At 67.4% G+C, this 115,343-nt stretch carries 110 protein-coding genes and 2 pseudogenes (1 of these 112 cut by a window edge); 64 read left to right on the top strand and 48 right to left on the bottom strand.

Annotation, left to right across the window (positions count from 1 at the left end):
- The first annotated feature begins 538 nt into the window (after window positions 1–538).
- Window positions 539–799 (top strand): hypothetical protein, encoded by a 261-nt coding sequence (locus OG707_RS41340; protein ID WP_329127314.1) that lies wholly within the window; start codon window positions 539–541, stop codon window positions 797–799.
- Window positions 800–1,279: 480 nt separating this feature from the next.
- Here OG707_RS41340 and OG707_RS41335 read toward each other — a convergent pair whose 3' ends face one another.
- On the bottom strand, window positions 1,280–1,525 hold the full coding sequence (locus OG707_RS41335) for a hypothetical protein (RefSeq protein WP_329127313.1): 246 nt from the start codon (window positions 1,523–1,525) through the stop codon (window positions 1,280–1,282).
- Between the two features lie 97 nt (window positions 1,526–1,622).
- Complete coding sequence (locus tag OG707_RS41330) at window positions 1,623–2,039, bottom strand: hypothetical protein (RefSeq protein ID WP_329127312.1); 417 nt, start codon at window positions 2,037–2,039, stop codon at window positions 1,623–1,625.
- 210 nt (window positions 2,040–2,249) lie between these two features.
- Here OG707_RS41330 and OG707_RS41325 point away from each other — a divergent pair.
- The 3 genes and pseudogenes from OG707_RS41325 to OG707_RS41315 all read left to right on the top strand — a co-directional run.
- Window positions 2,250–3,256 (top strand): annotated as a pseudogene (locus tag OG707_RS41325) (glycosyltransferase); the annotation flags it as partial.
- Window positions 3,257–3,338: 82 nt separating this feature from the next.
- On the top strand, window positions 3,339–4,385 hold the full coding sequence (locus OG707_RS41320) for a serine hydrolase domain-containing protein (protein WP_329127311.1): 1,047 nt from the start codon (window positions 3,339–3,341) through the stop codon (window positions 4,383–4,385).
- A gap of 77 nt (window positions 4,386–4,462) precedes the next feature.
- The gene (locus OG707_RS41315; protein WP_329127309.1) at window positions 4,463–5,134 is read left to right on the top strand and encodes a YdcF family protein; all 672 of its coding nucleotides are present in this window, start codon (window positions 4,463–4,465) and stop codon (window positions 5,132–5,134) included.
- 57 nt (window positions 5,135–5,191) lie between these two features.
- Here the strand turns inward: OG707_RS41315 and OG707_RS41310 are convergent, their stop codons facing one another.
- The 7 genes from OG707_RS41310 to OG707_RS41280 all read right to left on the bottom strand — a co-directional run bounded on the left by OG707_RS41310 (window position 5,192) and on the right by OG707_RS41280 (window position 13,403).
- The gene (locus OG707_RS41310) at window positions 5,192–5,614 is read right to left on the bottom strand and encodes a DUF6093 family protein (protein ID WP_329127308.1); all 423 of its coding nucleotides are present in this window, start codon (window positions 5,612–5,614) and stop codon (window positions 5,192–5,194) included.
- A gap of 95 nt (window positions 5,615–5,709) precedes the next feature.
- Complete coding sequence (fxlM, locus tag OG707_RS41305; RefSeq protein WP_329128233.1) at window positions 5,710–6,927, bottom strand: methyltransferase, FxLD system; 1,218 nt, start codon at window positions 6,925–6,927, stop codon at window positions 5,710–5,712.
- 162 nt (window positions 6,928–7,089) lie between these two features.
- Window positions 7,090–8,301: a methyltransferase, FxLD system gene (gene fxlM, locus OG707_RS41300; RefSeq protein ID WP_329127307.1), complete on the bottom strand. Its 1,212-nt coding sequence runs from the start codon at window positions 8,299–8,301 to the stop codon at window positions 7,090–7,092.
- 41 nt (window positions 8,302–8,342) lie between these two features.
- Complete coding sequence (locus OG707_RS41295) at window positions 8,343–9,530, bottom strand: lanthionine synthetase C family protein (protein ID WP_329127306.1); 1,188 nt, start codon at window positions 9,528–9,530, stop codon at window positions 8,343–8,345.
- Window positions 9,527–12,571 (bottom strand): lantibiotic dehydratase, encoded by a 3,045-nt coding sequence (locus OG707_RS41290; RefSeq protein ID WP_329127305.1) that lies wholly within the window; start codon window positions 12,569–12,571, stop codon window positions 9,527–9,529. The genes OG707_RS41295 and OG707_RS41290 overlap by 4 nt, the downstream gene beginning before the upstream one ends.
- 73 nt (window positions 12,572–12,644) lie before the next feature.
- Window positions 12,645–12,821 (bottom strand): FxLD family lantipeptide, encoded by a 177-nt coding sequence (locus tag OG707_RS41285; RefSeq protein ID WP_329127302.1) that lies wholly within the window; start codon window positions 12,819–12,821, stop codon window positions 12,645–12,647.
- 132 nt (window positions 12,822–12,953) lie between these two features.
- The gene (locus OG707_RS41280; RefSeq protein ID WP_329127300.1) at window positions 12,954–13,403 is read right to left on the bottom strand and encodes an ATP-binding protein; all 450 of its coding nucleotides are present in this window, start codon (window positions 13,401–13,403) and stop codon (window positions 12,954–12,956) included.
- 203 nt (window positions 13,404–13,606) lie between these two features.
- Between OG707_RS41280 and OG707_RS41275 the strand changes: the two genes are divergently transcribed.
- The 5 genes from OG707_RS41275 (at window position 13,607) to OG707_RS41255 (ending at window position 17,841) form a co-directional block, all read left to right on the top strand.
- Window positions 13,607–14,896: a Tat pathway signal protein gene (locus OG707_RS41275; RefSeq protein ID WP_329127298.1), complete on the top strand. Its 1,290-nt coding sequence runs from the start codon at window positions 13,607–13,609 to the stop codon at window positions 14,894–14,896.
- On the top strand, window positions 14,893–15,447 hold the full coding sequence (locus OG707_RS41270) for a GNAT family N-acetyltransferase (protein ID WP_329127296.1): 555 nt from the start codon (window positions 14,893–14,895) through the stop codon (window positions 15,445–15,447). Before OG707_RS41275 ends, OG707_RS41270 begins: the two co-directional genes overlap by 4 nt.
- An 82-nt stretch (window positions 15,448–15,529) precedes the next feature.
- Window positions 15,530–16,093: a GNAT family N-acetyltransferase gene (locus OG707_RS41265; RefSeq protein ID WP_329127295.1), complete on the top strand. Its 564-nt coding sequence runs from the start codon at window positions 15,530–15,532 to the stop codon at window positions 16,091–16,093.
- Between the two features lie 268 nt (window positions 16,094–16,361).
- A complete protein-coding gene (locus tag OG707_RS41260; RefSeq protein WP_329127294.1) occupies window positions 16,362–16,520 on the top strand; it encodes a DUF6233 domain-containing protein in 159 nt (52 codons plus the stop codon).
- Between the two features lie 82 nt (window positions 16,521–16,602).
- On the top strand, window positions 16,603–17,841 hold the full coding sequence (locus OG707_RS41255) for a pentapeptide repeat-containing protein (protein WP_329127292.1): 1,239 nt from the start codon (window positions 16,603–16,605) through the stop codon (window positions 17,839–17,841).
- A gap of 325 nt (window positions 17,842–18,166) precedes the next feature.
- Here OG707_RS41255 and OG707_RS41250 read toward each other — a convergent pair whose 3' ends face one another.
- From OG707_RS41250 to OG707_RS41240, 3 genes are all read right to left on the bottom strand, one after another.
- Window positions 18,167–18,607, bottom strand: coding sequence for a hypothetical protein (locus tag OG707_RS41250; protein WP_329127291.1), 441 nt, complete (start codon window positions 18,605–18,607; stop codon window positions 18,167–18,169).
- A gap of 651 nt (window positions 18,608–19,258) precedes the next feature.
- Window positions 19,259–20,635 (bottom strand): IS1380 family transposase, encoded by a 1,377-nt coding sequence (locus OG707_RS41245; RefSeq protein ID WP_329127290.1) that lies wholly within the window; start codon window positions 20,633–20,635, stop codon window positions 19,259–19,261.
- A 106-nt stretch (window positions 20,636–20,741) separates the two neighbouring features.
- Window positions 20,742–21,092, bottom strand: coding sequence for a hypothetical protein (locus OG707_RS41240; RefSeq protein ID WP_329127288.1), 351 nt, complete (start codon window positions 21,090–21,092; stop codon window positions 20,742–20,744).
- A gap of 334 nt (window positions 21,093–21,426) precedes the next feature.
- Between OG707_RS41240 and OG707_RS41235 the strand changes: the two genes are divergently transcribed.
- The 18 genes from OG707_RS41235 to OG707_RS41150 all read left to right on the top strand — a co-directional run bounded on the left by OG707_RS41235 (window position 21,427) and on the right by OG707_RS41150 (window position 38,293).
- The gene (locus OG707_RS41235) at window positions 21,427–21,894 is read left to right on the top strand and encodes a hypothetical protein (RefSeq protein WP_329127286.1); all 468 of its coding nucleotides are present in this window, start codon (window positions 21,427–21,429) and stop codon (window positions 21,892–21,894) included.
- On the top strand, window positions 21,891–24,194 hold the full coding sequence (locus OG707_RS41230) for an ATP/GTP-binding protein (RefSeq protein ID WP_329127285.1): 2,304 nt from the start codon (window positions 21,891–21,893) through the stop codon (window positions 24,192–24,194). Before OG707_RS41235 ends, OG707_RS41230 begins: the two co-directional genes overlap by 4 nt.
- Window positions 24,086–25,036, top strand: coding sequence for a replication-relaxation family protein (locus OG707_RS41225; protein ID WP_329127283.1), 951 nt, complete (start codon window positions 24,086–24,088; stop codon window positions 25,034–25,036). Before OG707_RS41230 ends, OG707_RS41225 begins: the two co-directional genes overlap by 109 nt.
- 43 nt (window positions 25,037–25,079) lie before the next feature.
- On the top strand, window positions 25,080–25,382 hold the full coding sequence (locus OG707_RS41220) for a hypothetical protein (RefSeq protein WP_329127281.1): 303 nt from the start codon (window positions 25,080–25,082) through the stop codon (window positions 25,380–25,382).
- Window positions 25,383–25,584: 202 nt separating this feature from the next.
- Window positions 25,585–25,779: a hypothetical protein gene (locus OG707_RS41215; RefSeq protein ID WP_329127280.1), complete on the top strand. Its 195-nt coding sequence runs from the start codon at window positions 25,585–25,587 to the stop codon at window positions 25,777–25,779.
- Window positions 25,780–26,424: 645 nt separating this feature from the next.
- Window positions 26,425–26,814, top strand: coding sequence for a secreted protein/lipoprotein (locus OG707_RS41210; protein ID WP_329127278.1), 390 nt, complete (start codon window positions 26,425–26,427; stop codon window positions 26,812–26,814).
- 92 nt (window positions 26,815–26,906) lie between these two features.
- A complete protein-coding gene (locus OG707_RS41205) occupies window positions 26,907–27,659 on the top strand; it encodes an ATP/GTP-binding protein (RefSeq protein ID WP_329127277.1) in 753 nt (250 codons plus the stop codon).
- Window positions 27,660–27,771: 112 nt separating this feature from the next.
- Entirely contained in the window at window positions 27,772–28,422 is a 651-nt protein-coding gene (locus tag OG707_RS41200) for an SAF domain-containing protein (RefSeq protein ID WP_329127275.1), read from the top strand.
- Between the two features lie 40 nt (window positions 28,423–28,462).
- Window positions 28,463–29,287 carry a hypothetical protein gene (locus tag OG707_RS41195; RefSeq protein WP_329127273.1) on the top strand — a complete coding sequence of 275 codons (825 nt, stop codon included), beginning with the start codon at window positions 28,463–28,465 and terminating at the stop codon, window positions 29,285–29,287.
- The gene (locus OG707_RS41190) at window positions 29,280–30,884 is read left to right on the top strand and encodes a CpaF family protein (protein WP_329127272.1); all 1,605 of its coding nucleotides are present in this window, start codon (window positions 29,280–29,282) and stop codon (window positions 30,882–30,884) included. Before OG707_RS41195 ends, OG707_RS41190 begins: the two co-directional genes overlap by 8 nt.
- On the top strand, window positions 30,884–31,810 hold the full coding sequence (locus OG707_RS41185) for a type II secretion system F family protein (protein ID WP_329127270.1): 927 nt from the start codon (window positions 30,884–30,886) through the stop codon (window positions 31,808–31,810). The genes OG707_RS41190 and OG707_RS41185 overlap by 1 nt, the downstream gene beginning before the upstream one ends.
- A complete protein-coding gene (locus OG707_RS41180; protein ID WP_329127269.1) occupies window positions 31,807–32,706 on the top strand; it encodes a type II secretion system F family protein in 900 nt (299 codons plus the stop codon). Before OG707_RS41185 ends, OG707_RS41180 begins: the two co-directional genes overlap by 4 nt.
- Window positions 32,707–32,737: 31 nt before the next feature.
- Window positions 32,738–32,926 carry a hypothetical protein gene (locus OG707_RS41175; RefSeq protein WP_329127268.1) on the top strand — a complete coding sequence of 63 codons (189 nt, stop codon included), beginning with the start codon at window positions 32,738–32,740 and terminating at the stop codon, window positions 32,924–32,926.
- 60 nt (window positions 32,927–32,986) lie between these two features.
- Window positions 32,987–33,412 carry a TadE/TadG family type IV pilus assembly protein gene (locus OG707_RS41170; protein ID WP_329127266.1) on the top strand — a complete coding sequence of 142 codons (426 nt, stop codon included), beginning with the start codon at window positions 32,987–32,989 and terminating at the stop codon, window positions 33,410–33,412.
- Window positions 33,409–33,861: a TadE family protein gene (locus OG707_RS41165; RefSeq protein WP_329127265.1), complete on the top strand. Its 453-nt coding sequence runs from the start codon at window positions 33,409–33,411 to the stop codon at window positions 33,859–33,861. Before OG707_RS41170 ends, OG707_RS41165 begins: the two co-directional genes overlap by 4 nt.
- Before the next feature lie 89 nt (window positions 33,862–33,950).
- Window positions 33,951–34,337, top strand: a complete 387-nt coding sequence (locus tag OG707_RS41160; RefSeq protein ID WP_329127264.1) for a TadE/TadG family type IV pilus assembly protein — start codon at window positions 33,951–33,953, stop codon at window positions 34,335–34,337.
- A 6-nt stretch (window positions 34,338–34,343) separates the two neighbouring features.
- Window positions 34,344–37,898 carry a LysM peptidoglycan-binding domain-containing protein gene (locus tag OG707_RS41155; protein WP_329127263.1) on the top strand — a complete coding sequence of 1,185 codons (3,555 nt, stop codon included), beginning with the start codon at window positions 34,344–34,346 and terminating at the stop codon, window positions 37,896–37,898.
- Between the two features lie 17 nt (window positions 37,899–37,915).
- Window positions 37,916–38,293, top strand: coding sequence for a DUF192 domain-containing protein (locus tag OG707_RS41150; protein ID WP_329127261.1), 378 nt, complete (start codon window positions 37,916–37,918; stop codon window positions 38,291–38,293).
- Window positions 38,294–38,333: 40 nt separating this feature from the next.
- On the opposite strand, the gene OG707_RS41145 is transcribed toward OG707_RS41150, so the two are convergent.
- On the bottom strand, window positions 38,334–39,326 hold the full coding sequence (locus tag OG707_RS41145; protein WP_329127259.1) for a restriction endonuclease: 993 nt from the start codon (window positions 39,324–39,326) through the stop codon (window positions 38,334–38,336).
- Window positions 39,326–40,276, bottom strand: coding sequence for a hypothetical protein (locus tag OG707_RS41140; protein ID WP_329127257.1), 951 nt, complete (start codon window positions 40,274–40,276; stop codon window positions 39,326–39,328). The genes OG707_RS41145 and OG707_RS41140 overlap by 1 nt, the downstream gene beginning before the upstream one ends.
- A gap of 1,529 nt (window positions 40,277–41,805) precedes the next feature.
- On the opposite strand from OG707_RS41140, the gene OG707_RS41135 reads away from it, so the two are divergent.
- From OG707_RS41135 to OG707_RS41100, 9 genes are all read left to right on the top strand, one after another.
- Window positions 41,806–43,758, top strand: a complete 1,953-nt coding sequence (locus OG707_RS41135; RefSeq protein WP_329127255.1) for a pentapeptide repeat-containing protein — start codon at window positions 41,806–41,808, stop codon at window positions 43,756–43,758.
- A gap of 373 nt (window positions 43,759–44,131) precedes the next feature.
- Complete coding sequence (locus tag OG707_RS41130) at window positions 44,132–44,404, top strand: hypothetical protein (RefSeq protein WP_329127254.1); 273 nt, start codon at window positions 44,132–44,134, stop codon at window positions 44,402–44,404.
- 255 nt (window positions 44,405–44,659) lie between these two features.
- On the top strand, window positions 44,660–45,793 hold the full coding sequence (locus OG707_RS41125) for a helix-turn-helix domain-containing protein (RefSeq protein WP_329127253.1): 1,134 nt from the start codon (window positions 44,660–44,662) through the stop codon (window positions 45,791–45,793).
- Complete coding sequence (locus OG707_RS41120) at window positions 45,790–46,776, top strand: diiron oxygenase (protein WP_329127251.1); 987 nt, start codon at window positions 45,790–45,792, stop codon at window positions 46,774–46,776. Before OG707_RS41125 ends, OG707_RS41120 begins: the two co-directional genes overlap by 4 nt.
- Window positions 46,777–46,852: 76 nt before the next feature.
- Window positions 46,853–47,551: a class I SAM-dependent methyltransferase gene (locus OG707_RS41115; RefSeq protein WP_329127249.1), complete on the top strand. Its 699-nt coding sequence runs from the start codon at window positions 46,853–46,855 to the stop codon at window positions 47,549–47,551.
- A 671-nt stretch (window positions 47,552–48,222) separates the two neighbouring features.
- A complete protein-coding gene (locus tag OG707_RS42530) occupies window positions 48,223–48,831 on the top strand; it encodes a transposase family protein (RefSeq protein ID WP_443071459.1) in 609 nt (202 codons plus the stop codon).
- Window positions 48,734–48,952, top strand: coding sequence for a hypothetical protein (locus OG707_RS41110; RefSeq protein ID WP_329127248.1), 219 nt, complete (start codon window positions 48,734–48,736; stop codon window positions 48,950–48,952). The genes OG707_RS42530 and OG707_RS41110 overlap by 98 nt, the downstream gene beginning before the upstream one ends.
- Window positions 48,953–49,997: 1,045 nt before the next feature.
- Window positions 49,998–50,279: a hypothetical protein gene (locus OG707_RS41105; RefSeq protein ID WP_329127246.1), complete on the top strand. Its 282-nt coding sequence runs from the start codon at window positions 49,998–50,000 to the stop codon at window positions 50,277–50,279.
- 8 nt (window positions 50,280–50,287) lie between these two features.
- Complete coding sequence (locus tag OG707_RS41100; RefSeq protein WP_329127244.1) at window positions 50,288–50,461, top strand: hypothetical protein; 174 nt, start codon at window positions 50,288–50,290, stop codon at window positions 50,459–50,461.
- A 160-nt stretch (window positions 50,462–50,621) separates the two neighbouring features.
- Here the strand turns inward: OG707_RS41100 and OG707_RS41095 are convergent, their stop codons facing one another.
- On the bottom strand, window positions 50,622–51,026 hold the full coding sequence (locus OG707_RS41095; protein ID WP_329127242.1) for a hypothetical protein: 405 nt from the start codon (window positions 51,024–51,026) through the stop codon (window positions 50,622–50,624).
- Between the two features lie 711 nt (window positions 51,027–51,737).
- Here OG707_RS41095 and OG707_RS41090 point away from each other — a divergent pair.
- The 3 genes from OG707_RS41090 (at window position 51,738) to OG707_RS41080 (ending at window position 57,452) form a co-directional block, all read left to right on the top strand.
- Window positions 51,738–55,034 (top strand): ATP-binding protein, encoded by a 3,297-nt coding sequence (locus OG707_RS41090; protein WP_329127240.1) that lies wholly within the window; start codon window positions 51,738–51,740, stop codon window positions 55,032–55,034.
- Between the two features lie 72 nt (window positions 55,035–55,106).
- Complete coding sequence (locus tag OG707_RS41085; RefSeq protein ID WP_329127238.1) at window positions 55,107–56,513, top strand: FAD-binding oxidoreductase; 1,407 nt, start codon at window positions 55,107–55,109, stop codon at window positions 56,511–56,513.
- A 90-nt stretch (window positions 56,514–56,603) separates the two neighbouring features.
- The gene (locus OG707_RS41080; protein ID WP_329127237.1) at window positions 56,604–57,452 is read left to right on the top strand and encodes a hypothetical protein; all 849 of its coding nucleotides are present in this window, start codon (window positions 56,604–56,606) and stop codon (window positions 57,450–57,452) included.
- A 313-nt stretch (window positions 57,453–57,765) separates the two neighbouring features.
- Here the strand turns inward: OG707_RS41080 and OG707_RS41075 are convergent, their stop codons facing one another.
- A complete protein-coding gene (locus OG707_RS41075; RefSeq protein ID WP_329127235.1) occupies window positions 57,766–57,951 on the bottom strand; it encodes a hypothetical protein in 186 nt (61 codons plus the stop codon).
- A gap of 139 nt (window positions 57,952–58,090) precedes the next feature.
- Complete coding sequence (locus OG707_RS41070) at window positions 58,091–59,050, bottom strand: ArsR/SmtB family transcription factor (protein ID WP_329127233.1); 960 nt, start codon at window positions 59,048–59,050, stop codon at window positions 58,091–58,093.
- A gap of 95 nt (window positions 59,051–59,145) precedes the next feature.
- On the opposite strand from OG707_RS41070, the gene OG707_RS41065 reads away from it, so the two are divergent.
- Both OG707_RS41065 and OG707_RS41060 read left to right on the top strand, forming a co-directional pair.
- Complete coding sequence (locus tag OG707_RS41065) at window positions 59,146–60,555, top strand: alpha/beta hydrolase family protein (protein WP_329127232.1); 1,410 nt, start codon at window positions 59,146–59,148, stop codon at window positions 60,553–60,555.
- 81 nt (window positions 60,556–60,636) lie between these two features.
- Window positions 60,637–60,888, top strand: a complete 252-nt coding sequence (locus OG707_RS41060; protein ID WP_329127230.1) for a hypothetical protein — start codon at window positions 60,637–60,639, stop codon at window positions 60,886–60,888.
- Window positions 60,889–60,964: 76 nt separating this feature from the next.
- Here OG707_RS41060 and OG707_RS41055 read toward each other — a convergent pair whose 3' ends face one another.
- Complete coding sequence (locus OG707_RS41055; protein WP_329127227.1) at window positions 60,965–61,339, bottom strand: toxin Doc; 375 nt, start codon at window positions 61,337–61,339, stop codon at window positions 60,965–60,967.
- Window positions 61,340–61,342: 3 nt separating this feature from the next.
- A complete protein-coding gene (locus OG707_RS41050; protein ID WP_329127225.1) occupies window positions 61,343–61,594 on the bottom strand; it encodes a hypothetical protein in 252 nt (83 codons plus the stop codon).
- Between the two features lie 166 nt (window positions 61,595–61,760).
- Between OG707_RS41050 and OG707_RS41045 the strand changes: the two genes are divergently transcribed.
- Entirely contained in the window at window positions 61,761–61,979 is a 219-nt protein-coding gene (locus OG707_RS41045; RefSeq protein WP_443071458.1) for a hypothetical protein, read from the top strand.
- A gap of 44 nt (window positions 61,980–62,023) precedes the next feature.
- Here the strand turns inward: OG707_RS41045 and OG707_RS41040 are convergent, their stop codons facing one another.
- Window positions 62,024–62,479: a hypothetical protein gene (locus tag OG707_RS41040; protein ID WP_329127223.1), complete on the bottom strand. Its 456-nt coding sequence runs from the start codon at window positions 62,477–62,479 to the stop codon at window positions 62,024–62,026.
- 7 nt (window positions 62,480–62,486) lie between these two features.
- Window positions 62,487–62,936 (bottom strand): hypothetical protein, encoded by a 450-nt coding sequence (locus tag OG707_RS41035; protein WP_329127222.1) that lies wholly within the window; start codon window positions 62,934–62,936, stop codon window positions 62,487–62,489.
- 259 nt (window positions 62,937–63,195) lie between these two features.
- Here OG707_RS41035 and OG707_RS41030 point away from each other — a divergent pair, with 259 nt between their 5' ends.
- Together OG707_RS41030 and OG707_RS41025 are read left to right on the top strand one after the other, a co-directional pair.
- Window positions 63,196–63,765, top strand: coding sequence for a hypothetical protein (locus tag OG707_RS41030; RefSeq protein WP_329127220.1), 570 nt, complete (start codon window positions 63,196–63,198; stop codon window positions 63,763–63,765).
- A gap of 466 nt (window positions 63,766–64,231) precedes the next feature.
- A complete protein-coding gene (locus tag OG707_RS41025; RefSeq protein ID WP_329127218.1) occupies window positions 64,232–64,765 on the top strand; it encodes a hypothetical protein in 534 nt (177 codons plus the stop codon).
- A 598-nt stretch (window positions 64,766–65,363) separates the two neighbouring features.
- Here OG707_RS41025 and OG707_RS41020 read toward each other — a convergent pair.
- From OG707_RS41020 to OG707_RS41010, 3 genes are all read right to left on the bottom strand, one after another.
- Complete coding sequence (locus tag OG707_RS41020; RefSeq protein WP_329127217.1) at window positions 65,364–66,245, bottom strand: oxidoreductase; 882 nt, start codon at window positions 66,243–66,245, stop codon at window positions 65,364–65,366.
- Window positions 66,246–66,351: 106 nt separating this feature from the next.
- Entirely contained in the window at window positions 66,352–66,981 is a 630-nt protein-coding gene (locus OG707_RS41015) for a TetR/AcrR family transcriptional regulator (protein ID WP_329127215.1), read from the bottom strand.
- Window positions 66,982–67,135: 154 nt separating this feature from the next.
- Window positions 67,136–67,969, bottom strand: a complete 834-nt coding sequence (locus OG707_RS41010; protein ID WP_329127213.1) for an SDR family NAD(P)-dependent oxidoreductase — start codon at window positions 67,967–67,969, stop codon at window positions 67,136–67,138.
- A gap of 245 nt (window positions 67,970–68,214) precedes the next feature.
- On the opposite strand from OG707_RS41010, the gene OG707_RS41005 reads away from it, so the two are divergent.
- Both OG707_RS41005 and OG707_RS41000 read left to right on the top strand, forming a co-directional pair.
- Window positions 68,215–68,478 (top strand): hypothetical protein, encoded by a 264-nt coding sequence (locus OG707_RS41005; RefSeq protein ID WP_329127211.1) that lies wholly within the window; start codon window positions 68,215–68,217, stop codon window positions 68,476–68,478.
- Window positions 68,475–69,075, top strand: a pseudogene (locus OG707_RS41000) (nucleotidyl transferase AbiEii/AbiGii toxin family protein). The gene OG707_RS41005 and the pseudogene OG707_RS41000 overlap by 4 nt, the downstream one beginning before the upstream one ends.
- A gap of 47 nt (window positions 69,076–69,122) precedes the next feature.
- Here the strand turns inward: OG707_RS41000 and OG707_RS40995 are convergent.
- Window positions 69,123–69,419 carry a hypothetical protein gene (locus OG707_RS40995; RefSeq protein ID WP_329127210.1) on the bottom strand — a complete coding sequence of 99 codons (297 nt, stop codon included), beginning with the start codon at window positions 69,417–69,419 and terminating at the stop codon, window positions 69,123–69,125.
- The gene (locus OG707_RS40990) at window positions 69,416–69,610 is read right to left on the bottom strand and encodes a toxin-antitoxin system HicB family antitoxin (protein WP_329127209.1); all 195 of its coding nucleotides are present in this window, start codon (window positions 69,608–69,610) and stop codon (window positions 69,416–69,418) included. The genes OG707_RS40995 and OG707_RS40990 overlap by 4 nt, the downstream gene beginning before the upstream one ends.
- Before the next feature lie 414 nt (window positions 69,611–70,024).
- On the opposite strand from OG707_RS40990, the gene OG707_RS40985 reads away from it, so the two are divergent.
- Together OG707_RS40985 and OG707_RS40980 are read left to right on the top strand one after the other, a co-directional pair.
- Window positions 70,025–70,564 carry a hypothetical protein gene (locus tag OG707_RS40985; protein ID WP_329127208.1) on the top strand — a complete coding sequence of 180 codons (540 nt, stop codon included), beginning with the start codon at window positions 70,025–70,027 and terminating at the stop codon, window positions 70,562–70,564.
- Between the two features lie 164 nt (window positions 70,565–70,728).
- Window positions 70,729–70,968 carry a hypothetical protein gene (locus OG707_RS40980; RefSeq protein WP_329127206.1) on the top strand — a complete coding sequence of 80 codons (240 nt, stop codon included), beginning with the start codon at window positions 70,729–70,731 and terminating at the stop codon, window positions 70,966–70,968.
- A 12-nt stretch (window positions 70,969–70,980) separates the two neighbouring features.
- On the opposite strand, the gene OG707_RS40975 is transcribed toward OG707_RS40980, so the two are convergent.
- Window positions 70,981–71,949 carry a hypothetical protein gene (locus OG707_RS40975; RefSeq protein ID WP_329127204.1) on the bottom strand — a complete coding sequence of 323 codons (969 nt, stop codon included), beginning with the start codon at window positions 71,947–71,949 and terminating at the stop codon, window positions 70,981–70,983.
- A gap of 148 nt (window positions 71,950–72,097) precedes the next feature.
- On the opposite strand from OG707_RS40975, the gene OG707_RS40970 reads away from it, so the two are divergent.
- Window positions 72,098–72,319, top strand: coding sequence for a hypothetical protein (locus OG707_RS40970; protein ID WP_329127203.1), 222 nt, complete (start codon window positions 72,098–72,100; stop codon window positions 72,317–72,319).
- Window positions 72,320–72,540: 221 nt separating this feature from the next.
- Window positions 72,541–73,002 carry a DUF6924 domain-containing protein gene (locus tag OG707_RS40965; RefSeq protein WP_329127202.1) on the top strand — a complete coding sequence of 154 codons (462 nt, stop codon included), beginning with the start codon at window positions 72,541–72,543 and terminating at the stop codon, window positions 73,000–73,002.
- Between the two features lie 125 nt (window positions 73,003–73,127).
- Here OG707_RS40965 and OG707_RS40960 read toward each other — a convergent pair whose 3' ends face one another.
- Entirely contained in the window at window positions 73,128–73,496 is a 369-nt protein-coding gene (locus OG707_RS40960; protein ID WP_329127201.1) for a hypothetical protein, read from the bottom strand.
- A gap of 113 nt (window positions 73,497–73,609) precedes the next feature.
- Here OG707_RS40960 and OG707_RS42525 point away from each other — a divergent pair.
- A protein-coding gene (locus OG707_RS42525) for an IS630 family transposase (RefSeq protein WP_443071354.1) occupies window positions 73,610–74,697 on the top strand; the annotation gives its coding sequence in 2 pieces (ribosomal slippage) (window positions 73,610–74,068 and window positions 74,071–74,697; 1,086 coding nt in all).
- Between the two features lie 433 nt (window positions 74,698–75,130).
- Here OG707_RS42525 and OG707_RS40945 read toward each other — a convergent pair.
- The gene (locus OG707_RS40945) at window positions 75,131–76,873 is read right to left on the bottom strand and encodes a zinc finger domain-containing protein (RefSeq protein ID WP_329127199.1); all 1,743 of its coding nucleotides are present in this window, start codon (window positions 76,871–76,873) and stop codon (window positions 75,131–75,133) included.
- 319 nt (window positions 76,874–77,192) lie between these two features.
- Between OG707_RS40945 and OG707_RS40940 the strand changes: the two genes are divergently transcribed.
- Window positions 77,193–77,828, top strand: a complete 636-nt coding sequence (locus OG707_RS40940) for a hypothetical protein (RefSeq protein ID WP_329127198.1) — start codon at window positions 77,193–77,195, stop codon at window positions 77,826–77,828.
- Here OG707_RS40940 and OG707_RS42520 read toward each other — a convergent pair.
- The 3 genes from OG707_RS42520 to OG707_RS40930 all read right to left on the bottom strand — a co-directional run bounded on the left by OG707_RS42520 (window position 77,825) and on the right by OG707_RS40930 (window position 80,503).
- Complete coding sequence (locus OG707_RS42520) at window positions 77,825–78,037, bottom strand: DUF6919 domain-containing protein (RefSeq protein ID WP_443071518.1); 213 nt, start codon at window positions 78,035–78,037, stop codon at window positions 77,825–77,827. The two genes, OG707_RS40940 and OG707_RS42520, sit on opposite strands and share 4 nt — an antisense overlap.
- Before the next feature lie 97 nt (window positions 78,038–78,134).
- Complete coding sequence (locus tag OG707_RS40935; RefSeq protein WP_329127197.1) at window positions 78,135–79,010, bottom strand: HNH endonuclease; 876 nt, start codon at window positions 79,008–79,010, stop codon at window positions 78,135–78,137.
- A complete protein-coding gene (locus tag OG707_RS40930; protein ID WP_329127196.1) occupies window positions 79,010–80,503 on the bottom strand; it encodes an AAA family ATPase in 1,494 nt (497 codons plus the stop codon). The genes OG707_RS40935 and OG707_RS40930 overlap by 1 nt, the downstream gene beginning before the upstream one ends.
- Before the next feature lie 323 nt (window positions 80,504–80,826).
- On the opposite strand from OG707_RS40930, the gene OG707_RS40925 reads away from it, so the two are divergent.
- Window positions 80,827–81,012 (top strand): hypothetical protein, encoded by a 186-nt coding sequence (locus OG707_RS40925; RefSeq protein ID WP_329127194.1) that lies wholly within the window; start codon window positions 80,827–80,829, stop codon window positions 81,010–81,012.
- Window positions 81,013–81,185: 173 nt separating this feature from the next.
- Here the strand turns inward: OG707_RS40925 and OG707_RS40920 are convergent, their stop codons facing one another.
- The 3 genes from OG707_RS40920 to OG707_RS40910 form a co-directional block, all read right to left on the bottom strand.
- A complete protein-coding gene (locus tag OG707_RS40920; RefSeq protein WP_329127193.1) occupies window positions 81,186–82,835 on the bottom strand; it encodes a S1 family peptidase in 1,650 nt (549 codons plus the stop codon).
- Window positions 82,836–83,032: 197 nt separating this feature from the next.
- Window positions 83,033–83,806, bottom strand: a complete 774-nt coding sequence (locus OG707_RS40915; protein WP_329127191.1) for a DUF4190 domain-containing protein — start codon at window positions 83,804–83,806, stop codon at window positions 83,033–83,035.
- Between the two features lie 233 nt (window positions 83,807–84,039).
- Window positions 84,040–84,570, bottom strand: a complete 531-nt coding sequence (locus OG707_RS40910; RefSeq protein ID WP_329127189.1) for a hypothetical protein — start codon at window positions 84,568–84,570, stop codon at window positions 84,040–84,042.
- Window positions 84,571–85,044: 474 nt separating this feature from the next.
- Between OG707_RS40910 and OG707_RS40905 the strand changes: the two genes are divergently transcribed.
- The 5 genes from OG707_RS40905 (at window position 85,045) to OG707_RS40885 (ending at window position 90,545) form a co-directional block, all read left to right on the top strand.
- A complete protein-coding gene (locus OG707_RS40905) occupies window positions 85,045–88,431 on the top strand; it encodes a ribonuclease domain-containing protein (protein ID WP_329127187.1) in 3,387 nt (1,128 codons plus the stop codon).
- Window positions 88,432–88,436: 5 nt separating this feature from the next.
- Window positions 88,437–88,877, top strand: a complete 441-nt coding sequence (locus OG707_RS40900; RefSeq protein WP_329127186.1) for a barstar family protein — start codon at window positions 88,437–88,439, stop codon at window positions 88,875–88,877.
- Window positions 88,878–89,060: 183 nt separating this feature from the next.
- The gene (locus OG707_RS40895) at window positions 89,061–89,576 is read left to right on the top strand and encodes a hypothetical protein (protein ID WP_329127184.1); all 516 of its coding nucleotides are present in this window, start codon (window positions 89,061–89,063) and stop codon (window positions 89,574–89,576) included.
- Between the two features lie 409 nt (window positions 89,577–89,985).
- Complete coding sequence (locus OG707_RS40890; RefSeq protein WP_329127182.1) at window positions 89,986–90,297, top strand: hypothetical protein; 312 nt, start codon at window positions 89,986–89,988, stop codon at window positions 90,295–90,297.
- Complete coding sequence (locus OG707_RS40885; protein ID WP_329127181.1) at window positions 90,294–90,545, top strand: hypothetical protein; 252 nt, start codon at window positions 90,294–90,296, stop codon at window positions 90,543–90,545. The genes OG707_RS40890 and OG707_RS40885 overlap by 4 nt, the downstream gene beginning before the upstream one ends.
- Window positions 90,546–90,884: 339 nt before the next feature.
- On the opposite strand, the gene OG707_RS40880 is transcribed toward OG707_RS40885, so the two are convergent.
- The 8 genes from OG707_RS40880 to OG707_RS40845 form a co-directional block, all read right to left on the bottom strand.
- Window positions 90,885–91,808, bottom strand: coding sequence for a Dyp-type peroxidase (locus OG707_RS40880; protein ID WP_329127180.1), 924 nt, complete (start codon window positions 91,806–91,808; stop codon window positions 90,885–90,887).
- Window positions 91,809–92,016: 208 nt separating this feature from the next.
- On the bottom strand, window positions 92,017–92,451 hold the full coding sequence (locus tag OG707_RS40875; RefSeq protein ID WP_329127178.1) for a hypothetical protein: 435 nt from the start codon (window positions 92,449–92,451) through the stop codon (window positions 92,017–92,019).
- Between the two features lie 23 nt (window positions 92,452–92,474).
- Complete coding sequence (locus tag OG707_RS40870) at window positions 92,475–100,043, bottom strand: polymorphic toxin-type HINT domain-containing protein (protein ID WP_329127177.1); 7,569 nt, start codon at window positions 100,041–100,043, stop codon at window positions 92,475–92,477.
- A 916-nt stretch (window positions 100,044–100,959) separates the two neighbouring features.
- Window positions 100,960–101,727: a hypothetical protein gene (locus OG707_RS40865; protein ID WP_329127175.1), complete on the bottom strand. Its 768-nt coding sequence runs from the start codon at window positions 101,725–101,727 to the stop codon at window positions 100,960–100,962.
- Complete coding sequence (locus tag OG707_RS40860; RefSeq protein ID WP_329127173.1) at window positions 101,711–102,097, bottom strand: RNA polymerase sigma factor; 387 nt, start codon at window positions 102,095–102,097, stop codon at window positions 101,711–101,713. Before OG707_RS40860 ends, OG707_RS40865 begins: the two co-directional genes overlap by 17 nt.
- A 21-nt stretch (window positions 102,098–102,118) precedes the next feature.
- On the bottom strand, window positions 102,119–102,286 hold the full coding sequence (locus OG707_RS40855; RefSeq protein WP_329127171.1) for a hypothetical protein: 168 nt from the start codon (window positions 102,284–102,286) through the stop codon (window positions 102,119–102,121).
- Window positions 102,283–102,441, bottom strand: a complete 159-nt coding sequence (locus tag OG707_RS40850; protein ID WP_329128247.1) for a hypothetical protein — start codon at window positions 102,439–102,441, stop codon at window positions 102,283–102,285. The genes OG707_RS40855 and OG707_RS40850 overlap by 4 nt, the downstream gene beginning before the upstream one ends.
- 275 nt (window positions 102,442–102,716) lie before the next feature.
- On the bottom strand, window positions 102,717–103,376 hold the full coding sequence (locus tag OG707_RS40845; protein ID WP_329127169.1) for a restriction endonuclease: 660 nt from the start codon (window positions 103,374–103,376) through the stop codon (window positions 102,717–102,719).
- Window positions 103,377–104,066: 690 nt separating this feature from the next.
- Between OG707_RS40845 and OG707_RS40840 the strand changes: the two genes are divergently transcribed.
- The gene (locus OG707_RS40840) at window positions 104,067–104,612 is read left to right on the top strand and encodes a hypothetical protein (RefSeq protein ID WP_329127168.1); all 546 of its coding nucleotides are present in this window, start codon (window positions 104,067–104,069) and stop codon (window positions 104,610–104,612) included.
- Between the two features lie 167 nt (window positions 104,613–104,779).
- Here OG707_RS40840 and OG707_RS40835 read toward each other — a convergent pair whose 3' ends face one another.
- The gene (locus OG707_RS40835; RefSeq protein WP_329127166.1) at window positions 104,780–105,046 is read right to left on the bottom strand and encodes a hypothetical protein; all 267 of its coding nucleotides are present in this window, start codon (window positions 105,044–105,046) and stop codon (window positions 104,780–104,782) included.
- 128 nt (window positions 105,047–105,174) lie between these two features.
- Here OG707_RS40835 and OG707_RS40830 point away from each other — a divergent pair, with 128 nt between their 5' ends.
- The 4 genes from OG707_RS40830 to OG707_RS40815 all read left to right on the top strand — a co-directional run bounded on the left by OG707_RS40830 (window position 105,175) and on the right by OG707_RS40815 (window position 111,443).
- Window positions 105,175–107,988 carry an NACHT domain-containing protein gene (locus OG707_RS40830; RefSeq protein WP_329127165.1) on the top strand — a complete coding sequence of 938 codons (2,814 nt, stop codon included), beginning with the start codon at window positions 105,175–105,177 and terminating at the stop codon, window positions 107,986–107,988.
- 921 nt (window positions 107,989–108,909) lie between these two features.
- On the top strand, window positions 108,910–109,866 hold the full coding sequence (locus tag OG707_RS40825; protein ID WP_329127163.1) for a serine hydrolase domain-containing protein: 957 nt from the start codon (window positions 108,910–108,912) through the stop codon (window positions 109,864–109,866).
- Window positions 109,867–110,339: 473 nt separating this feature from the next.
- The gene (locus OG707_RS40820; RefSeq protein WP_329127162.1) at window positions 110,340–110,486 is read left to right on the top strand and encodes a hypothetical protein; all 147 of its coding nucleotides are present in this window, start codon (window positions 110,340–110,342) and stop codon (window positions 110,484–110,486) included.
- A gap of 99 nt (window positions 110,487–110,585) precedes the next feature.
- Window positions 110,586–111,443 carry a LysM peptidoglycan-binding domain-containing protein gene (locus tag OG707_RS40815; RefSeq protein ID WP_329127160.1) on the top strand — a complete coding sequence of 286 codons (858 nt, stop codon included), beginning with the start codon at window positions 110,586–110,588 and terminating at the stop codon, window positions 111,441–111,443.
- Between the two features lie 160 nt (window positions 111,444–111,603).
- Here OG707_RS40815 and OG707_RS40810 read toward each other — a convergent pair whose 3' ends face one another.
- The 3 genes from OG707_RS40810 to OG707_RS40800 form a co-directional block, all read right to left on the bottom strand.
- Window positions 111,604–111,933 (bottom strand): hypothetical protein, encoded by a 330-nt coding sequence (locus OG707_RS40810; protein WP_329127159.1) that lies wholly within the window; start codon window positions 111,931–111,933, stop codon window positions 111,604–111,606.
- Between the two features lie 393 nt (window positions 111,934–112,326).
- Window positions 112,327–113,229: an alpha/beta hydrolase gene (locus OG707_RS40805; protein WP_329127158.1), complete on the bottom strand. Its 903-nt coding sequence runs from the start codon at window positions 113,227–113,229 to the stop codon at window positions 112,327–112,329.
- Window positions 113,230–113,281: 52 nt separating this feature from the next.
- Window positions 113,282–114,055, bottom strand: a complete 774-nt coding sequence (locus tag OG707_RS40800; protein ID WP_329127157.1) for an SDR family oxidoreductase — start codon at window positions 114,053–114,055, stop codon at window positions 113,282–113,284.
- A gap of 107 nt (window positions 114,056–114,162) precedes the next feature.
- On the opposite strand from OG707_RS40800, the gene OG707_RS40795 reads away from it, so the two are divergent.
- On the top strand, window positions 114,163–115,092 hold the full coding sequence (locus OG707_RS40795; protein ID WP_329127156.1) for a LysR family transcriptional regulator: 930 nt from the start codon (window positions 114,163–114,165) through the stop codon (window positions 115,090–115,092).
- 230 nt (window positions 115,093–115,322) lie between these two features.
- Here the strand turns inward: OG707_RS40795 and OG707_RS40790 are convergent, their stop codons facing one another.
- Window positions 115,323–115,343, bottom strand: partial view of a chitobiase/beta-hexosaminidase C-terminal domain-containing protein gene (locus tag OG707_RS40790; RefSeq protein ID WP_443071457.1) — the 3' portion only. Its footprint extends 2,334 nt past the window's final position; only the last 21 of its 2,355 coding nucleotides appear in the window; the start codon falls outside the window, past its right edge — the gene reads right to left on this strand; its stop codon occupies window positions 115,323–115,325.

Below are 115,343 nucleotides of genomic sequence, written 5' to 3'. Positions count from 1 at the left end.
CCAGAGAGTAGCGTGACCACGTCAATCTGGCAGCGATCGCTCGGTACTGCGCGCGCAGTGGGCGGAAGTGTTCTCAACGAAAGCGCGCGGAGCTGCAGCACCACCCAGATGCACCCGCCGCAGCCCAAGCCGGCCGGGCCTCCGCAGCCTGCCGCCGCGACCCGCTGCTCCGCTCCCTCGCAGCCGCTCGCCTCGCCGGCATCCAGGCCGGAACAGGGGAACGCACCGCCGCCATGCGCAACCTCGACCACGCCATCGACGCCTTCCACCGTGCCGAACAAGCCATCCCCCGCCCTACCTGGGTCGGCTTCTACGACCGCGCCGAACTCGACGGTCTCTCTGCACTGATCATGGCCCGCCTCGGCCAACACGACCAGTCCGAGGCCTACTTGCACCGCACCCTCGCCCGCCTCCGCCCCGAGTACCTCCGCAACCGCACGTACTACGGCGCGCACCTCGCCCTCGCACAACTCCGCCAAGGCGACGTCGAGCTGGCCTGCACCACCGCCACCTCTGTACCCCCCCGGAGTGGGATCTCGTGTCCACCGCAGTGCGCGCGAAGACGACCGGTGCGGTCAACGCGCGAGAGTACGGCGAGTTCTGCGAGGCCTACGGGTACGACGTCACCACATGGGAGGGCTATCCCATCCTCGCGGGGGCCCGCGAGTTGCGGATGACGACGTTCGCGGCCCAGCACGCAGCCAGCAATGAGGAGTGGATCGGCCAAGCGCAGTACCGGATCGACTGTCTTCGCGGTCGATCCGGTCCGCGACCTTGGCCATGGAAGGGAATTCTGTAGCTCCTACTAATCGTGCCGCTGATCCACTCTGTGCACGGGGACCTCATCGAAGCCGTCCTTCTTCCCGGTCTCGGCGGGGCAAACGTAGATGGGTGCGGGTCCTTTGAAGTGATGCTCAGGATTACGCGGTGAGGTTTTCTGTCAGCGGGACGATGCCCGCGGCCAGCGTCCGGGCCCAGGCCCGATAGCCCTGGGGCGAGGGGTGGAGGCGGTCCGGAGCGACCACTCCCCGGCGATGCGAGGGGGCCCGCCGGTGGGCAGGTGGAAGATCGAGGCCTCGCGGTCCGCCACGATCCTCAGCTGCCGGTCGAGGAGCCGGAGATAGCCGGCAAGCAGGAACCTGATCCCGGGTGTCAGGGCCTCGGCCGCGGGGACCCAACTGGTGATGCGGTCGTCAGGATCGTCAGGTCCTCAAACATGGTGCTGGCGTCCTCGATGCTGCGGCCCAGGAACCGATCCCCAAATCCGGGCATGGCCGCGTCACAAGTGCCCACCGGCCACCGTCCGACTCGGCTTCTCCATCATCTCCGAGGCCCGCAAGATCACCTCGGTCTCGGGGCTGACGTCCAAGTCCCGCTTGGTGTACGTCGGCATGACGGTCGCACGGGCGGCTCCTACTCGGGATACAGCACGGTGTTGTGGTCGACGAGCGGGCGTCGCAACGTGGGGCGCCAGCTCGCCGTCCTCGGCGTCGACGACGTGTTCGTCCCCATCGTGCAGGGGCATGCAGGGGGTGCCGAGCTTTCGCAGAGAGGAGATCGGTAAGTGTCCAGCGTCCAGGTGTTCACGGTGCACAGGGCATAAATCGCCTGGTTGGCGTCGCTCACAATGCTTTGCTCTGAGGAGCATGCCGCGCGACGGCGTCCCGCTGGGCGGTCGGCCTAAACGACATGATGCCGTCCAGCAGCGACTTCAACTGATGGATCGACCCGTTCGTGTTGTCATTCACGTCCTGGGTGGCGAGTTCATGGACCAGGCTCAAGACGTACCCGAGATTGGGCTGGTCCTTGTTGTAGAGGAGCACCTTGCAGGTGCCATCCGTGGGGAGCTTGGTCGGGAGGTGACCGATGTTGTTCTCGGCGAGTTGCTGCTCGACGCGCTCGACGATGCGGAGTCCGGCCTTCTGCGATCCAGCGAAGCGGACCAGCCTCTCGACGTCCCACAGGTCGTATCCGCCTGCGAAGTCGATGAGCGCCGGCAGCTCGGCCCACGCCTTTTCGGTGGTCGGTTCGGTCATCATGCTTACCCCGCCCTTGAGTTGCAGTTCTGACATTCCGCCAGGATTACCGAGAACTGTTGGAAGCAAGTTGGCCTTCCTTCAGACCTTCGGCACCCCGCCTGCTACCAGCAGCATGGCCTCAAGTACTGCTCCAGTCAGGGAATCGAGACATCACGCCTGTACGAGGAGATCCCAGGAGGCCGGTCATGAACCAGATGGTGGCCACCGCCCCTCGACCTTCCGTTCCCGAGCCCTGGCGGAAGCTTCGAACTCTTCTTCGACCTCTGCACAGTGACCCAACCGCGCATATCAGCAGGGGCGTTCATGCCCGCGCCGACAGGGCCCCGCCCCTGCACGCCATAAGGGTTGGATCTTCTGAGTGTCTCCGGCTAGTGCCTGACGGGGCTGGGCCTGCACCGGTAGGTCACCGATCTGCGCAACACGTTGACGTCTGCCATCGACCCCACCGAGATCGGCATCATTCACCTGCTTCATCTCTCATTCGGCGCGAAACCCGCGCTCCTCCGGACGCTGCCCGCACCGCCCCGCCTCGCCTTCGTCCACGGCACCGACCTTCTCTACGCCGAGCGGTATCCCGCCCAGCTCGACATCCTCCAGCAGTCGGCCCGTGCCGCCGACAGCATCGTGGTGCCGACCAACGCCATGGCTGACCGCCTGCTGAAACTGAGTCCCAAGACCAGCCGCCGGAAGATCGAGCAGGCCCCCTGGGGCATCCCCGACAACCTCTTCGGCCACCCGCCAACACGAGCGGGACACCGTGCGACGAGCCACCTGCGACTGCTCTACGCCGGCCGCCTCACGGAGGAGAAAGGAATCGAATCCCTGCTGCACGCGATCCCGCTCGCACCAGCCTTTGAACTGAGCATTGCCGCCCCGTCTGCACAGTTCCACGCCTTGACCCCGCTGATCCGAAGGTTGGGCGTGCACGTCCATTACCTCGGCTGACTGCGCCGCTCCCAGTGTCGCCCGCGAAGCCCAAGCCTGATGTCTGCCCGTCCTGTACCAGCCGGTCCCCGGGCTGAACGAAACACTCGCCACCACCGGCCTGGCCACCGACTTCACAAACCCCGACCGCAGTCGCCCGCGACCTGGGCCGCCTCCGCACAATGCCGGTCCTACTGCCCGCCCTCCAGGCAGCAGGCCGAATCAACGCGGCCCGCTACCCCCTGAGCAGCACCGCGACCGCTCTGTCCGGCCTCAGCAAGCAGCTCAGCTGACCCATCCGTGGCGCAGCCGGACCCACCCGGCCCTCTCACTACTCTGGCTGGCGGGGAATCCACGGCACACGATCGGGAGACCATGACGCTCGACACCCACCGCATCGAACAGCTCCTGCACGACGGCGTACAGGCCAAGGTCTACCCCGGCGCCGTCTGGGCAGCAGGCGACGCCACCGAGTCCACCGCGAGCGGAGCCGTCGGCCTCCTGGACCCCAACCAGCCAGACCAGCCGATGCGGCTCAACACCATCTTTGACGTTGCCAGCCTCACCAAAATCCTCGCCGTGTGGTCCACCATCGGCACCCTGATCGAAGATGGAAAGCTCCAACTCGACCAACCGCTGGGCAACTTCTGGCCAGAGGTGGGCGGGCATCCCCTCGGCCAGACCACCGCCCACCACCTGCTGACCCACACCGCCGGCCTCCCCCTGCGGGCCAACCTCAAGAACCTCTACGGCACCGACGCCCAGGACATCCGCGACGGCGTCCTGCACGAGACCCTGCACCGGCCGCCCGGCGAAGCCGTCGAGTACACCGACCGCGCCGCCCTGGTCCTCGGCTACCTCGCCGAATACATCTCAGGCCAGAGGCTCGACCAACTCGCGCACACCCGCATCTGGCAGCCCCTCGGCATGACCGAGACCACCTTCGGCCCCCTCGCCGCGTCAGCAAACGAGCGCTGCGCACCAACCGAACTCGACGAGACCACAGAACTCCACCTCAAAGGCACAGCCCACGACTTCTCCGCCCGCCTCCTGGTCGGCATCTGCGGCATCGCCGGCGTCTTCTCAACCCTCGACAACATCACTACCTTCCTCCGCTACATGCTCGACCCCGCCACCACAGCGGACCGGCCAGGCTTTGGACCTTTCTGGGTGAAGGAATCGCTCCGGCCCCACACGGGCGACCTGACGCCTGTACGCGGACTGTTCTGGCACCCTGCCCCCGGAACGGACCCCGCCGTGGACGACATCTGGGTGCACTACGGATTCACCGGCACCGGCATGTGGATCTCCCCCTCCCAAGGCCGCTGGGCGGCCCTGTTGACCAACAAGCTGTACTACACCCGCGACCGCCAGCCTCTAACCGACGTCCGTAACGCGTTCCGTGCAGCGACATTCTGCTGAGCCAGGGCATCCGCCAGCTATGGGCTGAAACACCAACCGCGCAGCATCAAGTCCGTCCGTAACAGCGAGGAGTCCATGTGACCGACCACCAGGATGACTTGATCAGCGAAGCGGACCAGGCCGACGCCCGCACCATCTGGGCCTTCCACCAGATGGGCCACGAGCTGCAGCCCTGTTCCGCCGCGATCACCCTCGGCAGCCTCGATCTTGGTGTCGCCGCCACCACTGCCGACCTCTACCACGCTGGCATGTTCCCGGTCGTGGTCTTCACCGGCGACACCAGCGACGCCACCAAGGAGCGGTTCCCCCGGGGCGAGGCCGTCCACTACCGTGAGCATGCGATCTCCCTCGGAGTGCCGGATGAGGCGATCCTCCTGGAGCCGAAGGCCACCAACACCGGGCAGAACATCGGCTTCTCCCGCGAGGTCCTGGAGCGCGCCGGCATCGCAGTAAGCACCATGCTCTTGATCTCCATGCCGTACATGCAGCGCCGCGCCTACGCGACCTGTCGCAAGCTGTGGCCCGAGGTGCAACCGGTCTGCGTCTCCCAGCCGTTGTCCTTCGACGAGTACGTCTCGACGCACGACCACGAGAAGCAGCTCATCGACATGCTCATGGGCGACATGGAACGGGTGATGGAGTACCCCAAGCGCGGCTTCGCTATCGAGCAGCACGTCCCGGAAAGGGTCCGCGATACCTTCAACCGTCTTCGTGCCCACGGCTACGACACCTGGCTCCTACCCGCCTGACCGTGTCGACAAGCAGCCCATCCAGTTCGGCCTTCGTCGCGGCGATGTCAAGCATGGTCAACTGCCGTTGTTCAGGGTGGTGTCGTACTTCAGCCAGCTCACCCGGATTACCGGGGTGCTGGTGCGCTCCACGCTGTCCAGGGTCCAGATGCGGCCTGCTGCGTCAGGGTCCTTGGACGCGGTCAGGGTGATGCGGTGCTCGGCGGTGGGGGTCGGCGCACTGATCGGGGTGAGCATCCGGTACCGGCCGCTCGTGCCGACCGATGTGCCCTGCCCGTCAGTGAGCCGTACGGTCACGTCCGCCCCGTGGTCGGGCAAGATCGCGCCGGGGCCCTCCCAGATGATCGTGTCCGGGGTCTGCTCGAACGTGTCTGGGTCAAAGACGCCAGGGATGAAGATCTTCACCGCGTCGGTGAGGACGCGCTGCTCCACCACCCGGCGGGCGCTCTCAAGCGGCAGTCCCCCGACTGGTGTTGTCATGCAATCCAGCGTAGGACGGCACACTGACACGCCCTGAGACGTGAGCGAGGCCCCCAGCACAGGCTGGGGGCCTCGCTCACGCTGGCTCTAACCGGCTACCAGCCGATGGTCAGACGGGTGTCCGGGCGGGCGACGTAGGTACCGGGCTGGAGCTGCCCGACGCGCGTGGTCGAGGGGTACGCCGTGACGACAGGCTGTGCGGGGCGGTCCTGGGCCCAGCGGCGGAGAAGGTCGCCGGCCTGCCCGCTGATCTTGTTGATGTCCGGGCCGTGGGTCACGATGCCCAGCTCGTCGGTGTCGTCGTCGACCCGGCGGACCGTGAGGTACGCGAAGGTTCCGCCGTTGTAGACGGCGGCACCAGACCAGCGCAGCGCGGGATCGGCCAGGCCCAGATCGCGGGCGGAGGCAGCGACGGCAAGCTTGCCGAAGCTCAGGCCGCTCTCGACCGTGGCGAGCCAGAGGTCGAGGTGGGCGGCGGGCTCGTTGTGCCGAACCTCGATGCCGGTCCACTGCCGGTGCGCGGGGTACGCGAGGGCCGGGGAGAGTGCGCCTTCGTCGGGGAGGTCATCGACGTCGACCTTCAGGATGATGTCCTCGGCGAGGCGGACGTGGCGCTCGCCCATCTCGGATGCGCCGCGCATGGGCACGAATCCGCACACGACGGCATTGGTGGAGATCATCAGCCCGTTGTCGGTGTGGTCGAGGGCCAGGGATCGCGTCAGCCCGCTGCCGTGCAGGCGCAGGGGGACGACGATGCGTCCACCGACGGCGAGTTGCTGCCACCAGGCGGCGGAGATGTCCCACGCGCCGGCGGTGACGATGATCCGGTCGAACGTCCCGCCGCTGGGGTCGCCGAGGGCTCCGTCGCCGCAGATCACCTGGACCTGGTTGTATCCAGCGGCGGCCAGGTTGGTGCGGGCGCCGTCTGCGAGGTCCTCGTCAAGTTCGACTGTGACGACCGAGCCGCTCGGCTCCGTCAGCTCCGAGAGGAGAGCGGCGTTGATGCCGGTGGCCGAACCGATCTCCAGGATCCGGTGGCCGGGGCGGACGTCGAGCTGCTCCAGCATCTTGGCGACGATGTTGGGGCTGGATGCGGAGGAGACTGCGGTGCCGTCGGCGGCTCGTTTGGTCACCACCTGCTTGGGCGCGTAGGCGGTCGCCAGGTCCACACCGGGCAGGAAGACCTCTCGGGGCACGACGCGGAAGGCGTCCCGGACGGCTGCGGTACGGAAGGTGCCGAGGCTCTCGATCTTGGCGCTGAGCGCCGCGCGGAGTTGCTGCGGGTCGAGGGCAGGGGCGTCGGTGGAGTGCATGGTCACTGGCCTGACGGTAGTGGGGTAAGCGGGTTCATTTCGGGCGCTTCGTGGGGCGTCCCCGGGTATGGACTCCCGGTGGAAGATCACGCGGCACCACGACGACGCTGGGACGGCCCTCCTCGTGATGAGCCGTCCCAACCTCCGCCTACCGAGCAACGATCACGGATATGCGAGGGCCAACCGTACGGACGGCTTGTCGATGACGAAGCCCTCGGTCAGCTGATCGTCAGAGGTGCCTGCGGGGTACGCGGTAATGGTGGGCCGAGCGGCGCGCTGAAGGCTCCAGGCTGTGATCTGGGCGCACAGTCGGCGGGCGAGGTCTTCCCCTGCCGGGCCGTAGCCGATCGCACCGAGCCGGTGCAGTGGTGCGCCAGGCTGCGTCACCCGGTCCAGGATCAGGTAGGCCATCGAGTCGCCCTCGACGAGGGCGGGTGTGCGGCTGGGGATCGCGGGTCGGCGCAGGCCGGCTTCGACCGCCTCGGGCTTCGTCTCGATACGGCAGGTCGCAGGGTCGGTTGCCGTCAGGCGCAGCCAGATCCCGTCGAAGGACTCCTCCCCGCCGACCGTGGCATCCGTCCAGACCGCTGTGAAGGGGGCGTCGGTCAGGCCGGACAGCGCGGCGGGGTTGATGGGCTGGTCGGCATCCCAGTACAAGGTGATGTGCCCGTCCTTGTCGACGGATCCCTGCTTCTCGCCGTCCTGGCCGATCATGGGGACGAAGCCGCAGAGTTCCACCGAGTCGGAGACCATGCGGTCTCCGTGGCGGGTGAAGGCGACTGATCGGGTCTGTCCTCGCCACCTGAGCGGGAGGACGAGCCGGCCGCCGTCGGTGAGCTGCTCCCACCAGGGGCCGGGGATGTCCCACACGCCGACTGTGGCGGTCATCCGCTGGTACGGGGCGTACTCGGGGGCTCCTTCGGCGCCGTCGCGGGTGACGACGTGGATGCGGTGGTGGCCGGTGGCGTCGAGGGCCGTCCTTGCGTGGGCGGTCACGTCGGCGTCGATGTCGATGGTGGTGACTTCCCCCGTCGGTCCGGTGAGGTGGGCCAGGAGGGCGGCGTTGTAGCCGGTGCCCGCGCCGATCTCCTGGATGTGGTCGCCGGGGTGGATGTCGAGTTGCTCCAGCATCAGGGCGACGACGGATGGCACGGACGCGCAGGACAGGGGCTGTGGGCCGGTGGGGTTGTCTTTGATGGTGATCGCCTCGTTGGCGTAGGCCTTCTTCAGGCGCACCCCGGGCAGGTGGGCTTCCCGCGGGACGGTGCGCATGGCCTCTTCGACGGCGGGCGACATCTTGCGGTAGGTGAGGAGGCTGTCGACGAGCTGGTTGCGCAGTTCGTCGGCGGTAGGGGCGGCGGGCGGGGTGGTCATGAGGGCGGGTCCTTCCGCGAAGGGTTGAAACGGGCGGCCGGTCATCCGGCGAGGAGCAGACAGGCGTCCCAGCGGGTGAGCGGTGCGAAGTTGGTGGTGGTCGTGTGCCGGGCCAGGTGCACACCAGCAGTGCCGTTCAGGAGCCCTGCGTCGGCGGGAAGGCCGTGGAGGGCCTGGTGCTGGTCCATGAGGCTGTGCAGGTAAGGGAGGCGTGTGGCGAGCGGGCTGTCGCGGCCTGCGTCAGCGGCGCACCGCCACACGCTCTGTATGAGTCCGGCCCAGCCGTGGCACAGCGACAGATCGCGGATCTGCGCGAGTTGCCGTTCGTCGGCCAGGCAGCCGGCGAGGGCGGTCTCGGCGAGCTGTTGGCGGCGGCGGTCACCAAGCGCGAGGGCGGCGAGCTGCTGGGCGCGGGCAATGCCCGGGGTGCCGTAGCACCAGGAGGGACGGGATGGACCCGGCTGGTGGAGTGTCCAGTCGGCGGCTTCACGGCGGCTGATCGCGCCAGGCCACCACGCGGCCGCTCCCTGTCCGGTCTGCCACTGGTCGAGCCAGTGACAGATCCTGATCATCGCTTCAGGCAGACCGGGGACAGTAATGCCTCTGCGGTGTGCGGTCGCCAGCAGTGCGAGGGGGCCGGTAATTCCGTGGGAGATTCCTAGGTCGCCGTGACCGCCGTCCCAGGCTTCCGGTGTGCTCGTGTCGGGGGCGTTGCCGCACCACCAACCCGGCAGTGTGCCGGTGGTGGTGGCCAGGGGATGGGTGAGTCGTACGAGATAGGACAGCACGCTGTGCACGATGTCGCTGTCGCCGTGCCTAAGGAGGGCGTACGCGCCGAGCCCGGTGAGTCCGCCGATCAGGTCGTACTCGCGCAGGGCGGGGAGCTGCTGGTCGTCAATGCGCTGGTGGGCGGCGGCCAGGCGTCGGCGGATCAGGGCGGTGATGTGCGGGTCGAGTGCTTCGAGCGCAGGGGTGTAGAGGGGTTGGTCGGCGGCGTTCATGACGAATGCGACGGCGGGGGCACCGCCGTACAGGCTGCAGATGTCCGGGTGTGCGATCACGGGATGGCGGACCATGGCGGCCGCCCACTCGTGCGCGGTCTCCCAGTCACCCGCGCCGGTGCGGACGTTCTCCAGGTGCCACAGCGCGATGCCTGCCGCCCCCACGTCGAGGGACTGCGCCCACTGCGGGGCGAAATCAACCTGGTGTGACGGACGTTGGGTGATCATCTGGTCTCCGTCCGGGCGCGAAGAGCTCGCGCGACCTTGAAGGCCAGGTGACGGCACGATTTCTCTCCGGCTGGGTCGATACCGAGGGCCCGGTTGTGGTGCATGTGCAGCAGAGACTCCAGCACGGCCGGGAGCTGGTCGTCATCGAGATGATGACCGTAGGTGGCAAGGGCGTTGGATCGTTCGTACCAGGCGTCCGTGACGGCGGCGGGCATTCCCGGCGCCTGCCACAGCTCAGTGTGCTCGGCGAGAATCACGGCCAGCGTCGCAGCCCTGCTCTCGGTAGGTGTGCCGGCCGGAACAGGGTGGTTCGCCATCCAGCGGAGTCCGGCGTCCGCGCCCAGCAGTCCCCGGGCGATGTTCACCATGTTGACCGCGGCCAATGCGGCCGGGTTGAAACGGTCGGATGGAAGGTGGTGTAGGGAGGCGGCGACGGTCCGGGAGTCGGCGGCGAACACCGTCTCGGCCGCGCCCAGGGTCTCCCCCGTGCCGTAGCGGCCCGTCTCGGGGCTGTACACGTCGAGGGTGAGGCGGTGCGTCATGCCCTGCGCACGTAGTTTCTCCGCCCAGGCCCCGAGCTGGGCCGCGTACAGGGCGTACTGCTCGGCGGTGTGGGTGCGCAGCCTCAACCGGAGGTGGTCGCTCTCGTGCGGGCTTCGGTAGCGGAGGAACCAGTACTCCGGGTCGACTCCCAGCTCGGCGAGCAGACGCGGCAGGCCCTCGGTGATGATCTCGTCCATGTAGTCGGGGTGCGTGAACACCTTCACGTTGATCCACGGCGTGGACGGGGCTCCGGGCATCCACCCGAGCAAGCAGTTCGCGCTCAATGGCAACCGGCGGCCAGTGAGCGGGGACTGTGCGGGCGGCCCTTTCCTGACCAGGGGCATGGCGACCTCGTGGACGTGCCCGCCGATCCACCCGTAGGCGTCCGCGTCGGCCGCCTCCGTCAGGACCGCGGTCCCCGACCGGGCAAGCTGGGTCCGAAGGATCCGCTGGTGCAGGGGGACATCGAGGTCCAGGCGCAGGCACCGCTCCTCGTCGCGGAGCTCGACATCGCGCGGACAATTCCACTGCTGACGCCACCTGTTGAACACTGCACACCACTGGGCCTCACCCTCTGCGGAGGGAAGCGTGTCTGGTGAGAGCTGCCATCGGGCCGGGCTCAGCACGGTGCGCCCATATCGAACCCTAGGCAGGTAGAGCAGCTTGAACGCGACGGGCCCCCAGTCGAAGCCTGTCCACGCGGGTGAGAACGCCCGGTTCAGGTTGGTGAGGAACCGGGCGAGTGGCGGCGGCTGCTTGTCGAGCGCGAGCGCATGGAACACCTGAGTTTCGATGACCTGCTGGCGCGAGCAGCTCACCAGATACAGCCGGTTATGGGTCGCGGTGATCGCCAGATCGTCCAGGGGAATGACCTCCGGCTCCTCGGTGCCGCCCGCCGGCCGGTGCTCGCCGAGGGAGACAACATGCGGAAGGTAGGCGGGGATGCGCGCGATGTTCTCCGAGTGGGGGAAGACCGGGGGGAACGACATCTGAACTGGCAACGCCCCGTGAACCTCGGTGGGCACCGTCCGGAACACCTCCCGCAGTCCCGAGCCGGCTGCCGTTGTGGTGAAGCGCGAGGTGAGTGTTCCCGCGCTCCTGGCCGGGGCGACGGCAAGGGTGAACTGGCCGCGCGTCAGGGCCTCCACGCTTACGGCGTGCACGCGGGTGGCCATCTCGACATGCGGGGGGATGCGCCGTTCGTCGAGTCGGTCCGCGGCGAGTTCGTCGACCAGCTGATCGGTCAGGATGACCTCGCCGGACCGCTCTACGGTTGCCTGCCAGGCCAGCGCGAGCAGCTGTTCGTCGCGCTCCGAGGTCCTGCTGGCGGGAGACGTCCGGGTGCTTCCGGGGTACTCGGCGGGGAAGCCGAGCCCCGCGGCTGGGTCGATGACCTCATTGACCGGGACCAGGGTTCCTGTCCCATACCGCTCCCAGAACTCCGTGAAGTACTGCGCCCAGACCGCCTGCCCGGTCGGCTGCCGGGTGAGACGCAGCAGAACATGCGCAGCTCGTTCCATCTCCCAGGCGACCTGTCGCGGGATCTCCACCGTGCAGTCCAGCCGGAGATCGACGGCCAGCGGGCTGCGCCCCGCCGAGGAGCCTTCCCGCATACCGGCGGCCAGGCGCCTCCTCAATTCGGCTTGGTTGCTGCTGTGTTCGTTGTGCCGGCGTAACCCAAAGTCCGCTGCTTCGAGAATCCGGAGCGTCGGGCCTGCGGCAGGGATTTCGTCGGCGCCCACCTGGCGCAGCTGTGCGATCACGTAGGCGAGAGGGGCCGTGACGGTGAGCGGGGCGCGATATCGAGTGATGAGGAACCCGCGCTGGACCAGTTCCGTGAGCATCGCGACCACCGTCGCCCGCTCCGCCCCGAAGGCCGCGGCAACCTTGTCCCCCAAGAGCGAGAACCCGACCGGGCCCTGCGCAGCCTCGCGTACGGCACGGACAACGGGCGTGAACCTGATCGAGGTCCTGTCCGTGCCGCTCCGCGGAACCTCAAGGCGCGAACCTCGGGCAGCCGCCAGGTTGTTGAAGACGACCTCCGTGCGCTCCAGCAGCTCCGGCAGCGCCTCGACACGGTCGACCACGGATGCCAGCCACTGCGTGTCCGCGCGCGCAATCGACCGATGCTCCTGCCCCCAGCGCACTTCGGCCCTCTCCCCGACCGTCACGTCAGCGACGCCGGCGAACCCGCCGAAGGGAGTGGGCCGCCCCGTGGCGCGCAGGTGATACCGGGCGACCGACAACACGACACTGTGGACCGCCTTCAGCGGCACGTCCTCGCCGCCCAGGATCGTTTCGACCCGTTCGGCAAGCCAGACGCTGGCATCGCGTACGGATGCCGCGAAGCTGGAGGCGCCCCAGACCTGCGCCAGCCACGTCCGGCAGTCCGCCGGATCAGCCATGTCCGGCCACCGCTGCGGGGTCTCGGTCAGTGGTGTCACAGCTGCCCGGAGCAGTGCCACCCCCGTGTGCCGGTAGTACGTGCCGCCACCCATAGATCCTCCAGCCTCGTGTCCGATGGAAAGGCCCAGGGACCGAGGTGGCCTCGGTCCCTGGGGCGGAGCGGTGTCACACGGCGCTGGTGCAAGACGACGCGCAGCTCGCCGAGCAGCCGTCGTCCGTTCCGCACGACAGGGCTGCGAGTCCACCGCGGTCGTCGGTGATCTCGATAGCCCCCAGGTTGAACAGGGACGACACGTCGGGCGAGGTCTTGGCCGGGGCGTCCAGCAGTGCCTGTTCCAGCATCAGTTCCTCCTGCATCAGAAAGTCAGCGGTGACCGCCGGGAGAGTTCCGCAAGGCGCGGGCCTCCGCGCCCGGCTGCGGGGAACGGGAAAGCCCTCAAGCTCCCCGCAGCCGGGTGCGCAAGCCCCCGCCGATCAGCCCAACGGCCTCATGAGGACCCGCACGGTCTTCCCGCCCGCGCCCTGTCTCAGGAACCACCACAGGTCCGCGCCGACCGCACGAACCAGCCGAAGGCCCCGGCCCTGCTCGTCCTCGTCACCCGGGGTGATCACCCGGTCGAAGTTGGGGAACGCCGTCACGGGGTCGGACACATCGACGAGAAGACTGCCGTCCTCCAAGACAGCCAGGCGCAGGTCGAGGAGCTCGCCGTGCACGCGACCATGGTTGATGGCGTTCGTTACGAGCTCGCTGACCACAAGAACGACGTCTTCGACATCGCCGGACCAGCTCCACATCGTCAGCAGCCGCCGAACCTGTATCCGGCTGAGACCCACCGAGCGGGTGAGCATCGGAAGCGCCATCGCGTGCTCCCGCACCACAGCTGCGGTGACGGTCGGGTGGGGCTCAGTCGTTGCCTCGGCCATTACTCCCCCTCTGTGGCGGGCGGCTCTGCCGCCGCCTGCCGTCGGGTCTCCAAGAGGCGCCCCGTGAATGAGGCACAGCAATAGCGAACCGGTCCCGGTCCGCCACGGACAGGCAATTGAAGGGGGCGTGCAGACTCCAACTACCGGTAATTTTTACCGTCTTTGAAGTCACAAGCCGCGAGACAGGCCGCTACCGTGTGTGCATGACGGGGAATGTGTTACTCGCAGCCCGCATGCATGCCGACGGCCTGAAACAGCACGAGCTTGCCGACGCCCTGAACAAGCGGATCGCCTCCTTCACCGGCAAGCCCGGCACCCTCCAGGACCGGCACGTCCGCAACTGGCTGACCGGTAAAACTCGATGGCCGCAAGGAAGACAACGGCGAGCCCTCGAAGAAGAATTCGGCTGTTCCGCCGTAGAGCTGGGCTTCACCAAACCGGCCCCGCGCCCTTCGGCACCCGCCCCGCCTGCACCAACGGAGGACCCCGTGCGGCGACGCACCTTCGCCAGCACCGCGACCGGCCTGGTCGCCGCAGCTGCCCTGCCACCCGCCCCCACCACGAGCGCCCTTCGCGTCGGCATGTCCGACGCCGACCGCCTCGAAGGCGCCTTCGCGCAACTCGTCTCCTCGGACAACACGCACGGCGGGACCATCAGCCTGGAAACTCGCGCCCTGGCCTTCGCCCACCACGCCAACGAGCTCCAAGCCGTCGGATCAGCCAGCCAACGCGTACGCAGCCGTCTCTACTACCTGGGAGCCGCCTTCACAGGCACAGCCCTGTGGGCAGCCGTCGACGCCCACGAACCAGAACGCGCACAACGCCACCTGGAGCGCGCCATGCGCCTCGCAGGCATGTCCGGGAACTCCGAAATGCAACTCCGCCTCTGGGGACACGCAGCGCTCCTGTCCTACCAGCTGCAGCACCACCCAGACGCACTCGCCGCAGCCCAAGCCGGCCGGGCCTCCGCAGCCTGCCGCCGCGACCCGCTGCTCCGCTCCCTCGCAGCCGCTCGCCTCGCCGGGATCCAGGCCGGAACAGGGGAGCGCACAGCCGCCATGCGCAACCTCGACCACGCCATCGACGCCTTCGACCGCGCCGAACCATCCATCCCCCGCCCCACCTGGGTCGGCTTCTACGACCGCGCCGAACTCGACGGCCTGTCCGCACTGATCATGGCCCGCCTCGGCCAACACGACCAGTCCGAGGCCTATTTGCATCGCACTCTCGCCCGCCTCCGCCCCGAGTACCTCCGCAACCGTACGTACTACGGCGCGCACCTCGCCCTCGCACAACTCCGCCAAGGCGACGTCGAGCTGGCCTGCATGACCGCCACCTCTGTACTCCCTGATGACGCCAGTGATTCACTGACCGGGCGGACCGGGAAGCTACTGCACACGTTCAACCACGAGCTCACCAGAACAGCCCCCGGTGCGCAGGCCGCCAGCCAATGGACAGACGAGTACACCAGCAGAAAGGGGCGCCCCCTGTGACCGTCGAGATTCGTCACTACACCGCCGAGCAGTTGGACGACATCCGGCAGAATCTCCTCGACATCCATGCCGAGGTACGTCACAGGGACTTCAACCTCACCGGCCCGTTCTACGACGTCGAGCGGTTCAACGAGCGCCTTAACAGCTACGCCTCCCGCCCCGGCTGGGCCGCCACGGTTGGGTTCGAGGAGGGTGAGCCGGTGGGCTTCGCGTTCGGTGTGCCGCTCGGCGCCGACACCCGCTGGTGGTCGTCGATGATCACCGAGCTTCCCGACGGCTACACCAGCGAGGACGGCAAGCGCACCGTCGCTCTGAACGAGATCGTCGTCCGTAAGCCCTGGCGCGGCCGCGGTGTCGCCTGGCAGCTCCACGAGGCCTGGCTCTCCCATCGTGCGGAGGAACGCGTCACGCTCCTCGTCAACCCGGCGGCCGGAGATGGTGCCGTGCAAGCCGTGTATGAGGCTTGGGGATACCGGAAGGTCGGCGACCAGCAGCCGTTCCCGGATTCTCCCGTCTTCGCATCGATGACCAGGCCCGTCACACGGGCCTGAGCCAACCGTCTACGGTGCCGCCGTGTCCGGCCGAGGCCCGAGCGCCCTGCGGCACATCTTCTGACGAGTAAGAGAGGGCCCTGTGGAGCAGACCGCGCACCCGACCATCCGCACCATCAGCGACCCGGCCGAAGCCAGCCGGATACTCAACGACCTGGCCCCCGTGTACGAAGAGGTGTACGCGGATCCGCCGTACAACGAAGGCCCTCGCGATGTCGCCGAATGGCTCGACCTCTACGCCAAGCAGATCCACATCGACGGGTTCCGCCTGGCCACCGCGCACATTGCTGATGAGCTGGTCGGCTTCTCGTACGGATTCCCTCTGCCGTCCACGTCTGGCTGGTGGCGGAACTTCCTTCCGCCTGCCCCTGACCTTGGCGAGGAGTTCACTGCGGAGAACGGCCGGCGGACCTTTTCCATACGGGAGTTCGCGGTACTCGTGTCTCACCGGCGCCACGGCATCGCCCGGGGGCTACACGCGGCACTCCTCCACGGCAACCCGGCCGAGCGATTCACGCTAACCGCTCGCCCGGAGGCTCCCGCAGCTCTCGCGCTCTATGAAAGCCTCGGCTACCAGCGGCTCGGCCTTGTGCGCCCCTGGGACACGGCGCCCGTCTACGAGTGCATGGTCCTTCCCTTGCGGTAGGTCCCTGACCGGATTCCGCAGTCTGTGCGTCGTGCTGTGCCGTCACGAACTGGGTGAGGTCCTCGGTCCTCGCGAAGCCGAGGCCCTCAAGGAGCTGCTTGATCCCGGTCCGTTCGCCCTGCTGCTTCTCGCGGGCCAGAAGCCACGACAGGGTGTCCTGGTCCACGGTCGTACCGCCCTGCGGGGACGGGTCGTTGGAGGGGTCGCGCTCATCGGCGCCAAGGATGGGGTGGATGGGCCAGCCGTCCTTGCGGAAGCCGAGTAAGGCGTGAGGGTGGTCCACGGGGCGGAGGACTGCTTCGCCCGCGCCGACAACTTCGGGACCCAGCCGACCACCCCTGAGGCAGCTCGGCGCGCCCTGACGGAGGGCAGCGTCACGGCTTGTGTCGTGTGCCGGCCGGACACCGCGCTCGGCATCGTCGACTGACTGCCCCGTCCGAACCTCAGATTCTGCTCTGAGTTCCACGAACCACGGCCGCCGGGACACCAACGCGAGCATGATGCCCATCATGAAACCGTGGCTGAAGCGGCCCGCCCTCACCACAGCACTCACCCTCACGTCGATCGGGTACGCCCTGTTGCTGTGGCAAGGACCCTGGTGGATCGACGGCGACCACCTCCGCAGCTCAGACCTCCAACCCGCCGACGGCGTGGTGATCACCGGCGTCCGTACGGCTCTTGTCGCGCTCGGGGCCGGTGCTATCGCCGCTCTCGGCCTGTACTACACACACCGCACACTTGAGCACACACGTCATCGCGACGCTGAAACCCTTGAGCAGACACGCAAGCGCGATGCCGAGCAAGAAAAGGCCGCCACCGAAGGGCAAATCAATCAACGCTACGTAGACGCAGTCAAGTTGCTGGCGTCGAATGACAGCCTGACTCAGCGCCTCGGCGGGATCTACGCGCTCGAACGCAACATGCACGAGTCCGAACGGGACCACCCCACCGTCCTTGCGATCCTTTCAGCCTTCGTCCGGGCCTCAGCACCCTCCGCCACCATCAGTACCTCAGGCGGCAGCACGGTGGGCAGACCAGCGCAAGATGTTCAAGCCGCATTGGACGTCATCGGCCGACGACCACCACGCAGCCCTTCGCCGCTCGTGAACCTGAGCGGAACGGACCTCAACGGCGCGGACTTCAGGGGGACAGACCTCAGAGGCGTCAACCTCACCGACACGCACCTCAGGGGGAGCAACCTCCAGGCCGCGGACCTCAGGGGGACGGACCTCAGAGGCGCCAACCTCGCCGGCGCGCACCTCAGGAACGCACGCCTACAGGAAGCGGACCTCAGCGGCGCGGACCTCCGGAGCGCAGACCTCAGGCTCGCAAACCTCAGCAACGCGAACCTCACCGACGCAAACCTGAGGGACGCAGACCTCGAAGCTGCCCAACTAGTAGAAGCGAGCCTCATGAAAGCGGACCTCACCGGCGCACGCTTCAGAGAATCGAACCTCAGTGACGCGTACCTCAGAGGCGCGAACCTCAGCAGCGCACACCTCCCTGGCGCGAGTCTCACAGGCGCCCAACTCGATGGCGCCAACCTCACCAACGCCGACCTCCCGAGTACAGACCTCACCGACGCGCGGTTGGACGGCCCCGCTCAGATTTGCTCCGCTCGTCTCTACGCCACAACCAAACTGCCCGAGTACTTGCACGCATCTCCCCTTGTACAGGAGCGCATTCAAGAGCGCGCGCGTAGGAAGTTCAAACCTGGCGAGACACCTGGTCCGCCAGCTCCTGCCTAGGCACAGGAGTGAGCCGTGCAGGGCCTCGTCACCCAACTCCCGGCGCTCCAGGGCCGACTCATCCCCGGTGGCGGCGACTGCGAGCTGCCCGGCCTGCCCCTGGTCGTACCCGGCGAGGAGCTTGTACGCGGCCAGGCGGCGCAGGTCCTCATCCGGAACCCACGTGGAAGCCAGCTCGGCGAGCGGCCCGCCCGGCCTGCGCGGGTTCGCCATGACCGGCTTGTAGTTGAGCCACGACCAGACGTCGATCACAACATCGCGGATGCGCACCGCGGGCCTCCGAGGACTGCACGCCCCCGCGCCCGCCTCCGACCAGAGTAGAGGCTCAGCCCACCTCGACGATCGTCCCGCCCGCGTCCACCTGCGCCAGCTTCACGTCGTGAGTGCAGCTGTAGACGAAGTCGATGCGGTGCTCGTCACCGAACTCCTCCGCCAGGTCCAGGGAATCCCACTGCTGGTCACAATCCGCCTCCGAAGGCAAGGCCTCCGCCCGGGTGAAGCCTCCACGGCGAAGACGCGCGTTGCGCATCTGCTCCCCCACACTCTGCCCGCGCTCCTGAACGCGGTGTAACTCGTCCATGCGGGTCTGAGCCTCGCCCTTGATCTGCTCGTTCTGCTGCTCGCGCGAGGACACACCGCCGACACCGTCCCCGCCTCCGCTGCTCGCGGCGAACGCGACAACTCCCCCTGCGATGACCAGCATCACCACCGCGATGACGATGGTCCATCCGTGCATCTGTGCGCTCAGTTCAGGATTTGCGGTCATGTCGTTACCCACAAGCAGCCTTCGTTTCCCACGAGTTGGGCGTGTGAGGCGTGCGGCCTCCGTATCGTCTGGAGTGCGTCGATGACGGACCTCCGATTCCCGCCACCCTCGAAGTGCACAGTGCGGCACGGGGTGACGGAGAACAGGAGGCCCGTATGGGACGCCGCGGTAAGAACCGCAAAGGGAAAGGCCCCAGCCGCTGGAAGGTCTGGCTCCCCGTGATCCAACTTGCGATCGCGATCTGGAACCACTTCTAGCAACTGGGACCTGGGAGGGGCGTCGGCCATGGTTTGGGGCCGGCAGTCGGCGCTCCTCTTCACCTTGCACACACCATCAGTGTGTGCACTGCCACTCTCTCGCAGATTCAAGTTTTACGCGCCGGAAAGCAGTACAGCGAGGGAAATCGGAGCGGGTTGGCCCGTTTCCTTCATGGGGCCGTAACGCGCAGTTTAGCGCCGCCCGTCGAGCCGTTTGTCGTTGAGGGCGCTAACCTCGATCTTTCGTGACGGCTCATCAGGTCAACTGGTGGGCCGTTGGGGGTTGTTCGCGTAATGCTGGGCAGGGTCGTGGCCCGGCTGTCGCGTCGGGTGGGCGCCGGGTTCCACGTCTCCGGTCGGGGTGGGGCTGCTCGTCGGGATGGGGCGCTGTTGGTCAGCCTGGGTTCGGGAGGGCTTCGAGCCGTGCCAGGGCATCGGTGATGATGTCGGTCCAGGGCCAGTGGCGGGCGAATCTCAGGTGCCGGCGGCGGGCGGTCGTGACGAGTTGGGCGGCGGCCGAGAAGAGTCGCAGCCGCAGTCGGCGGGGCTCCCACCTGCGGACTTTGCCGGTCAGGGCGAGCATCGGCATCCAGGCCAGCAGGTCGAGTGCGAGCTGGACGATCTCCAGCCAGATCCGGTTCTGTGCGGCGTCGTGCAGGGGGAGGTTGCGCAGGCCGGTGGCGCGGGCATTGCGGATGCGGTCCTCGGCGCGGGCCCGCTGACGATGGCGCAGTTCGAGTTCCGCGATCGGGGCGCTGGTGGTGTTGGTGGCAAACGCGGTGAGCCGCAGCCCGTCGGCATCGGTGAACCGCAACTGGGCGCCGGGGTGCGGACGTTCTTTGCGGACGATCAGCCGCATCCCTTTCGGCCAGCCTCTGAGGACGTCGCCGTCGAGCTCGGCGACCCAGGCGCCGTCGCGGATCTCGTTGCCGGGCTCGACGGCGGCCGTCCAGGCGGAGACGGGAACGTGCAGGACAGCGTGGTGGATGGCGTCGGTGATGGTCATCCCGACCGAGTACGACAGCCACCTGCCGCGCTTCGCGAGCCAGGCGAGGAACGTGTGGGTGCCGCCGCCGGAATCGGTTCGCATCAGCGTCTGGCGCCCGCGGCGGTACTTCTTCGGCAGCTGGGCCAGGGCCAGTTGGGCGGCCTCTATGTGATCGGCAGCGGTGTTGCTGCCCGCGTTGCCGGGCCGCAGCAGAGCGGCGACGGGCTCCCCGCTGCCGCCGCTTCCGTGGTCGACGAAGCCCATCAAAGGATGGTGCCCGAACGTCTTCTTCCAGGTCGCAGCGGCGTCCTGTTTCTCGGAGTGCGCCAGCACCAGCACCCCGTCGATATCCACGATCACCTGCCCGCCCGCGTCCGGAGCCGCCGGACCTGCCACCGTCCAGACCCGTTCGCGGACGTGCGCCCGCGCGGTGCGGATCGCGGTGAGGGCCTTCGGCCCGGCCGAGGCGAGTGTGTCGATGAGGCGGGAGACCGTGGGATCGGAGCCGACCGCACCGAACACAGCCGGCTCGGCCCGCAGCATGCCCACATCGGCCAGGCAGTCGCCGCCGAGTGCGACCGTCAGGGCCATATCGAGCAGGATTTTCCCCGGATCGTGCACCGCCCGCGGCTTTCGCCACGGAGCCAGGGCCGTCGATATCGCCTGATCCAGCCCGGTCTTGCGGACGGTCTCCACCAGTAGCGTCGCCCCCGCCTGCGAGACCACCCCGCGACCGTTGCCCTCAACGCGAACGCGCGGGTACGACCCGCTACTCTTCTTCACCTGGGAAGTGCCTCCGACGGTGGCGGGAACAAGGGCCTCAACAATCCTCATTCTCGCTGGTCAGGGGCACTTTCTGCTTTTCTGACCACCCGTCGGACAGCCCGCTTCATGAAAGCGCGAGGCTAACTCCGGTGTCGAGTTGGTCGGGGTCGGCGGGCTCGGTGAGGGCGTGTACGGCGGCGTCCATGCGGTCGGGTGAGTCCACGACCTCGACCCAGGTGAGCGCCAGATCTCGCACATCGTGCAGGAGTTGCTGGTTCACGGAGCCGACGCGCCAGACGTCGGCCATGATCTCGGTGGCGGCTCGGTCGGCCTGCCCGCGGAGGACCGTGGTGAGGTGGCCCGCGACCCAGGCTTCGGCCTTGGGCGTGCCCACCTTCTGGAAGCAGTGGGGCGCTGCCCAGACGTACTCGGCCACGTGCACGAAGTCGAGCAGGACGTGCACGTGATGTGGCACCGGTGGGCTTGCGTCTGGATCAACTCCAGCTGGCGGCGGGCGGCGTTTCTGTATGGCGAAGGGCCGCACGGTGGCGACCTTTCGCCATGTCCGGCTGCCGCTCCCACGGGTGCGTGCCTGTAGCGGCATCGGAAACGCCAGGGAGATCTCAGGTGAGCAGGTCCTACGCCGTACCACCACCTAAATCACGGTGCGGTCACTGTTGTGGGGTGAGTGTCTGAGCGTCGCGTCGCGCCTGACTTGGGCCGGGTGAAAGGGAAGCAATCCCCGCACTCATGGAGGCCCCGCGCATGAAGCACACCCTCGCCGCCCTTACAGCACACCGGCCTGCGTCGTGATCATCGAAACCCGTACGGGCGGCCTGGTTCTGGAGACCGCACACTGGATCGCCTGGTCCTCCCCGATCCTGGCCGCCCTGGTCCTGCTCGGGGGCATCGTCTGGGTCTGGCGCACCTGGGTTGGGGCGCGGCGAGTACAGGAGTCCCTTGCCGGTCGCGTCTGTGTGGAACTGGTCCCGACCTCGACGTTCGACCCGGGCGAGCGCGAGGTTGCCCGCTGGGCCCGCCATTTGGGGCGGGTGCGGTATGCGGTGGGCAAGACTCCGTCCCGCGGGGCCGGGGTGCGGCTGCGCTACAGCGCTGAGGCGGGGCGGATGCACTGCTACTTGGAGGGGCCAGCCGCGGCTGACGCGGTGTTGGCGATGCCTGGCTTCGCCGAGGTGGAGGTGCGCTCGGCGCGTTCCCGTCGTGACATTAAGCCCGTCACGTTCACGCTCCCTGCTTCGGTTCGGGGGGAGAAGTGACCACGGCGATCGTGGATTTCACGCAACCCGCCGCCGCCCCTGCATCGGCGCCTGCACGTCGCCGGTATGTCGAGCGTGCCGAGCTGGTGCTGGCGCTGCCTGATCAGCGTCCGCTGGCTGCGCTGGGGCTTGACCCCGATCCGTTGCAGCAGTTGGCGACGGCGCTCTGCAGTGTGCGGACCCAGGACGGCGAGCGCGCCGATGTCGTCCTGGACTTGATCCCTATCTCGGAGAGGCCGCTTGCCCGTCGCCGTCGGCGTCTGCTCGCGGCCGCCAAGCGCCGCGGTCCTTCCGCTTACGGCATGAAAATCAGCGGCGGCCTCAGTGGGATTGGTCTGCTGGAGTCGTTCACTTCGGCCTGGTCGGGAGGTAGAGCGAAGACCAGGTCGCGCGAGCGGGTGCCGCGGATGACCGATGTGCGTCAGGGGATGGGGAAGTTCGAGCCGGGTGCGGGTGCGGTGTTCGCCGTGCAGCTGCTGCTGCGTACCGAGGCCGGGCACCCGCAGGCCGCGCTGGAGCGCATGCACCAGCTTCTGGCGGTGTTTGCGGCCACATCAGAGGAGAACTATCTACGCCCTCACAAGCCGCGGACCCGCCGGGCCGTCGCAGGCTTTGAACGGCGCTTTGAGACAGGCGAGTTCGCTCCGCGCCGCCGGCAGTGGATCACCGTGCGCGAGCTGGCTGCCTTCCTGAAGCCGCCCACGGTGCGGTGTGGTGGTGCGGGGGTGGTGCGCTCTGGCGGTCAGGTGCCACCGGCTCCGGCAACCCTGCCCGTGTATACCGGGCAGCCGGGGCTGATTCCGCTTGGTGCGGTCGCCTACCCCGACGGGCGCGAGCGGATTGGCGCCGCCCGGGTGCAGGACTATCTGTTCGGACTGGCCTTGGGGAAGTCCGGTCACGGCAAGACGGAGCAGGCCCTCGTGGCGGCCATCGCTCTCGCGCATAACGGGTTCGGGACCTGGTTTTTGGATCCGCACGGTGAGGCATGGGCGCGAGCCAAGCCGTATCTGGCGCACCCTCATATCCAGTCGCGGGTGTGGGAGATCAATCTGGCCGAGGCTGAGCCGGACCAGCTGGTGGTGTCGTGGAATCCGTTGTCGATGGAGGGCCGCAGGTCCTGTGATGTGCAGAAGATCGTGCTGTCTGTCACGGAGGGCATCGCCGCTGCCCAGAACTGGGGTGACAGCGCGCCCAGGGCCCGCACCATTTTGGCGCGCACCGCGCAGGCGCTTGCCCTGCTCAACGTCAAGGCCGTCGGCGAGGGGCGGCCCGATCTGCAGTGCACGCTCTTTCAGGTGCGGACGTGGCTGACCGATGACGGATGGCGCGAGGTCCTGCTGCCGCACCTGCCCCGAAGGGTGCGGGCGTACTGGGAGCAGACCTTCCCCCGATTGGCCTCCGACGCTGTGCCCACCGTGACCTATGCCATCGACCGCCTCGATACGAGTGCGGCATTACAGGCGTTCTTCGGCAACCCGCGCTCCGGTTACGACGTGCGCACAGCGATGGACACCGGCCGGGTGGTGTTCGTGTGCCCCTCCGGGTCGGAGTCCGACGCCCTGGTCTCGTGCCTGCTCATTCATGACCTGCACCGCGCTGGCCTCTCACGCCAGGACACCCCCCGCGAGCTGCGGCGCACCTTCTTCTCCTGGGGTGATGAACTGACCGCTGTGGACTCCTCCTCCAAAGGGTTCCTCGCCGCGATCGCCGAGCAGCTGCGCAAGTACGAGGTGCGGTTCACTGGCATGACACAGATGGTGCTGCGCCTGTCTCCGATCACGCGTCAGGCGCTGCTGCAGAACCAGTCGATGCTCTCGACCTGCGCCGCGGACTTCGACGAGGCGGCCTTCATCGCTAAACGGTGGAAGGGCCGTGTCACCGCGGAGACGATCACTGAACTCCCCAAGTACCACTACGTCATGTCGGTGACCCTGGACGGCGTTCCGACCACCCCGTTTCGGGTGCGTGGCCTGCCGGTCGAGCGGATCTTCGCGAAGTACAAGAATCCGGCCGGGATTCCCGACCTGGACGCGGCGATCGACAGCAACCTGCGCCGCCGCCCGGTCGGCGAGATCCTCACCGACCTCGAGGAACTGGACGAGCTCATCCTCGCCCACCACACCGGGCGCCCCGCCGCGGGCGACAGCGGCGACCCCACCACGCTCACCGACCCAGCGGAAAGGCCCCTGCCATGCCCTACGCACACCCCGCACCTGCTGGCGTCGGGTCCATCGGCCAGCACGCCATGGACGTCCTCTACCAACACCGCCTGGTCTCCACCCGACAGCTCCACCGCCTGATCACCCCCCACCACAGCCGGGCCGAGTACCTGCGCCGCCAGCTCCACCAGATCCGCACCGCCGGCATGGCCGACTACGCAGCACGGCGGCTCCACGGCCAGAGCGACCTGCTGTGGTGGCTCACCCACAAGGGCGCCACCGCCGTCGAGGCGACCGGGCTACTCACCGCACGCCCCTACCGCATGAGCGCCGAGGCCGCGGCCGGTCCCCTGCAGGAACACACCCTGGCCACCGTGGAGACCGGCCTCGCGTTCACCGAATGGGCCCGCACGCTCGGCCACGAATGCGGACCGCTCGACTGGTCACCGGAAGTCGCCCACCCCTACCGCGACGACACCCGCCCCGGCGAAGACTTCACCCTGATCCCCGACGCCGTCCTGCACTACGTCCACACCACCCCCGCCCAGCGCACCCTGCTCACCCTGTTCATCGAGGTCGACCGCACCCAGATGACCGTCGCCCGCCTCGCCCAAAAACTCCACGCCTACGCCGCCTACCAAGGCCACACTCCCCAGCTCACCGCCAGCCGCGGGGCCCGCACCGTACACCGCACCTCAACCGTCCCAGCCTGGCGCTCCCGCTACCCCACCTTCCCCCGCCTCCTGCTGGTCCTCACCGGCGCCTCCACAGCCCGGCTCGCCCGCCGCATCGCCGACCTGCGCAGCCTCGCCGCCGCCGACCCCGCACTGAGCGCCGGCACGCTCCGCGCCGGAGTCACCACTCTCGAACAGCTCCAAAGCCAGGGCCCGTTCGCCCCGATCTTCACCCCCGTCCTTGGACCAGGCGATCTCACCGACGCACTCCTGCGCCCGCAGTCGTCCACCAGTACCTCCGCCGCCTGACCCGCCGCTGCGGATGCGCCCGACTCTCAAACCAGGAGGATCTATGCCCATAAACACTCTGCGCCCGCTCGAAGCAGCCGACTGCTCGCTCGTACGCCACCTCACCACTCTCGAATCCCCGCTGATCAACGAACTGGTCGCCGTAACGAGCCACCTCGAACGCGCCCAGCACCTCGCCGGAACGCCCGCCGGGCACCGGCTCCCCCACGGCGGCACGGTGCCTACTGACCGGATGAGCCAGTGGGTGATCGGGAACCTCGCCCAGATCCGCCACCTCCTCGCGCAGATCACCGACGCCCACCCCGCACAACAGCCGGCCGAGCTGTCCGCAAGCACACCCACCTGACCCCGGGGGGGGCGGAGACGGAGGTGCCATACGCACCCCGCCAGCGCTCCTTCCTCTCTTTCCAAGAACGCCAACCGATCTCAAGGAGCACCTGATGCGCTTCACCCCACGGAGGCCTTCTACGCCCCGCGCTGTTCAGCCTCCGTCCTGCGTGCCAGCCGCCTGCGCAGATCTGGACGCGATGCCGCGGGTGCTTCCCTCGGTGATCGCAGAATTCATGGCGGTGTTCTGCCACACCCGGATGCTCGCGGGGCTGTCCCAACGCCAGCGCTGCACCGAGGAGTACCGGCTGATGGCACGCTCCGTCATCCATCACGTCCTGGAAGGCTGGAAGCACCAGACGGATGGCACCGGGACGATAGACGACCTGCTCCTGGAGCCCGTACTTCCCCTGTGACGGAAAGTACGGAAACTCGCACCCCGCGAAATCCCACTCCACGGACAGATCACCTTGCTTCTTGAGCACACATCGGGTGCCGCCTGCAGAGTCAGCCCCGATCGTGATCTGAAGGACCGAGCCACCAACGTTATGCGGAATCGCGCCATTCAAATGTGTGCACGGACGATCCATTCCAGCCGCCGGGCTCACTCGCCAGGAGCGGACTGACTAGATGCCGAGAGAGGCATTACCGGTGTGTCCCTTGGTGCGCGATATGTGTCACGGGGTTTCGGCCAACTGTCAGAACCTGGTGCATCGTTGGCCAAACTTTGCGTAGCGTGTGCAGTTGCACGGCACCCAGACTTTTCCGCTACGGACTGATCACGTAGTGCAGTAGAAGCAGGTGACGGGCCCGACAGGGGCAACGTACGGGGAGGCGTAGTGGAACAGTCAACACGACAGAGGCGTGGACAGGTTTGCAACCGGAACCGCACACGCATAATGACATTGCTTTTCGCAGTTGGAACGCTCGCGGCAGTCACGGGGTGCAGCTCTGGAAGTGGAGATTCCGTTGCCAAAGACCCCAGCCCGTCCCCCTCCACAACAGCCTCCGCCACGAAATCCACTGACCCCACCGAGGCAGCCAAGATCACCGCCATCGGTGTGTACAAGCAGTTCTGGCAGGAGATGGAGGTCCTCTACGCCGACAGCACGGGCAAAAAGGCGAACCTCAAGAAGTACGCCGCATCCAACGCCCTGCTTCAGGCCAACGTGGACGCTAAGAGCGCCCACGACCGCCATCTCATCAATGTCGGGCACGTCGTCGTGGACAACCCGACCGCCACTCAAGCGAACCTCAATCGCCAAGTCCCCAACGTGGTCATCTCCAGCTGCCTGGACATCTCCCAGTGGAAGGCGATCAACGCCACCACCAAAAAGCCAGCGTCGCTTCCGTCCACGCGGCTCACGAAGTACGTCATCGTCGCCACGGTCGAGCACTTTCCTGAGGGGTGGAAGGTCACCAGAAACGACCCGAAGGGGCAGGCATGCTGACCTTTCGGCAGGCCCTCGGATTAGGCCTCTTGGCCCCAGCGGTACTCATAGCCGCCGGTCAGGCACACGCCGACGGTAAGCCGGGGACTGGAGTGCACGACTGCCAACGCTTCCTGTGCGTCGAAGCCGAGACGCCCGGAGAAGCTGGTGGCAGCGACTCTGCGCAGCAGACCGGGAGCTCAAAGAACACCAGCAAGTGGGTTTGCACTTACAAGCTCGTCGATCCGCAGCCCGGAGCGGGGAGCCTGGACTGGGAGGGGCACAAGCCGGGCGACGGTGCCGTGTACGAGAAGTCGTGCATCTACGACAACAACAAGCGCATGGTCACCGTCACGAACATCTGGTCCGCCGACCCTCCTGCGGGACAGGTCGACCCGGCGGTCCTGGCGCAGCAGGCGGTGGACAAGATGCTGCTGCGCGGCGCCGAGATCGGGATCACGCCCAAGCCTGGCGGCAAGGGCGTGGTCGGCATGCCGGTCTACCTGTGGACCGCGAAGAACAAGGAAACGTACGGACCCAACGTCGCTTCCGCGACGGCTGGCGCGGTCACCGTGACGGCGATCGCCCAGGTGTCGAAGATCGTGTGGGACATGGGTGACGGTAAGTCCGTCACCTGCACCACCGCTGGCACTCCCTACAAGGCGGCGTACGGCAAGAGCCCCTCCCCCGACTGCGGTCATCACTACACCCAGCCCTCCTCGACCACCCCGTCTGGGAAGTTCCACGTCACTGCGACGTCGACGTGGACGGTCGACTGGACGGGCGGCGGCCAGAACGGGGTACTCACCGAGGTCCGCAACAGCGCCGTGGACATCACGGTCGCCGAGGTGCAGGTCCTCAACTGATGTACCGCCAGAGACAACTGTGCAGAGCAGGCACCCCGAGTTCGAGAGGGCACTGACCGCCATGACTTCCCCCGTTCCCGCCCCCTCGGTGCCACGCCCGCCACAAGGGCCGGTGCGTACGGACGTTCCGATCACGACGACACCGCCGCCCACCGTCAAACGGGAGCGCCGCTGGTCGGTGGTCGCGCTGTGTGTCGTCCTGGCCGTGGTCGCCGCGCTCGGCGCGGTGTATCTGGCCACCTCCTCGAGCAACCGCGTCCCGGTCTTGGCGATCGCCCGCGACGTACCCGCCGAACAGGCCTTGAGCGATGGGGATTTGGTGGTGGCGGAGGTGTCGGCGGACGCGGTCCTGTCCCCGGTGCCGGCCTCCGAGAAGGCGGCGCTGATCGGACGGCGCCCCGCCGTCGACCTTCACCAGGGCGGTCTGCTGCAACTCGCGCAGCTCGCCACCGGATCCGGGCTGGGTGACAAGCAGCAGCAGGTCGGTGTGCAAGTGAAGCGCGGGCAGGCCCCGGCGGGCACGCTGCAGCCCGGTGACAAGGTCCTCGCTGTCACCACTCCGGCCCAGGGCGACACCCCGGACCCGGACAAGGCGGAGGCGCCGCCGACCTCGCTCGAGGCGACGGTGGTGTCGGTGTCGCGCCCGGACGCGTCGGGCACGGTCGTGGTCAACCTCGCGGTCTCCCCCACGGACGGGCCGCTGTTGGCCACCCGCGCCGCGTTGGGCCGCATCGCACTGGTCCGTCAGCCGCGGAGCAGTTGAGATGCCGGTAACCGCTTTGGTCTCAGCGAAGTCGTGCGGCGTGACGGTCTCCGCTCTCGCGCTGGCTCTGGCCTCGAAGAACACCACATTACTCGCGGAGTGCGATCCGGCCGGCGGCACGATCCGCACCGGATATCTGCAGGGCAGTCTCAGCGCCGGCTTCGGTCTGTCCCACCTGGCGGCCGCCGACCGTATCGGCCCGGCCCACCTCGCCAACGCCTTCGCCTCGCATCTGTGGGCGATGGACGAGGCGGGGTACCGGAAGGTTCTGCCCGGGCTGACCGACCCCACGCAGGCCGCGTCCCTGGCCGGGACCTGGGGCAACTTGGCAGAGTTGCTGGACGGGATGACCGAGGAAGGCGGGCACGAGGTGTACGTGGACGCCGGGCGCCTGGTGTTCGACGCCGGGCGCCTGCACCCCACGCTCACGCCGGCCCCGCTGCTGCACCGGGCCGACCTGGTCTTGATGGTCGTCCGCAGTGACGACCGTTCGCTGTCGCTGGCCCACCATCTGATCAAGCCGTTGCGCGCCGAGCTCCAGGAGCACGGCAACGGCTCCGATGCGCTGGGGCTGCTGGTCATCGAGGGCGGCCCCTACCGCACCCACCAGGTCGCCGCCGCCCTGCAGACACCGGTGGTGGCCGGCCTGCCCTGGGATGCGGAGACCGCCGCCTACCTGTCGGGCGGCGGAACGCCGCCGCGCGGCTATGCCCACAGCCCGCTGCTGCGCAGTGCCCGCACCGCAAGCGAGGAGATCTCCGCGGCCGCCTCTACGCGGCACACCCAGCAGAAGTACAGCCCGCAGCCCAACGGTGTCCTGCAACGTCTCACCCACCCCAGCAGAGGAGGGCAGAGCCATGGCTAACGGATACCAGCAGCCCGGCGTGAACGGGCACAGCGCCCCGATGGACCGCAGCGACCTCGCGGCGATGCTCACCCAGCGACTGGACCGGCTGCGCCCGCCCGAGCAGCACGCCGCTCCTCCCCTGCCGCCGACCGCAGGACCGGCAACGCCCGTGCTGCCGGCGGCGGACACGGTGTCGGCGGACCCGGGGGCCGTGCCGCTCCTCGCCGACCTGCCCGGCGATCTTCCGGTGGGCTGGGACATCATCCAGGACCTGCAGAAGAAGGTCTCCACCCAGGTCAGCCAGCGCGACCCCAACAACAAGATGGAGAAGGACGACCGGCGGGCCTACGCCCGCGCGGTGACCACCGAAGTGGTGGCCGCCTGGGCGTCGGAGTACGCGTCGGAGAACGTTCCGCTGGCCCGCGAGGAGGAGACCCGCATCGCGAATGCGGTCTACGACTCCATCTACCGCGGCGGCCGCCTGCAGTCCCTCTTGGACGAGGACGGCGTCGAAGACGTCATGGTCGACGGGCTGCGCGCGATGGTGGAGTACTACGACAAGCCGCGGCGGGTCATCGAGAAGATCGCCAACTCGCATGAGGAGGTGCTCGCCTGGGTGGACCGGATGGCCAGCCTGTCCGGGCACGGCGACCGCAGCCTGGACCTGAGCCGGCCCTCCACCGGATTCCGTCTGCCCGACGGGTCCCGGGTCACCGCCTCCCTGCTGACCTCCCGGCCCTCGGTCGTCATCCGCAAGCACCGCATCCAGAACCAAGGCATCCCCGAGCTGGTGCAGTGGGGCACCCTCAACCCGATGCTGGAGCTGTTCCTGCGGGCCTGTGTGCAGGCAAAGATGAACATCCTCATCGTCGGCGGCATGGGCGCCGGGAAGACCTCGTTGCTGCGTGCGCTCGGCCGGGAAATCCCCGAGGACGAGCGGCTGGTCACGCTGGAATCGGACCGGGAGCTGTACCTGGACGAGCCGGGCCCCATGCCGGGACCGCCCACCTTCGCGTTCGAAGCCCGGCACTCCAACGGCGAGCGGGACACTGCCGGAGAGGTCACCATCTCCGACCTGTTCGAGGTTGCCCTGCGGTACAACGCGACCCGGGTGATCGTCGGTGAGGTCCGCTCGAAGGAGATCAAGCCGATGCTCGACTCGATGTCGGGCAGCGGATCGGGCTCGATGTGCACGGTTCACGTACGGCGCCCGCGCGGCATCATCAACCGCCTGTCCCAGCTGTGCACCGGGGCGGGCATGAGCGACACCGAAGCCCACCATCTGATCGCTGCGGCCGTCGACGTCGTCGTCTATCTCGCCTACGACTGGTCGGACTTGAAGTACGGCGGCCACAAGCACCGCTACGTCAGTCACATCCTGGAGGTCCACGACGAGGTCGGCGAGAGCGGCCGGGCCATCACCACCGAGCTGTTCGCCCCCGCCGGAAAAGAAGTCCGGGCGGTGTATCAGCAGATGCCGACGTTCATCGACGAGCTCGAGGACCACTCGCGGTTCACCGATCAGTACGGGAACACCTTCGGCTTCAACCGCGCATGGCTGCTCGACAACCCGCACGGCGCGTGGCGGGCGCCGTTGCAGAAGGTCGGCCCCTGATGACCACCTCCCAGCTGGCCCTGTACGCCGCACTGTTCGCGGTCCTCGCGGTGGCCGCCGCGGCGCTGGCCGTGCGCGAGATCCGCGGCCGCATTCCCGACCCGGCGAAACCCCCCGCCCGCCTTGCGCTGCGGCTGCACCGGGCGAAGACCGAGCTGCCGGAGAAGTGGCAGCGCCGCTGGCGCCACCTGCTGGGGGCGGCCGGCGTGGTGACGCTGGTGGTGTGGGCGTACACCGGCTGGCCGGTCCAGGGTTTGATCGCGGGCGGGGCGGTGCTCGGCGCCCCGTATGTGTGGCATCCGGGCGGGTCGGCGAAGGTGCGGATCGAGCGCCTGGAGGCCCTCGCGCAGTGGCTGAACCACCTGGCGGGCATCCACACTGCGGGCATCTCCCTGGTGCAGACCGTACGGTCCTCCGCCAAGACCGCCCCGGCCCCGATCGCCCCCCAGGTCTCGGCGCTCGCCGACCGCCTCGGCTCGGGCCGCATGGACGCCCACCAGGCGTTCGCCCTGTTCGCCGACGAACTCTCCGACGGGGTCGTCGACCACGTGGTGCTGCTGCTGCAGTCGCACGCCGTGTACAAGGGCCGCGGTCTGGCCGACGCCCTGGAGGCCCTCGCCGTCACCATCGACCAGCAGGCCGCCGACGCCCGCACCGTGGAGTCCGACCGGGCCAAGGTCCGCAAATCCGCCCGTATGAACTCCGTCGTCATCACCCTGGTCGTGGTCGGCTGCATGCTCAACCAGGCCTGGTCTGCGTGGTACAGCACCCCGTTGGGGCAGATCGTTCTCGCCGTCCTGGGCTGCTGTTACGCCGGAACGCTGGTGTGGATGCGGCGCGTTGCCCGCTCCCAGCCCGACCCTCGCCTCCTGGACCCGCTCGGGTCGGCCGGTGCACTCCTTGTCCCCGCCGGAGGCCTTCGATGATCCCCCTTGATGTGGTGCTGCCCGCCGCTGCGAGCGGCGTCCTGATCGGGCTCGCGGTGGGGGCCGCCTGGCCTGCCCGCCCGGACCTGGCCGCCGCCCTGCACCGCCTGGACGCGGCGAACTTCACCCCCGGCTCCGCCCTGTCCCCCACCGCCGTGCCCGGCACCGGATCCTTGGCCGAGAAGGTCGGCTCCCGGTTGCTGGCCGAGACCGGCACCTCCATCACGCTGCCGTACAAGGACCTAAACCTGCTGCGGATCTCACCGGCCGCGCACCTGGGCAAGCGGGTACTGGCCGCCGTGTTCGGGCTGCTGGCCCCGCAGTTGCTGCAGGGCATGCTGCTCCTGACTGGTAGCCCCTTCCCGCTGTCCATCCCTGTGATCGGCTCTCTCGGGCTGGCGGTCATGTTCTGGCTGGCCCCGGGACGCGACGTGCGCAGGGATGCGGCCACGGCCCGCCTGGTCGTACGCCACTCCGTCGCCTCCTACCTGGAGCGCGTGGCCCTGGCGAGGATCGCCGGATCTGCCGCATCCCAGGCGTTGACCCGTACCGCTGAGGTCGGCGACGGGTGGATTTTCGTGCGGATCCGGCAGGTCTTCGACCAGGCCGAGCTGTCCGGTGTCACCGCATGGGACGCCCTCAAGCAGCTCGGCGAAGAACTCGACATCCCCGAACTCGCCCGCCCCGCCGACACTCTGGCCCTGGCCGGGGACGGCGCCGCCGTCTACACCACCCTCCAGGCCCAGGCCCGCCAGCTGCGCATCGCGCTGCTCACCGACACGAAGGCGGAGGCGAACGCGGCCTCCACCACGATGATCCTGCCCGTCATCGCAGGCGTCGTCCTCATGCTCGTCTTCATCATCGTCCCGATCACCAACAGCATTCTCGACAGCTGAACCACCGCACCCGCAAGGAGAGTTGATCCACATGAGTATTCAGGTCCTCACCCAACTGCTGCGCGCCCGGTGGGAGCAGCTCAAGTCCGCCCGTGATGAGGGGCAGTCGACAACCGAGCTGGCGGTGATCGTGGCCGTGCTGGTCGTCGTGGCCGGTCTCGTGCTGGTCGCCATCAAGACCAAGGTCGGGGAGAAGATCGGCATCATCAACGCCGGCTGACCCCGGGGAGGACGTACAGCGCCACATCGCACCGCATCGACGAGAACGGGGATCTGCTCCATGACACGGACAGCGCACCGTACGCGGTGGGCCTGGCTGCGGGCCCGTTTCGCGGCCCGCGGGGACCGGGGCGCGGGCAGTGTCGAGCTCGCGATCCTCGTCGTGGTGGTCCTCATCCTGGCGGTCGGCACCATCCAGGTCGGCCTCTACCTCCATGCCCGCAAGGTCGCCCAGTCCGCGGCCCGCCAGGGAGTCGACGCCGGGCGACAGTTCGGCGCCACCAACTCCGACGGTGTCGCCCAAGCGAGGCAGTTCCTCGACCGGTTCGGGAATTCGGTGCGCGGCGCCCAGGTCTCCGCGAACGGCAGCACCCCCGTGGAGATCCGCATCACCGTCACCGGGCACGTCGCCACCCTCGTCCCCGGCCTGGAACTGGACGTCACCCAGTACGCGGACGCCCCACTCGAGCGGTGGACGAACCCGTGAGCCGACTCGCGCGCTTCCTCAACCCGCGGAGCGGCCGGGACCTGGGCAGTTTCTCCGTGGAGGTCGCGATCCTGGCACCCTGCCTCATCGCGATCCTCTGCCTGATGATCGCGTTCGGGCGGATCACCGACGCGAAGGGCGCCGTGGACAGCGCCGCCCGCTCCGCCGCACGGGCCGCTTCCCTGGAGCGCGACGCGGGCAGCGCCCAGCAGCAGGCCCAGGCCGCTGCCGCACGCAGCCTGGACGGTGACGGGATCACCTGCCGCACCACCAGCGTCGTCGTCGACACCGCCGGATACGCCCTGGACATCGGCCAGGACGCCACGGTCACCGCGACCATCGCCTGCACCGCGGACCTCTCCGACATCGGCCTGCCCGGCCTGCCCGGATCCAAGACGATCACCGCATCCTGGACCAGCCCCCTGGACACCTATCGGGGGCGACAGTGACCCCTTCGGTTCACACACCCCGACGCTTCCTCAGCTTCCTCAACCGGTACCGCACCGCGGTTTCGAGAGGCGAGCGGGAGCGGGGCTCCATGTCGGTGTTCTTCGCCGTGGTCGCGGTCGCCCTGTTCATGGTGCTGGGGCTGCTCGTCGACGGCGGCGGCGCGTTGAATGCGGGCAACCGGGCAACCTCGCTGGCCCAAGAGGCCGCCCGCACCGCAGGCCAGCAACTCGACCCGGCCCAGGCCATCGAGGGCACCGCGATCACCATCGACCCCCAGGCCGCGCAGGCCGCCGCCCAGGACTACCTGGCGGCCGCGCACGTAGAAGGCGACGTGCAGATCACCGGCGGGGGCACCACCCTCACCGTGACCGTCCACACCACTTACAAGACCCTGTTCGCCCCGCTGGTGGGCAAGCCGACGATCAACGTGACCGGCAGCGCAACCGCCCATCTGCAGACCCACGCTGGAGGCTGAACCCCTGTGGCCCACCACACCCCCGGCCCCCTGCGCACCCTCGGCCTCCTCATCCGCGCGCTGTTCGGCCTCGCCGTGCTGGCCGCCCTGGTTGGCGGTGTGCCGTACGTGCTGCTGGCCATCGGCCACCAGCCGGCCGAACTCATCGGCAGCGGCACCGGGTTAATGTCCCGCGACGACGGCACCCTGCTCCTGGTCGTCGTCACCCTCATCGGCTGGGCCGCCTGGGCGGCCTTCACCCTCTCCGCCCTGGTCGAAGTCGTAGCCGTCGCACGCCGCCGCTCCGCCCCCCGCATCAAGGGCCTGAGCGGCCTGCAGTCCTTCGCCTCGTTCCTGGTCGGCGCGATCGTACTGCTCGCCCCGACCGCCGCCTCCGCGGCCACCTCCACCCCAGCACACGCAGTGACCCAGTCCGCCGGCCACCAGACACCCGGCACCACAACGAGCACCTCGCCGACGGCGTCCTCGGAGGAGAGCACCGCCTGGCCAACGCACACCGTCACTTCCACGACCGAGTCCCCCTGGGGCCTGGCCGTGGACACCCTCGGCAACGGACAACGGTGGAAGGACATCGCCGCCCTCAACCCCGACATCCCCGAACTCCAGGGCGGGGACATCTACCTGCCGCTCGGAACGGTCATCAAGCTGCCCGCCGACGCCCGCCCCCAGATCACCACCTCTCCCCCGGCCCCCCGTACGACAACTGCCGCAGCCGCCACGAGGACGGCCCCGGCCTCTGCCCACCAGTCGGCCACCCCCGTGCAGGACGCGGGCAAGGACCACAAGGAGAAGGAGGAGCTGTCCTCTGTGGAGAGCGGCAACGACTCCGCTCACACCACGGAGGAGACGGTCCGTAGCGGCAACACGCTCTGGGGCCTCGCGGAGGACGCGTACGGCGACGCCAACAAGTGGCCGAAGATCTACAACGCCAACAAGGGTGTGATCGGCGGGAATCCTGATCTGATCTTCCCGGGCCAACATCTCGTCATCCCTCCGCAGGACGGGCACACCACAGCGCCCGCACCACGCACCGGTCACAGCCCAACGCACCCTCCCAAAACCCAGACGCCGGACCAGGACAAGGCCACCCCGACCGCGCCGTCGGCTCCAGATTCGGGCAGCCGCCAGAACACGGCTCCCCCGTCCTCGCCCTCCGCGAGGGCCACTACCACTCCCGGTCCGGCCCCGAGCCGTACGGCCGGGCCGTCGGCAACCTCCCCGGCCCCCGCTCCAGCAGCCTCCTCCACCCCAGATCAAAGCGCGCACCGCACCCCGGTGCCGGTAGCCCGGGCGGCCGAGGAGGACGGCGAGCAGTCCGTGGCCCCGGCCACCCTGTGGCTTGGGGCCGGGGTGCTGGCGGCCGCCCTGGTCGGCACGCTGGCCACCCGGCGCAGGCTGCAGCAGCGCCGCCGCCGGGTCGGCCGGCGCATCCCCATGCCCACCGGGAGCGCGGCCGCCACCGAGCAGTCGCTGCGCGCGGTCCAACAACCCCTCGATCTTCTGGACACCGCGCTGCGTACGCTCGCCCTCAACCTCGCGAGCGTCCGACGTGAACTACCCGTCATCGAAGCGGTCGTTCTCCACGATGCGCGCATCGAGCTCCACCTGGCCGCCGACACGACCCCGTGCAAGCCCTTCACCGCCACCAACGGCCGCCAGGATCTGTGGACCTGCACCGCCACCAGCCCCGACCTCGCAGATGCCGAGGCCCTCACCACCACCGGCGCCCCCTACCCGGCCCTGGTCTCGCTCGGCTGGGACCCCCAGGGACATCTGGTCCTCATCGACCTCGAGCACGTCGGGATCCTCCACCTCGCCGGCGACGTGGACCTGGCCCGGCACGTTCTGCAGGCCATCTCCGTTGAACTCGCCAACACCCCGCTGTCGGACCATCTTGAGCTCACCGCCTTCGGAACCACCGCACCCGGCCTGGAAGCAGCGGCTCCCGAACGCGTCGCCCGCACCCAGGACATGGGCCAGGCCGTCACCGAACTCGCCGCCCATACCGCCGAGCAACGCCACGCCCTGACCACCATCGGCGCCAACTCCCTGCGAGCCGCCCGGTTGCAGGACGACACCGGGGGCGCGTTCACCCCGCACGTCGTCCTCGCCCAGGACCTGGACACCGCTGTCGCCGACCCCACTGCGGTCACCGCACTGTTCGATGCGCTCTCCTCGCTGCCGCGCACCGCCGGCGCGGTGGTGACCGCCGCCCCCACCCAGGACCTGTCCGCGAGCCGCGCCTGGACGCTCGACTGCCAGGGCGCAGATCAGCTGGTCGTGCTTCCCGGATCCGGACTGCCGGTGCATCTGCAAGGGTTGAGCGACAGCCACTTCGCTGACGCGATCGAGCTGCTCACCCTCGCCGCGAGCGACACCGACGTGCCCGCCCCCGCGTGGACCGAGGCCCAGCCCGCGCCCCAGGTCTGGGAGAACCCGTACGCGAACGAGGAGGAGGGCGCCCTGCCCACCGAGTACGCCGAACTCGAGCAGGACCTCCTGGGCACAGACGACCCGGAAGAACCAGAAGACCGGGACGTGGAGGAGGCGGCGGAAGATGCAACGGGCGCGCCGGAGGAGGCGAAGAAGGAGCCCGCGACCGGGCTCTCGCTCGCCGAAGTCCTCAACGACGACCCCGAGGCCTCGGCCGCGGCGGCGCCCGCGGCTCCCGGTGATGTGCTCCCCCTGACCAGTGCGTATGCCGCTCCCCTGCTGCAGGCGGTCAGTGTCACCGCCCCCGCGCCAACCGCGCAGGCCGTGACCGAGGCCTCGGCGGGCGCAGAAAGCCCCGTGTTGGAATCGGTCATGGTGGAGGGGCCGGGGCCGGTCCTGTCGCTGCTCGGACCGCTGCGCATCGACGGGGAACAGGGACGTGTCGACCCCAGCCGTAAACGCATCAACTTGGAGCTGGTCACCTTCCTCGCGCTGCACCCCGGCGCCGACCACCACGAGATCGATGAAGCGCTCTGGCCCGGCCAGGTCGGCGGCAAGCAGCGCCGCGATCCCGTCATCAGCCGCACCCGCTCATGGCTCGGGCGCGCCAACTTCCCCCGGATCCAGGACAACCCCGACCGCCGCTACCGCCTCGGCCCGAATGTCACCAGCGACTGGGAGAAGTTCAAGAACCTTGCTCTCCAAGGGAAAGCGGACCGTGGCGAAGACGGTGATCTCGCGCTGCGCCGTGCGCTCTCCCTCGTACGGGGGCGCCCGCTCTCCGCGACCGACACCACCCGCTACACCTGGGCCACGACCGACATCGAGGAGATGCTCGCCGCGATCGTGGACACCGCCCACCACCTGTCCACCCGACGGCGCGAGGCCGGCGACACCAGCGGCGCCCTGTGGGCGGCCCACCGCGGGCTGCTCGCCGACGACAGCAACGAAATCCTCCACCGGGCGATCTTCCGCGCCCACCACCAGGCCGGGGACATCGCCGCGTTGAGGGATGCCGCCCATCGCCTGCGCACCATCAACGACGGCATCGACGGCGGTGTGACCGTGGAAGACGACACCGCCGAACTCCTGCAGGATCTGCTGCCGCGCACCGCCACCCATCACTGAGAACACGGAGCTGCCCGATGTCGAACCTCCCTGATCCCCTGCAAGACGGGCACGCCCGCCTGGACAGCGCAGGACACGACATCCCCCTGGAGATAGCCGCCTCCCGCCAGGCCCGCACCCGCGGCCTGCTCGGCCGGACCGGATTCGACGGGGCGATCCTCCTCGCCCCCAGCTCCAGCGTTCACTCACTGCGGATGCGTTTCGCCATCGACGTCGCCTACGTCGACAAGACCCTGACGGTCATCGACGTCCGCACGATGAAGCCCAACCGGGTCGGAGTCCCCCGAGTCCGAGCCCGCTACGTCCTGGAAGCCGCAGCTGGCGCCATGGCGAGCTGGGGAATCGGTGCGGGGACTTCCCTGTCGATCGGCGTTGCTCCGGTCCCTGCTCCCTGACGGACACTGCCTGGCAGCTCTCCGTCGGGCATCGCTCGTCTCAACTCGCTGTGATGCTGTGTCGTCTGTCTGCACTGGGCTGCAACAAGGTCAGCAGAGGCTCACCCCAAGTGGCCCACCGCTTCAGTTGTGTCTGGCCCAGCAGGTGGATGTCATGCGTGTACGCGAAGTCGCGCGCGGGTTTGGTGAACGCCCCATTGGTCACGGCGATGACGATGTCAGCGTTGTGCTCCGGGCGGGCGGTGCCGTTGAGGGTCTGGATGTCAGGTGAACCGACCTTGCCGACGCCGGCCTGTCGGTGCTTGCACTGGAACACGATGCGCAGCTGATCGGGGGTTATCGCGATCACATCTGCTCCCAGGTCACGAGCGCCCCCGGATTCTCGAATGATTTGATGGCCATCGCGCCTCGCCAACGCCGCGACAGCCTGCTCGAACTCGTTCGGCGTCATGGCGTGGATGCGTTCCAGGGGCATGCTGTCGTCCGAGGCCAGGAAACGGTCCAGTGCCTCTTCGACCAGGGCGAGATGGTGCATCTCATCCCGGTGTCGCGCGTGAGCTCTCGCCACCCCACGTTCAAGGTGGAGCAGACCTGTTCTCAGCTTGCCGATGCACTCCAGCCCGGAAGGTGATGCCTCTGCCCCGGCTCTGTATCCGCTCGTGAGGTCGTGAACTGTCAGGTCCCGCAGGTGAAGCAGGACGTCCGTCGCTTGCCGACTGGCGCTCGCTACCGCATCCCCAGCCTCTTTGAGCACCCTGCGAAGAATTGCGTGTGCGTAGCGGTAGCCCACAGCGTTGGGCTTCCCTGCGGGCACCACCAGACCCTCCAACTGATCTTGTGCGGCTTGGACCTTCTCTGCGAAGAACTCTGCCTCCACCATGAAGTCCAGGGCTATCTGGCCCGCGGTCCAGTGGAGAAAGGCGGCCAGTAGGTCGTCGTCCGTCGCCTCTGAAACTCGGCGCTGCAAGCTCGTCTGGAGCTGGGACTCGGAGTAGTCAGGCAAGGACAGGGTCGTTGGCCAGTTGATGTGCATCAGGCGTCCGCCACCACATCGCGCAGCGGCATGCCCCAGTCGATCCATCGCTGAAGATCCGGACGCTGCAGCAGCGTCATGGAAAGGTCCGATGCGTCGAAGATCTGGTTGCCGATGCTGGAGATGAACATCAGGTTGGTGACGATCAACACGTGGCCGATGTCTCTGCTCCTCGCCTCCCGTTGCGCGGACAGAATGGCGCGAGCGTCCGTCACCGCATCGTGGCGCGGTCGTTGCACGTTGGCGCAATAGACGAGGCCCCTCGCGCCAGCGCCCACGAAGGTGAGAATGCGCGGTTCAAGGAGGAGCGGCTGAAAGCCGCCTCGTGAGAGGCCCCGGAACACGATCTCATCGAATTCGTGCTGGTCCATGGCGTCAAGTTGCTCGAGTGTCGCCAGAGACTTGGTTGTCCTGTGCCGCTGGCGCAGTTCCAACATCGCGAGTTGATGAAGGGATCCCCGGTTGTCCGCAAGCAGCTCCGCAAGCCGTTGCTTCGCGGGCCCCAGATGGTCACTCAGGACGCCCAGCGCGGCACGCGAGTCCAGGAGCAAGCACCGTTCATCGTCAAGCTCGTGCCGCCCCAGTCGTGCGGTGAACTCACGCACAATCACCTCGCACTGCTGCAGCACCTCCTCGGCAGCCGTTCGCTCACGCCACAGATCGTCAGCCAGCTTCGCGGCGGCTTCCTGGCATCCAGCAGCAACCTGATCACTGCGCTGCCAGTACCTGTCCCGCCGCTGTTCGGCCTCGCTCAGCTCCCGCTTGATGTCCTGGAGAAACTCACGCCAGGCGGAGGCGACGGCGCCCGCCATGCGAACCTCGCTCACCCAAAGGAGCGCCCGAAGCATGGCGTCGCGGTCGGCGCGGCCTATCCGTTTACCAACGGTGCGGCGCAGCCACGGGCTTTCGAAGCGAGTCGGTGTCACGCTCGCGTTCCGGTCAATGATCACCGCGTGAGAGTACACATCGCATCTGACAGTCGATGCAGGTCAGAGCTGTGCCCATGCGCGCCAACACCGCTGGGAAGCCCTACTGCTCGGACTGCAGCCGCCAGTCGTGCCTCTTCCCGCTCCTCCCTTGCAGCCCTCTGTGCTTGGGCTCCGAGGCCTAAATCGCTATCACGAGTGGCGGCCCGCCGACGGCCACTTCGCCAGCGGGCGCCTTGCTGACCAGGGCGGTTCACGGCACACGGCTCTACCGCGGCACCTCAACCACTCAAAGGAGTCGATTTACATGATGATGATGTGCCCTCGCGGAGTCCCTCCGCCTGCCCGCCGCAGAGTTTCGAGCCTGTCCTGCCCCAACCTGTTCAAACTCGGCGACGGAAACCTTGGCTGCGACAGCGCCAACTGGACCCGCGGATACGGACATCGGTGGCTCCGCTGAGTGTTCGAGGCGGGCTGAAGTGGCCCCGCAGTGCGCCTTGACCCGACTGGTCAGGTCGTTGGGCCACTTCAAGTCGTCGTAGTTCAGGGCGCCGCAGTGGGGCCACTTGTGTCCGTATCTGCGGGTCCGATTACGGCCGTCAGGGCCACGGCAACTTCACGCGGAGCAGTGCGAAGGGCGCTATTGCCGCACTCGACAAGGAGCTCCCCCTAGACGTAGCGCGAGACGTCTTCGAGCGCACTGAGATCAACAGGCATTCCCAGCCTGGACACCCCTGCTCAACCCACAACGGAGGAGAACGAGTCCATGCCCCCGCTTGGTCGAAGCACCGCACCTGCAACCTCCAACGCCGGCAGTTCAGCGCTCATCTGGATACGCGCTCTGTCCGTGCTCGGCACGCTCGCTGCCGTCATCGTGCTCGCACTGACCGGCAACGCTGACTATCTCGGCCCGGTCATCGCAATCGGCACTGCTGCAGCCGCGCTCGGTGGATCCGTTCACGTAAGGATCCGAATCCGCCGCTGAGCCAGCCCTGCACCGGCTCGATAGTGCGGAGACCTGCCATCGCCTCCTTCGGGCCGATGGTTGCCTCATCAAGATCCCCCGGAACCTGTACGGCTCCGTTCGCCACCGCTGGCGGCGGGGCCGTCTTGATGGCCAAGCCGCAGTCCGTTGCGGCCAAGGCAGCGACCGCGGGGAAGCCCTGCCGCCCGGACTGCAGCCGCCAGTTGAGGCAAGAAACGAACGTGGCTGTCCTGTGACAGCGAATGTTCAGCATGCGCCATCAAACTTTGAGTGACAGGCGAAGTCGCTCGATCGGTGAGGCGCGAGGCGAGCAACCGGTTCTGGAACCGCGGGCTTCCTACCGTCCGTCTGCTGCAGTACTCCATAGGTGAGAGCGCGTCCTCTGTTCTCCTCTCGACCAGCACCGGAGCCTCAGGCCATGAGTAGCGAACCAGCCTCAGCACCTTCTTGGCAGCACTGTGGACATGGTGCGGACCCCGCCAGCGATCCCGTCGGCTGCCGCGGCATCCACGTCTCTAACCACAGTGCATGCCTGGCCCACCTGCCCGATAGGGACCGCAATGCCCACTTGGCCAACCTGACGCCCGGTACCGCCATCGACTATCGCGGCACCCCTTTCACCGGGTCGCTCCTCGCTTCTCTCCTTCGCGCCCTGCGTGATCCCACTACTCGGCAACCCCGCCTCGGCCGCGCCCGGTTCGGCGAGGCGCAGTTCTCCGGCCCTGCCCAGTTCAATCGGGCGCAGTTCTCCGGCGACGCCCGGTTCGGCGGGGCGCAGTTCTCCGGCCCTGCCCAGTTCAACCGGGCGCAGTTCTCCCGCGATGCTCAGTTCGACGGGGCGCAGTTCTCCGACGCCGGGTTCAGCCGGGCTCAGTTCTCCGGACCTGCCCGGTTCGGCGGAGCTCAGTTCTCCGGACCTGCCCAGTTTGGCGAGGCTCGGTTCTCTCACTACGCCCAGTTCGGCGGGGCGCACTTCACCGACGACGCCGAGTTCAGCCGGGCGCAGTTCTCCGACGACGCCCGGTTCGTCGGGGCGCAGTTCTCGGGCAACGGTTGGTTCGACGATGTGCAGTTCTCGGGTGACGCCCGGTTTGGCGGGGCTCGGTTCTCCCGCTACGCCCAGTTCAGCCGGGCTCAGTTCTCCGGCCCTGCCCAGTTCGACCGGGCGCAGTTCTCCGACGACGCCGGGTTCAGCCAGGCGCAGTTCTCCGACGACGCTTCGTTCGGCGAGGCTCAGTTCTCCGGCCCTGCCCGATTCGGCGAAGCTCAGTTCTCCGGCCCTGCCCGGTTCGACGGGACACGGTTCTCCGGCGACGCCTGGTTCGGCGGGACACAGTTCTCCGGCGACGCCCAGTTCTTCGGGACGCAGTTCGCGGTGATGTCGTGGTTCGGGCCGGTCGTGTGTGGGCAGAGGGTTGATCTGTCTGGCGCGATATTCGAGGTGTCGGTGACGCTGGAAATCGCGGCGCGTGAGGTGCGCTGTGCCCGGACACGCTGGCAGTCGACGGCGATCGTGCGTCTGCGCTACGCCACAGCGGACCTCAGCCACGCGGCGCTGTCCTTCCCCGTAGCAATCACTGCTTACCCCGTGCCCTTCGCGGCCGAGGGCGACGCGCTAGTGAATGAGAGCCTGCTGACAGGCATCGCCGGGGTGCGAGTGGCTTCGTTGCAGGGGGTGGACGCTGCGCACCTGGTACTGACCGATATCGACCTGACCGACTGTCTGTTCTCCGGTGCCTTTCACCTTGACCAGCTCCGTCTGGTAGGCCGATGCTCCTTCGCCACTGCCCCCGTTGGCGTGCACCTCCACGGCATATGGCCGGTGCGGTGGACCCGCCGGCGCATCCTTGCCGAGGAGCACCACTGGCGTGCTCAGAACGCACGCCAGCCTCTCCCAGTACCGGGCCAAGCGCCCGCTTCTCTGTCCCTTGCCTGGCGCCCCGGCCCGCACCACCCCGACCCCGACCTCACCCCGGACCCGGAGGACGTGGCCGTCGTATACAGGCAGCTGCGCAAGGCATTCGAGGACGGCAAGGACGAACCGGGAGCGGCCGACTTCTACTACGGCGAGATGGAGATGCGCCGCCACGACCGCACCGGCACCCCGCCGGGAGAAAGGGGCTTGCTATTCGGCTACTGGCTACTCTCCGGCTATGGCCTGCGCTCCTCCCGTGCCCTGGCATGGCTGCTGGCCGCGATGTCCCTGACCGTACTGCTACTCATGGGCTTCGGCCTGACCTCCTACGAACCCGACCCCGCCACGGCTGGGACTCTCCACGGCAACAAGATCAACCTCACCACCAGTTCCCCCGCCCCTGCCCTCCACGGCGACTGGTCCCAGCGCATGACATGGCCCCGCACAGAGAAGGCCATCCGCGTTGCCATCAACTCCGTGGTCTTTCGCTCATCCGGCCAAAACCTCACGACTGCCGGTACCTACATCGAGATGGCCTCCCGCCTCCTGGAACCCACCCTCCTCGCCCTGGCTGTCCTCGCCGTACGCGGACGCATCAAACGCTGAACACCGCTCCGCGCCCCAGGGCTCTCGCTCAAAGCTCAATGACATTCACTCAAGTTTCGATGGCACGGGACAGAACCCTGTCCTGTGACAGTGATATTGAGTGAGTGCCACCGTCGGGTTCCTGGGTGCTGAGGCGTTCGATGTTGACCGCGATTGCGGTCAACACGTGCCTCCACCTACCGTCCGCGACCAGCAACGGCGTTCCAGCAGTACCTCGAAGCCCGCAGTCTGCCCCGGCCACTCTGGTGGCGCCAGGGCAAATGACCTTCGAGCCTCAAGATCCTCGACAGAGTCGCTCACTGTCAGAGGATCTACGAGGCAGTTGCCCGTAAGCTGACTGTACTCAGTTGCACGGGCGTCCTGGGTAATCTCTTTGCGCGACTACTCCGGCGTCTTCGAGCAGGCGAACCATTCGCTCCCGCTCACTTTGATCGGCCGGATCGTATGGAATGTTATCGATCATGTCAAAAATGATCAGGTCGCCCTCGACCTGCCACAATGCCCACCGACCGTATTTTATGTTCGGTTGTTCATCGGACTGACCGGAATTCCTTGTCATGACACCTTCGCTCGCTTCGTCACCCGCAGCGGGCCTTGCGCACAGGTTTCTTCTGTGCACGGCCAAAATGCGTTCTATCAAGCCTAGGCCATGGACCTTCCGAGGGCCAGGTTCTGTGCGCGCCTCGCACAGCGTATATGAGATCGCAAGTCAGCAACTTGAGACATTGGTGGGGCTCAGATGAGCCTACGAGGTTAGTGCGGCTCGGGCACAGAGGGAGAAGAATCTCCCTCTGTGCCCGAGAGCGGTAGTCCCTTAAGCTCAGGAGTCCTAGCACCGGCCCACAACAACAAGCGAGACGCCATGGCATCCCCACCACCTCTCCCAACACCGAATCAATGGTTGGACCGGAAACTGCGGGAACTTGGCTATTCAAATGCGCAATTCGCCCGCGTGTTGGGACGGAGTCGTACCGAGGTACAGCGATGGATCAACGGGCGCGAGCAGATTCCGAGGCACCATCTGGCGGAGATAGCTGCCTACCTGGGGAGTGCCGACGAGCTCGAGTATGCGATGAAAATCAAAGAATGCGAGGACTTCGGCGACGCGCTTCGCCGGAAATTGCGGGAAGTGGCCCGGATTAGCAATGCTAATCCGGAGACTCTCGTAAAGAGTGTGTTCGGTCTGCTGCACGAAAAAACTGCCGACACAAGCATGCAGAGCGGTGAGATAGGTTACGCGTCTGCGCTGCTCTATAACATCACGCGCGCAAACTTCATCTACCGTATCTGGACTGGCGTGGTGTATTCACGAGACTTTACAGATCTCATCGCTCCGGAACACATCAAACTTCATCTACAATACCCTGCCAACCATTTTCTGGGACTGGCTCTGCAATCGAACGAAAAAGGTAGCGTCGCATCTTCGCACGTACACGACGCGCTTGCTCACCTCCGCCGCTTGGCTTCGGATTCGCCTGCAAGCGAGGTCGGGGGGCTTCCTCGCCACCACGCCATCCACATGCTGGCCCGCGCTGGTACGCAAGCCGATCAGGCCCTAGTGCAAGAACTCGTATGGGACGCGACTAAGTCGCCTGACCCGCTCTCTGTCCGGTTAGGATATGTCGGTCTAATTGTGCGCACAGGGAATGAGGACGTGGCGGAGAAGTACCTGTGGCTGCTGCAGCACAGGCAGGAACTCGCTGTCGCCGACGTAATGTTTGAAGCATTGCACTACGGAGACACAGAATTGACCTCGAACTTTCAGCTCCCGACCTCATCACTAAGTTTCAGGCGATCTCTCGCCAGCATCGCCCGACGATTCCAAAACCCAGGTTCTTCGTCTGCGGTGCTCGAGCTCGAGGCTTTCAGATTACAGGGCATACTGGATCGCCTGGGCATGCACTATTTCGTCGATGACCCACTGTTATTACAAAAACTTTTAGGAGCGCTTCAGGAACCAGGCGATGTGCGCACGGGTCCGCATACCAAAGCGGTTACACAACGACTGCGCCGTATTGCCCCTCCGCTGGCATGAAGGCGTTTGTCGCTAATCTGGAGCACACTATGCAGGTAGGTCAGGGAACAGCACCTAAACGCGACTACAAGTCGGTCATGACCGCTTGGGACACCAGGAGCGCCGTGCGCTGCAAGCCTCGAAGGCTTCTCGCCGAGACGGACGCGGGGCTCGGCATGTTCTCGCCGTCCCTCACACCGATTGTGACCCATCCATTAGTTGTCGCACGCGGTGATGAACACGTGCGAGAGATCTTGACGCACCGTCTCTATGGCTACCTGGACTTCACTGCAGAACTTGAGCAGGGAATCGTGAACCCAGTCGTTCTGCGCCTCTCGAGAGACTCTTTTGGATTTCATCTTCCAACGAGTATGAAACTCGACGCCTATCGCATCTATTGCGACGAGGCGTATCACGCTCTTTTTTCAGCGGACCTGAAAAATCAAGTTGCAGATGTCTCATCCGTCACGCCTCTGCGGAACGGAATGTTTCCGTTTGGTTCCGCCCTGGAACGTGCGAAGAGTTATCACGCTCCCTCTCTCGGCAGCCTGATTGAGCTCTGTTCCGCAGTGGTTTCTGAGACGCTGATATCAGGGACTCTGACGAGTGTTCCCAAGGATCTCTCTGTTGTGTCGGCGGTTCGAGAAAGTCTGGCGGATCATGCCGTGGACGAGCGAACTCATCACGCTTACTTCACGCGAGTACTGGAGACCATATGGCCTCAGCTCCAGCCTGGTATCCGAAATCAGCTTGGCACGCATTTCGCCGATTTCATTTTGGCATTTCTGAGTCCAGATATGTGCGGGCAGCAGATGATGCTCGGGGCAGTAGGATTCACCTCCGTTGAGTCAGAGGAGATCGCCCGTGATTCCAATCCGCACAATCAGATAATTGCTGATGTTCGTCACGCGTCGCGCAGCACCATTGCCCTCTTAGAGCGCGTAGGGGTGCTAGCGGACAAGCGAACAAAGCAATATTTTATAGAGTGTGGCTTGCTATCGTGAGTTGCACGGTGCGTCCCGAGACTTCACGCTTTCTATAAGCGTGTTACTGAATGCACACAAAGAGAGGAAATGTGGCATGAAGAACCCTGTCCTGGCCTGGGATGAAGAGTATTCTCGTCAAGGAATTCCGTCCAGTCATCGAAACTCACCTTCAGGGGTCCTGAATTGGGCTCTAGTGAATCTCCCATATATCTCCGCGCGCAACATTGGATCTGCCGTAGACCTCGGGTGCGGTACAGGCCGCAATGCTATCGCCTTGGCAGACTCAGGAATCGACGAGGTTTGGGCCATGGACTTCTCGGCCGCGGCCCTTGAGGTGGCGGAGAGTAGATCAGGTGCCGATAGGGTTAACTTCACGCTAGGTAGCGTAGTAGACCCTCTCCCCTTCGTGGAAAATTCATTTGACTTGGCCACTGATGTTTTCGTCTATTTTCACCAACTTTCGGATGGTGAACGCAGATTCTATCGGAGTGAGATGCATCGGATCCTGAAACCGGGGGGCGTCCTTCTAGTTTCACTCGCCACGGCTGGCGACAAATACTATGGTCAATGCGGAACTGGCCCGCTCGGGAATGTAGTGGCCTCACCGAGACTCACATGGGACCCGATCGCCGAGGTCGGCAACATCCTGCCTACGTATGAGGAATTTTTGGCTGAATTTAATGATCTTTTTGACTTTCAAATGTCTTGGGTTAAACGAAAACAAGGTGTCATGCATGGCAGCGAGTACATGCGTGAAACGGTAGCAACTCTCTGGCGTGCCAAAAAGATCTGACGAAACTTTCTGTGCATGATTCAAAATACCCCTGTGAACTCCCGCCTGCTTGCCCCTGCCTCTCGGGATGGAGATTATTCCTCCGGGAGATAAATCTCCCGCTTTTGTGAATTCACTCGTCGCCCTAAGATAACGTCAAGGGAATGGGAGTAGAGGAGTGATGGCAGAGTGGATATTCTTTTCGCCGTCTTGGCAAGTGGTATCGCCTTTTCCTTGGGGCGGGCCTGGCAATGGGCGCTCGATGCTCGCACCGTCATGGGAAGCACCCGCAGGTCTTGCGGGTGTGGCCATTGACGCAGATCAAGAAACCTGTCCCCGCTATTCTTCCGCGACGGTGATCAGGATTTGATCAAATGGAGAAAGTGCCTTCCGGGCCGGGATGAGTGAAGCTTGTTTCAGGCGTCATCCATCACGCTGAGAAGGGACTTTTCATGCGCGACTGGCGCTCCTATTGATCCGAAATGCTGGGTCGTTGACCTGGATGTGAGTGATCTGGTGGGGGACGCGCGGCACTTGTCGCCGGCGGCGCAGGTGGTTTGGCGTCCTCGGGCGGTGGCCGCTCTGGCAGGGCTTCGTCACGGTCGCTTGGCGGGGTGTAGATGCAGGTGGGCGGGCATGAACGTCGTTGATCACGTGGGTTGTTGAGGCTCACATGATCGAAGGGGACGTCCATGCCCGCCTGTGTCATATCGTCGCATCCCGCACTTCGGCGACTCAGTCGGGTACGCGAGTCGGGCCGGGGGCAAGGGGTGTTGTGCTGGTTCGCCCGGATCCCGGATCCTCGTCGGCCGCGTGGGGTGCGGCATGCTCTGGTGGTCGTGCTGGTGATCGCGGCATGTGCGGTGCCGGCGGGCTGCCGGTCCCTGGCGGCGATCGGCCAGCGGGCCGCGGATCTGCCCCAGCAAATCCTGCGTGCGTTCGGCGCCCGGCGTGATCCGCGGACCGGCATGTGGGTGGCGCCGAGCGAGCCGACCGTGCGCCGGGCCCTGCAGAGTATCGACGGACAGGCCCTTGACCAGGCCGTATGCGGACGGCTGGCCGAACAGACCGGTCAGGAGCCGGCCCTACTGGAGGGGCTGCGGCCGGCGGTCGCGGTGGATGGCAAAAGTGTGCGCGGCGCCCGCACCAACAACGGCGGCCGGCTGCATCTGATGGCCGCGTGCAATCACGGCAGCGGCCCGGTTGGCCCAGGACCTCGCCGTACTCACGGGCCGGGAGATCACCGAGGTGCACCTGCAGCCGCCCGGCTGGGACACCCAGGTCCATCTCGGGGACCTTGAGCTGACGATCTTTCCCCTCTCTCACCATGACCCATCAGCGGCCCCGGAATGGACCTTCCGCATGCCGTCGGGCCGGCTGCTCGTCGTCGGCCCAGGGCCGCGCTGGGCGATGACCGCATGACGGCCGTCGACCTCACCGAGGCCCATCGACGGATCGGCCCCCTGCTCGGACAGCACGCATGGGACATCCGGCGGGGCATCGGTAGCTTCGTGACGATGGAGTTCGGTCAGCCACTGCCACCCGACCAGTCAGGCCGCGTATACGCATGCCGATCCATGGCAGCGCATTTCCTCTACGCCACCACCACAGTGGGGAGATGAGATGCCCCTCCGTCACCAGACCGGACGAGAACCGGTTTCCATGGTGTGAATCCTGAAGCGCAAGGTGAGGTCGTCCATGGTGCGTTGTCGGGTGGCTACTGGCTGGAAAACATGCGGCACACCCCCCGCGAGGACTGCCCATGCCGGGCAGGTCCCCTGCAGGCGCCACGGCAGAGGTCGACCTGGTGGATCAGAATCGTCATGACCGCACTCGCCGCCGCAACGATCATGACAGCGCTCGCCGCCACCTGGTGACTGCACACCTGGAAGCTCACCGGCGCCTACAGGGTCACCTTCCGCTTCTCCAGCCTGAGCCCTGACCTGTTCAAGTCGGCTCAGAACATGACGTCGAGGAACAGATCGCGTGCGCTCACGCGAATGATCCGGCGTGGATGCGTGCCCCTCCTTGCCGGCGGAGCAGGCCCAGGCCCTTGGTGCGTTGGGGTCCTGCCTGTGTGGCGATTTGGCGACCCGGCACGCTGAATGAACCGTGTTCCCCGGCCGTCGGCGGTCGGGGAACACGTGACCCCGCCTGTTCCAGGGGGCCAAGCCAGCCGCAGGCCCTGCTACTAAGTTGTGGCACCTCACCGCCTCCACCGGCCTCAACCGCACCGAGCTCCGTCACGTGCGAGCTTTTCGCCAACAAGCCGAACTACAGCGGGGGAAAGATCACGGCAACGGGTGGGATCTACTCCTGCACCCCGCACGCGCCGTACTCCTGCAGCTACACGGCAGGCGAAGCCAAGCCCTCCACCGCCCCCGCCGCACCGGCCTCCGCAATCTGCTCGATCTACATCTCCGACATCGAATTACGCGGCGCCGGCGCCAACGCCTGGTTCTCGTGGGTGACCTCACAGGCCTGCAGCGGATCGTTCGGCACCCAGAAACTCAAGACCCAGATGTGGCGCAACTCCTGGAGCGGCCAACGCGGCTACTCCGGCTGGGCCACCACCGGATCGACGGCCAGCAGCTTCATCGACTACCGATGGTCCTCCGACTGCAACGACGGCGGCGGCACCTACACCTACTACCCTGTGGTACAGAGCTACGCCAGCGGCATCGGCTGGGCCCCCACAACCCGCTCCGACAACGAACTTCGCCACGGGTGCGGGACCAGCGAACCGTAGGAGGCCACATGGCCGACGAGCAGCCGGAACGGTACGCGCGCGAAGGAACACCACTCGGGCGCACCGCCGATGACGTGGCCTTCGGCCCCAGCTACTCCACCGAAACCCCCCACCGGCGCCGACTCTGGTGGCGCATCAGGGACCTCCTCCGCTGGCCGATGAAGAACAGCAGCCGGCGCTGAGCAAGCCCGGTTGGTCTCCGTCGGCACCGTACGACGCCGGCGGAGACCAGCACCCCGGCGCGTCGGTATCTACCGACGTCGTTCAGCCGTGTGGACAATCACGTAATTCGGCGCTGTCGACGATCTTGTGAACTCTGCCGATCGAGCATGCTGAGCAGGATCATTGTTGTCCGGTGCTACGCAGTGCCACCCCGATGTGGCTATAGCTGGGTATGGACACTCCGTTGGCCTTCTCGTAACGGACTGCCTGTGCGAGCCCGAGCTTCTCCCCAGTGGACAGGGTCCGGTTGCCTGTCCACAACAGCACCTTCAGTTGCTCGTTCTGGATGGTGAGAAGCGGTTCGACAGGCTCCAACGGCAGGCCGATACGGGCGCACCAATCGGCCACTGCGGTCCAGAAGCCGGCCAGGGTGCCCCAGCAGACGGCGCTTCGGGGACCTAGCAGGGCGTACACCTCGTCGGGCGACCAGAACATGTCGAGACCGTGCGTCACAAGGTTCTGGATGTTCTCCAGCAGCGAGACGACGAACTCGTAGTTCGCCTCGTCCCCGAGCAGTTCCTCCACGATCGCCAGAACCTCAGTGATCGCGCCCGAGTGGCGCTGGGCGACGCGAAAGGCAACCTCTCGACCGACCACCTGGTCGTTGCCGTCATCTGTCGATCCGGGCCCGATCCCTGCAGCGTCAAGCAGTCGCCGAGATCGCGCGGTCGGCCGTCGGCGCCATGGAATTCGCATCGTGTCTTCTCTTCTTCCGCAGACTCTTCCAAATACGGTTCAGCCCTGGCGGCCGATCATCATGGCAGGGCGGTCACCGCAGACCCTATGCCGGGTGGGGAAGTTCGGGCTCTGTTGACGATCTTGAGACATCGGCAAGATCATGGACTGTGAAGTACGCGTCTGCGGAGGAGATCCAGGTTGGCCCGGCCAAATCCCATGCGCTTGAGGAGCTTGACGCGCGTCACGTGACCCTCGACCTGGCCTGAGCTCCAGAAGGTGGAAACGGCCGCGGTGACGGCGTCGATGTCGCGGCGCAGGCGAGACTGTCCGGAAGTTCGTGGGTTGATCTTCAAACGACCCGGGTCACACCAGGTCAGAGGTCACGCACCACCGCTGATCCACGATCTTTCGGACAGTCTTCGTCGGAAACGGACGAAAGGCAGCACGCCAGCAACGGGCCAGCGTGGTAGGCGCCCGGAATAAACCCGCGTGATCAGTTCCCGCCGACGGGAGGATGTGGGGGTGGCCCGTCGCGGGAGTGCTCCGGAGGTGGTGGTCTTGTCCGACAGCGTCCAGGGCTGGCGGATCCAGTTGCTCGGATCGTTCACCGTGACCGTGGACGGGGTCACGGTCGAGGCCGGGACGTGGCGGCTGCGGAAGGCGAAGTCGCTGGTGGCGATGTTGGCGCTGGCACCAGGTCAGCGGTGTCATCGTGAGCACGTCATGGACCGTCTGTGGCCCGATCTGGAACCGGCGGCCGCAGCCCGCAATCTGCACCAGACCCTTTACATAGCCCGGCGCACGGTCACCGGCGGCGGCGGCGCACAACCCGGACGGCTGTCGATCCGCGATGAGCAGGTCGTATTGGACGCCACCGGACCGGTCGAGGTCGACGTACTGCGGTTCGAGTCATCCGCACAGGAGGCCCTGGCCGGGGACGACGAGGCGCAGTTACGCGCCACGGCGGGCCTCTATGCCGGGGATCTGGTACCCGCTATGTCGGACGCCGACTGGATGCCGGACGCCGACTGGCTGACGGCGCGGCGGGAGCGGTTACGGAAAACGGCGCAGGAAATTTCGGTGAAGCTGGCGACCGTGCTGGCGCGGGAGGCACCGGAAGAAGCGCTGCTTCTCCTGACACGGGTCCTCGAAGCCGATCCCGTGCAGGAGGCCGCCGTCCGCGCGGCGATGGTGGTGCTGGCGGGCCTGGGCCGCAGGTCCGAGGCGCTGGCCCGCTACGAGCGCTTGGCCGAAGACCTTCTGGAGGCGTTCGGGACCGACCCGGACGCCCAGACGGCGGCGCTCTTCCGTGACCTGCTGACCGGTGCGTCCGCGGCGCAGCGGCCGCCGGCAACCGGCGTTCCTGCTGCCGCCGTGATCGCCGGCCGGCTGCCCACCTCGCTGACCAGCTTCGTCGGGCGTGAGCGTGAGATCGCCGACGTGGAGCGGTTGACCCGTCAGGCCCGGCTGCTCACCCTCACCGGAGCAGGCGGCAGCGGCAAGACGCGACTGGCCGTGCAGGCCGCGCAGCGCGTGCGCTCGCGGTACCCCGACGGGGCGTGGTTCGTCGACCTGACGGCCGTCGGTGAGCCGGTACTGGTGGCCGACGCGGTGGCCGGCGCGCTCGGGCTGGAGTCGGATGTGGCGGACCGGGAACAAGCACTGGTGGACCAGTTGCGCCACCGGCGGCTGCTGATCGTGCTCGACAACTGCGAGCACCTGCTCGCCGCCTGCGCCGGGCTCGTCGGTGTGCTGCTCGCGGGTTGTCAGGGCGTCGACGTGCTGGCAACCAGCCGTGAGCCGCTCCATGCCCACGGCGAGTACACGCTGCGGGTGCCCTCGTTGCCCCTGCCGTCCGCCGACTGGGACCGCACGGCCGACCTGGACCGGCTCGCGTGCCTCCCCAGTGTCTTGCTCTTCGTCGATCGCGCGGCACAGGTGCGGCCCGGGTTCACGCTCGACGCGGACAACGCGCCCGGGGTGGCCGAGCTGTGCCGGCGGCTCGACGGGATGCCACTGGCCCTGGAACTAGCGGCGGCCAAAGCCGCCGCTCTAGAGCCGGCGGAGATCGTCCACCGGCTGAGTGACGCGCTGTCACTGCTCGGCGGAGGAGCCGAACCCATCACCCGGCACCAGACGCTGCGCGGCACTCTGGAATGGAGCCACAACCTGCTCGCCGGCCCCGAGCAGGTACTGCTGCGCCGGCTCTCGGTGTTCTCGGGCAGCTTCACCCTCGACGCGGCAGAAGCGGCCTGCGGTGATCCGCCGCTGGAGCGAGGGGGGGTGCTCGGGCTGCTGGTCAGGTTGGTGGACCAGTCACTGGTGGCACCGACTAGAACAACCGCCACGACCCGCTACCGGTTACTCGAGACGGTCCGCCAGTTCGCCCGCGAGAAACTCGAACTCGCCCGTGAGGCGGAGCGGCTGGCGGCCGCCCACGCTGCGTACTTCCTCGCCTTCGCCGTCGCGCACAACCCCGAACGGGCCACCGGCGTCGTGATCGAGGAACCAAAGTCGCTAGACGGCGAACTTGACAATCTGCGTGCGGCGCTGGGCTGGGCCTGCAAGCACGACCCCCGGACGGCCTTGCGCCTGGGCGCCAACTTGTGGCGGTTCTGGTTCCTGCGCGGCCATGCCGTCGAGGGCGCGTCATGGCTTGAGCGGGCGCTGGCCCTGGCACCGGAGGCGACGCGGCCGCGCGCGGCCGCCCTCATCGGCCTGACCGGCCTGGACAGCCGTCAGGGGCGCGCCGACCGTCACCGGGCGCTGGGCGCGGAAGCGACGGCGATCGTCCGGCGAATCGGCGGCCCCGACGAGGTGGTGACGGCCCAGATCGCGGAGGCCATGCTGGTGTGGAGCACCTTCGGTCTGGACGAGGCCGAACAGATGGCCGCCGCGGTGCGGTCCGAGGGCATCGCGCGAGGCCGGCCGGAACACTCCGCCGCCGGCAGCTGGCTGCTCGGCCACTGCTCGCTGTTCCGTGAGGACGGCCCCGCCGCCGTCCGGCACCTGGACTCCTGCCTCATCGAGCTGGCCCGCTCCGACGCCAGCACGCCCCCCTTCCTGCCTGTGATCACGCCTTGCATACAGCTCGTCCCGATCGCCGGGCACCTGGTTCCCTCCATGGAGGAGACCATGCTGCTGGGCCGGCGGGTCGGTGTCGTGCAGGCAACCGGGTACGTGCTGTCCGCTCTGGGCTACGCATACCGGCTGACCGGGAACCGGCGATCGGCGCTTTCTTCCGTCGCTGAGGCCGCCGACCAGTTCGCCGACCTGGGGGACGGCCTGGCCAGGGCGCAGGTGCTGCACCACATCGGCTGCATCCACCGCGACCTGGGTGAATACCGCGAAGCCGGGCTGGCGCTGTCGCTGGCGCGGGAGATCCGCAGCACCCTCGGCGATCGCCGGGGGGAACTGCTGAGCGAGATCAACCTGGGCCTGTCGCACGCCATGGCGGGCGACCTCGAGGACGGTCTGGGCAGCGTCCGGCGCTCACTGTCCGGATTCGAAGCGGCCGGTGACGTGGTGGGGATCGGCGCGACACTGACCGCCCTCGGGGCCATCGAGCTGCTGTCCGGCGAGAGGCGGGCGGCGCGGGAGATGTACCGGCGGGCCGCGGAGAGGTTCGTTCCGTGGCCGCGGTTCGCCGGATGGCTGAGGCTGGTGATGGCCGAGTTGTCCACCGAGCTGGACGACCCTCGGCGGGCCGCCCGTGAGACGGCCGCCGCGGCAGCCGTTTTCGACCCCCTGCGGTGCGTCATCGCCGGCCGCCGGCTCGCCGTGCTGCGTGACGGTCAAGCGGGAGGTCAAGCGGGCGGTGATGCGGGTGGCGAGGGGTGGGCCGCGGCGCGTTGAGATCACGTTGAGTTTCCGTTGGGGCGGGTTCCTTAGCGTCAGTGCTCCACGTGACGGCCCATCGGAGGAACCATGACCACGACCCAGTCGGCGGCGAGCCCCCTCGGGGACGCCACTCTTGCCGAGTTCACCGAGGGTCTGCGGGGTACCGCGATCGTGCCCGGCGACGCGGAGTACGACCAGGCCCGCAGCATCTGGAACGGGGCGCACGACCGGCATCCCGCGGTCATCGCCCGGTGCGCCGGGGTGGCCGATGTGATCCGCACCGTCGACTTCGCGCGCAGTGAGGGGCAGCCGCTCGCGGTACGCGGCGGGGGTCATTCCATCCCCGGGTTCTCCACCCTCGACGGTGGCATCCTGCTGGACCTCTCCCCGATGACGGGGATCCAGGTGCGTCCCGACCGCCGGACCGTGACCGCGCAGGCCGGATGCACGTGGAAGGACCTGGACGCGGAGACCCAGCAGTTCGGGCTCGCGGTGACCGGCGGTCTGGTGTCGTCGACGGGTATCGCCGGTTTCACCACCGGCGGCGGCATCGGCTGGCTCATGCGCAAGCACGGACTTGCCTGCGACAACCTCGTCGGAGCCGATGTCGTCACCGCCGACGGCCAGTTCGTGCACGCGAGCGCGCAGGAGAACGCGGAACTGTTCTGGGGGCTGCGCGGCGGCGGCGGCAACTTCGGAGTGGTGACGTCCTTCGAGTACCAGCTACATGAGACCGGCCCCACGGTCCTGTCCGGCCTGGTCTTCTACCCGGCCGAAGAGGCCCAGCGGGTGCTGGCCGGATACCGGGCGGCGTGCGCGGCGGCCCCTGACGAACTGACCACCCTGGTCAATCTGACGACCGCCCCGGCGGCGCCCTTCCTGCCCGCAGCGGTGCACGGCGCGCCCATCATCGGTGTCGGCGGCTGCTGGTCCGGCGATCCCGATGCCGGCGAAGCGGCCACCGCGCCCTTCCGTTCGCTGGGCACCGTCATCGCCGACGTGTTCGCGCCCCATCCGTACGCGGCATGGCAGCAGGCCCTGGACGCGCTCTACCCGCGGGGGATCCACAACTACTTCCGCTCGGCGTTCCTGCGCACCCTCGACGACGATGCCCTGCGCGTCCTGCGGGACTTCTCCGCCGCGCTACCCAACGCGCTGACCGAGATCCACCTGCAGCATCTCGGCGGCGCCGTGGGCAGGGTTCCCGCGTCGCAGACGGCGTACGCGTTCCGCGACCAGGAGTTCATCGTCAACGTCATCGCCCGGACCATGGACGCCGACGGTTTCGGCAAGGTCGTCGACTGGGCACGGCAGTTGACGGCCGCGCTCGGGCCGGACGTGAGCGCCTACGTGAACTTCACCGGCGACTCGGACCCGTCCCTGGTCCGGGCCTCCTACCCAGCCGACACCTACCAGCGGCTGGTCGGGCTGAAGAACCGCTACGACCCGGCCAACCTGTTCCGGCTGAACCAGAACATCGTCCCCTCGGAATGATTGGGGGCCGGCCCGCCGCTGCCGGAGAGGCGCGGACACTCGCGCGGATCACAGCGCGGAAAACACACCATCCACGATGAGAGGATCCCTGTGAAAATCTTACGTTTCGCCTCCGCGGCAGCCGCCTTGGCGACCGCGATCGTCGGCACCGGGCTGACCTACTGCGCCACGCCCGCGGCGGCCGATGTGCCCGCCTCCCAGCCCATCACTTACGTGACCCAGTCCTTCTGGAGCGCTTCGAGCAGCGTCCCCGTGTTCGGCTCCGCGCAGTGCCCCAGTGGCAGCCGAGTGGTGTCCTCCGGGGCGTCCGCCCCCGGGGGGCAGCTCGTCGGACTCGCCCCGGACATCAACTTCTTCGACCGGGCCACGGCCTCGGCCAGAGTCCACGGATACCTGAACGTCACCGTCGGCTGTGAACCGTTCGCCGCCATCTCCGAGGTCACCACCCGGGTGGTCGGATTTCCGCAGGGGACCGGATTCCGACGGGGCGTGGCGTACTGCCCGGCCGGCATGCGCGCCTTCGGCGGGGGCGGTTACATGAGGAAGTACAACGGCGGCCTCTCGACGGACACCTACAGGATGGTGTCCAACGCGGTCTCCGCCGACGGCACCGGCTGGACCTTCGCGGCCACGACGACCGCCGCCAAGGAATCACTCGTCATCACCACCCAGTGCGCGCCGTTGCGGAGTTCCTACGTGTCCCAGAACAGCACCCCGGCCCCGCCCAACATGAGGGTGAACGTCTACGGGCCGTGCAATCCGGGATACATCGCGCTGTCCGGCGGCGTGTACCTCTCCAAGCAGGACGGCAACGAGGGAAACGGTTCCATCGACTACTCCGTCCCCGCGAGCGGCAACCACTGGTACACCGACGGCGTCTCCACCGACAGCGCCGGCAGTGGTGACAAACTGGTCTCCCCCGTGCAGTGCATCCTGTAGCGAAAACGGCCCACGGACCCGCGAAGCCAGAACCATGGGGCCAGCGGTGCGCCTTGCGATCGTTCCTTCGGCCCGCCGGCCCGCCCGGCGGACCGAAGTGCGGTCTCCCGCGGTGAGGGCACAGACGGCGGCGACGAACCGGTGCGGCAGCCGGCGGGAGCGGCGCAGCGCCTGTGTCACGTCGGCAGCTATGCCTGCGTAGTTCCAGCCGGAGTCGTCCGCGACGGCCTCGACCTTGACGGTCCTGCTGGTGCTCCACTCCTGTCACCCCCTGAATCCCGCACGAGGAAGAACTTCACCTTGCTCGTCGTAGTCATCGGATCGGCCGTCCTTCCCGCTCACGTTCAAGCTTCAACTGCTTCCTGGTCGCCTCCCGGGCCATGTCCCGCAGGTGGATCGCCTCCGTGTGCGTGATCGGCGCGTCGTGGAGGTTGTGCGAGCCCCGCAGGAAGTTCTCCGTACAGTCGGCGATGGAGTACGCCAGCGCCTGCTTGACCATCGCGCTGGGCTAGAGCAATCGAACGACACAGGCACTCTCCGCGACGACTCCCCAAGATCTGTGCCAGAGCCCACTGAACAACGTCACAGCCAGCGGAAGGGGCCGCCCGACCCGACCGCACAACACAGGCGCCCGCACCTCAGCGGACCGGAACCTGCCCCGCATACACCGTCTGCCGCCCGAGCGCCGTCAACTGATGACATACAGCCCGCCCCACCCGCCGCGTACCGATCAGACCGGCCCGACGCAGCACCGCGGTCTGGTACGAAACCGAGGCCGGGCTGATGCCCAGCAACTCGGCCAGCTCCCCGGTAGACCTTCCCCGCCGCACCGCCCTGAGCACCGCAGCCCGGGTACGGCCCAGCAACTCCTCAAGCGGATCGCCGTCAGCAGCACCACCGAACCCCAACGCCCCCTGTACCGGATAGGTGAGGAACACAATCGAGGACTCGGCAAGCACCTGCGGCCCCCGCCACAGGAACACAGCGGGCACCAGGCAGAGCGTCCGCCCGCCCAACACGATCTCTCGCTTATCCCGATGCCCGATCTCCAGCACAGGCGCCCGCCACCGCACAGCCGGATGCAACGAGCCGAACAGCCCGGCCAGCCCGTCGCGCCCCAGCACCGCACCCCGATGGGCGAGATCCGCCTCGGCCAGCGCCCGCATCGGCTGCACGAAGGCGTCGAATCCGGTCCGATAGGCCGCGATCGCGTCGGCCAACTCACGGCGCGCGGCGAACTCCCCCGAGGCGACACGGTGGGCGAACGCGGTGCGCGCCGCGTATCCGGCCTCCGCCAGATCGGCACGCCAGCGCTCCCGGGGTACGGACAGCAGATGATCGGTGAAGACCTCGGCGCTGTCGGTGCGTTTCACCATGAACATCGGAACGGGCCCGTAGGGGTCGAAGACCTCGAACAGCGGCTTGGCACGGGCAGGCACCAGCGGCCGCAACTGCCGCCGCCAGTCGCCGAACAGCGGCGCCACCGTGCGCTGCCGCAGGGCCAAGCTGCTGTAGAAGGCCTCGATGGCCAGGGTGACCCCGGCCGGGGACAGCTGCACCCGCGCCAGGTCAGCCATGTCGAAGACGATCCGCAGCACGAACCGTATGCTCTCAGCTCGTTGACCGGGTGTCGTCGTTTCGAGCCAGATTGAAAGGATTGCCGCAAGGCGAACGCGGTCCTCAGTCTGACCGAATGAGGATTGGTCATCGCACAGCCGCCACCGCGGCCGCCCTACTCCTGACAGCCATCAGCCTGCTCACCGCCCCCGGAGCCGCCGCCGACGACCCGGCCCAGCCGCAGCGCCTCACCGGCACCGTCGCCGGCGTACCGTTCGCGGTCCGGCTCCCACCGAACTGGAACGGCGAACTACTCCTGTGGAGCCACGCCTTCACCACCCCCGGCGGCAGCCCACAACTCATCGACACGGACGCCGACCACCCCCAGCTCACCGACTGGCTCCTGGCCCACGGCTACGCACTGGCCGGAACGGACTTCCCGAGCTCTCCCTGGCCCACCCCGGCAATGGCGGACGCCCAGCTCGCCCTCGTCAACTGGTTCACTGCGAACGTGGGCAAGCCCCGCCAGGTCATCGCCTGGGGCAAGTCCCTCGGCGGCGCACTGACCGCGGTACTGGCCGAGCGGCACCCGGACCGCATCACGGCCGCTCTGCCGATGTGCGGCGACGTGGCGGGCGCGGTGGCGGCCGACAACGCCCTGCTGGACGTAGCCTTCGCCGCAAAGACCCTGCTGTTCGAGAACGATCCGGTGCAGCTGACCGGAATCGAGGACCCGGCCGCCAACCAGGACCGAGCCAACACCCTGCTACGCGCGGCCGCCCTCGGCACCCCCCAGCAGCAGGCCCGCCTGGCCCTGGCGAACGCCTTCGGCCCCATACCCGGCTGGGCCGACTCGCTCGACTCCCGCCCGGTGGACCCGGCCGAGCAGGTCATCCACCAGTACCTCTACGACCGCTACCAGATCGGCGCGTTCCTCTTCGGCTTCGGCCGCACCCAGCTGGAGACGGAACTGGGCGGCAACCCATCCTGGACCACCGGCGTTGACTACCGCGCCCAACTGGCCGGGTCGAGCGGCCGCGACGAGGTGACGGAGCTCTACCGCAGGGCAGGCCTCGACCTGGACGCCGATCTCGCCCGACTGAACGCCGCCCCGAGAATCAAGCCCGATACAAAAGCAGCCGCCCGCCTGGCACTGGAAGGCAACCTCACCGGCCTGATCACCCGCCCCACCCTCACCCTGCACTCGAGCGGCGACGGCACCGCCCCCGTGGAGGCCGAGCGCTGGTACGGCGACCGGATCGCGGCACTCCACCGCTCGGAGCGGCTGCGCCAGGTCTACGTCGAGCGGGCCAACCACTGCTTCTTCACGGCGGCCGAGGAGCTGACCGCCTTGCAGTCGCTGTTCGACCGACTGCGCACCGGCCACTGGCCGGACGTGAGTCCGACAGCCCTGAACACCCGCGCGGACGCCTACGGACCGGGCTTCCGGACCATGTGGAGCTACTACCAGGAAGGCACCCGCACGGTGGAGAACGCTTTCACCGACCTCCGCCCCGGACCGTTCCCGCGCCCTTTCCCCTACTGAAGACCTCGCAGCCCCGGCCCGCCCGCCACTGAGCCCAGGAGGGTGGGTCGGGACCGACCGGAGTCGTGTGGCGCGCACACGATGAGCCTGGGCCGGACCCTTTCGGAGCCGCAGTCGACGCCGAGCCGGCCCGCCGCGGGATGCCCCTGCTGGGACGATTGCCGCAGGCACCGTGCCGCAGTCCGCGCCGGACCGACCGTACTGGACCAACTTCCCGAGCAGCAGCGAGCATTCGTGATGCGGCAGGCCGCCCAGATCCGCGAGAACTTCGGCGCCGCACACGAGAACGCGGCGGTGTTCCGCGCCGCCTTGCGCGAGTGCGCGGAGTTCTAAGGGAGCAACGACCCCAGGGAGGACAGACAGCGCCAGCTCATACCGCCGCCCGCTGTCCTGCTGCGCCAGTGTGGCTTCAGCCCTGCCACGAACGGAGCAGGTCGGCGGCAGCGAACACATCGACCGCCTCGGACTTCAAGTCCTTGGTGAGTTCGACGAGTTCGCCGTACGGCACGTCCATGCCTTCGCCGCTGAGGTGCATGTAGGCGATGGTGATCGCGCAGGCGAAGCGCACGTTGTACGCGGGCAGCGGCTTGAGCAGGAGCAGGGTGTGCAGGAGGGCTGCGGTGCGCCAGGCCGGGTCGGAGTCGATGCCGAGGCGGGGCGGGTCGACGCGGTGGCGGGCGACGGCGGCGACCAGGGCGGAGAAGTCAGTGACAGTGGCGTCCTTGAGGACGGCTTCTTGTTGCTGGAGGAGCCAGCGGACGTCGATGTGTACGACGGACGGCATGGATCAGGCGGCCCGGCTCTTGTTCGTGGGCCGGGGCCCATCGTCGATGCCGGCCGCGGTGATGGCGTCGGCCAGCGCGGTGTCGTTGAAGACCCGCTCGAAGAGTTCCGCTCCGGCTTTCAGCGCCCGGTGCTGGGCGATGGCGTCCGCGGTCGAGGCCCTCACGAAGGCCTTCATCGTCATGCCGCGTTCCTTGGCGACCTCGCGGAGCTCCTGGAGCTCCTCGTCGGGAAAGTCCACATTGAGAGCCGACATGCCTCCACGGTACTCACGAGGTACCACGTCGTAAATCAGTGGACGTCAGCGCCTTGTAAGCCGGTACCCGCATGTGACTGCCAGGCCTGCTAGGCGCCTTGTCACGGGTGCCGCGCACCCACGCCGTCTGAAATGATCAAAGGGACCGTACGGGCCGGATGCAGGGGTGGGAACGTTGGCTGTTGTGGTGCTGCTGGGGATCTTGGCCCTTGTCATCGTCGGATGCGTGTGCGTGGTGTGGGCAGAGCGCGGCGGTCCCCGCCCGGTGCGAGTCGTCGCGGCCGTCACCCTCGCCGCAGGCCAGTTGGTCCGCGGAGCCCAGAAGAACCACCGCCGCAACGGGTCCTCCAGCAGCGGCGACGACGGTGGCGACTCCAGCAACTAACGAGCCTCGGCGGCTGCGCATCCCGATATCGGGCTGCTCGCTTGTTACCGGGCCGACTCCGCCTTGACCAGGCGCCCGTTGAGGACGACCTCCAGCCAGGTGTAGCAGTCGCCGATCCACAGCCCGTCCTCTGCCCCGCACCCTGCGCACGCCAGATTCGGCCCGTCATGCGCCGCGGGTCCGCAGCAGCCGCCCCAGCGGCTGAGGATCTTCGTGGTACCCACCAGGTCGCCGGGGCTCAACAGCAGGTCCACCTCGGGCCCTTGGCCTGCCCGGGAACGTCCGAAGCCCTTGGGCGGCGCGCCCCAGGCGACGCGCCCGGGCTCCGGATCGACGGCGAAGGTGCCAGCCGCCATCCTCGGCGGGCAGGGGTCGACCAGGGAGTCGAGCGGCGTCCAGGTCTCGGCGTCGGCCGGCGGGGCGACCTCGCGCACCGCAGCGGACAGCCGCCCGTGGCACACGGCGCAGGAGAAGAGGACTTCGTCGTCTGCGTTTTGCATGCCGGGCTCAGAACTCGGAGTGGAGGTTGAGGAAGGGCTTGCCGCCGAACTGCTTGTCCGAGCGTGCGGTGTGGGCGAAGGGAAGATTCGCCTTGCCGCCGGAGTGGAATTCGACGCCCACCCCGGGGTGCATCGCCGGCACCGGCCGACCGGAGTAGCCGCTGGCGCGCAGGAGTTCCTCGGAGCCGCCGTTGGTCAGGAGCGCGGCGAGGTACAACTCGGCACGGGCTGGGCTGATCTTGCCGTCCTCGTAGAGGTCGGGCAGCGGGATCTCGGCGGGCTTCTCGCCGGTGACGGGGATTTCCGTCTGGTCGAGTTTCTGGCCGGGGGCGGCCACGGTGGTGAGGGCGAGGCCCATGGGCCGCTCTACCGTGTTGCTCCACGGCTCCACTGCCTGGATGTCGGGGCCCTTCGCCAGGGCGGTGAGGCAGTACTGCTGGAACCGTTCAGATCGCACTATTTCGATCTCCTTTTCGATATCGGTCCATCGCACGGGCCGCACCGGGAGGACGAACGGATTCCGTCGTCCCGGCCGCCGCGCCGTGACGGCAGGCGGCTGGCACGTCAGTCAGAGATCGAGTACGGGGAGCAGGACCTGGAAACCCGGGGAACCCCTCATGGTCCGGGCCCACGCAAGACACCCCCAACAGGCGGCGCCCGTCCGTACGATGGCCGTACGGGCCGCAAGGCCGGTGCCTGGCCTCAGGGAGGCTGCCGTGACGTCAGAACCGCGCGTAGAGAACGGCCGGGTCGAGGACGAGCGGAAGCCGCGCCCGGACTACCCGCCGAAGACCCCGCCACCGCCGAAGAAGCCGCCGTCGCCGCCACCCCCCGAGCGCGAGATGGTGCGGTCGTACGGACCGCTCGGAGCGGGCACCCTGGCAGGTGCCCGCGGGCGGATGACGGTGACGATGGCCTCGAGACAAGGCGCGAACTGGATGCTGGACGCTTCACCCTGGGGCGCCCCGTACGCTTCGGGCAAGGCCGTACGTCTGGTCGTCGACCAGCTCACCTCCTGGGGCTACCGGCCGGACACGACGACGGTGACCGCGGTGGTGAATCTGTTGGTGCCCGCGGCGCTCGCCGACGGAGGCCGGCGCATCAGCGTCCACCTCGCCGACCAGGACCACCGCGCACTGATCCTGGTCCTCTCCCACCACGATCTACATCAGGGTGATGACGACGCCCTGCTGCACGAGTTGGCGGCGGCCGGCGTGGTGTCGTGCGGCATCGACACCGACCGCGACGGCGGTGGGCACCGCCGGTGGGCACTCATCGAGCTGTAGACCGCGGTGCTCAGGGCTTCGGCTTCAGCAGGCCACCCTGCTTGGTCGTGGTGATCTCCACGTTCGTGCAGCCCTCCGCTTCGAGCCGGGCCTTGCGATGGTCGGCACTGGCCTCGTCGTAGGTGACGCCTTCCCTGCTAACTAGGTGAGTTCAAGCCGTAGGAGGGAGGCCAGTCGAGTACGTGGCACGTGGTGTGGGTACCGGATTCCGACCGTTGGCCGCGCCTGCCAGCAGTTGGTGTCCTGGGGATCAAGGACCTCCATGCTTCGGTGGTCGCTATCGGCCTTCGGCCCGGCGATCCGGTTGCTGCCCTCCTGGCGCTGGGAGCCCTCGTGGCTGGCTCGTGGCCGGGGACATCGTAGAAGCGGAGGTGTCGTTGACCTCGAATCGGGGCCTTACGCCGCGTGGGTGACCACCGCGTGGCGCACCGGGGAGGTGGAGTCCACGTGACGGAAGGTCGTTTGTATGAAAACTGCACGCTACGTGATTGTGGGCGCACTGGGCGCCGTCCTGCTGACCGCCGCCGCCGGCACGGCCAGCGCCAAGCCGACCCCCGAGGAGCGGGAGAACGAGCGGCGCGCGGAGAAGGTGATTGCCTACTTCTGCGGTACCCCGCACCACGACGACCAGTTCTACCGCGAGTACCACAAGGCCGAGTCCATGACGACGTGGGTGTTCTCCGTGAACCCCGCCGACGTGGCGCGTGATCGGGTCTCCGGGCACCACAGCAAGCCCGAGGCGGCTTTGGGTGTGGAGAGTCCGGCACTGAGCGACGGCATGCGCGATCTGATGTGCAGGCAGCCGACCAAGGATGAGTTCCTCAACGCGATCGACCACTACATCGGCTCGAAGGACGACCTCAAGCTGCTGCCCAAGTACCAGAACAACGACGCGGCGCTCAAAGCGTTCCCCGGCGAAAAGCTGACCGCCTACGAAGTGGCTATCACGGCGGAGAAGGCCAGGTTCAAGAAGAACCCGGCCGCCGCACAAGCTTCCTGACCGTCTGCTCCCGATGCCCACGAGCGCGGCCCTCCCACGGTCGTGGGCACACGGCCCACACGCAAAGTCCCCTGCACCGGCAGCTGGTTGAAGAAGTCCTAACGGACCTCCTGCCAGAAGTCGGCCGTCACTGTCGCAGCGGCCGCGGCCTGCGTCACCGGCCGTCCCGGAGCTCTCCACAGGGCCCAAGCGCCCGCTGGCATCGCGGGGAGAGAGCCGTCTAGCCTCCGCTCTCCCTCCGCGGGAGGCGGTCCCTCAGGGCCTCGAAGGTGCCCACACCACACACAGTCATCGGCGGCATGCACCGGCGAATCAAGCCAGTACGCCCCTGCCAACTCCGCCATCACCGCGTCGTTCTTCCCAAAGCCGTCCACGTACCGCCAACGATGAGCTGCCCCGGGCGGGAACGGCACGATCAGCACGCAAACTGACTTTCGTTCATCCGCAGCACCCCAACTCTGTCCTGTTGACGAGCTCGCGATCTCAAACGCTCACTCACCGTCGCCTCTGAGGGTCTCTTTCCCGGACCTCCACCGGTAGGTGCTTCGCCCAGGTAGGCCCATCATGCTTGTCACCAGCTTGGGTCGCTGGTCTTGTATCAGTCCGTCGCGGTGGCGATCGCGTCGAGCTTGGCGACCGCGTCCGCGGGCAGCTCAAGTGATGCGGCGGCGAGGTTGTCGCGGAGGTGGGCGATCGAGGACGTGCCGGGGATGAGTGCCATCGTGGTGGACCGCTGGAGCAGCCACGCCAGGGCGACTTGCTGGTGGGACGCGCCCACCGTTGCCGCGACCTCGGTGAGGGTCTGGGACTGGAGCGGGGAGAATCCGCCGAGGGGGAAGTACGGGACGAAGGCGATGCCTTCGGCCGCGCAGCGGTCGACGAGCGCGTCGTCCGCGCGGTGGGCGAGGTTGTAGTAGTTCTGCACGCACACCACCGGCGCGATCCTCTGTGCTTCGGCAAGGGCGCGTTCCGAGACGGTGCTCAGGCCGAGGTGGCGGATCAGGCCCTGCTGCTGCAGCTCCGCCAGGGCGCCGAACTGCTCAGACAGCGGCCCGTCGCTGACCGCGTCGAGGGAGTCCGCAAGACATCGCAGGTTGACGAGATCCAGCGTCCCCAGGCCCAGCTGTTCCAGGTTCTCGTACACCTGCTGCTTGATGTCGGCAGGGTCCTGTGCGGGCCCCCAGTTCCCCTCGTCGTCGGCCCGGAAGCCGACCTTGGTCGCGATCTGCAGCCCCTCGCGGTAGGGGTGCAGCGCGGTTTTGATGAGGTGGTTCACCCCGCCGGCGCCGTAGAAGCCGGCCGTGTCGATGTGAGTGATACCGAGGGCGACCACCTCGTGGAGCACCTTGGCCGCTTCATCAAGGTTCTCCGGCGGGCCTGCGATCCCGTGCTGGCCGAACTGCATCGCGCCGTATCCCATGCGGGTGATGGTGAGGTCGCCGCCCAGGGTGAGCGTGCCGCCGGGAAGGGGGGTGGTCATGTTGATCTCCATCGATAGCGAAAGGTGCTCCGGCAATCGCCGGATGTTGCGAAGTCGGTCTGTTGTGAGGTCAGTTGGGGGCTTACCGGTCGGTAGCCACTCCACGTTATTGCCGAGCGCTCTTCCATCCGGTCACCAGAGCTTTGACGGCATCGGCGGCACGGGCGGCGATGTCGTCGGATGTGTGCTGCGCCGGCGGGAAGTACCCGGCTTCGAACAGCGCGGCGTAGCCGTTGACCGTGGCCAGGTACTGCTCGAACAGCACATCGCGGTCAGCCGGATCGGAACCGCTCGCTTCCTGGATGAGCTGCTGAAGGGACTCGCGCATCTCCCGGGAAACCGAAGCGAGTTGGCCCTCTCGTTCGAGGCGCAGGCTCGTGGTGAGGATGGCGTCGATCGCTCCTCTTCGGGTGATGGCCTCGCGGGCATGGGCCTTGGCGGCCGCGGCCATCCGCTCACAGGGGTCTGATCCCGCCGCACGTACGGCGTCGGTGATCTGCGCGACGGCTTCGATGGAGGCTTGCTCCGTGACCGCGGCCAGCAGCTCCTGTCGGTCGCGGAAGTGCCGGTAGGGGGCGCCGGAGCTCACCCCGAGCCGTTTGGCGACCTTGGCCACCGAGAAGTCGGCCTGCCCGGACTCGGCGAGGATCTCGAAGCTGGTCTCGATCAGCGCCGCGCGCAAGTCCCCGTGGTGATACGGGCGTTTGGCCTCGGGGTCCTGCGACGGGGGCTGCACGATGATCTCCTCAACTGGTGCTGGTGGGTTCTGCGATCCAGGGGCGGGGCACCGGTGGTGGCCCGAATCTCCACGGCGCCCTCGGCGCCAGGTCCAGACGACGCCCCCGGTCCAGCGACACCCGTCGCGGGTGCCGCTGGACCGGGGCCTCTGGTTATGCCTGGCTTTGGGGTTCGCCGTTGGCTTCTTCGGTCAGGTCGGCGCATGCGTCCCAGGACTTGACCTTCTCGGCGTAGGACGCATCCACCATGGGGCGTACCTCTGTGCCGAAGAAGATGCGGCTCGGCGGCTGCTCCGCGTCGACGATCTTCAGCATGACCGCTGCCGCGGCGGCGGGGTCGTGGCACTCCTGGGTCTGCACGACCTCTTCGGTCTCCTGCCGCAGATGGGCGTAAGGCGCCATGATCTCAGCGCGGCCGGCCGAGCTGAGGGGCGCTTCAGTCCCGTAGCGGCCGGGTTCGACGATGGTGACCTTGATGCCGAGGTCCGTGACCTCTTGGGCCAGGGCCCCGGCAAGCCCTTCCAGGGCGTGCTTGGCGGCGTTGTAGGCGCCCATGCCGGGGAACGACACCAGTCCGGCGACGGTCGAGATCATGACGATGTGGCCGCTGCCCTGCTCCCGCAGATACGGCAGCACGGCCTGGGTGACATGGAACGGCCCGAAGAGATTGAGCTCGAGCTGGGAGCGGAGGTCGGCCTCGGTGAATTCCTCTACGGCGCCGTAGACCGCGCCGCCCGCGTTGTTGAGGATCACATCGAGGCGCCCGAAGTGCGCGTGTGCCTGCTCGACGGCTGCGAAGACCGCCTTGCGGTCGGTGACGTCCACGGCCAGCGGCAGGATCGCGTCGCCGTACTGCTCGATCAGGTCCTTGAGGCTGTCGGTGTTGCGTGCGGTCGCGGCCACGCGGTCCCCGCGGGACAGTGCGGCGGTGACGTACTCGCGGCCCAGGCCCCGGGACGAACCGGTGACGAACCAGATCTTGCTCATGGCGGATCCCTTTTCTTGCACCAGGTGACGGGTGCGGACATCCCCCCTGACAGCGGATGTGAGTGCTAACTTACATCACCCGGTGCCGTACCGCGCGTCGGTGCGATCACCACCGCCGCACCGCGCAGAGGATGCAGGGTCACAGGGGTACGACTGGCGCCCGAACCCGCCCAGCCGCAGGGGTGGGCAACGGATGCCCACCCCTGCTCCCGGGGTGATCATGAAGCCGAGGAGGTGCACCTGCCGTGCTCGGACTGGAACTCGTCGTTGTCCTCGGCATCGCCGTACTGATCTGCGGCATGCTCTCGGAACGGCTGCCCGTCAGCCAGCCCGTCCTGCAGCTCGCCGCCGGCGTCCTACTGGGGCGGCAGGACCTGGTCGGCTTCCTGAACCGGGACCTGCTCGTCGAGCAGTGGCCCGTCCTTCGCACGCTGGTCAGCCGCCCGCTCCGGGACGCCTGGGAACGGACCTTCCCCGAGCTCGCACCGACAACTGCGGCTGCTGGATGAACCTGAGCGGCCTGCACCGCCGGCTGCTGGCCGACGTCATGGATATCGGCACCCCGTTCCCGCTCGTACTCACCGGCGGCTACGCGGTCCAGGCCCACGGCCTGGTCGACCGACTCTCCCAGGACCTGGACGTGGCCACCGAGAACCCGGCTCCCCTCGAGGACATCGTCCGCGTTGTCGCCGACGGGCTCACCAGCCGGGGCTGGGGCGTACAGCACCTCAAAGAGGCGTTCTGGGCGCCGCCCACCCCCACCGAATACGGACCCGTCCTTGCCCTGGACGACGTGATCGGCACCAAGGTGCGCGCCCTGTCGGAACGAGGGGTCGTCCGCGATCTCATTGATGTGCACGCCGCCTCCCGCCACCGCCGATCTCGAAACGCTCGGACGCCGTCACGCCCGCTTCGAGTTCAGCCTCCACGACCTCCGCGACCGCCTGGTGGGAGCGGAGTGGTGGGACGAGCAGGATTTCACCGCCTACGGCCTCACCGCTGAGCAAACCGATGACCTGCGGTCTTGGGCCCTGGCCTGGGCAACCGACCTCGACCAGCGCCTCGCGCAGGACGAGACCCCGGACGAAGACCGACCTGCCCTGTGAGCAACCGGCCCGCCTCGCACCGAGACGGCAGGCGTCCGGGACGTCGGTCAGAGATCGAGCACGGCGCGCAGCGCGGCATCCACGCGCGCCATGGCCGCGGCGTCGACGGGCCCGGCCAGCTTCGCGCCTTCGAAGCGTGCGGCCTTGAGCTGCTGGAGGTTCACCGCGACCGCGGTGCACGGGAGCGGGTCGCCGATCACCACCGACATGGCGGTGTCGGGGTAGCGGCCCGAGGGGTGCAGGACGATGGCGAGCACCGCACCGAACGCCTCCTCCAGCCCGTCGAGGGAGATGATCAGGACGTTGCGCTCGTCGGCGAGGGTCCAGATCTCGCCGCGCCTCACAGGCTGTCGCCCTCGCCCGCCAGGTCGTCGCCGGCGCCCAGGGCGGCGAGCTGGCGGGCGGCGTCGAGGGTGGCCTGGCGGCGTGCGGCCAGCACCACGTAGGCGTTGACGCTCATGCCAGAGGCCTTGGCCCCGGCGCGGATGGAGGGGTCTACCTCGTCGGGGATGCGCAGCGTCATCGTCACAGTCATGCCACCACAATAGACACCGCATGACGGTGGCGTAAGGCGGTGGCGGATTCTGGGCGTGCGCACTGCGCGTCAGGAGTTCCCTGAGCGGCTCCCCGCTCGGTCGGCGAAGCTCTGCAGGATTCCGGATCCAGGGGCCAGGGGCCAGGCCGAAGCTGTCTCCTTCCTCCCTGCGGAGACTGGTGTCCAGGGCTGTGTCAGTGCCGCATGCCACCCTGGGTGGTGCCCGGCGGTGCGTCCGTGAAGCCGATGCTGCCGCCGGGCTCCCCACCACTCCGCCCCGTGCCGTTCCTGGCCGCTTCGAGCAGGGCTGGTGGGGACCAGAGCAAGTTGTTCGCTTGGCCGGATCTCCGGACCGCCGACGGACTACCGTGCGGATACGCCGCGAATCGGACTGCGGCCGCACGAGGAGGCCCTGTGACTTCACCCTGCGACCCCCAGAACGCCCCCGTCGGCGACGTCGCGACCGCCATCATGATCATCGATTCCAGGATCGCGTCCGTCCACAACGACGCTCCGGGGCCTGATCCTGAACTCGGCGTTCTGAGCGACCAGTTCATCGCGTCAGTGAGCGCCGAGGAGGCCGATGACATCCTGGACGGCGCCTGCACGCTCATCTACGTGTTCATGAAGTGGCTGCGCGAGTGCTACGAAGACCACGACCAGGAGGTCATCGAGGCCGTCGTCCCCCACTTCGTTGCCACGATGCGCATGATGCCCAAGACCTTCCCGCCCGAGGTCATCCCGACCATGGCCGGCCTGGTCATCGCCGCCGGCAACGGCCTGGGCCCGGGCCTGTGGCGCGCGCAGTACGGGGACTGGACCGCCGCCGAGATGACGCCGCTGGAGGCCACCGCGTTCCTCCTCGCGGAGCACATCAACCGGATCGCAGGCGACGACCACACCTTCGCCACCCGCATGGTCACCGACGCCCTGACCTCCATCGAAGAAGCCTGAACCGCCCGTACGAGGCCGCCGCATACGCCGCCACCGCACCGGTAAAGGATCTCCCGTGCCCATTCTCGGCCCCGGCCCCTGATGATCCCGAGTACGACAACTACGACCCCGCCTGGAAAACCCAGGACACCCCGTTCCGGCGGTGGCTGCTGGAGAAACTCACCGTGACCGGCTTCAGCTGCGCCGGCGACATGGCCACCTCCTACGCGCTGGCCAACCGGTACAACGGCCTCAACCACCAGGCCGTGGTCGACATCGCCGAGTTCACCGGCAGCAGCGTCGACGACGTGCGAGCCGCCCACAAGGCCGACCTCGCCGAATGGGCGCGCGAGCAGCAGCTCCGCGACCATCCGGACCTTGCCGTCCTCGACGCCGACCTGGACCGCATCCGGCACCGTTCTTGAACCGTCGAGTCCTCAGTCCTCTGATCCCAGAGAGAGGCAGCTGCCACAGATGGACTCCTCGTCCGCAGCACGAAACGGCTGACTGCAGATTTCGCAGAGCTCAGGAAACGCCAGGGCACAGTTGAAGCAGAAGTTGGTCGGGCGATCCGGCTGGGCCGCAGTGAGGGCGCCTTGCACCAGAGTGTCGGTCCCGCACTCCGGACACGGGTCGACCGGAGGGGTGCCCGGCTGACTGAACACATCCGTTGTGGGCCTACTGCGCCAGGGGAGGCGCAGGACGTACGTGGCGTAGGTCCATGCGGCCTGCTGAGAATCCGTGGCCGTGTGGCAGAACAGGCACGAGGTCGGATCGCCCACCTGCAGGGCCCACTGCCGACAGTCAGGGCACTCGAGTATGCGCTCCTCAACGGCTTCGAGCTGGCCCTTCAGACGCTCCATGCGCCGCTCGACGAAGGTACGGATCTGCCTGAGACCGCCACGGATGTGTTCGACGTCGTCATCGACGCCTTCGCGCTCCGCCTCATCAAGATTGGGCAGCAACTGCTCGTCGAGGAACCGGATGAGGAAGTCCAGGACCTCCACCGTGCGGACTTCGATCGTGCCGTCCGAGTCGGTCAAGCCGAAGTGCTGCAACGCATTCCGGGACTTGGCCAACGCGACAATCTGCTCCTGCTCCTGGTCGCTGATCGGCACCCCCAGGAGGTAGCGGAGCCGTTCCACCGTCTCCTCCGGGCCACAGCTGACGAAGTCGCCCCTGTCGAAACGGTCTCGGCTCATCTTCTTGTTCTTGTTCGCCCGGGACACATCCAGGTTCTGCAGGACCAGCGTCCAGTGTTCCTGGTAGAGCCGGTACTTCAGCAGCACCTCGGTTGCGGCCTGAAGGTGCAGCACGGCGTACTTCAGCCGCCGAGGGGTCACTTCCCCCGGTCCCCCGGCGAGGCAGTCGATGACATCGATCAGATAGTCGAGACCGTTCTGCACGGGCGGGAAGTGAACTATGCCGCCCGGCCTATTGGACTCGCGGACCAGTCTTCCGTGTGGCATGTGCGGATCCCGCCTCGTGAGAAGTACGCGCACGTCCGCGCCCGGGCCATATCCTCACGGCACCAACGGGGGTGTGGACGTGGCCATGGACGACATCGAGAAGTACATCACTGACGACATGCGGCAGGCCATGGCGGCCGTCCGCCGACAGGGGCTGCAGAACGACCTGCGTGTCCTGACCGACCGGCTGCGCAACGAGGCTCCAGCCGGATCGCCGGACTTCAACGCCGGGATCGGCTGGGCCCTCCTGTGGCTGGAGAACACAGCCAACACGATCACCAAGGGGGACGACCCGAGCATGCGGTAACTAGCCGTCCGTATCGGCTGCGCACGCTCCCGTCGGCCATTCCACCTCGATGACCAAGGCTGTGGGCGGCTGCTCGTCCGCAGACCAGCCGCCACGGCGACCTGCAAGAGACTCGGGATGAGACGGTGCAGGAAGCGGTCATGGCGGTGCACCTCGCATTGACGATGGTCCAGCTGTTCGCTTCAGGAGCCGTACGACGCGTCTGATGGGTGCACGGTCTCGTGACGGTCGATGTCCATGCCTGGTGGGAAGATCACGGGATGTCTCTGCCTGAGCCTTATGATCTGACCTCGCTGGTCATGCGTACCGACTTCGGTGACGAGGGAGCCTGGGACGCGGTTCGAGCCGCACTCGACGGGGCGGGCGAGTACCCCCTTGCCACGTATGTCAGCGAGCGTCGATTTGCTGGTGTGGAGGTCCAGGCGTTGGTGGATGAAGAGGCTGCCGCGGCTGAAGACGACCAGATCTTCTACCTGTTCCTGGCGGACGCAGTAACGATGAAGGATCCGGATCACGCGGTCCTGGCCGTGGATCTCTATGAGGAGCCCGGGCGGACGTTTAGGGTCCCCGCTCGTTGGTTTCCTGACATCTCGGCCAACCTCAGCATCTCCAACATGGACTTCGCGGAGTACGCCGACTCCGCTGATGGATCAGGGACCTTCCGCGGCTTTTCCAACGACTGACACGGATACCGCGGGGGGCTCGACTGCCCCGTGGGTACTGGGATTACGCGATGCTGGGCTGGGGCCCTTAGCGAGTTGAACAGGGCGTGGTGGGGGCCCGAGCCGGTCCCGGCCGGAGCGGAAGGTCAGTCGCTCTTCAAGGTGCGCCACTTGCGGTAGATGCGGACCGTAGCGGTCGGCGAGTCCAGGCGCGCGAGGGGCCGCTCGCAATGGATTCCCACCTCTAGCAGGGAGAGCTCCAGCTGCATGAGCCTTCCGGCGCTTGTCCGTGTCTTGCCCGGCCTGAGAAGTGTTGCCACCAGGTCCGTGCGGTCAGCCCCCTCGCCCGGGTCGGCCGAACTCGGGTCCGCCGTCCAGGCGAGCGCGAGGAGCTTCGTCTCGGCGGTGCGCCACATTTTCGTCAGTTCACTGCGGCGCAGGATGATCGATTCGGTGTCCGCGAGACGTTCCCGGAGCGCGTCCTTGATGATCGGCACGCAAGGGTCGTTAGGCATAACTCTCCCTGGACAGTAATCAGTTGGATATTTCCGCGCGGCTCGACTACTGAGCCTGAACTCGTGGTGTCGTAGCTGCTGACAGGGGTTGATCCTCGCGGTATGCCGTTGTCATGAGGTACGCGCAGGGCGGTGGTCTGACGGACGAGCGGCGAGAGTTCCGCGAGGGCATCCGGAAGGTGGCGGCCGGGCGGTTCGCCCGTGGCGAGCCGAGCCTGGTCATCGCGAAAGATCTGCGGGTCAGTGTCCGGTCGGTGCAGCGGTGGCGGAGGTCGTGGGCCAAGGGCGGCCCGCGGGCCCTGCGCTCGGTCGGATCGGCCTCCCCGCCACGCTTAAGCGAGGCCCAATTTCTGCAGCTGGAGGCGGAGTTGGCCAAGGGGCCCATGGCTCACGGCTGGCCGGACCAGCGGTGGACGCTGACCCGCGTGAAGACCGTGATCGGCCGCCGTTTCCACAAGAGCTACACCATCCAGGGTGTGCGCAAGCTACTGATCCGCCACGGTTTCTCCTGTCAGATTCCGGCCAGACGGGCCCTTGAGCGTGACGATGAGGCGATCACTGGCTGGGTGAAGGAGACCTGGCCGCTGGTGGAAACACCGCGGCGGCGCTCGACGCCTGGATCGTCTTCGAGGACGAGTCCGGCTTCTCGATGACGCCGCCGATCGCCCGCACGTGGGCCCGACGCGGGCACACCCCCGTCATCCGGGTCCGTGGCCGCTCCCGCCGACGCGTCTCCATCGCCGCCCTGACCTGCTACAAACCAGGCGAACGCTCCCGCCTGATCTACCGGCCCCGCCGCGACGACGGCCGGCGCGACGGGCGCAAGTCCTTCGCCTGGACCGACTACCGCGACCTGCTACAGGTCGCTCACCAACAACTCGGCGGCCCGATCGTGCTCATCTGGGACAACCTGAACGTGCACCTCGACGTTCGGCTCCGCAGGTGGACCGCCGATCGGGACTGGCTGACCGTCTACCAACTGCCGTCCTACGCACCGGATCTCAACCCGGTCGAGGGCATCTGGTCCCTGCTGCGGCGCGGCTGGCTCAGCAACGTTGCTTTCACCAGCCCAGACCACCTGGTCCAGACCGTCCGGCGCGGCCTGCGCACGATCCAGTACCGCAGCGACCTCATCGACGGATGCCTTGCCGGAACCGGCCTATCCCTCAACCCGACGACTTCACGAGTTCAAGCTCAGTAATTAGAGTCCACGGCGGACGATTGCGTCAACCCGTCGCCGACCGCAACCTGCCAAACGCAAGTTCTCCCAGGTCAGAGGCCTGACGAGATCACAAAGAGAGACAGCGTGCCCGTTTTATTTTCATCCCCAATTTCGAATTAGAAGTCTCGCTATCATTTCGGGGAGCCGACGTAATTACTGGCGAGGATATTTCGGACACGAGGCGCGGTGTCACCCACCTCGGGCGACGGCCCGCTGGGCATCCGCCTTGCGAGTTGTCCCTTGGGGAGCGGCGTCAGCACTGCGTCCGCACGCGCATCGAGCGCAACGCCAACAGCTGTACCGACATGACTACTCACCTCAAGGTCAAATCAGAACGCGTGCGCGCCCTCGCCGCTCCGCGACCAGGAGGACCTTGCCGTACTCGACGTCGGCCTGGACCCAGTTCGGGGGTTCAGCCGGTCGGGCCCCCGCGCCGGAGGCGCGCGACGCGGGCGTTGTGCGGACGGCCGTCCGGTGTCCTGCAACCCGATCCGGGCCTGGCCTTGCAGGTGGGGCAGGCAACATCCACCACGCGCTGGGGCCGACCTCGCAGCGGGGAAGCTGCTGGACGCTGCGCAGGCAGCTTCGCCTGGTTCTGCCGCTCGGTGATGAGGAGTTGGAACCGCTCGTCATGGGGTATCTGGCGCAGGCTCCCACCCCCGACACGTTCGTCGTTGAGACATGCTGCGCCCTTGGCGGCGCGACAGCGCGGGCACGGTTTCTTCAGCCACAGGCGGCGGGCCACCTGTTCATGCAGGGGTGGTTTCCGCTGTGGGCGCGCACCGCGCTCCCCGGGCGCCGCGGGCGTGCGGGGTCTTGGCTCTCGCGGCCGGGGTGCTTCGGCGCGGCGTCTCCAGATGTCGATCTGGTTCCGCTGCTGGGCATCGAGTTGCACGCCGATGGACGTTGCGGCCAACTCGAGTTCCTTCACCATCCTGCGCATCGGCTTCCGCGGCTGTCCGACCCCGCCGCGCTCCAGAGCTGCCAACAGGGCTTGCACCTTGTCAGCAGCCTGCCGGACTCGCTTGGCGTCTCGATCGGCCCGCTTGGCCGCCATCTTGGCCTGCCGGTGCCGTGCGTAGACCTCCAGGCACTCGGCGGCCGAAGCAGCGATGGCCTGCTCCGCTTCCGTACGGGCATGACCGGCGATCGCGTTGGCGCGGCTCAGCAAACGCCCCGCCGTGATGTTGTCTCCGGCGACAACGGCCTGCTGCAGACCTGCGAACAGCGCCCGGCGTGCTGCTGCCTGCTCCCCCAGCCAGCGCTCCGCAGTCGCGACCGCGGCCTGCAACCGGCCCTGAAGAGGCCCCTCAACGCCGGTCAGCGCGCTGATCTCGTGGCACACCCGGGTCACCACGAGCACAGACCCCAGCCTGCGGGCGTCTGCCAGCTTCTCCAGCAGCATCTCCGCCCGCGCCTGCGGAGCGGGAACCTTCCTGGTCCGGCCCGCCGTCCAGGTCGAGACGGGGCGGCTGGTCCGCGATCGGACGATCTCCTCCACCGCCGGTGTCGACAGGCCGCGCTGCGTCATGGCGCAGTCGTCGAGCGGGAACCACTCGGTGGGACGCGCGAAGGCCTCGGTGCCGATACGGACCCGACGGCTGGTGCCCTCAGACTCCAGCCGGATGCGGTGCACGTACCAACGGCGGATCAGGGTGTCGCGGTCCACGGGAACCGATACCCCGAGCACCGGCTCCTGGCCGTCCTCATCCCAGTCCGGCTCCACCTCCTGGTCCAGGTGCACACGCAGGCCGGTGTCCTTGAACCGGATGTCGACCACCGACCCGTACGCAGCGCCGCCGGGGCGGACGAAGTCAATGTCGGCGTGCTCGTCGCGATCGCGGAGCCAGGCCGTGGCCGCGGCCTTCACATACAGATGGTCGGCGCTGCCCACCCCGCGGGCCTGCCGGCCGCAGTGGTGCGGCTGTCCGTCGTGGCCTGGATGGTGCGCGAAGTGGCAGACCCGGTCCGTGTACAGCTTCGTTGCCAGCTGTGTGCCGCAGCCTCCGAGCAGAATCCCGCACCAGAACGTGTCGTGCTGGTGCTGCTGGCGGAAGGCGTTGAGCTCGATCGCCTCCAGCGGCAGCAGCAGCGGTATTTCCGAATCCGCGGTGCCCAGCACCGCTGTCTGGATCTGGCGTCGGTCTTCGTGCACGATCGGTCCCCCACTGTCGTCGCCAACTCATCGTGCCAGCAGGGGCGTTCACGGGACAGATCACCACTCGTGATCTATCCCGTGGCCTTGTGTCCGGTTCCAGGGCGGGGCGACCGGCGCCTTCGGGGTTGGGACCCAGCATGGCAGGGACCTTCTGCGTCGACTGGTGCGAGCGTGGGCCTCTCGGCTCCAGCCTGAGTCCGCACCACGCGGCGGGGCCGGCGGCACCAAATCGGCACCGGTACCGAGAATCCGGGGACAACCGGCACGGAGAGCCGGTACGACGGACACTTCGCCTCGCAGGCCCGAAGGGCACCCGATGTACCTGGCACAGTCGTGGCTCGACACTTCTCTCAAGACCATCCCGATCGCGGCGGCCACCACCGTGATCCTGGGCGCCATCCTGGCTCCATGGATCGCCCGCCGCCAGGAAGCAGGCAGGGCCCAGGCCGCGGCGGAGGCGCAGTTGCGCGCCATCGTCACCGAACTGCGCGCCGATGTGATGTATGCACGGACCGGGCTCGACACCAGCAACACCTACGACCCGACGCCGTTCAGCGGATTCCGTCTCGCTGCCTTCACCATCCGGGTTGTGGAAGGTGCCCGAAACCTCCCCAGTCGTCGGCAGCAAAAAGTGGCCGCCGCGCTCGTCGAACTCGTCGGCTCGTGGCGCCTGGAATTCGCCGAGGACATCGGAGCCGCCTGGGCGTCCCGGCAGGGCGAGTACGCCCACACGAACATGATCGACAGCACACGGCTGCACCGGGAAGAAGAACAGGTCACAGTGCTCTTCGCCTACAACAAACGCGCGCTGGAGAACGGAGACGAGAACAACGGCCTGCTCGGCCAGATGGAAAAGTCACAACTCCCCCACGAGGACCACCCACAGGCCGTGGCCGCGGTGGACCGGCTCCTGGACGCGGTCGGGGGAAGGCACCGTCTCGGGAGCCGCTAGGAGCCCCGCCCCGCAGCGCGGACGTGCGTCTGCTCTTGGTGGGCCTCAAGCGCGCGGCGCAGCGTCGGCCTGAGCAGGTCGTTGCGCCCCCAGTCAGGATCCACGACGGTGACTTGCCAGGCGGCAATGACCTGCCGTACGGCCTCAGTACGGCAGCCGCGGCCGCGCAGCCACATGTGGCTCGCCTGGAAGCCCCGCAGCCGCCCCAGGAAGGCATGACCGCACCCCGCAGGGGCCCGGGCGCGCCTCCAGCCAGGTGGCTCGTGCGGTTACGCCGGTGCTTCACCGCTCCGCGCCCGCGAGATGTCAGCCTGCTGCGATGTCCTGGAACCCGCCGTCGCAGTACCACGGGTTTCCTGCGAGAGCGCGGTACAGAGCGGCCATCCAGTTGTTCTGGCGCGGCCGGCTGCGCATGCTCATCCAACTCGTGAGTTCGGCCTGCACGTCGGCTGCTCCGCCGGCCACGAACAGCTCCTCCATGGCCAGGCCGACTGTGACGAGCTCGTCGGCGCACTGCTTCGCGTAGAGGGTGTCCAGCTCGAAGGCCTCGAAGTGGAACCGCACGCGGTCGGCGAGGTCCTCGCTCCATGTGGGGTGCGGGTCCACGTAGTAGCGGACCCGCCAATCCAGCGGGCCCGGGCCGGGGCTGACGAGGAGTTCAGCGCGCAGCCAGAGCTGGTCTTCGATGTCGTCGTAGTAGGGGTGGAGGCTCTGCTCGCCGCCGGTGGTGGGGAAGCGGTCGAGTTTCACGGTGTTGCAGTCGGCACAGACGGGAATGAGGTTGTCGGGTGCCACGGCCAAGAACGGGTAGTGGGCTTTCGGCAGGTGGTGGTCGACCTGCTTGATGCGGCCGATCCCGCACAGCGGGCACTTGCCCGGCGCGTTCCTGATCTGGTCGTAGAGGGACCGCCCCGGGTATCTCTTGCCGCGCAGCCGCCGGTCGTAGAGGCCGATCAGGACCTTGGTGTGCTCCTTGTCCGGTGGATTCGGACCGAACTCCGTACGGTCCAGTAGGTGCAGCACCGAGTCCTCGCAGGCGGCGCCGAAGACGTCCGCCGCCTGGACTATGGACTCCTCGTAGCCGGACAGAATCTCCTCCTGCACCGGGCCGACCATGGTGCTGGTGCAGAGCTGGAAGGCCTCGCGGGCGGTTTCCCGAACCGGGCGGTCGATGTGCAGCATCAGCGCCGGCCGTCCCGGTGGCGGCGAGCGGCGACGCGCGCCAGGGCGCGGCCCTCGGCTCCCAGTGCGCCCGCGAACGCGCCCAGGATGTCCTCGTAGTTGAGGTCCGCCCCTGCGAGTTCTTCGATCATGGCGTGGAAACCGGTGCGGGTGACCTCGAGGCCGAAGATCTCCCGGGTGATGACGCCCACGTTCTCTCCGAACGTCTCGATCTCGGGATGGTCGACCCGCACGTCGTCGCCGGCCCGGCGCAGCGCCCACACCGCGCGGCGGGGTGTCTCCTGGAGAACGACTGGGGAGTGGGTGGCGATGAGTGCGACCCCGTTGGTGTCCAGGAGCAGTTCGGACAGCACACGGATGAACGTCGACAGCAACGGCGGGTGCAGGTGGGCTTCGGGCTCGTCCATCAGGACCAGGGTGCGCTCGGTGGTGTGCTCGACCAGCCGGGCCAGGGTGAGCAGGACGATCTTGTGCCCCGAGCTCAGCGGGGCGAACAGGTCCTGCGCGTCGGGGCCTTCGGCGTTGGCGTCGGCCAGGAGCGCGATCTGATGGTCCTGGAAGATCGGGTCGGTGTCCTCGAGTCGCTCCAGGACCTTGCGCCAGCGGCGCGCGCGTACGGGGCCTTGAGACATGCAGGCACTCGCGCTCTCGGCGAACTCCTCCCCGAGCTCGGACGGCCCCTTCAGACCGCTCTCTCCGCGCTTCTTCAAGCCGACGTACTGGTAGCCGACGTCGCGAGTTGGGGCGAGCGGCTCCAGCGCGTCGAAGGCGCTGAACCCGACGGAGACCAGGTTCGCGAACGGATAGGCGTGGTTGTCCGCTCGGTCGGTGAGCCGACTGCCATCGATCGGTTGGAGGCGTGCCTTCAGCACAGTGCGCGCGAGGGTGTCCAGGAGGTGCGTCTTACCGACACCATTGCTGCCGATCAGTGCGTGCACATTGGTCGGCGGCATGGCATCGGGGTCGGCTTCAAGACCCAGCCGGACCCATCGCTGTCCGGACGCTGGGCTCCGCTGTCGGTATTCGATGTCGAACTTGGAGCGCGTCGGCCCGCCAGTCGCGATGCGGTGGAACTGACCGGTTACGGTCTCGGGTTCCGTGCTCCGCAGGAGCGATTTCCTCATCGCCCGTTCCGATGACGCGATCTCGAAAATGTAGTGATCGAACGCCGCGTCCTTCAGCGCCCGGAGGACGGTCTCGCGTGTGCTGGGGTCGATCTCGTCGCGCAGCTGTGTGTAGTAACTCTCGTCGACTCCCAGCGAGAAGTACTGGTCGGTCAGGTAGTCGAACGTTTCCGGGATGTCGACCCGGCCCCGTTCGATCCCAAAGCAGGCGATCTTGCAGGTGCCGATCTGGATCTGCCGTGAGCCGTTGGAACACCACAATGTGAAGCTGGTCTTGAACCCGAAGTCGTCCCACATGTCCTGGACGAGGAACGCGCCCGGCGCCGACTGCGGAGGCTCAAGAGGTGCCGATATCCGAGTGAAGAACACCCGCGCACGCTACCCGTACCGACCGCAGCACGTGCGGCCTTTCCACCCCACCGCCCGACTGGCATCCGGGCTCGCGGGAACATCGGCAGGAACGGGCCTCACCCCCATTCCAGGTGATCCAGCGCTCGGCCGCGTAACCCGCCACGGCCTCCGGCCGGTTGGCCGACCATGCGAGCAATGAAGACGCTGATCACGGCCTCGGCCATCGCGGCGGGTCGAGCCTCGCGGCCGTACTCGGCGCGCTGACCGCAGCCCTGCTCCGCCGCCGGCGACCTGCGGCCGCCCCACAGCCACTTCTTGCTCCTCCCGCCGAGGAAATGCGCGTGCTGCGCCGCTACACCCTGCTGCGCACCGCCGGTCAGGACGGCACCCCGGACCAGATCCCCACCACTCAGCCGCCCGGCACTGTCATCACCCACCTGGTGGGCGGCTGCCCGCAGCGCTTCGAACTGACCGACGCCCCGCTGGGCGACGGCACCTACGCCGCCGAACCGCTCGACTACCTGTAGGAGGATCCAGCCCCTCTCCCATACTTCGGCTGTCTCCCCTGGGAATGCAGCCGCGGTGGGTTCCGTGCGGAACCCGGGCCTCCCCGGGTTCCGGGAGCAACGCGACACGTGTGCGGCATGCCGCTGCCCCGGCAACCGTGGGTTGCCGGGGCAGCGTTGATCCACGCGAAGGGTTAGCCGGCGCTGCCGGTGAGGGCGACGGTGGCGGGGGTGCCGGGGATGCCGCCGACCTGTTCGGGGGCGTCCCACTTGCCGTTGGTGTGGCGCAGGGTGTGCTTGATCTTCCCGTCGGTGGTGACGATGGCAGCCTGGAACTCCCCGGAGACGGCGGCGGCGTCGACGGAGACGGCGGTGTCACTGCCGAGCTTGGTGCTGAGGCTGGCGAAGTCACTCCAGTGGCCTGCGCTGTCACGGATGCCGTGCTCGTTGAGGCCGGTGGTGCTGGTCATGATGACCTGGAGCTCTTCGCCGATGCCGGCGAAGGCCATGCCGTTCACGGTGCCGATGCCGGGGGCGAACTGGGTGACGTTGCCCCAGGTGCTCCAGGTGCCGTCCTCGTGGCGCTGGCCGTGGTAGGCCTTGCCGCCGGCGACGATCCCGACGTTGGTGTTACCGCCGGTGGTCTGCGAGATGGTGAGCTGGGTGGCGTCGGCGAGGGCGCCGAGCTTCGCAGAGGCGTCCGCCCACTTCGACCAGGTTTCGTCCGCGTCCATGGTGGCGTGGTAGACCTTGCCGCCCGCGAGGCCGACCAGGGCCAGGCCCGGTCCGGTGGAGGTGACCGCGACGCGGGTCAGTCCGGTCTTGGCTCCGAGGGTGGCGTTCATGTCCTTGAAGGCGTCCCAGCCGCCGGTGGCCCGGCGGGCGGCCATGTAGAGGTGGCTGTCGCCGCCGACGGCGAAGATGTAGTTCTTGCCCTTGATCGCTGCGTCCGCGGCGTAGGCGACGTCGGTGACCGACCCGGCGACCTTCTCCACGTCCGCGAAGCCGGTCCAGTCGCCGTTGCTGTTCCGCATGCCGTGGAACAGGCCGGTGCTGGTCTCGGTGACCATCTGCGTGTTCCACGTGTTGAGCGTGGAGGCGGTGTTCTCGGTGATCCAGGCGCGGATGTCGTCCACGCGGGAGGCGACGGCGCCGGTGCGGGTCTCGTCCGTGCCAAGGCAGCCGCCCTGCCAGGAGTTGGTGGCGATCGCGGCGAGCTCGGGGCGGCCGTTCTTCTCGCGGTAGACGGGGGCGCCGGTGTCGCCCTTGCAGACGGGGGTGCCGTCGATGTCGAGTGCGGTGGTCTCGACTGCGCCGGTGGTGAAGGCGGCGGTGTGCAGGGTGTCGGGCACCCAGGTGTCCTTGGTGCGCCCGTACCCGGCGCCCTTCAGCGCTTCGCCCGCGACGGGCGCGGTGGTGGCGGGGTGCAGGAAGGACAGGCCGTAGACCGGGGCGGAGAGCTTCGCGAGGACCAGGTCGCGGTCGGTGCGGGGTATCAGCTGGGTGATGTCACGGACCTCACCCGTCGTGGTGGTGAGGTCGGTACGGCCGATGGTGACCGTGGACTTGAGCTTCGGCGCACCCGCCACCAGCGACGTGGCCTGGGTGGGGTCGTCGACGAAGCAGCTCGAAGCGGTGATCATCCACTGGTTGTTGATGAGCGTGCCGGTGCAGGCGCGTGTGCCGTCACCGATATCGATCTTCGCGGTGAAGCTGGACGCACCGGCGGCCGCGGTGTCGCCGTCGAGGGCCTGTGCCGTGGTGCCGGTGAGGGCGCCGGCGGCCGAGACCACTGCGGTGAGCAGCGCCGCGGCCCACGCGGTGCGTGAACGCTTGCCAGACATGAGAGTTCCTTACAAGTTCGTGTGTGGGAGCAGGCCGGCGATACCCGGCCTTGGGAACCGGTGGGGGCAGGCGCCTGAGCGCTGCGGGTGTGCACGGCAGTCAGCTGGTGACATGAAGGTCGACGAGGCTCAAGCCTTGGTCGTCCTTGGGCCACGAGCTACACCATTAGGGGAGCCGCGCTGTTGCACGCGCGGGGCTATCCGATGGGGCCCGACCATGTGCTGTCCTCGTAGGCCAGGCCGGGACTCACCTTGATGCGCAGGATCTTGGCGGCTTCCGGTGTCACCACGTAGGGGTACTGGGCCGTGGTCTGCGCGCCGGGCGCCAGGGTGCCGTCGAAGTCTTTGCGCCCTTGCCGGGTGCCGAAGAGCGGGTCGATGCCCCTGCCGTTCGCGTCGTGGACCCGCGGGGCGACGGGGCTGAGGTCGAGGGGCTCGGTGGAGCCGTTGAAGATTGTCATCTTCACCCGGTAGGTCCGGTCCCCGGGACGTACGCCGACTGTGCGCGGCCCCGGTTGGAACTCGGTGGGCGCCATGACAGTCATCCTCGCGCCGTCCGCGTAGGCCCGGCTCTGGCCGAACTCCGCGGGCCCGGCGTCCGCGTCATCCGTGACCGGAGGCTGTGGTGCGCCGTCGAGCGCCGGAGGAGCACTGTAGGAAGAGGCGCCGTCGTGCTTCGCGCCACCTGCTGCCTTCTCATCGATGTTCTTGGCGAAGGCGGTGACGACGAAGGCCATCACGATGGTGAGCGCTATCGAGATGGCGCCGAAGAAGGCCCCGCCCAGCGCCGAAGTCCGGTTGGTGGCCAAACCCTTGCGGGCGCCCCTGTAGGCAACCAGACCGAAGACCACGGCGAGGATCCCCAGGATGCCCGCGATCCAGAACAGCACCGGGAAGAAGGCAAGGAAGGAGCCAATGGATCCCAGGACCATCGACGCCGTTCCCAGTCCGTTGCGGGCCTCCTGCAGCACAGGCCCAGAAACCCCGGGGGAGGTGGGTACTGGTGCCCCGTGAGGAGGCGGTGCCTCAGTCGAATCGGCGGGCGTGGTCATGGGATTCCTCTGGAAGGGGCGAGATGCTTCAGGGGCCCCGGTGGCTTCGGCCCAGGGGTGGCGTGCGTCGGTGCTCTTGGTGAGCTCGCCCTTGAAGTCGCGGCGTGAGTGATCCCGACGGCGGGCATGCGCAGGTGTGCAGCCGGGCCAGGTCAGCCGGTCACGCGGATCTCAACCAGGGTTGAGCGCAGGCCGGTGTCACCGGATTCACCGACGGACGTGAGGTCGTCCGCGGGGGCGTTGACAACGGTTTCCTTGCCCTCGGCAGTCAGCGTGGCCTGCACCGGGTGGTCCTGGGTCCAGATATTGAAGGCGTCGGGCAGCTCAAGGGTCAAGTAGCCGGACTTCGCGGTGGCCTTGAAGCAGTACACGACCGATGTAGTGGGCTTGCGAGCCTCAATTGCGATGTTCGAGGGGTCGACGCACTGATTGAGTGCGGTCGCAGGTGTGAGCGAGATGTGCCCGTCACCGCGCTTGAGGATGATGCCACGCTCCTGCTGGATCTTGGCGGCGTCGGGGTAGCTGAAGTCCTCGATCGCAACCGGCATGGTGTCGGCGGCCGCAGTGGCGCGCTCGGCTGCGGGTGCGCTCTGCGGGAGAGCGAGCGCGGTGGCACCAAGGCCCAGCACGAGTGCTGCCGTCAGGCCTCCCAGGAAGGTCTTCCGGGCAGGGGATATCGACATGGGTTCCTCACAGGGGGATGACATGTGGAGCAAATGTGATCGCCAGGAAACCATGATGGTTGACTTATGTAAAGTTCATGTAATCTGCACGCTGGCACGCAAGAAATGGCCCGCACCTGCAGAGATGGCATCGGCTGACAGCCCGTCAACTCGCGTGCCTGCACTCAGACTTCACTGCCGCATACGACTGGTCACGGTTTGCCCAAAACGGGCATAGAGTAACTTCTTTCAGTTTCTGGGCGATTCGTGGCCGGTGGAGATTGACCACCGAAGGACCGCAAAGTGAAAAAGCCCTTGCCGCCCCACGAAGCTGGGCGAGCGCGCAAAATAAGACAAAGAGTGTCGTTGAGGAAGCTTGGTCCTCGCGCTGCCTGCGCCACGCTGCTGTCCGCCACGCTGACTGCCACGCTTCTGGGCGCTTCCCCGGCAGTCGCAGCTGATGAGGAGCTGCCTGGTGCAAATCGCAGCTTGGTCGTGGGCTACTGGCTCGATGGCGGTACAGGCATCAAGGAAGCCGCTGAGCAAGCTCTCCTGGGGACGGACGATGACATCCGAACCTTCCTCACGGACGCCCCCGCCATCCAGCAGGTCGACGACCGGGTGGACGCCTCCCGCGTGGTAAACGCAGGTGGGCCGGCAGTTCGTGAGGCGGCGAAGGCCGCCCTGCAGGGGACCCCCGCAGACGTCGAGGCCTTCCTGGACACAGGGTGGAAGGCTCCCCAAGAGCAGGACCAGCGGGTGGATGCCAGCCGGGTCGTGAACTTCGGCGGCCCCGGAGTCCAAGACGCCGGCAAGGCCGCACTGCTGGGCACCCCCGAAGACGTCAAGCAGTTCCTGGAGGTCGACCAGTACACGGCACAGGAAGCTGACAACCGGGTCGAGGTCAGCAAGCTCTACAGCTCCGGTGGCACCAATGTGAAGGCCGCCGCCAAACTCGCCCTGCAGGGCACGCCCGACGACATCTTGGAGTTCCTGGATGTCGGGCAGTTCGTCGCGCGCAACCGCGACCAGGAATACGCCACGATCGCAGAGCTGACCGACCAGGCAGAGAAGGCCGGCAAGCAAGCCGAAGAGGCGACTGACAAGGCCGAAGAGGCATCCGCCAAGGCGGTCGCAGCTGCGGCACTTGCCCTGGAGGCTGCGGAAAAGGCGGCCAAGGAGACAGAGGCGGCCAAGAACGACGCGAATCGCGCCTCGCTGAAGGCCAACCAGGCCGCCGATGCCGCCCGCGCCGCGGCCGAGGCTTCCCAGCAGGCCATCGGCGCAGCGAACGCCGCAAACGCCTCCGCACGTCGGGCATCCCTTGCCGCAGCGCAGACCGCTAGCGCGGCTGCTTCAGCAGCCGAAGCAGCCGGCCGGGCATCGAACGCGGCATACGCAGCCGGCACGGACAAGAACAAGGCTCAGGCCGCTCGGGACCGTGCAGCCGAGGCCCGCAAGGCGGGCGAACTGGCGAAGAAGTCAGCCAAGGCAGCCGAGCAGGCAGGCAAAGCATCGCTGGCCGCCGCCGACGCAGCGGCCGCCTCCCGCAGCGCAACGGGCAACGCCGACAAGGCAGCTGCCGCCGCCGATCAGGCCGCCGACTACGCGGATGCAGCTGGCGGCTCCTCCTCCGAGGCGCGCGCCGCTGCCGCGGAAACCCGCCGGCACGCCGCCGAGGCGAACCGGGCCGCGAACGCCGCCGAAGCTCTCGCCCGCAGGTCGGCCACGGCCGCCAACGAAGCCCGGGACGCAGCCAACTCCGCCGCCACGCATGCCGAGAACGCCGCGGACGCGGCCGACGAGGCAGCCGAGCACGCCGGTGAGGCTGCCGACCAAGCAGCGGAGGCCGCCAAGCAAGCTGCTGCGGCCAAGGCTGCAGCAGACACCGCCACCGCGGCGGTGACGACCGCACAGAAGACCTTCGATCTCGCCCGGGAGACCGAGACTGAGGACCTCAAGACCCGCACCGACGCGGGCGTTGAGTCGGCGATGACGCAGAAGGCCGCGGCCGACACCTTCACCGTCGACCTCTCCAAAACGGTGGTCGAGGGCCAGGCAATCGTCGACGACACCAAGGCCCTGACCCTCGAAGCCTCCAAGCCCGACACCGACCAGGCAGCCATCGCAGCCAAGGGCCGCGCCGTAGCGCTCCGGGCATTGAAGTATTTCGGCTCATGGCGCAAGGACGCCGCCACCGAGGCCCTGTCCGGCACCGACGCTGACGTCATCACGTACCTGAAGACGGGCTGGGACCAGGCGGTCACGGATGAGACGCGCCAGCAGGTCTCTGACATCGCCTCTGGTAGCCCCTACGAGGCAGTACGCACCGCCGCGACTGCGGCACTCAACGGCACCGACCAGCAGATCCTCGACTTCTACACCACCGGCCAGTACGAGGCCGGCAACGCGGACTACCGCGTCGCAGTGTCCAAGCTCTACAACGACGGCGGTCCGGGCGTCAGGGATGCCGCGAAAGCAGCCCTGGAGGACGGGAGTGCTCAGGCGCTGGCCGGCTTCCTCAACAGCGGCCAGTACGCGGCCCTTCAGGCCGATGAGCGGGTGACAGCGAGCAAGCTGTACAACGAAGGCGGTCCCGAGGTGAAGGCCGCAGCCAAGATCGCTCTGGCTGGCTCCGCGGATGAGGTCCACGCCTTCGTCGACGCCGGACAGTACATGGCCGACCGCGAGGACCAACTCGCCATCAACCACGTGGCCCAGGTCGATCGGCTCATCGCCGAGGGCCAGGAGATCGCGGCCAATGCCCGCAGGAACAGCCACCTCGCAGCGCAGGCCGCCTTTGAGGCCAAGGGAGCTGCGGCCGACGCGGAGAAGGCCAAGAACGACGCAGCGCAGAGCGCCACGGACGCCGCAGGCTATGCCGCCGACGCTGATAAAGCCGCCGACCGGGCCGAGACCAGCGCCAAGCAGGCCAAGACGTCTGCGACCACCGCACGAGCCGCCGCCGACCGCGCGAACCAGTCGAGCATCGACGCTGAAGAGTCTGCAGCTCAGGCGGAGTTCTCGGCACAGTATGCGCACAACTCGGCGCGCGAGGCGAAGCAGTCCGCTGACGAGGCGAAGCAGTCCGCACTCGACGCCGGAAAGAGCAAGGACGAGGCCGAGAATCTGGCCAGTGCTGCCTGGAAGGATGTGACGGCCAAGCGTGCGGCGGAAGAAGCCGAGATGCGGCGCGAGGCCGCAGAGCTCCGCGAACGGCAAAGGGAGCAAGACGCCAAGCCCAAGTGCTATATCCCGATGAACCGGGACAATCTCCCCCCCTGCGCGCTGACTGGTCAGGAGCTCGTATTCCCAGGAATCGACCCGACATTGAAGGCGATCGTCTGGGAGGTCCTTGGCTTGAACGATGCCAGGGACTGCATCAAGGACCCCAGCATCGGCAAGTGCGCGCTCGCGGCGATGTCAATTCTTCCAGTGGGGAAGCTCAAGGCACTCAAGAGCCTCGGGAAAATTGACGACATCGTCGAGGCCACCCGCGTGGGGAAACTCGCGAAATGCGTCAAGCCCCTGGGACGTAGCCTGACCCGCAGCGCACCAGTCCCGTGTGTTCCGTGGATCACTGGCAAGCTGCCGGCCGCGGAGGAGACCGGCCTCAATGAGACTCTGGCGCACCTCGATGCAGGAACGGTGCCGAGCGGGCCTACGGCAACGAAGTGGGGCACCAAGTTCAAGAACTGGTCGGGAGACCTGCCTGGCGCCAAGGGACCGAACTCTCCCTACAAGGAGTACCGTGTCGCCAATCCATACGGCGACAGTGCTGGTGCACTGCGGATCGTCAAGAACACGGATACCGGCGAAACCTACTACACCTGGACGCACTATGGTGACTCGGGAAATCCACCCTTCGTGCAGATTCGGTGATTCTCATGGCACATAAGTTCGTGATCGTGTCGCATGACGCAGTTCCCGACATCCTCGGCTCGGCCGAAATCCAGAATATCCCGGCCCTGACCGTATCGACCAAAGGACGGGTAGATAGGCAGGCATTCTTCGCAGCAGTGGGTGAATCGCTTCCCCTGGATCCGCCCTTGGAGAGCTCACGAAGCTGGGACGCGCTCGCGGACTCCCTCTGGGAGGGCCTCCACAGGATGCGGGTTCCCCGCCTGATCCTTGTCTGGACTGATGCGGGCAGCGCGAAAGCTGAGCACAAGCAGGACTTCCAACATGCACTGTGGGTTTTGCGTGACCTGGCGGAAGAACTGTCCGATGCCAGATCAGCGGTCGGGGAACCCACGGAACTGTCCGTCTACGTGGCCGTCGACGCAGAGGACGAACCGATCACTCGGCGTTTGCTGCACCACCCGTAATACGACGGCTTGGACGAGGCCATATCGCGATGTAACAGGTGCGCCGCGAATAGGGCGGCTCCTTTTCCCCCACCAGTAGCAACGTGCGAGACTACAGTGCGACCGATGTGGCCCGTTTTGGGATTTTCCCTCAACGGGCCGCATCGTCTTCGTCGTTGACACGTATTGGCACGGATCGACACCATGACGCTCATCGAAAAACTCTTCACCTCCCAGGACAGCTATCCAGCCACGGGTCCCAGCAGCTGGGACCCGCTCAAGGAAGACGACGCCCTGGAGGACGTACAGTTCCTGGACAGCAGGGTGTGCCCGACCGCCAACCGTGCCGCGCTTCTCTTCGAAATGCGCACGGCATCGCACTATCCAACCGGCAACGCAGCCCTCCTCGTGGTTCGCGGACTGCAGGCCTTCCACTGGCAAGGATCGCCGCAGTCTCAGAACCTCATGGCGTTCACCGTGGTCTCCAGCAGACCCGCCAGGACCCCCGACAACGGTCTGCGGCTCGACCTGGAGTTCTTCCCGGACGGCGAATTCTCCGTGAGCGGGGAACACGCGGACTTCTACTTGCTGGAAGCCCCCGGCATCACCGGGGCACCACCGAACTACTCAGGTCATCATCTCGACCAGGTTCGGAACGGTCTCCCATGGTGGGACTCCCCATGCACAGTGCTGCAGTCGTCGACCACGAGCAGCACCTGACATAGCGGTACGCACTTCAGCGGCCCGCCGAGGCTAGTCCTCGGCGGGCCGCCCTGCTTGGCCTACACCGACGTCCGGGTCTACCCCACCCACACCACCAAGTAAGAGGGGGCTGATGCCGGGGCCTGTCACATTCCAGGCCACGCCCCCGAACGACACCCACACGATCCGCAAGGCAGGATCGAGCACTGAGCACCATCCGCCGTCCCGACGCGTCCATGTCTGGCGGCTCCGCCATCCCCCGTGGGGGATCGGGACAGCGAGGGTGGGCGATCCCGTGACCGCCACCACGCCTCCACCTGACAGCCACCGCCACCGACCGCTACCGTGGTCCGCAGCTGATATCACCCTGCTATCAAGCTCGCCGGGACCGGCCGCTCCGGCATCACTATGACGAAGGGGGCAGAAGATGAGCAGCACCCACGACTGGACGATCGACACCATCGTCCACGCCCTGCCCTCCGCAGAGCTGCGCCAGAGGTGTCTGCGTGAGGTCCACCTCGCACCCCTGGACCAACTCGAAGAAGTCCTCACCCGCTGGCAGGCTCTCGCCCTGCAGTGGTCGACCGTGGATGCACCGAACGTGGATGCCGCCCGTGCATACCTTGAGGAGCACGGCGACCTGCCGCCCGCATACCGGGCGGATGCCACCTCCCAGGACGCTCACCAGGAATGGCGTACCCGACTGCGGGCCACCCGCGAGCAGCGTGGCGCCGCGTGACCTGGTCCTTCCACGTCAGCGACCACACCCAGCAGCAGATCGAAAGCCTCCCCCTGGAGGGCCAGTTCGCCCTGCTGGACCTCATCGACGCCCTCGAGGCCGACCCGTTCACAGTCGTCGAGCCGTACGGCATCGCCGACAAGGTGATGTGGCAAGCCACCTTCGGATCCGGGGCCGGCCTGCTGGTGATGTTCATCAACATGCTGACGGGACGCATCACCCCGATCAGCTTCACCTGGGCCGGCTGACCCGATCCCACCGGCGTAGAGGGCGGCTTGCACGTACTTGGGTCGGTCGACCCCTGGAAGTGTTCATGCGTCGCCGGTCACCGGGCGCGATCAGGACGCGGCCGCCCAAGGGCAGCTGGGCGCTCCTCGACAGTCGCCCAGTCAATGCCGTCTGGAGCCGTGCCGAAGTCGAAGGAAGACGAGGCCGGGGCGGCCTGCTTCAGGGCTGCCCCATCGGGGCCGTCACCGGATCAGTCAGCCGCTGTCGAGGTGCTTAGGTGCCGATGAAAGCGTCCTCTTGGACAGCGTGAGCCTGCACGTACTCGCATCAACCCCGGGCGTGCAGAGTGAGTACGGCGCTCATACCGGTCCGCTTCCCAGGGCCAGACCCAGCCAGGCGCCGCCGGGTGGAGGGGCAAAGAAGTAGCCGCCTCCAATGGTCAGAACGTAAGAGGCCAGGGCTTCGCTCTCCAACCGCTTCTGTACTGCCTCGAATCCTCCTGCCAGATCTCTCTGGAAGGACGAGAAGATCAGTCCGGAGTCGCCGTCTCCGCGGTCGTAGTTGTAACTACGCCGGACCATGGGAGGAGGGTTCCGCCGGTCCGGAGCGGCGAGCCGGACATGCGAGTCGAGGGGTGTCAGTTTCCCCTGGGCATCAGCGCGGTAGTTCGGCTGCTCCCCGCTCGGGGTGCCGTCCAGCCATCGTCCGTCGCGGTGACGACCGACGATCCGCTCTTGGAGGTCGACAGAGTCCTTGTCCCACAACTCGGTCGCAAATTTTATGACCCGCACCACTTGGTACGACCCGCCGACAGCCCAGGCAGGCTCGCCCTGATCTGCCCGGACTATCGTCCTGTCCCACACTTCGCGGTCACTGTCCGGGTTTCCGAACCCGTCCGTGAAGTGGAAGGGGTTGCGCATCAGGCCTCGGCCACCTTCGATGCGGTTATCTGTTCTGAAGCCGCTGATACGCCAGCGAAGTTGCCAGACTGAGGCTGTACCCAGAACACCCTGTGCCGCTTCTTCCACCTTCGCGGGAGACGCTCCAGTGACCTGTACGAGGACGTCGCCGTGTACCTGTTGGGGGTCCAGGAGATCGCCCCGGAAAGTCGGCATCGTGGTGAGCTGACGAGGCTTCCGCGGCGACGTACCAAAGATCCTTGCACCGAGCGCTAATCCGACCTCGGTCTCCCCGCCCCACGCAGTCTGCGCCTGCTGCAGGAGTTGCTTGACCGGCTCCGCTGGATCGGCGGTGGGCCTTTTGAGATCGAGGACGAGGAGCACCGTGCGCTCTGCAGGGAGGGTCGAGCGGAGCTGGACGGGCGCTGCGCCTAAGTCAGGTTCGGACTTGCCCATATAGCGGGCCGCAAATCCACTGCCGCCCACTGCGAGTCCTGCCGCTGCTCCGGACAGGAGTACCCGCCGCCGTGCGAACCGTCGTGTAGCGAACAAGGATCCTCCCGGATGATGCATGGCCGGACCTAATGGAAACCTATCCTTCGGAATCTGGAAGATTTGACCATTCCCTGGCCCCTGCGGCTCTCATTATGTTTTCGCCTTCCGGCGTCATCATGAACGAATGGACGGCGGGGACGCACCCGACCTGATCGATCAGCGATTTCTTCAGCTGTTTGAGATTTCGGGCGCTGAAGGATATTTTGCCCCGCGATTCAAGGGTTCCTACGGCGATGGCAACGTCTTCTACGTCGCAAATCAGGGACGCGTCGCCGACGACCAGTTCAACGCTGGTGTTCACGCTTCCCTCGCGAGCATCCAAGCTGATCTCGTAGATGACCGAACCTTCGGCGTATTTGGATACCGGTATCACGAGCTCACTCTCGACAGGCCCATTTAGAGCAAGCTCGGAAACGACGTCTGCAAAGGCTTCTTGCACCTCGCGAAAGAATACCGCTTTGCTTGGCACCATTATCTTCTCCGCTTCTCAGGGCGTCATGGGCGGATTTTTACCACCAGCCAGTAGTTTTCGATCTTCCGGAATCCATATCCCTTGCCCATCAGATACCGGATCTCCCGCTGGGTTACGTTTCCACCTTTATAGAGCGCATTGTTCGGGTTCGTGACAAGCCTGATCGGTATCCCCTTCTTCAGCGCATGGTCGATGAATCTCTTGTTCAGGGTCCAGTTCCAGCGCCCCGATCCGCGCATCGGTACATTCAGTTTATAGAACCCGCCACGGTAATGATTTCTCTCAAGATATCGATTGATATCGACACTTGTTCCGAGTAGGCAGGTTTTGTTGTGGACGAGGACGTCTCGGTTTCCAGCGCCGACGAAATACGTGTGCAGGTCGTCGACGGTGAAGTTGTAGACCCTCGTCGACTCGCGGCGGTGGGTAGTGTGTTCGACCTGGACCCAGGTTCCGGAGCTGGTCTGGAGCCACTGCCCAGGTGTCAACTGGCTGGCGGGCACCCACTGGTGGAGTTCCGGGACCCAGAACGGGTGCCCGTCCGTGGCGGTCAGGAGCCCGGTCTTGGAGCCTGCAGGGCCGTCGGTGTCGATGGTGATGTCGACGAGTTGTTTGTCGCCGGTGCCTCGGATGAGGGTGCTGATGTTGTGGGCGCCTGTTTCGCCGGTCTCGGGGTCGGTGGCGAGCACCCGGTCGCCGACCTTGATGTCCTTGATGGGCCTGCGGGTTCCGTCAGCCATCACGACGGGTGTGTCGCCGGTGAAGCTGTTGGGTGTGCACACCCCGCGCGATGCCCAGCCGCCTCCGAATTCTCCTCCGATCATGCCGGCGAGGCATCCCATCACGGCAGAGGCTCCGACCTGTCCCCAGTTGACTTTGCGCCCGGACAGGCGCTGGGTGAGCCAGTCGATGGCGCCGTCCGTCAGTCCGCCGACCAGGCAGCCGACGAGCAGCGGGTTGTCGCCGCTGGGGTCGGTGTAGGTGGTGGGTGAGGACATGGCGTACTCGTAGAGGTTGGAGCCTCCGGCCTGGCCGATGGGGTCTTGGGAGATGAAGCGTCCGGTCTGCGGGTCGTAGTACCGGTCGCGGTAGTAGAGCAGGCCGGTTCCGTCGTCCTCGCGCCCGGTGTAGGTGTAGCGGTTTCCGGTGGCGGCCCCGGTGGCGGTGGCCTGGCCGGCGGGGTCGTAGGTGTAGGTGGTGGCGATGGTGCCGTCGCTGTTGGCCAGTCCCACGACACTGCCCTGGGCATCGGTCAGGTAGACCTGGTTCTTCCCACTCTCACTGCGGGTGAGGTAGTCGTCGAGCCCGCCGGTGACGACGGTGCCGGTGATCTGTCCTGAGCTGTTCTGCTCCACCAGTGGGTTGGAGCCGTCGGTGAGGAATTTGCTGGTGGCCCCGGCGGTGGTGCGGCTGGTCCTGGCCCCGAGCGGGTCGTAGCCGAAGGTGGAACTCTGGCCGGCCTTGGTCAGGCCGGTCAGCTGCCCGCGGGCGTTCCAGGTGTAGGTGCGGATGCCGTCGGCGGAGAGTTGCCCGTCCTTGTTGTAGGTGAAGGTGCGCCCGGCGTAGGTGCTGATCTGGTTGTCGACGCCGAAGGTCGTGCCGGTTTCGGCTGCGGGGAGTGCGATGTTGGCGAGGTTGCCGGTCAGGCTGGTCTGCAGGCTTCGCTCGTCGCGGCCGTACGCCAGGGTCCCGACGGTGGCACCGGCTCGGGTGTAGGTGATGTTTTTGGTGTTGCCGGTCTTGTCGTAGTCCGTGGTGCGGGTGAATCCCCCGGGCAGTGCGGCGGTCTTCTGCCGTCCGACGGCATCAAGGCCGAACACGATCTGGTCACTGCCTGTGGTCAGGGACGTCAGTGCACTGGACTTGTCGTAGCCGTAGGTGGTGGTGACACCCGCGGCGGCGAGTGAGGCGCGCCGCCCGTCGCTGTCGTAGCCGTAGGTGACGGTGCCGGTGGAGCTGGTGGCGGTCTTGACCTGGTCGTAGGGGTCGTAGGTGAAGCTCTCGTTGCCGGCCGCGGTGTCGGTGATGGTCTGGGGGAGGTCGAAGTCGTTGTAGGTGTAGGTGGCGGTCGACTCCGCGGTGCCGGTCGTGGTGACCCCGTAGGAGCCCTTCGTCTGCCGTCCGAGGAGGTCGAATTCGGCGGTGGCCACTTTCCCTGCCCGTGTGGTGGCCTTGGCGAGGTTGCCGGCGGCGTCGTAGCCGAAGGTGGACTGGTTGCCGAGTGCGTCGGTTGCCGACTTGAGCCGGTCGGCGTTGTCGTAACCCCAGCTGGCGGTGTGGGTGCGGGCGTCGGTGAGGCCCGTCAGGTTGCCGTTGTCGTCGTAGGCGTAGCCGGTGGTGAAGCCCATCGGGTCGGTCGTCTGGCGGACCTGGCTGAGCTTGTCGTACACGATCGCGGTCGTCGCGCCGGACGGGTCGCTGGTAGCGCTGGGGCGGCCTGCGGCGTCGGTGAACTGGCTCGAGATGCGGCCCTCGGCGTCTTTCACGGAGACCAGCTGGCCGAAGCGGTAGGTGAATTCGGTGACGCCGTCGGCGTCGGTGACGGTCTTGACCTGCCCGTCGGGCGCGTAGGTGTAGGTGGTGGTGCGCCCTTCGGGGTCGCTGACCGATTTCAGGTCCCCGTTCGTCTCGTACGTGTAGAGCGTCGCGTTGCCCAGGGTGTCGGTGCTCTGGGTCGGCTGGTCGAAGGGCCCATCGAGGGTTTCGGTGCCCGAGGAGCGGGCGTCGGCCGTGCCGGCGAGGTCCGTCGTGGAGGTGATGTTGCCGTTTGCGTCGTAGGTGAAGTCGGTGCGCCGGTTGTAGGGGTCGGTGATGGTGTCGACGCGGTGGCGTGTGCCCCGTCCGAAGAGGGTCTTGCGGGCCAGGGTCGTGTTGTACGCCTCGGTGTCGGAGGTGCCCATCCCGCTGGCGTCGAATTCCACACGACGGATTGATCCGCCGGGCTGGGTCACGTTGGTCGCGGTGACCTGGCCGGAGCCGTTCTTGTCGTAGGTGAAGGAGAACTTGGCGCCCTCGGTGAGCGTCTGGTCCTTGACCCGCCCGTCGGCGTAGTACGTGTTGGTCATGTAGGTGATGGCGCGGGCGTCGTTGGCGGTGGCGATGCGGTTGCTCGTGCCGTCGTAGGTGAACCGGCTGATCTTTCCTGCCGGGTCGGTGACGGTGTCCAGCCGGCCCGTCGTGTCGTACGTGTACGCGGTGGTGCGCCCGGTGTTGTCCTGGGTGGAGCTGACGCGGTGCTGGGCGTCGTAGGTGAGGCTGACCCAGCGTCCCGAGGAGGTGGCGGCCTGGATGACGTCTCCGTAGGGGGCGTCGGTGCGGGTCAGGCGCAGGTTGTTGCCGTGCCGGTCGCGGATCTCGGCCAGCGGCGCGTATTCGGGGAAGAACCAGACGGTCCCGTCGCGGAAGGTGAGGTTCCATCCGCCGTGGTTCGCGGTGTGGTCGTACTGGATCCGGGTGCCCTGGAAATCTGAGGACGAGTCGGTGGGTTCGAACACGGCGTCGTCGTAGTGCGTTCCGGGTGAGGTGCGCACGAAGTGGACTGTTCTGCCGCCGGGCAGGTACAGGTCGGTGTCCCGGTAGGTCGTCGTGTCGGCGCGGAACAGGCGGGCGTTGTAGCTGAGGTCGCGTCCGATACCGAAGGCGCGGGATCGGGTGTCGCCCTGCCAGTAGCTTCGGGTGACTTCGGCGTTGCCGAGTTCATCGCCGACGGCCAGGTCGGTGTGGGTGTCGGTGAGCAGACCGCTGTGCAGGTCGACCGGGTCGCCCGAGAGCCAGTCGACGACGTCGTCGAGCAGCGGGATGTCGAAGGGGATGGTGGCGGAGCCGCTGATCATTGCACCGTTGAACGCCCATACGCGGGTGTTCTTGTCCGGGATGACCTGGCGGCCGTCGGCGGAGACCTTCCCGTGCCCGTAGACGTGCCAGCCCTTGTCGGCCGGGTCGTAGTTGAGGAAGTCCATCTCGTGGCCGGGGGTCTGCTGGGTGTAGTTGGGATAGATGATCTGGGCGCCCTTGGGGAAGACGGTGGTCCCGCCGGGCTGGACGGTGAAGTAGACCGGGACCTGGCTGTCCTTGGGGAGGGGGAAGGGAGTGCGGTCCGTGGGGATAGCGGTGATGCCGAGCTTGGTGACCGTGTTCCCCTTGGCGTCACGGATGACGGAGCCCTTGGGAATGTGGACCTCGAGACCGGGGATCTGCGGGGTCTTGAGGACGACGTCCGTGCGGGCCGGGGCCGTGAAGGTGACGGTGTGCTTGGTGTCGAGGGGCGTCATCCAGACCGGGAAGCCCAGGTCGATGGCCCGTCCGGCGCGCGGGGTGATGCGGATGCTGTAGGTGCCGTACTGGCGGCTGCGGCTGTTCGCACTGCTGCCGTCGACCACTACGGTGCGGGCCTGGGCGCTGATGCCGGCCAGGAGGAAGCGCCCGCTGCTGTCGGTGCGTGCCGTCTTGTTCGCCACCGTGACGGTGACGCCGGGCAGCGCGGTGCCGTCGAGTTTCAGCACCCGTCCGGTGAGGGAGGTCTGCCCGGGCGGGGCCCGAAGTGCGGGCAGTGCGGCCGGGGCCGCACCTCGGTGGGTGGTCCAGTCGCGGCCGGAGAGGTTGCGCTGGTCCGGCTGCCAGGCATCGGCCCCCGTGGGCACGATGCCGGGGGCTGTATCGGTGTGTGCTCGTGCAGGCGGTGTTGTTGGCTTGTCCGCGGTGGCGGGGGTCTTCGCCAGGGTCCCGGTCACTTTGGCGCCCAGGGTGATGGTGCCGGTGGCCCGGGAGTAGGGGTCGACGGTCACGGTGTAGGTGCCGTCGGCCGTCAGCGCAGGAAGGTCGACCGACAGAGTCGCTTTCGCGACGTACCGGGCGTCGACCAGCCACTTGCCGTCCGGGCCCGCCACGGACAACTCCCAGTCATAGGGCGGAGCGTCCACGACGGTGGTGATCTTCTGGCCCTTGGTTCCGGCGAAGGTGTAGTGCGCGTTGCCGGCCGCCGCCGTGATGGCTGCGGGCACACGGGCTCCGCCGACCGTCAGTGTCCCGCCGTTGATGTCGTTGACGCGGCTGGCGGTGGCGTTCCCAGACACCGGCTTGGCCGGCTGGAGGAGGACCTGGTAGGTGCCGGCCTGCAGCGGCGGGCGCAGATCCGTCTCGCCGGTGGCCCCGGTCAGCGTCACGGCGGGCCCGGCACTGGCACCGGCCGACGTCTGGGTGACGATGTTCGTGACGCCGGTGAAGGTGCTGTTCGAGATCAGAACGGCGGCCCCCTCCCCGGCAGTGGCCTGCAGGGTGAACAGCAGTTGCTGGCCGGGCCGGGTGAGTGCACCGGTCACCGGTGAGGCGTTCGCGGGCAGCGCGCCAGCGTTGACCGGGGCGGAGAGCCACAGGGTGCCCGTACCGGTGGCGCCGTTGGTGGGCTCCAGGAGGACGGTGTAGGTCGCGCCCGCAGTCAGCGCGGCGAAGTATTTGGCCCCGTCCGTCGCCTTGGACACGGTGCCCAGATCCTTGACCAGTGCTCCGGACGCATCGAGCAGTGTCAGATTCGTGGTGTCGGTGAAGGTGTTGCTCGTCAGGGCCAGCCCGGCCATGCCGCCGGCCGGGGCGGTGAAGGTGGCGCGCAGGCGCTGCCCGGGCCGGGTGCTGCTCACCAGGGCCGAGGCGCCGTCGATCTGCACGACGTTGCCGATGTCCACCGACAGGGTCAGATAGAGCGACCCGGTGCCCCCTTGGTAGGGGTCGATGACGATGCGGTAGGTGCCTGTCTCCGGGAGATCGGAGAGGCCGATGGTGCCGGACTGCCCGGTGTACACCATCCGTTGGTTGATCAGCGTGCTGCCCGAGGGGTTGATGACGCTGACCAGCAGATTGGTGGTGACGGTGTTCGCGGAAAGCCCCAGCGATAGATCGTCGCCCGTGGTGGCCTGGAAGGTCGATTCGAGGTTCTGGCCGAACCGGGGGATGTCCGCCTTGGCCGGGGCAGCGCCGGTGGTCAGGGCAGCCAGTGTTGCTGTCTGCGACAAGGTCAGGGAGAGCTGCCCCGTTCCCAATGCGGTGGGGGCGACAACGATGGTGTAGGTACCGGTGGTTGGCAGGGTTTTCAGTTCCCATTCCGTCGGTGAGTTCCACCAGGCGGTCTGGGTCTCCAGGACGGTGCCACTGGGTGTCTTGATCGTCACGGGCAACGATGTGGTGAACCCGGTCGCCGCCATGCCGAGGGAGAGCTGCTGCCCCAGTTGGCCCTGGAAGGTGGCGGTGCCGTTCTGTCCCGGCCTCGATATGGGGACCTGCACGGCCGGTCCGGTGGTGGTGGCCACTCCCCCGGTGCTGTAGTTCGAGACGCTGGCCTGCGCCGTTCCGGTCGCGGCGTTGTACGGGTCCAGGACCAGTTCGTAGGTGCCGGTCTGCGGCACGGAATCCAGGTCGATGGAGTCGGCGCCCTTGTTGGGGATCAGGCGTTCGGTGAGTTTGTCGCCGTTCGGGGCGTAGAGCAGGGCGTTGACCGAGGTCATCTGTAACGCGTCGACGCCCAGGCTCACGGAGTCGCCTGCGGTCGCGGTGAAGGTCCAGCGGGTGTTCTGCCCGGCCCGGGTCATGGCGGCCGCGGAGGGTGCTGCCGCGTAGTCCAGGGCTCCCCCGGCGGCTTCGGACAAGACGAGACTGGCCGAGCCCACCCCGTTGGAGTTCGGTTCGACGTAGAGCGAATAGGTGCCGGACAGGGGAAGGTGGCGCAGGTCCCAGTCGTTCGGGGCGCTGCCTGCGATGGACGTCGTGTCCACGGTCGCGCCCTGCGGGTCGACCAGGCGCAGCGTCACCGCGCTGAATGTCGAACCGGTGAACCCGAAGCTGACGTCGTCGCCCCGGTCGGCCCCGAACAGCACCTGGTAGATCTTTCCGGGCTGCGACACAGCAACCGGCACCGGTGCGGTGTCCGTTGCCGTGGTGCGCACCGTTGCTTCCACGTTCGAGGTGCTGGGTACGGTGAAGTCTTTCGGGGCGTTCGTCTGCCCGTCGGGGGTGTCCAGGGTGACCTGCCCGCTCGAGGCACCGGGTGGCACCTTGACGGTGAGGGCCGTGGCGGTCCGGGAGACGACCACGGCGATCAGGCCGTTGAACCGCACCACGTTGTCCGTGTCGGCCGCGGCGAACCCTGATCCCGTCAGCGCCACTTGGGTGCTGGCGGGACCGGTAGCCGGACTCATCGCTGTGATCGCCGGACCGGGACCCGCCAGCGAGAACGGCTCCGAGGAGGAGACGGTGGTCGTGCCGGTCTTCACCGCGACCGTTCCCGTGCCTGCTGCGGCAGGGACCGTGACCGTCAGGCGAGTCGCCGTGGCCGTGGCGACGGTTGCCGTCTTTCCGCCGCCGAACGTGACGGTGTTGCCGGTTAACGACGGAGCGAACCCGGTCCCTGAGATGGTGACCCTCGTCCCGGCAGCTGCCCTGGCCGGAACGATCGACAGCACTGACAACTGGCTCGAGGGGTAGCGGTCCACACCAAGCCGGTTTCCGGTGGCGTCATACCGATACCGGGCTGTCTCCCCAGCCGGGTCCGTCACTCCGACCATCCGGCCGGCCGCATCGTAGGCGTACACCGCGGAGTTGGTCACCGCCGCCGCACCAGCGGCGCCACGGGCCGAGTTCTTTGCCGACACAGAGGACGAGGGGCCCGCGGGCTCCGCCTCCTGCGGTGGTGCGGAAGACGCCTGCGGCGTCGGCGAGGATGTGCTGTGCGGCAGGGAGGCTGCAGTTGGCGCATCTTGCGCTGCGAGACTTCCGCCGGCAAGCGCCATCATCACCGCACCGACGATGACCCGCCGGAATCTCATACCCAGCCGTGCATTGAGCCGTTCGCCGTGCTGACGCACCGCGCCCCCCGGATCTCCACATGAACCGCAGCAGGCCCATGTACTTCACGCACACCGCGCAGGGCGACACAACCTACACACAGGCCGCTTTCACATCCTGGGAATCCAGCACCTATTGACGTGCCCCCTTCATAAATGAGCCACCTCCACGATCACCAGAGGGCCTGAAACGGACCCCAAAACTCCAGCACAAAGACACCGATCACTCACGGTGTGCGGTCACCACGCCCAGCCCCACCGCGCTTGACCCGGCATCGGACGTCGCTCGCCAAACTGTCCGAAAGGCAGTACGAAGCGCCGCACCACGGTCGACCGTCAACTGGCGGTCAGCCGCGACGCCGATTGCGCCAGTCCGGCCTGCCCACAAGTGAGTGAGTTCCTTGAGGACCAGTACTTCACGACGCCAGGTCCCCACCCCGCGGCTGCCTGGCAAGCGCCTGTACCGACAAGGCGCCAGCCGCGCAACCGCCCTGCGGACACCCGTACAGCAGCCCACAAGTCGCTTACCACCTCAACGCCTCGTACGGTCGCGGTGGGCGTTCCGACAGGACGACCTCGCGGCCCCGTGGCCTTCGCACGTACACGGGGCCGCTCCCCTTGTTTCCTCTCACCGTCTTCCGGCCGCGGATGGTCGCGGATCGAATGGTGGTGCGGGGTGTCACCGCCTGGGGGCTGCCGGGTGGCGTTCCGGCAGCGGATCAAGGCCGGTCTCCCGGTGCGCCGCCCGTCGTGGTGCGGGGGTGGTCAGCGCGCTCACGCGGTCGGCGAAGTCGGGATCGGGCAGGGGCAGGGGGAGTTCGAGGTCGTCGTCGTCGACGAACGCCACGGCGGCCGGTACGTAGTGAAGTACGGCGTTGACGGTGTCGGGTACCGCCGTCGCGTCCTTCCTCAGGGCTCGGATGATGCGCAGCACGGTGGGGACGTCGACCTCGTCGTCATCGGCGTCGTGGACGGTGATCTCGGCGGCCTGGCAGTCCCACCAGTCGGCCTCGCCGTGCTGTCCCAGTGCCCGGTGGTGCAGGGAGAGGCAGTACGTGGCGGCGGGGTCGCCGGCACCGGCGGCGAACTGCCACCAGAAACGGGCGGACTCCTCACGGTCGAGGAGCTGGAGCATGCAGCCCAGTACCAGGGCTCCGGCCGGATCAGGGACCCGCTCGAAGAAAAGTTCCAGGTCGCCGAGGGCCTTGGGGTGGGTGATGACGGTACGGCACAGGACCGCCAGGTCCTGCTCGGCGGAAGCTTCGTCCGGCCGAGGGCTGGGTTCGGCGAGCAGTTCACGCCAGGCCGGTTCGAGTTCTTCGTCCTGTGCGCTGTGTGCGGTCGCGCGGGCGGCGATGCGCCGCTCCGCATCCTCGATATCGGTCTGGGTGCAGGGCCGGTGCAGCAGTCGGGCTCGCGCGAGCAGGTCATCAATGGGCGACGTCATCAGCGTGTCCTTCCCGGTGCTTGGCGGGCAGTCCGAAGGCCTCGCGCAGCCGGCGTTTGGCGTGGCGGGCGGTGGATCGCACGCCGGCGGGGGTGATGCCGAGCTCGTCGGCGACCTGGTCCACGCTCAGGCCCTGGAGGTGGAGGAGGATCGTCACGTCCATCTGGCGCGGCGGGAGCCGGCGGATCGCGGCAAACTGGTTGAGGCTCTCCTCGAGCTGGCCGATCGGGTCGACGCTGTGGTGCAGGGCTGCCGTCTCGAAGGCCGCCCCGATTAAGGCGATCCGCCTTCCGCGGGCTCGTCCCACGTCGATGGTGCGGGTGCGCAGGATGCTCCAGGCATAGCCGGCCGGGTTCTCCTTTGTCAGCACCGCACCCCAGGTGGTGAGGATCTACTCGAAGGCGGCGTCGACGGCCTCCTCGGCATCCGCGCGGTGGTTGAGGTAGGTCTCGGCCCAGCGCAGGTAGGTGGGCCGGTGCATCTGATGGAATGCCGAGAAGTCCACCGGCAGCTGCTTGTTGTTCGTCATCGGCGTGGAGTACGGCAGGCCCTGACTCACTGCTGCCCCTCCCGGTGGGTACCGCGCTGCATCTCGCTCACGCCCGCCCGCACCCCGGCCGCCGCGGCACGGCGCAGCAGCAGGGCCGCATCACGGCCGAACACCCGCAGCGCGAACGCCGCCATGACCACATCGCCCACACGTTCCATCGTCACGAGACCATCGGTCCTGATCCGTAGGTAGGACAGTCCAGGACGAGATCAGACTTCGTTACGGGCTGTTCGAGCAGTGGGACCGTGACGCTCATGACCACCCGGGCATCTCATGCCTCACCGTAGATCGGTGCGCGGTGCTGCTGCTCAGGGTGGTGGCGGTCGCGTGGGCGTCGGACGGACGCCTCGTCGGTCCCGGGCCTCAACGCCTCCCCAAACCTTCATGTCGCACCTCATAGAGGAGTGGTGAGTGATCCAGGAGCAGCGAGAGGCGCCCGTCAGGCTGGCGGGCGTCGCGCGCCGCCACCGCTTCCGTTCAGCGGGATCAGCGACTCCAGATGGGCGCCTTTGACCCAGGAGCCGAGCAAGTCGCGGTGCAGGGCAACGATGTCCTGGCGCACCGCCAGGCCGAGGGCGGCCTTCGTGAACGCGCGGCACGTGGTGACGAACAGGGCAACGTCCGCGCCGTACTCGAGGCGGGCGGTGCCGACGAACTTCTGCATGTCCTGGGAGGAGACGCTGCGCTCGGGCGCGTACTTCTTGACCTGGACGACCAGTTTGCGGCCGTCGGCGAGGTAGCCGACGGCGTCGGCCCCCAGGTCGCCGCTCTTGCCGCTCACGACGACATCTCGACAGCCGTCCCGCCGGCACAGGTCTGCGACGTAGTGCTCGAATTCCTGCCAGGAGAGTTTGTCGACCTCGGCCATGGACAGTTCCCGCACCCTGGTCTCTTCCTGTGCCCGCCACTGACGGTCTCCTTCGACGGCGTGCAGGTGCGCTCGCCACAATCCCCATCCGGCCCCGCCCAGCACGGCTATGCCGAGCACCGCCACCAGGACGGGCCACACCACCGCCCAGTTCCCGGCCACCCACACCCCGGCGATCACCGCCGCTACCGCACCCCAGCCCTGCAGTTGCCTGCGTGTGCGCTTCCTCATGCGTCGGCGCCGTCGTCGTGCTGCCATCACTTCCCCACTCCCCCACGCTCGTGATCCGCAGTGTGAAAGGCCGGACCTGCCCCGGCAAGAGGGCCTCGCCGCCGCGCCAAGGGACGCTCCGGCACCTATCAGTGGTCGAACCGGATCGGGTAGGAAACCGTCGGCCGCGGTGCCGGCTTCGGGTTCTGCCAGCCCTCGAAGTGCACCGGGTACGTGGCAGTCGACGCCGGCCGGGGCCCCGGCACTTGACCGTCGCTGCCGGCCGCACGCGACGCCCCTTCGTAGCCCGCGACCGCGAGTCCCAGCACCACCAAAATCGACAGATCCCGTCGTGCCCCCGGCGCCCACCGGAAATGCCGGCGCACTCTCGTCCCGCCCCGCTCGTGCTCCTCCACCATTGGCATGTCCCGCCCCTCCCCCAACACGGGCACGCTGGCGGCCCGTTGAAATGAGGACACCAGCCGGGACTGACAACACGTCACGCGAAGGCCACCTGCAGCGGCGGAATCCAGACGCCGATACCGCCCCTGCGTCCGCGACGGGGAGCAGCGACCAGGCTGTTTCCGTGATGCGGCGGCCAGGAATCAGCCGAATACTCTGCCCTGCACTCCAGGGCAGCTTCGCCTCCCCGCCCGCCGGGACCTCCAGGGCTCGGGGGCGCGCATGGAGCGGGCCGGTAGCGTCTGCGGGGTGATCGATGACGTTGTTGTCTGGCACCAGCTCGCCGCATTGCTGCCAGAGGCCGATGCCCAGGAGATCAAGGACTGCTGGGACATCGGCGAGCAGGAAGCGGGGCTTGGCCTGCTCGTCTCCGGGCTCCTCGCCCGCCGGGTGCCGATCAGTGAGACGGTCAGGGCGCGGATATCCGTGCTCGCAGAAGTCTGGGGCGAGAGGGAGTCGCTCACGCCCCGGCTCCTTCAATGCCGTAGGGACGACGCTCCGGCCCAGCTGAAGCTGATCGAACACGCTGACAACATCGTCAACTCGCCGGCAGTCGGGGCCGACCCGGACGTGGCCAACGTCCTCGTGCCGTGGATCGCCTGCACGCGATGTGGCCATGTCCTGACGCGGGCCCACACCCGAGAACACTGGGGAGACCTCTCCTACCTAGCGGGAAACTACGTGATCACATCGCCGGAGGGCGACGCGATCCAGCGATTCCTCCCCACCGACTCCGTGGGCACGGCCTTGGCCGCCCTCTTGGCTGGGTGTGCAGAGCCCACGAACGACCGCTGATCCGGAAGGCACACCGCCAAAAGAAACGACGTCTTGGCCACCAGAACTGGAACCCAAGGCGTGGGGCAGGTCAGCCTTCCCCCGATGCGTCGTGGAGTGTGTGTAGGACCCTGGCCATGGGTTGTGGCCAGGGTCCTCGTCTTCCTTGGACGACGCGCTTTACGTCGTCAGGCGTCGCCGTATGACCGGCTGTCTGCTTGATGCTTGCGTCGGCGCGGGGTGGCAGGCCGTACGCGCGCCGTGCACCATGCCTGGTGGGCGGCCAGGAGCTCGGCTCGTTGCCCTGGTGAGGCGTCTCGCAGTGCCATGCGAAGGGTGATGAGGTCGCTGATGTGCCGCAGCAAGCAGGCGAGCATGCCGGGTGCCAGCTTCAGCAGTTGTGTCAGCACGAGAGCCAGCGGGAAGGTACCAAGAAGCACCTTTTGGGGATCCATCGCACACTCCTGGTGTCGGTCACGGAACGATGCTTGACCGGCCGGTCAGCTTCAGGAGACCTCCACCTGGGCGTTCACAGCTTCAGGTGAACGAAGTGAAGATGTCCTTTCGTGAGGGGTGAGGCGGTTTGGACACGCATCCACAACCTGACAAGGACGCGGGCGCAGCGTTGAAACGCTGGCTCAGGGCTACTCTCGACGATAAAGGCTGGTCCCAAGCAGATCTGCGCCGCGAGCTTGAGCTCGACGGCGTCACCGTCGCGGCAGGGACGATCAGTCAGGCTCTGAATCCTGATCACAAAGGGCTTCCGTCAGCCCAGACCCTGACCAAGATTGCGACGGTTCTGGGCCTGCCCCAGAAGAAACGGCTCGAGTTGCAGCAGTTGCGCACACGTGCGGATCGTGAACACGGACCGTGGTGGGGCAGCTTCCTGGCAGCCGCGCAAGGGGCCGCTGCCGGGCATCTGTTGGACGCTCTGGGGGTAGGTGCGCCGAGGCTGTCAGATATATACGTCCGCCAGCGTGTGGTCGCCTACCCGGCAACGGCCGGGCTTTGCGGGAGCGTTGAGAGCGAGATCCTCGGGCTGGAGGAGCATTGCGTCGTGCTCGCGGATGCCGGCGGGGGGAAGACGAGCATGCTGCACGCGATCTGGTCCAGCTCGACCAGGACTTGGCTGGAGGAGGGCCCTCAAGCGGTGGTGCCGGTCCTCGTGACGGCGGCAAGTCTCACAGCGCACCGGCCGTTGCCTGAACTGCTGGCTCAGGCCGTGACCGCCGGGCTGAGCCCGTATGGGCTGCTCGAAGACCTTCCCGCCGCGGTCTTCCGCACCGCGCCACACCCCGGAACGCGTTGGCTGATTATGGTCGATGGTCTGGATGAAATCCTTGACCCGAAGGTGCGATGTGCTGTCCTGCGGCGATGCATTGCCTTCGGCAGCGGGCAACCAGACGACAGCTTCTACCGCTTCGTGTTTGCCACCAGGCCCTTGCCCACGGAGGAGATGGACATACTCGGTCCGGCGACGCGTCGGTACCAGCTGCAGCCCTTCCAGCTCAGTGAGATACCGGTCGTTGCGGAGAAGTGGTTCAGCTTCCTCGATCCCAGCGATGCTGAGCGCACGGCCTCGGCGTTCGTCAGTGAATTGCAACGTCGTCGTCTCTTCCCGCTGGCCGCCAACCCGTTGATGGCAGGACTGCTGTGTCAGCTCTACGGGGCACGTCCGGGGGGAGGGCTACCCGGTCACCGCAGTGACATCTACCGGGACTTCGTCGCGCATCTCTACCGCCGCCAGGCGCAGGGCGACGGTGTGGGCGACGGCGCACTCTTTCCTCAGGCGCAGGCGTCGCTGTCTCAGTACGGGCCGGAGGTCGTCGAGGCGGCCATGTCCACGCTGTCGCGTCTGCCTCATCTAACAACCTACGTCGCGGCCGAGCGACAGGACGGGAACACCGCCTCTCCGCTCGCCATCCTCCTGACCCGGCCCGAAGCCGCTTGTCCCGGGTGGGCCGCGGACGGCTTGCATCAGGTCTGGGAAACCTTCCTACTCGAAGGACTGCGCCGCAGCGGCTTGTTCACGGTCCGTTCCGGTGAACTCGGTTTCGCTCATCACACGTTGCAGGAATATCTGGCTGCCTGCTATATCGCAGGTGACCCCCCGGCCAGCAAGCGGGCGGTGAAGGATCTCTTCCAAAAACGCCTGAAGCGGCCCCGCTTCTATCTGCCAAGGATGTGGGATCCCCCCTACGAAGACGACAACGACTCCTTTCTGGGCTTCCTCATCGACGCCTGGTCAAAATCCAGCAGCAAGGTTGCAGTCGAATCTGCACTTCTGCGCATCGCCACCCGCGGCGGCGACGATTGGATCGTGGAACAGGCGATGATAGGGACCCAGTTACCGAAGGATGCCGTAGCCATCGTGGCAGAAATTTTTGTCGCACTGCCGAGTGAATTCCGCGATAGCTACTGGAACGTCACCTGCGCAAGCCAGGTGGCCAAGCTCGGCGATAGCCGCGGCTTCGAGACCCTTGCCCGTCTGGTCAGCGAGCCGTCGCTCGACGACGAGGACCGCTTCAAGGCCGCTTGGGAACTCGCCTACCTCTGCGATCAGCGAGGCATCGCCGGCCTCAGAGCGATGGCCGACAACACCGCGACCGCGCCCGAACCTCGGATTCGCGCAGCATGCGCCCTGCTGGAGTTCGCCGACCCCTATGGCGCCCAGGCGCTGGCCACTCTGGCCTGTGAGGATCGCGGCTCCGCGCCCTGGGCGCCCAAGCCAGAGCCCGTCCCCCGCACCCAGCTGGAACAGTTCGAACAAATGCGCCGCATAACCAATACCCTTCACCGGCACGCGAGCCAGATACGTTCGGATGAGGAAACCCAGCTCATGGTGGTTGCAGCCTTGTCACGGTCGAACGAACCACGCGACCGGGACACGCTCAGTACCCTGGCCTGCGACCCCACCCTCAGCCCCAAAATCAGGATCATGATGGCTGCGGTGCTGGCCCGACTCGGGGACGCCCGGGGGCGGGACACCCTGGAGACGCTGGCCAGTGACAAGTCAGCCAGCGAGTTTGAAAGGCTCGATGCCGCTGACGTGTTGGCGGAATGCGCCGATCCCCGCTATCAGCCGATCCTCGAGCAACTTGTCACCAGTTCCTCAACGGGGCATCCCTTGATGACAGGTGATGAGGGATTCCAAGCAGCCCGGCTGCTCATCCACCGCGGCGGCGAAGAAGGACTCAGCGCTGTCCACCAACTCGCCGTCAACCCCGCCGTTCACGCCGCGATACGACTCAAGGCCGCGATGGTGCTGACGGAAAGCACCGACTGGCGAGGGCTTCAAGCACTGGAAATCCTCTCCCACGACCCGCTCGCCCGCCCCGAGGACCGCACCTGGGCAAAACGCCAGCTCCGAGACGCGACACGTCCACAAGACCGGTAATCTGACCCGGGGTGGCCGGGGCCCGTCAGATCGTCCGGACGGTAGCAGGGGTTTGTGGCCCGGGTTGGCGCTCGTGGAGGTACCCGTGGGCGCAGGCTTCGATGACTCGGCGCGGGGAGACTGTCCGGAAGTTCGTGGGTTGATCTTCAAACGACCCGGGTCGCACCAGCTCAGAACTGACACACCACCGCTGATCCACGATCTTCCGGACAGTCTCCCCGTACTGGGTCTCTGAGCCGTCGACATCCTCGCCCGCGGCGATGCCGCCATCGCTGCCCCTCAGCCCCGGCGCACTCACGGGCGTCGGTGGCGCTGCGGGGGATGCCGGTCCGGTGTACTTGGCCGAGGATCGGCGCACTGTTCCCCGTGCCGCGATCCCTCCCCGTTCGGCGGTCACCGCCTCCGTCGGACTGGGCGGCGGAACGGGGCGGGTGGTGCCACAGGAGGGCCGCCCACCGGGGCGGGTCCGGGACCCGGCACGCGCAGTTGCCACAGTGACACCCCCAACGCGGCGACTCCGGCCACCGACCCGGCAACACCCCAGGCCTGACCGGATCCTTCCAGGTGCGCGGCTGTCACCCACACCAGCAGCCCCACCGCCGCACCGGCTCCCAGTAGAGCAAACCCCCACCAATACATCCGCTGCCAGCCCGTCATGCCCCACGGTCCCACCGAAGACATGGTCAAGTCTTCTCGGGAAGCACGGACCAAACGACTTGGGTGTAGCTCGTGGCTCATACATCCGGCCTCTGTTGGTGTTCTTTCGGGAAGCCATCAGGTCCGCGCTTCGGAGCGTGGCGGAAGGCCGAGGTCCGCCGCGGAAGCGATCGAGGGGGCGTCCCTGGCTGAGGTGCTCGCATCACTGGACACGCATACGCAACTCCGGCACGGTCGGTCGGGTATCCGACGAGGGGGCAAACGATGGTCGAGCAGACAGACTTCCGGGGCTGTGCGCTGGTGGCGAACGGCAAGTCGGTGGTGTACGAGGTCAGTCAGGGATTTGCGGATGCCCGGAGTGGTACGAGGTGTACCGCGGACACCCGCTTTCAGATCGCGTCGGTGAGCAAGCAGTTCACGGCTGCCGCGATCATGCTGCTCGTGGAGCGGGGCGTCGTCGCGCTGGACCACGAGGTGAGCCGCTGGATCGGTGACTGCCCGCCGAGCTGGCGCGGGATCACGGTGCACCACCTGCTGACGCACACCTCGGGTCTGGGGCACTGGGAGGACTTTCCGGAGCTGGACCTGACCGCTTGGCTGGCGCCCGATGAGGCGGTGAAGGTGTTCCAGGAGGCCTCGCCAAAGTTCAAGGTCAGTTCCGACTGGTACTACAGCAGCCCAGCGTATGTACTGCTCGCTCGCATCGTCGAGGAGGCCGGCACTGAGCCGTATCCAAGGTTCCTGACGCGGCAGATCTTCGAACCGCTCGGCCTGAGCAACACCTTCGCCGGCTCGCCCGCCGGCCGCTGCGAGGTGGCGACTGGCTACGCAGGGACCACCGTGGCCCCGTCGTTCGAGCTGGACTCGCTCGGAATGGGGGCGGGCGACATCTGGTCTACCACCGGCGATCTCCTCCGCTGGGACCGCGCACTGGCCACTGGCGAATTCCTCGGCGGCGAGTCCCGGCGGCTGATGTTCACGTCACACGCAGCGACCGGCATCGGGCAGCTGGATGCGTACGGTTACGGCTGGCAGCTCGGCCGGGTCGCCGGGCACGAGGTGCGCTGTCACAGCGGTGACAACAACGGGTTCAAGGCATTCAACGCCTGGTTCCCGAAGCTCTCGGCCTACGTCATCGTGCTCTCCAACCACAACGAGACCGACCCGGCCGCCCTCACCGTTCGCCTCACCGAAGAGCACATCATTGGCGCCAGGAGGTGACCGACCGGCTACGCGTATGGGTCTGGAGGACGTCAGGGTCCAGGGACCGCCAGGCCACAGCCCCTGCCCGATACCGGCAACGCACCGTAGCCCCAACCGCTCCCTCCTTCCTCGCAGGTCAGAGCGGATTCGCCCAAGGAGTTGCCGTGTCTCCAACGATGCGCCGCGCACTGCGGCGGGCGCACCTGCGCATCCCCCTCCGCGGCGAGCTCCGACTCCCCCTGTCCGACGAGCTCTTGGACGACGCCGTGCGCGCGCTGGGCTTCCGGCATTCGCGGCCGAGTCCCGAGTGTGCGCTCGAAGCCCTGTGTCATCTCCTCGAGAATTCCTCAGACCAGGCTCGCCCCACGAGGACAACCAGGACGATGCCAACGAACGCTCACTCATGACGCCGGACCCTGCCATGACCTGCAGACACTCGTCCCTACGACAGAGCTACACCCACGTCCGATAGCGTCCAGATACAGCGCTGGGTGGCCCAGATCCTGGACGAGGCCGGCACCGATCCGCAGCAGGACTACGTCACGGCCGTCAAAACGCTCCGCCAAGCCGTACCCGACCTCGGACGTGGCGCGGCGGTCCTGCCGGTTGGCCCCCTCACCACCACACTGGTTCCTTGACCTCGCCCGTCCCCGCCAGTTCACCGCGCCTGCCCGCTCTCGTATTCGGAGGCTCTCGTGTATCTGCGTATCCCCCTCACTACCCTGACCTTGGCCACAATGACGATCACTGCCGTAGGCGTGGCAACACCGGAAGCAGTCGCGGCAAGCCAGGGGAATCACACCGTCAAGCGCGGCGAGACCCTTGCCGCAATCGCCGCCACATACAAGATCAAGGGCGGCTGGAAGAGCCTGGCCAGCTGGAACAGGCTGAAGAACGCAAACGTCATCCACGTTGGGCAGCAACTCACCCTGCAAGCGCCCACCACGAAGCCATCGAGGACTGCCACGAAGGTACTGCCCGCGATAATGGCGAGGACAGGCGGCGGCACGCAGCTCATCACCGTGACCGGTACATCGTTGAAGTCGACCACCGCCACACTGACCTGGTGGACCAAGTCCGGGTCCACGTGGAAGCCGGACGGGAGCGTCCAGGCGCGCCTCGGCGCGAAGGGCATGGCCAACGGAGCCACCCGCAAGCAGGGGACGTTCACGACACCGACCGGGTTGTTCGGAATGCCGTTCGCGTTCGGCACGAGGAGACCGCCGAAGGGCACCACGCTGCCCTACAAGAAGGTCACCTCGTCCGCCTGGTGGTGTGAGGACAATCGGTCCGTCGCACTCAACCGGTGGGTGGACCCACTCCCCAAAGATTGCAGGGCCAGTGAGTCCGAACACCTGGTCAACTACCCAGTGCAGTACGCGATCGCGGTCGTTATCAACTTCAACTACACCCGGCCGGTGAAGAACCGAGGCGCGGGGATCTTTCTCCACATCAACGGTCGGGGATCCACCGCCGGATGCGTATCGGTACCCGCCTCGACGATGGCGAAGCTGACGGCTTGGCTGAAACCGTCCGCGAAGCCCCACATCGCGATCGGCACGACCGCCGGCGTCACTGCGATCACCCGGTACTAGTCGGCTTCGACGGGGTGGCAAGTGCCACAGCAGAGCGCGGCAAAGCTGTACCGGGGTACCCGCGCCCAGGACGGGACCGAAGGATCAACTGTGGCCCGCAGGGACCCACAGGCCCTCCCCCGCCTCGCGTCCCCTCGCACGGGTCGCTTCCGTCACCGTCTCAGACTGCCCGGCCGAGGAGGGCCAGCAGCCGCTCGTGTGCCAACGCGCATTCTGGGGCTGACTTCTGCGGCCCGAACATTCTGGGCCTGCGGAAAGCATCCATGTCCATTGGCCGCATGTGTGCGAGCAACTCCTCGCGCATCTGCTGATCAACGAGGTCGGTACGGTCAATGGCGAGCGCCAGGTCGATGCCGTGGACGAGTATTTCGCTGAGGTGGATCAACGCTGCCATTGGCCCGGGGACGGTCCCGAATCCGAGACGGACTTTGACCTTGGCCAGGTCGGTGTCGGTGTCGGTGTCGGTGTCGGTAGGGTCCGCATGATGCATCGCAGTGCCGACACAGTGCGACCGCCACCTCCGCCCGTTTCCGAACGGTTGGCAGCATCAGCACCCACAAGGCATCGGTTCAGCGCTCCATGGTGCATTCCAGGGTGATGAGCATCTTCATCAGCGTCCCCTTCCCGCCTCGGGGGCGCGGACGCGCGCCCATACGGGTGTCGCCGGGAGTGGGGGTGATGCTGATCGAGGCGAGTGCGCGGCAGGTCGCGGCTGACGGGTCAGGACTGGATCGGGGTGCTGTCCTGCGTCGACATTCCGGTGCGGAGCTTGGTGAGGGTACGGGCGAGGATCCGACATCGCTGAGCTTCGCGGAACGGGGGCGTCCCGGGCAGAGCGGGTCTTCGCGACCCTGCCCGTACTGTTACTCGGCCCTGCCAGGACTCACCCCGCCTGCCGCACATGGCTGGTGACGAACGCGGCGGCCTGGTCGAGGGCCTGGGCGGCCTCGTCGGCCATCGCGGCGAAGCCCTGGAAGACGTGCGGTGCCCCGGGGAAGGTCCGCAGGGTGACGGGGACGTCGGCGTGTGCGGCGTGCGTGGCCAGGCGCAGGGCGTCGTCGAGCAGGATCTCGCGCCCGCCGACCTGGATCAGCAGCGGCGGAAGTCCGCGCAGGTCGCCGTGGAGCGGGCTGGCCAGCGGGGTGCGCGGGTCCGCACCGGCGAGGTAGTCGGCGGCCCGGGTCCGCAGCGCGCGGGGGGTGAGCGCCGGATCGTCGTCGGCCCTGGCCGCCAGGGTGGAGCCGGTCAGGGCGAGGTCCGCCCACGGGGACATGACGGTCGCGGACGACGGCTGCGGCAGCCCCGCGTCGCGGATCGCGAGGAGCAGGGCAAGCGCGAGGCCGCCGCCCGCCGACTCACCCGTGACCGCGATCGACCCGGCGGGTACTCCCTGGTCGAGAAGTGCCCGGTAGGCGGCGAGGGCGTCGTCCGTGGCGGCCGGGAAGGGGTGTTCGGGGGCGAGCCGGTAGTCGACGGAGTAGGCGGTGGCCCCGGTGCGGCGGGCGATCTCGGAGACCAGGCCGACGCTGCCGGCGGCGGAGCCGATCGCGTAGGCGCCGCCGTGGAAGTACAGGACGGTGGCGGCCGTCGGCCCGGTGGTGCCGGCGCGCACCTCGACGGCGGGCACCCCGCCCAGCTCGGTGGTCCGGGTGCGAACGTCGCTGGGCAGCGGCACGGAGCCGAGCATCTGGTCGAAGACGACACGCATTTTCTCCACGTCACCGCCCAGGTCCAGCGGCGCGTTCCGCAACAGGTCGGATATGGAGTCCAGCTGACGTCGGGTCATGTCATCGGTTCCTTGCACTGAGAGACGAGGGAGGAATGAGAGGGGAAGGGGGTCAGGCGATGCCGCCGTTGCTGAACAGCACCTGGCCGTTGATCCAGCGGCCGCCGGGACCGGCGAGGAAGGCGACGGCTTCCGCGATGTCCTCGGGGGTGCCGAGCCGCTCCAGGGGCGCGGCGGAGGCGATCTTGGCGATCAGTTCCTCGCTCTTGCCCTCGACGAAGAGCGGCGTCGCGGTCGGCCCGGGGGCCACGGCGTTGACGGTGATGTCCCTCCCGCGCAGTTCGCGGGCCAGGATCAGGGTCATGGCCTCAACCGCGCCCTTGGTCCCCGCGTAGCCGCCGTAGCTGGGCTGCTGGAGGCGGGTCACCGAGGTGGAGAAGTTGATCAGCGCGCCGCCGGGGCGCAGGCGGCGGGCGGCGAGTTGGGAGACGACGAAGGTGCCGCGAACATTGACGCGGTGCATCCGGTCGAACGATTCGAGGTCCATCTCGGCGAGGGGGGCGAGCAGCATGATCCCGGCCGTGTTGACGACCGCGTCGACGCCGCCGAAACGGCTCTCCACGGTGTCGAAGAGACGGGTCATCTCGGCCGGTTCGGCGACGTCGCCGGGCAGAGCCACCGCCGTGCCGCCGGCCGCGACGACGGACGTGACGGCCGCCTCGGCCTTCGTCGCGCTTCCCGCGTAGTGGATGACGACGGTCATGCCGTCGGCGGCGAGTCGGTGTGCGACCGCGCCGCCGATGCCGCCCGAGCCGCCGATCACCACGGCCACCCTGGGCCGACTGGCATCGTTCCGCGTCGCCACGCTGGCTTCCGCACTGTTCATGGCTGCTCCCGTGATCCGATCCGGCCCCGGCAGGGCCTGGCGATGGGTCAACCCTCCGGCGCGGGCCGCTATTTGTCCAATGCATCACAAATATGTACGTTATTCAGATGGTGCATATGGAACGGGTCGATCTCAACCTGCTGGCCCCGCTGGCCGCGCTGCTGGAGGAGCGGCACGTCTCGCGCGCCGCCGAGGTCGCCGGTATGAGCCAGCCTGCGATGAGCCGGGCGCTGCAGCGGCTGCGGGACACGCTCGGCGACGAGCTGCTGGTGCGCACGCCGCGCGGCTACCGGCTCACTCCGCGGGCCGAGCGCGTCCAGCGCGAGGTGCGGGCGGTTCTGCCGCGCCTGGAGAGCTTGTTCTCACCGGAGGAGTACGACCCCGCCACGGCTGCCGAGACCTTCCGAGCCGCCGGGACCGACTACAGCAGGGTGTTCGCCCCGGCCGTGTTCCAGCGCGTCTTCCGGGAGTCGCCGCGCTCTACGCTCCACTTCCGCAGCTGGCACGACGCGATCCACGAAGACCTGGACCGGGGCGTCGTCGACCTGCTGTTCCACGCCAGGTCGGAGCCGGTCACCGCGCTGCGCACCGAGCACCTCTTCGACGACCGGTTCGTGTGTGTGCTCAGCGCGGACCACCCCCTGGCCAGGCTCCCGGAGATCACTCTGGACACGTACCTGGAGGCCACGCACGTGATCGTCGGCACCATCGGCGAGCGCCAGACCGCGATCGAGCGGCGGCTGGAGAAACTCGGGGCCCGCCGCCGGGCCGGGCTGACCGTGCCGTACCACTCCCTCGCCGCGCAGTCGGTCCCCGGCACCCGGCTGATCCTCACGCTGCCCGCACGACTGCTGACGGAAGAGCGTTCCGACCCGGGCATCCGGATTCTGCCCGCGCCCGAGGAAATCCGCTCGCTGCATTACGAGATGGCCTGGCATCCGCGCCTGGACGGCGACCTGGGGCAGCGCTGGCTCCGGGATACCATCCGGGCCGTCACCACCGAACTGCCGGACATCGATCGGGAGTTCATGGACTGATGGGATTAACGGCCTCTGCCATCGATCCGGTGATGGGAACTCCGTTCTTGGCCTGAGGCTGCGAGCAGCCACTGGAGCGCGCTCCACGCTTTGTGCCGGGATCCGCGCAAGACCTTGCTGCCCACGGCGACAGCCAGCACCCGGCTCTCGTTTGCGCCGCCTTCGACGGACACCGGGGCCCCTCGCAACCGCGAGGAGCCCCGGTCCAGCCTTCATGGCAGGTCATTGCCTCATGGGTAGGCGACCACATT

Origin of the sequence: Streptomyces sp. NBC_01465 (genome assembly GCF_036227325.1) — a bacterium.
Lineage (GTDB): Bacteria > Actinomycetota > Actinomycetes > Streptomycetales > Streptomycetaceae > Streptomyces.
This window is presented reverse-complemented; position numbering and strand designations above follow the sequence as displayed.

Coding starts and splice junctions, on each gene's coding strand:
- OG707_RS41145 (WP_329127259.1), bottom strand. CDS start 39,326: ATGCACATCAACTGGCCAACGACCCTGTCCTTGCCTGACTACTCCGAG.
- OG707_RS41225 (WP_329127283.1), top strand. CDS start 24,086: ATGCCCTACGCACACCCCGCACCTGCTGGCGTCGGGTCCATCGGCCAG.
- OG707_RS40920 (WP_329127193.1), bottom strand. CDS start 82,835: ATGTCTGGCAAGCGTTCACGCACCGCGTGGGCCGCGGCGCTGCTCACC.
- OG707_RS41190 (WP_329127272.1), top strand. CDS start 29,280: ATGGCTAACGGATACCAGCAGCCCGGCGTGAACGGGCACAGCGCCCCG.
- OG707_RS41310 (WP_329127308.1), bottom strand. CDS start 5,614: ATGACAACACCAGTCGGGGGACTGCCGCTTGAGAGCGCCCGCCGGGTG.
- OG707_RS41180 (WP_329127269.1), top strand. CDS start 31,807: ATGATCCCCCTTGATGTGGTGCTGCCCGCCGCTGCGAGCGGCGTCCTG.
- OG707_RS40825 (WP_329127163.1), top strand. CDS start 108,910: ATGGTCGAGCAGACAGACTTCCGGGGCTGTGCGCTGGTGGCGAACGGC.
- OG707_RS41040 (WP_329127223.1), bottom strand. CDS start 62,479: ATGCAAAACGCAGACGACGAAGTCCTCTTCTCCTGCGCCGTGTGCCAC.
- OG707_RS41335 (WP_329127313.1), bottom strand. CDS start 1,525: ATGCCCCTGCACGATGGGGACGAACACGTCGTCGACGCCGAGGACGGC.
- OG707_RS40835 (WP_329127166.1), bottom strand. CDS start 105,046: ATGGATCCCCAAAAGGTGCTTCTTGGTACCTTCCCGCTGGCTCTCGTG.
- OG707_RS40805 (WP_329127158.1), bottom strand. CDS start 113,229: ATGACCCGACGTCAGCTGGACTCCATATCCGACCTGTTGCGGAACGCG.
- OG707_RS41330 (WP_329127312.1), bottom strand. CDS start 2,039: ATGATGACCGAACCGACCACCGAAAAGGCGTGGGCCGAGCTGCCGGCG.
- fxlM (WP_329127307.1), bottom strand. CDS start 8,301: ATGACCACCCCGCCCGCCGCCCCTACCGCCGACGAACTGCGCAACCAG.
- OG707_RS41280 (WP_329127300.1), bottom strand. CDS start 13,403: ATGGCCGAGGCAACGACTGAGCCCCACCCGACCGTCACCGCAGCTGTG.
- OG707_RS41175 (WP_329127268.1), top strand. CDS start 32,738: ATGAGTATTCAGGTCCTCACCCAACTGCTGCGCGCCCGGTGGGAGCAG.
- OG707_RS40935 (WP_329127197.1), bottom strand. CDS start 79,010: ATGCTGCACATCGACCGCCCGGTTCGGGAAACCGCCCGCGAGGCCTTC.
- OG707_RS40875 (WP_329127178.1), bottom strand. CDS start 92,451: ATGGTGCCAAGCAAAGCGGTATTCTTTCGCGAGGTGCAAGAAGCCTTT.
- OG707_RS41115 (WP_329127249.1), top strand. CDS start 46,853: ATGAAGAACCCTGTCCTGGCCTGGGATGAAGAGTATTCTCGTCAAGGA.
- OG707_RS40960 (WP_329127201.1), bottom strand. CDS start 73,496: ATGCCTAACGACCCTTGCGTGCCGATCATCAAGGACGCGCTCCGGGAA.
- OG707_RS40910 (WP_329127189.1), bottom strand. CDS start 84,570: ATGTCGATATCCCCTGCCCGGAAGACCTTCCTGGGAGGCCTGACGGCA.
- OG707_RS41250 (WP_329127291.1), bottom strand. CDS start 18,607: ATGACCGCAAATCCTGAACTGAGCGCACAGATGCACGGATGGACCATC.
- OG707_RS41055 (WP_329127227.1), bottom strand. CDS start 61,339: ATGCCGTCCGTCGTACACATCGACGTCCGCTGGCTCCTCCAGCAACAA.
- OG707_RS41085 (WP_329127238.1), top strand. CDS start 55,107: ATGACCACGACCCAGTCGGCGGCGAGCCCCCTCGGGGACGCCACTCTT.
- OG707_RS41025 (WP_329127218.1), top strand. CDS start 64,232: ATGAAAACTGCACGCTACGTGATTGTGGGCGCACTGGGCGCCGTCCTG.
- OG707_RS41255 (WP_329127292.1), top strand. CDS start 16,603: ATGAAACCGTGGCTGAAGCGGCCCGCCCTCACCACAGCACTCACCCTC.
- OG707_RS41075 (WP_329127235.1), bottom strand. CDS start 57,951: ATGGTCAAGCAGGCGCTGGCGTACTCCATCGCCGACTGTACGGAGAAC.
- OG707_RS41290 (WP_329127305.1), bottom strand. CDS start 12,571: ATGGGTGGCGGCACGTACTACCGGCACACGGGGGTGGCACTGCTCCGG.
- OG707_RS41150 (WP_329127261.1), top strand. CDS start 37,916: ATGTCGAACCTCCCTGATCCCCTGCAAGACGGGCACGCCCGCCTGGAC.
- OG707_RS40845 (WP_329127169.1), bottom strand. CDS start 103,376: ATGAGGAAGCGCACACGCAGGCAACTGCAGGGCTGGGGTGCGGTAGCG.
- OG707_RS40940 (WP_329127198.1), top strand. CDS start 77,193: ATGTACCTGGCACAGTCGTGGCTCGACACTTCTCTCAAGACCATCCCG.
- OG707_RS41220 (WP_329127281.1), top strand. CDS start 25,080: ATGCCCATAAACACTCTGCGCCCGCTCGAAGCAGCCGACTGCTCGCTC.
- OG707_RS41060 (WP_329127230.1), top strand. CDS start 60,637: ATGAGCCTGGGCCGGACCCTTTCGGAGCCGCAGTCGACGCCGAGCCGG.
- OG707_RS40895 (WP_329127184.1), top strand. CDS start 89,061: ATGACGCTCATCGAAAAACTCTTCACCTCCCAGGACAGCTATCCAGCC.
- OG707_RS41120 (WP_329127251.1), top strand. CDS start 45,790: ATGAAGGCGTTTGTCGCTAATCTGGAGCACACTATGCAGGTAGGTCAG.
- OG707_RS42530 (WP_443071459.1), top strand. CDS start 48,223: ATGCCCGCCTGTGTCATATCGTCGCATCCCGCACTTCGGCGACTCAGT.
- OG707_RS41160 (WP_329127264.1), top strand. CDS start 33,951: ATGTCGGTGTTCTTCGCCGTGGTCGCGGTCGCCCTGTTCATGGTGCTG.
- OG707_RS40990 (WP_329127209.1), bottom strand. CDS start 69,610: ATGACTGTGACGATGACGCTGCGCATCCCCGACGAGGTAGACCCCTCC.
- OG707_RS40815 (WP_329127160.1), top strand. CDS start 110,586: ATGACGATCACTGCCGTAGGCGTGGCAACACCGGAAGCAGTCGCGGCA.
- OG707_RS41065 (WP_329127232.1), top strand. CDS start 59,146: ATGAGGATTGGTCATCGCACAGCCGCCACCGCGGCCGCCCTACTCCTG.
- OG707_RS41320 (WP_329127311.1), top strand. CDS start 3,339: ATGACGCTCGACACCCACCGCATCGAACAGCTCCTGCACGACGGCGTA.
- OG707_RS41050 (WP_329127225.1), bottom strand. CDS start 61,594: ATGTCGGCTCTCAATGTGGACTTTCCCGACGAGGAGCTCCAGGAGCTC.
- OG707_RS40795 (WP_329127156.1), top strand. CDS start 114,163: ATGGTGCATATGGAACGGGTCGATCTCAACCTGCTGGCCCCGCTGGCC.
- OG707_RS41185 (WP_329127270.1), top strand. CDS start 30,884: ATGACCACCTCCCAGCTGGCCCTGTACGCCGCACTGTTCGCGGTCCTC.
- OG707_RS41010 (WP_329127213.1), bottom strand. CDS start 67,969: ATGAGCAAGATCTGGTTCGTCACCGGTTCGTCCCGGGGCCTGGGCCGC.
- OG707_RS41285 (WP_329127302.1), bottom strand. CDS start 12,821: ATGCTGGAACAGGCACTGCTGGACGCCCCGGCCAAGACCTCGCCCGAC.
- OG707_RS41100 (WP_329127244.1), top strand. CDS start 50,288: ATGGCCGACGAGCAGCCGGAACGGTACGCGCGCGAAGGAACACCACTC.
- OG707_RS40800 (WP_329127157.1), bottom strand. CDS start 114,055: ATGAACAGTGCGGAAGCCAGCGTGGCGACGCGGAACGATGCCAGTCGG.
- OG707_RS40890 (WP_329127182.1), top strand. CDS start 89,986: ATGAGCAGCACCCACGACTGGACGATCGACACCATCGTCCACGCCCTG.
- OG707_RS41170 (WP_329127266.1), top strand. CDS start 32,987: ATGACACGGACAGCGCACCGTACGCGGTGGGCCTGGCTGCGGGCCCGT.
- OG707_RS40810 (WP_329127159.1), bottom strand. CDS start 111,933: ATGCATCATGCGGACCCTACCGACACCGACACCGACACCGACACCGAC.
- OG707_RS40865 (WP_329127175.1), bottom strand. CDS start 101,727: ATGACGTCGCCCATTGATGACCTGCTCGCGCGAGCCCGACTGCTGCAC.
- OG707_RS41295 (WP_329127306.1), bottom strand. CDS start 9,530: ATGATCACCCAACGTCCGTCACACCAGGTTGATTTCGCCCCGCAGTGG.
- OG707_RS40900 (WP_329127186.1), top strand. CDS start 88,437: ATGGCACATAAGTTCGTGATCGTGTCGCATGACGCAGTTCCCGACATC.
- OG707_RS41020 (WP_329127217.1), bottom strand. CDS start 66,245: ATGACCACCCCCCTTCCCGGCGGCACGCTCACCCTGGGCGGCGACCTC.
- OG707_RS40970 (WP_329127203.1), top strand. CDS start 72,098: ATGGACGACATCGAGAAGTACATCACTGACGACATGCGGCAGGCCATG.
- fxlM (WP_329128233.1), bottom strand. CDS start 6,927: ATGCACTCCACCGACGCCCCTGCCCTCGACCCGCAGCAACTCCGCGCG.
- OG707_RS41275 (WP_329127298.1), top strand. CDS start 13,607: ATGACGGGGAATGTGTTACTCGCAGCCCGCATGCATGCCGACGGCCTG.